The sequence below is a fragment of the Shewanella sp. SM68 genome, assembly GCF_025653925.1.
Taxonomy (GTDB): domain Bacteria; phylum Pseudomonadota; class Gammaproteobacteria; order Enterobacterales; family Shewanellaceae; genus Shewanella; species Shewanella oncorhynchi.
In genome coordinates this window covers 1-115,343 of record NZ_JAKKRU010000011.1, presented here as the reverse complement: position 1 = coordinate 115,343, position 115,343 = coordinate 1, and the positions used below count along the sequence as shown (strand labels likewise).

The following is a 115,343-nucleotide window of genomic DNA, read 5'->3' as shown; positions in this document are numbered from 1 at the left end:
GTGGCGCTAATTACGACCATTATCTGGATGCAGGCTAACAGACCTTTAGCGGCGAGGTCGTCAAGGGTGAGAAGACATTAAGTACGAGCCGTGTGGGTAGGTTAACGATGACCATGCAGTACTGTGGGCACAGCAAAGGAATAGCTATATGAATAAGAGAGCAGCGCCGCAGCAGTTGGCGTCGACAGAGCAAGAGACACAACCGTTGGACGACAGTCGGTATGAAGACCTGCCGCGCAGTGAGTACCTGCAATTACCCCAAGAGGAGCAAGACCGGCTCTATCAGTTGCGTCAGCAGCGGGTACGCGAGGCACCGACCCTCTATGAGTGGGATATTAAGGTAGCGACTGTGTATGGCATTGGGTGGATCATGGTCCTTATTCCGTGCGGGATTACGGCTCTAGTTGGGTTGGTGACATACTGGTATGGATTTGAGCAATGGTATTATTTTCTCATAATAGTGATGATTTTTGGGCCATTTATGCGCTACCTCTGGTTGGCCGACAAACAGTACCATTATCGGCTCACCACTGAGGGTTTAGTTACTACCTATCATGACGCGATTCCGGATGCAGCCTACGCGGTAGTGCGGGGGCTGGCTTGGTTTGGAGTGGTGGTTTGTATTGTCGGGGTGGCCTTTTTAGGCCCGGCCGCCTTGGTCGGTGCAGGTAGTTTTGCCGTGATGGCATTTTTCTTTACTGGTTTTAAAAATATAGAGACTACTTACGAGAGCCCTATAAAAAATGGGCATCGTCATTTGATTAAGGTAACGCGGAATCGTCCATTTATTGCCTGCCAATCGGATGTACGAACAATGGGCTTACGCGCAAGTATTCGTCTTCATTGCCCATTGGATAAGATGCACACTATCTTGTCATTGCTGATGACGCAGTTACCTGATTCTGAAATCCGTGTATTTAAAAATGAGCGCGTGTTAGATGGCGTACCATTTGCGTCATTTGAGTCAGGCGAACCAGCCCAACTGGTAGATTTTGCCCCTGACAATCCCCAGCCTAGTTGAATAAAGCGTGGACACTTAACAATAATGGCGCGGTAGTTAACTTCCGACTATATAGGTGGTTTTATGCCGCACCCTCGTTTAATTTAGATCGGTTTTTAACCATCTATCTCTATTGTTGCTGTTGCCGCGGTGTCTGGCGTGCCTTCTCTGAATGATAAAAGAGTGGTTGGCGATGATGCCTATTTAGAGAACAACGCGATGATTGAATCAGAATCAAAGTTGTATATACCTTCAAAATACAAAAAGCCCCGATAGCGTTGCTATCGAGGCTTTTATATTTTCTGTATCAATTACATAAAGCGAGCCGGTTGTATAGCGATAGCCATTACAGGCTGTAGTACATTTCAAACTCAAGTGGGTGAGTTGTACGTGCTACGCGCTCAGCTTCTGCTGTTTTCAGTACGATATAAGATTGGATGAAATCTTCACTGAACACGCCGCCTTTTGTCAGGAACTCATGGTCAGCTTGCAGATTTTCAAGGGCGTTTTCTAATGACGTTGCCACTTGTGGGATTTCAGCTGCTTCTTCTGGAGGCAGATCGTACAGATCTTTGTCCATCGCTTCACCTGGGTGGATCTTGTTTTGGATACCGTCAAGACCCGCCATCAGCAGCGCTGCGAAACCTAAGTATGGGTTTGCATGTGGATCTGGGAAACGTGCTTCGATACGACGGCCTTTAGGGCTTGGTACCACTGGAATACGGATTGATGCAGAGCGGTTACGGGCAGAGTAGGCCAACATAACAGGTGCTTCAAAGTGTGGCACTAAACGCTTGTAAGAGTTAGTGCTTGGGTTAGTGAAAGCGTTCAGCGCGCGAGCGTGCTTGATGATACCACCAATGTAGTACAGCGCCGTTTCACTTAAACCTGCGTATTTGTCGCCAGCGAACAAGTTAACACCGTCTTTCGCCAGAGATTGGTGAACGTGCATGCCGCTACCGTTGTCACCAACGATGGGTTTAGGCATGAAAGTCGCAGTCTTACCGTAAGCGTGTGCCATGTTGTGCACTACGTACTTCAGAATTTGGATTTCATCCGCTTTCTTAGTCAAGGTGTTGAAGCGAGTGGCGATTTCGTTTTGACCTGCAGTCGCCACTTCGTGGTGATGCGCTTCAACCACTTGGCCCATTTCTTCGAGCACTAAACACATAGCGCTACGTAGGTCTTGTGATGAGTCAACCGGTGCAACTGGGAAGTAACCACCTTTAACAAATGGACGGTGACCTGTGTTGCCGCCTTCGTAGCTAGTGCCTGAGTTCCAAGCCGCTTCTTTAGCGTCGATCTTAACGAAACAACCTGACATGTCAGTACCGAAACGGACATCGTCAAATAGGAAGAATTCTGGTTCTGGTCCAATCAATACAGTATCAGCGATACCAGTAGAGATCAGGTAAGCTTCTGCTTTTTTAGCAATTGAGCGTGGGTCACGGTCGTAACCTGTCATGGTACCGGGTTCAAGAATGTCACAACGGATCAGCGCTGTAGTTTCTTCGGTGAAAGGATCCAGTACGAATGTTGTTGGATCTGGCATCAGTACCATGTCTGATTCGTTAATGCCTTTCCAACCTGCGATAGAAGAACCGTCAAACATTTTGCCGTCTTCGAAGAAATCAGCATCTACCTGATGAGAAGGAATAGATACGTGCTGCTCTTTACCTTTAGTGTCGGTAAAACGTAAATCAACGAACTTAACTTCTAATTCTTCAAGTTGCTTTAAAACTGATTCAACTGACATTCTCAAGCCTCCGGTAGGGTAAAGGGATGCCCCTTCTATAATCTTTTAACTCAAGTGATTTATCTTGAGCCAAACTTACGAGCTATAAAGCGATATCCATGCCAATAATTTAACTTACTGATTAACATGATTTAAAATCTTTGTTGCACTTAATTGGATTCGCGTGTGCACCATAATAGTGCTTTTGTCTGTGGCATTTTGGTGCATTACTCCATTTTGGTGCGCACTGAATTGATTCATGCAAACCTTAAGCTGGGATGCACAGCGATAACATGCACCGCTTATATGGCACTGAGATGGCAATAACGCTTTGGCTTTCACAGTCTCAGTAAGTACTGCCTCTGTGAAGCTCACACATACTTTCAGCTCCGATCGGGACTATTTACCACCGCATAATTGTCATAAAACCACGCTAGTCTGTCCAACTATGCCACGCATTATCAATCCAATAGTGGTTTATTATCATATTATTAGGAAAGAGTTCGTTCTAATGTGCGAAATGTCTTTGCTGTTCACAGACCAAGTGAAATCAGTGATGCGTAAAAAGGTATCCCGTGACAATGAAGTGAGTCTTAATGTCATCGGGTGTAAACGCCAACATGAACGTTAGATTAAGTGTGCCGCAGAATTTATTGCAGTGTGTTCACGTGGTAATTTCTCTGTATCTAAGTCGATTTTGCTGATGCTTAAATCGACATTAGCAGTGCTAACATTGAATACGAAAAATAGCAAATTCAGCTGCTTAACTCGGATTTTTCCTACGAATATGGCAATTAAACAGAGCGTTAACTCTGGCTACAGAGGATTTCACTCAGTGGATGATTGACGGAAATTACCCAAGGATTGGCAGATTGTTTTATAAGTGTTCAAAAATAATCCTGTGCGCCAAGGCAGCTCTGGAGTAGAATGGCACGCTTTTTATTGTGGTAGATCGAGCTAGATCACCATAACGAATTACTGAAATATCCCTATTTTTGTTTGATGGTAAGAGGTTTATCCGTGCTAGAGAATTTACGTAACATCGCCATTATTGCACACGTTGACCATGGCAAAACGACCCTGGTAGACAAGTTGCTGTCACAGTCAGGCACCCTTGCAACCCGAGGAGAAGCCACTGAGCGGGTGATGGACTCCAACGATCTTGAAAAGGAACGTGGGATCACGATTCTGGCAAAGAATACTGCCATCAAGTGGAACGACTACCGTATTAACATCGTTGATACCCCAGGCCACGCCGATTTCGGTGGTGAGGTTGAGCGTGTTCTGTCTATGGTTGACTCAGTATTATTGCTGGTTGATGCCGTTGACGGTCCAATGCCACAAACTCGCTTCGTAACGAAGAAAGCGTTTGCTCAAGGCCTAAAGCCAATCGTTGTTATCAACAAAATTGACCGTCCAGGTGCACGCCCAGATTGGGTTATTGACCAAGTATTCGACCTGTTCGATAACTTAGGTGCAACTGACGAGCAGCTAGATTTCCCAATCGTTTACGCTTCTGCGTTAAACGGTTTTGCAACTTTAGATCCGGATGTAGCGAGCGATGATATGACGCCGCTGTTCCAAACTATCGTTGAAAAAGTATCTTTCCCAGATGCTGACGCCGAAGGCGCGTTCCAGATGCAAATTTCGCAAATCGACTACAACTCATACGTGGGTGTTATCGGTATCGGCCGCATCAAGCGTGGTAGCGTTAAAACGAACCAACAAGTGACTATTATTGGCGCTGATGGCAAAACTCGTAACGGTAAAATGGGACAAGTATTAGGTTACATGGGTCTAGACCGTACTGAAGTTGAAATTGCTAACGCTGGCGACATCGTTGCTATCACTGGTTTAGGCGAGCTGAAAATTTCTGACACTATCTGTGCCGTTGGTGCAGTAGAAGCTATGCCACCTTTGACTGTTGATGAACCTACTCTGACCATGACTTTCCAGGTTAATACTTCACCTTTTGCAGGTAAAGAAGGTAAGTATGTGACTTCACGTAACATTCTGGAGCGTCTGCAAACAGAATTAGTCCACAACGTGGCACTGCGTGTTGAAGAAACAGAAAGTCCAGATCGCTTCCGTGTATCTGGCCGTGGTGAATTGCATTTATCAATCTTGATTGAAAACATGCGTCGTGAAGGTTACGAGTTAGCCGTATCACGTCCAGAAGTTATTCTGAAAACTATCGACGGTGAACTGTGTGAACCATTTGAAACGTTGACTGTTGACGTTGAAGAAGAAGATCAAGGCACAGTAATCGAGAAATTAGGTACCCGTAAAGCTGAAATGAAAGACATGCAGCTTGATGGTAAAGGTCGTGTACGTATCGACTTCATCATCCCAAGCCGTGGTTTAATCGGTTTCCAAACTGAGTTTATGACAGCGACTTCTGGTACTGGTCTAATTTATCACTCATTCGACCATTATGGTCCGCACAAAGGTGGCGATATCGGTCAACGCGCTAACGGCGTATTGATCTCTAACGCAACGGGTAAGGCATTGACCTTCGCACTGTTCGGTCTGCAAGATCGTGGTCGTCTCTTTATCGGCCATGCCGCTGAAGTATACGAAGGCCAAGTGGTTGGTATTCACGCTCGCTCAAACGATCTGACAGTTAACTGTTTGAAAGGTAAGCAGCTGACCAACATGCGTGCTTCTGGTACTGACGAAGCCCAAGTGTTGACTACGCCAATCACAATGACACTTGAGCAAGCGCTTGAGTTCATCGATGATGATGAATTAGTTGAAGTAACGCCTAAGAACATTCGTGTTCGTAAGAGACACTTGACTGAAAACGATCGTAAGCGCTTTAACCGCGGTTAATGCCAGCCTGTTAACTCAGGTGACACGCCCTTAAGGTGAGTCAATCGGTTTAAAAAGCCCTGCATAGGAAACTGTGCAGGGCTTTTTGTTGGGATAAATTGAGTAATGGGTATTAGTAGTCCTTATCCATCACCCGTATGCAATTGCGGCCAGCGGATTTTGCGCGGTAGAGAGCGGCGTCAGCTTGGCGAACGAGTTCTAAAGCATTTTGTTTGTTAGAGGGTTGCAGATAGGCGATGCCTGCGCTCACTGTCACAATCCCAAGGTCGGTATTTGCATGCGGAATGGCAATGGCTTGGATCAACTGATGTATATGCTGCGCTGTCTCAAGTACGGTTTGATTATCGACATTCGGTAATAGAATGACAAATTCTTCGCCGCCGTAGCGAGCGACTAATTCGCCCGCTCTGCGACCGGACTGGGACAGTGTACTCGCTAATTGTTTAAGGCAATCATCTCCGGCGAGGTGGCCATAGTGATCGTTAAATTGTTTAAAGTGGTCAATATCGAGCATGATGAGGGCCAGTGAGGAATTGCTCCTTTGTCCCCGACTCCACTCCGTTTGTAACATCATGTCAAATAGGCGGCGATTGCCGATATTGGTTAAACCGTCGGTATTGCTGAGTATTTCAAGTTGCCTATTGGCTTCTGCCAGTTCACTAGTTCGAGCTGTGATCATGGATTCAAGTTCGACGTTACGTTCCTCTAATCGCGCGATCGGGTAAATTTCTCCTTTGTGGGCTAAGCCGTAGGGGATGGATATGCCACTGTGGACAATCATCCAGTCGTTGTTTTCTCGGTGAAATATCAACACTAGCCGTGCTGTCTCGCGGGAAAGCATAGGATTAGGGATAGGTAAGTGGATATGGAAAAAGGCAGTCACAACCACGAGGTTGTCGGCAAGGTCTTGTAAAGAAAGATCTAACATTTCGATGTGGATTCGCTCAGGCACTTGTGCAAAGTCCTGACGAGTGATTCGCACCCATTCTTCCCTGCTGGTGACAAGCTGGTCACTGCTCCCTGCATAGCCGCTAAAGTTATCACTAAAGCGACGAGTTAGCCTGTCATCACGGGAGGCATACATCTCAATATATTCGTCAAATAACGAATGGATCAATTGCTGTCGGTCGGGTCGCATAGGTTAGCTCCGTTGGGGAACATAAAACCATTTTTCTAATATCCGTATAGGAATATTATCTGCGATAAAGTCTAGCTGTTGCCTGATTGTAATCAATTTTATGACGTATATATTAAAAATACTGCAGAGAGTGATGTAAGCCATTATCTGCAGTATGGTCTGTGAGACAAAATTGTTTTGCATTCACTTAATGTATCATTTAGCCCAAGTATTATTTAACACAGCCTGTTGGGTTGGTTCAAAATCAGGCAAAGCTTGTTGGTATTGCTTAGCAGGGGTTGCTGATGAGAGGTTACTGGATTGCGTTAGCTGAGTGTGTCACTAGGCGGCAGGTGAGGTTTTTCTGGATAGTATTACTTGGCAGTGGCTTTATTGCTAACGCCTATCATGGCTGTGGTGCGGCCGAGGACATCGGGATACTCGATAGGACTTAGAGCCCTATCGAGTGAGCAGTCAAGCTTATGACTTAGCTTTATCTGCCAATTTTACCGCATTGACACTTTCACCTTTGAAGCTGATAGTCACATTTTTCTGAGCGACTTCATTATCTTTTAGCAAAGTCTTAGTGGTTTCTGCCAGCATTGGAGAAGCTGCATTTAATGCACTAAGATCATAGGCCCAAACTTCTAGATCCGCTTCATTATAAGTACTAGCAGGCGCACCTAATTTTTCAGTGATTGTTTGCTTGGTTGAGCCTTCTTTAATGCCGAATGTATTTTTAATCGCTTCATTCGTTGCGCTGTCTAACGCATTGGTCGCCGTATCATTCACTGTGTCAGTGACAGATTGAGTTGCTGATTTAACGATTGAATCGAATGGGCCAGCATAAGCAAATAATGGTAGAGCAGTAAGAGCGATCAATAATGATTTTTTCACACAATAATTCCTTTGGTTAATACATTCCTTTATTAAATGCGCGCGAATTAGACCAGTAATTAGATTTTGTGTCAATTAAGCATCTGTTCTATATGATTTTATTTTAATCCTTTCAGATTACTCCTACTAAGCGGGTCAACCTTTAGTTGTACCTAAGGGTTTCCATTTTGAGGTTTTCTAGTCTTATCTGCTGCTGTTTTTCAATTTCGTTAGTGTTTTATTCCATCGCAATTGGATCCCATCATATGTGTCATTTTAGGTGTTCTAGTGATGTCGCGTGTTCTAGTGCCCAATTCTATTAATCACTTGGATCAATTCCATGCGGATGTTGTCTGGTGTTTGGCTATGCCAGAAACCTGCTAAGTAAGCGCCCAGCGGTAGGATAAATAATGCGATAAGCACTAATGCGAGCAATCCCTTATGACCGAGTCTGTGGCCGGATTTCAGCCCAAGGCCGAGGGCGGCAGATTTAGGGCAAGCCGCGACACAGCGCATGCAGGCTTGGCATTCGTCACTGCGAACCGTGGTTTTAGTGTGCACTATGATGTTTGCTGGGCAAGCGCGGGTACACTTGTCGCATTTCATCCCTTTTGCTTCGATAAGGCAGTGCTGGGTATTGCGGCGGATTTTTAATGGGCTCGCAAAGCTTAAGATCCCAAGCATTGCACCATAGGGACACAAGTAACGGCAGAATCCCTGACGACGCCATGCAGCTAAAGCGAGGATGAGCGCAAATACCAGTAGCGTGATTAGGCTGGGTGTTAGGAAGAACAATGCCATCTTTAAGTCGGCAATCTTATGATAATTACCTTCAAGATAATGGGGGATGGATTGTGCTGGCATACCAATGACTATGTAGCAAAGTGCTAGGAGTAATAGATATTTCAACATTCGCAGTGGCCAATCTAGCCAAGAAGGTGGTGTAAGCTCTGATTTAATAAAGCGTTTTCTAAAGGAATACAGGTATTCCCCTGCCAGACCTAATGGGCAAGCCCAACCGCAAAATGCCCGCTTGCAGAGTAAACCTGTGAGTAATACCGCCGCTAGCATGACTGCTGCCGCAGGATGGGTTTGATCCCACAAATTGAGGCTGATAATGGCTTTAAGCTCAATGCCACCCGCAATCGGTAAAAAGGCATCGACTACGTCTGGGCGCATTAGCCAAGGTGTGATTCCTTGCTTAAGCAGTACGGTATTGATTGTGTATTGTATGGCAACCAGCAAGAGCGATAGCGCTAAGACATGTTGAGTCCCTTCACGAAGGGTATTGATTTTAATTTCACCCTTGAGTGCATCAGGCGCAAATTTATGCCCAAGTAGCATCAGTGGCAGTGCAATAAGAAGCCCGAGAGCCAGTGGCCAATAAAGACTCATTGCCACCGCACCGATACTGAGCAACAGTGTGGCGACCGCGCCCCATTTCTGGCCGCTCCAATAGCTGAGGGAGGCGAGATACATGAGTGCCAACATCAGCGTGAGTGATTCGATAAAAGTCATAGTGATGAATACAGCTAATAAGTTACAAGTACAGGCTCTGAGTGGTGAACTGAGGATAAGTTTTTGAGTAATAAGTGAAATTGTGCGTCAGATCTAAGATTCGCGCTATCAATCAATTAAAGCGCGCCATAGCTCACAAAGCTAAGTGTTTTAGTCTTGCACAAATAAAGTATGGCTTGCAGGGACATAGGGCGAGGTCACACAAAGAATAAAAAGCCCCAGCAATTTAGTTGCTAGGGCTTAGGAATTCAGTGGAGCATTTGGATTAATTTTTTGATTTTTCGAGTGCTTCGATAAATTTGCTTGATTCGTTAATCGAGGTGTTCATCTCTTTAATCAGGGCCGAAATATCGGTTTGCAGACTCGCAAATTCGCTTTTAATCGCACCAATGGCTTGGGCGTTCAAGTTATGCTTGAGATACAGCATATTGTCTTTCATGGCGGTGAGTATCGGCGGCATTTTTGACTCGGCACGGCGCATACTTTTGATCAATTGTTCATAGGCGCGGCGCGTTTCTTTGAGTTTAGTTTCACTGTTGCGGCGTAGGTTGGCTTTACTGATCTCGCTAATTTCATTTTGCCACTCATCGAACAGGGCTTCGGCTACATCTTCGACTTTATTGATGCGGTTGCTGACGTTATCGGCGGCACTTTGAGCCGATTCGTATTCATCTTTGGCTCTGCTATAGGCTTTTTCTAAGTTGCCATCACTGTAATTGAGCAGTGCTTGCATTTCTTCTAGGGCAGAGCTGAACTCTTTTTGAGCATCCTGTTGGGATTTTTTCGCATCTTTAACTCTGTCGACCATAATATCGCGTTTATGGTAACCGACCTTTTCCATTGCGCCGTAGTAGGCACTCTGGCAACCACTAAGCAGGAGACTTGTGGCAATCAGCCCTGAAGCTATCAGTCTTTTCATTGGGTGTTCCGTCGCTGAATGAAATTAATTAATCGGCTTTAAATCGAGCCGCATCGATAATGCTCCACAGATGAAAGATAGCACCTATTACCGCGGGCACAATCAGCCACCAGAGGGCATAACCCACCACTGTGATAATGAAAAATAACAGTGCGGCCATTATTCTGCCTTGCAATAATTGGCCTAGCCCAGGAAAAAATAGGCTAGCAATAGCGGAAATAACGTTACCTGCAGATCCTTGTTGAGACATCAATTCACTCCTTAGACTTGTAAATTAAGTGTTTATTGTACGAAGATAACGAGTCTATACCAACAGAATCAAGAGAAACCCGTGACTAAGAAGATAGAACTGGCACAAATTCGCGCCTTATTCCTCGGGATCTGGCACTTCCTGCTGCATTTGAGACGGCGTTTAGTTGAAGATCAAATCAATATCCGCGCCGGACATTTAGCCTATGTCACACTGTTGTCACTCGTGCCTATGGTGGCGGTGACTATGTCTATGCTGTCAGCTTTTCCGGTATTTAAGGGGATACGTGGACAGATAGAAGGTTTCGTTTATCAGAATTTTTTACCCGCCGCTGGCGACACAGTGCAAGTGTATATCAATGAGTTTGTAGCCAATGCCTCTAAGGGGACTGCGGTCGGGATTGCGGCCTTAGTCGTGGTTGCCATTTTGCTAATTTCCGCCATTGATAAATCGCTCAATAACATTTGGCGTACTAAAGAGAAGCGTTCAGTGGTGGTGGCTTTTTCTATGTATTGGATGGTCATCACTTTGGGCCCGGTATTGGTGGGGGCCAGTTTGGTTGCCACTTCCTACGTGGTGTCATTGAAGGTTTTTGATGGTCAGTTGTCGGGTGTGGTGCCCGTGTTTCTTGAGCGTTTGCCCATGCTGTTCTCAGTTGCGGCATTCTTGCTGTTGTATATGGTGGTGCCTAATCAAAAAGTGAAGTTTCTACATGCACTATTAGGGGCGATTGTTGCCGCAATCTTGTTTGAGTTAGGTAAAAAAGCCTTTGCTTTGTATGTCACTCAGTTTCCGAGTTATGAAGCGATTTATGGTGCTTTAGCCGTGATCCCCATTATCTTTGTCTGGGTGTATTTATCGTGGATGATAGTATTACTCGGCGCGGAAATTACCGCCGCGATGCCTGAGTATTTAGATTATGAGTCGAGCTCAGATGATGACGAAACCGTTCTGAATGCTAAGCCCCTAGAAAATGTCTCCCAAGAAAATTCCGCTGCGGTGTTAACTTCGGCTGAGGTGACGGCACTTAAGGCGGTGGCTAAATCTGAATGACCCCATTAGAGGATTATTAATGGCGATGACACTGAATGCCTGAATCCTTCCCATCTTTTATCCGTCGCGACTGGTTTAACGTTGGCAATGGTCAGCAATTGCATCTGGCGCAATACGGTAATCCACAAGGTATCCCACTGCTGTATTTGCACGGCGGTCCAGGAGCGGGTTGTGATATCGGTGATTTAGCTTTATTTAATGGCGATCAATATTGGATTTTGCTTTTAGATCAACGCGGTTCTGGACAATCTTTACCCTTTGGCGATTTAGCCAACAACCATCTCACTGGTTTGATTAGCGATATTGAGGCGATTCGCCTTGCATTGGGTATTGAGCGTTGGTGTTTAGCAGGCGGCTCTTTTGGGGCCACATTAGGCTTAATTTACAGCGGATTATTCCCAGAGCGGGTGATTGCACAGGTACTGTGGGCGTTATTTATTCCATCCAAAGAAGGTCTCGACTGGCTCTATGGCGCTGATGGCGCTGCAAAATTGCAACCTGCTGCTTATCGACTCTTCAATGACATTTTTCCGGTTCAGTTATCGCTGACTGAACTGCTGGATTCGTACCATCAAGGTTTGGCATCGGCAGATGAAAATGTGCGATACCATTTTGCGCGGCGTTGGGTACAGTGGGAGTTGCAGCTTGCGGGGGCGAGGTTAGTGCTACCAAGGCTGTTACCCGAATCCGTATTAGCATTAGCCAATATCGAGTTACACTTTGCTCGACATAATTACTTCAATGCGATGAATGTGTTACAGCGCGTGACGCCTAGAGTGAAGGCGCGTAGTGTGTTATTGCAAGGAATGCAGGATGCGATTTGCCCAGCGACGCTATTACGCGATTTTTTGGCTGGGTTGGAGCATGCTATTACAATTCAATCTGTTGTCGATGGCGGACATATGCTCAATAGTGAGTCTTTGTTTTTGGCGGTTACAGCAGAAATCCATGCTATGTGGTCGTGGATACATCAAAGGGAAATACAATGAAAACATTGCTCATCAGTGCCAGCTTACTCGGATTAACCGCGTGCGCTACCACGGCCCCTTCTCAAACAAGCGCTATTGACCCAGTGGTTGCTCAGGAGAACGTGAGTGCACCTGTCGCGCCCAAAGTTGTTGAACTCGGTGGGTTGACCAATGAAACTGCCGCTGAGCGCTTGTATCAAGCGTTGATTAACGCAAATTATCTGGCCACCCAAGTTGCGCCGACTAAAGTGGCTGTGCAGTTTGGTAATAACCAATTCTTGCTTGAGCCGAGTATCAATTCGGCGGGCATTGACCGTATTTTAATGAATCGCTTCTATGCTGTGCACCCGCAATTGCAGGCCAGCCAAGAGTTGCCTGCCGTGATTGGTACCTTGAATCAGAAGCTTAATTTTGCCAAGTTTGTGTTGCTGGACCAAGGCGCTGTGATCCAAGTGCAAGGTACAGTGACCTTTGCCGACCGTATTGAAATAGAAGAATTACGTCGCTTTATGCTGTGGACTAATGGCGGCTTAGCGCAGGTCGTACAATCTTTGCCTGATGGCGTAGAGCAATATATCCGCCCGCTCCCGCTAATGCCGCAAATGGTTCCCGTTAAGCCTTAATCTAAAAGGAAAAGTTGTGATTGCGTTAATTCAAAGAGTGAGTCACGCCAGTGTGGTGGTTGATAACCAAACCTTAGGTGAAATCAACAAAGGCTTGTTGGTTCTGCTCGGTGTCGAGCAAGAAGATACCCGCGAGAAGATGGAAAAGTTGGCGACTAAAGTCATGAGTTATCGCGTTTTTTCCGATGAAAATGGCAAGATGAATCTCAATCTAGAACAAGTCGGTGGGTCTTTATTAGTCGTGTCACAATTTACCTTGGCCGCTGATACAGGCCGAGGCTTGAGGCCGAGTTTTTCAGGGGCGGGTTCGCCGGAACAAGCTTTAGGCTTGTATGAAGAGTTTGTCGCATTCTGCCGCGCTAAGGGCGTTCACACAGAAACCGGACAGTTCGGCGCCGATATGCAAGTGTCCTTAGTCAATGATGGCCCAGTGACCTTTAATCTGCAGGTGTAGCTTCTATCGTGATGTTTATCTAGGGGTCTAGGTGATGGGGGCTAGGCATAATCAATGTCGCTTGTACCAAGAGGGAGTATTAAGGGAATGCACATGGATCAATTACTCATTAAATTACGCCAGACTTGGCACAGTACGATCCCCGTTAGCGAGTTTATGCAGATAATGCCACTCGATTACAGCGAGGGAGAATTTCGAGTCACAGCGCCGATGATGCCCAATATTAATCTGCATCAGACCATGTTTGCGGGCAGCATTTATACCTTGATGACCTTAACAGGCTGGGGTGCAGTCTGGCTAAATCAACAGTTGGTGGGCGTGGCGGGTGATATTGTGCTCGCCGATGCCCATATTCGTTATCTTGCTCCTGTGACTTGTGACCCTGTGGTAAAAGTACAATGGCCAGATGTGGATCTCAGCCCGTTACAAAGGGGGCGCAGGGTTAAGGTGAAGCTGGAAGTGCAATTGTATTGTATGGATTCACTGTGTGCGGTTTTTGAAGGCCTGTATGTTAGTACGTCGAAAGTATGAATGCGTTGAAAACAACTTAGTGTATTTGTATGTCGAAGGTGACGTATAACCTTTCTAAAAAATCGAAGCTAATCTCAGATTTTATCCGCTTTATTTCTTTTTTATGGGCTAATACACTAGCGTCATAGAGTTGAGATATTCCATCTGACTCTGAGTCATTTACCTATTTTCGGAGCAGATTATGTCTAAAGTCTTAATTTTAAAATCAAGCATTCTTGGCGGTTATTCACAATCTGCCGTGTTAATTGACCACTTAGCGAGCCACTGGGGAAACCAAGGCGCCGCTATTACAGTACGTGATTTAGGCGGTAAAGACGTACTGCCTATGGTAGACGGTGAAATCGCTTCTGGGTTACGCGGTGGTGCAGAATTATCGGCACGTCAGCAAGAAATGCTCGCCTTATCAGACACCTTAGTCGCTGAATTAAAAGCGAACGATACGATTGTTATCGCTGCACCTATGTACAACTTTACGATTCCGGTTCAACTTAAAAACTGGATCGATTTTGTCGCCCGTGCTGGTGTGACTTTTACTTACACTGAAACGGGTCCAAAAGGATTAGTGGAAGGTAAACGCGCTGTGTTAGTGACGACCCGTGGCGGCGCTCACAAAGATGGCCCAACGGATCATGTTGTACCTTACTTGAAAACGGTTTTAGGCTTTATGGGGATCACCAATGTTGAAGTGGTTTACGCCGAAGCGCTGAACATGGGTCCTGAAGCCCACGACAAAGGCATGGGCGAAGCGAAACACAGTATCGATCAGCTGAAAGCTTAATTGTTCCGTTGATTAGCTGAGTCATTTGATTTAGCTGAATAAATAATGCCAGCCCTTAATAGGCTGGCATTTTTGTATGTGCATTTCAGCTAAGCACGCTTGGCTTAAGTGGCTAGGTTTGAGCGGCTAGACTCGAGTGGCTAGTTTTAAGTGGCACGCTTAGCTGTTTATTCGCAAAGGCTGCAGCCATTGGCGAGGGTGCTTGTCTCAATATAACGCACCTTAGTGCAGGCTTGGTCGCGATTACGACTGATGATAAAGCGTGTATGGCGTTCAGTTCCAAGCGGCTTTTCAGCAGGGTTAACCTGTGTGGCTTCAAACTGTAACGTTTTGGCATGATTTGTTTTATGCATACACCACCTCGCAGATATTTAAGTCATCACAATGTACAGACTGGCCTGATTAGCGCCGCACAACCAAGGCTTAAATTAGCTCGGCTGGCAGCAGACTAAATCTTTAAGCGAGCCACCATTTACCACGCAGCTAAAGCCATTGGCCTTGAGAATGTCGCAGCCCTTTTGTGCTCGAATCCCTGCGCCACAGTAGAGCACGAAGGGATGTTGCTTATTGTCGACTTGGTGTAACCATTGGTCGAGCGTTGGCAATGGCACATTAATGGCTTGGGGCAAGTGACCTGAGGCAAATTCCTCTGGTGAACGCACATCAATCACCCGTGCGCCTTGCTCAATCAATTGCCAACATTTTTCGCCCGAGTGGCTGCCGGATAACTTAGCCAGTAAAGATTGAAACATAGCATTGCTCCTACCATTAGAAAATTTTCAATAAGTTTATTCTAATGAATTGGCGAGTGCAAGCGCTGCAGATTATCGGCAGTGAATGGTTTGGTCTTTGGCATTGTTGGTACTTGAACTCTGCATTACTGGCGTTAGATAAGCTACTACAAGCTAAATTCATTGCCTCTTTGATAGTGAATGATGTCGTGGAATACCACGGCTTGGTCGTTTAGATTGCGATAGCCATGGGGTTTGTCGGCCGCAAATCGTACTGCTTCACCTTGCTTGAGTGGTTGCCACTCGCCATCGACTAGCACTTCCATAGTGCCGCTCAAGACAATGACATGCTCAGTGACACCCGTTTCATGGGGCTCAGAAAGGCGCTCATAGTTTGGCAGCAGCGTGAGTTCAAACATCTCGAAACCGAAGCGCTCTTCAAAGGGGAAGAGTGAGGCGACTAGCATGCCGTCGGTGGCGGGTTGTTGGCGTAACTCGTCGGGCTTACGGAATACTGCGCCTTGGCTCTGGGGTGTGGGTTCGAGAAAGGTCGACAGCGAGATATTGAATCCACTGGCAATTTTCCACAGCGTCGCAATGGTTGGGCTTGATTCACCGCGCTCGATTTGTCCTATCATGGCCTTACTAACGCCAGTCTCTTGGGCGGCTTTATCTAAACTCCATCCCTTTTGGTTGCGAAGTGCTTTAAGCGTGGTGGCGAGATAGCTGTTTATCGTCTGCACAATGGCCCCATCATTTTTATAAAAATTTAGTTTGTACGTTATAACGCACAGGTGTTATCTTGTCCATCTCGTACGTTATAGCGCACAAAAGCTATCTTGTTCATTTTATAAGTTATAGCGCACAAAGTAATGGCGACATCAATTGCAGAGAAAGGGAGTGGATATGTGGCGAGATGCAGGGAGTTTATCAAAAATATCAGCGGGTTTTATTGCGGTATTAGTGGGTTATAGCAGCTCGGCTGTGATCATCTTTCAAGCGGCGGAGGCTGTGGGTGCGACACCTGCACAGATCAGTTCATGGCTGTGGGCTTTAGGTGTGGGCATGGGCGTGACCAGCATAGGGTTATCGCTTTACTACAAGAATCCTATTCTAACGGCTTGGTCTACACCGGGCGCGGCGCTGATGGTGACTAGCCTAGCGGGGTTGAGCGTAAACCAAGCCATAGGCGCTTTTCTGGTGAGTTCGATTTTAATCACTCTTTGCGGGGTGGCGGGCTGGATGGATAAACTTATTCGTATCATGCCGCAGTCAGTCGCTTCAGCCATGTTGGCGGGGATTCTGCTGCAATTTGGCCTAGGGCTATTTCAGGCGATGCAAACCCAGCTGAGTCTAATTTTGATCATGTTGTTGGTGTTTGTCGTCGTTAAGCCTTTTGCGCCGCGTTACATCATCTTGCTGACCTTGTTGGTGGGTATAGGCATGAGTTTTCAATTAGATTTACTCAAGCTAGATGCCGTTCAGTTGCAACTGGCGATGCCGGTGTGGACTACACCTGAGTTTTCGTTGGCGAGTGTGATTGGCGTGGCGCTGCCGCTGTTTGTGGTGACTATGGCCTCGCAAAATATGCCGGGCGTTGCTGCGCTGCATGGTAATGGTTACAGGCCGCCCATTTCACCTTTGATCACGAGCACAGGGTTAATAGGGGTCATTCTCGCACCCTTTGGCGGTTTTGCCTTTAACTTATCCGCTATCACAGCGGCGATTTGTATGGGTAAAGAAGCAGACCCGAATCCCGCGACCCGTTACTGGGCTGCGGTGTGGGGCGGGGTATTTTACTTTATCACTGGGTTATTGGGCGCCACTGTGGTTGGCCTGTTTTCCGCTTTCCCGAAGGAATTAGTACTGGCCATCGCCGGATTAGCACTGCTTGGCACTATCGCCAATAGCCTGACCGCCGCATTAGCTAAAACGGAAGATCGCGAAGTAGCGGTGATCACTTTCTTGGTCACGGCATCGGGTTTTAGTGTGCTGGGCATCGGCAGTGCATTTTGGGGGTTGTTACTTGGGTTTATTATCCATTGGTGGAACGGGCACAGAACTGCATCAGTAGTTAAGCGAGCGAATACTTAACTGCAGCAAAGCGCCTTAGAGATGAATTTCAAAGACTAAGGCGCATGTGTTTTAGATTCTCTTCGTCATAAACACGCTATTGGGATCGAGTCGATAATCGGCGAAGGGGCCACAGATTTCAAAACCAAATTTGCAGTAGAGCAGGCGAGCGGGGTTGAAGAAGTCCATCGAACCTGTCTCTAGGCTCAGACGTTTGATACCTGCGGCTTTGGCATCGTTAATCAAGTGCTGCAATATTTTAGACGCTATACCTTGCTGCTTATAGGGCGCGGCGGTGCGCATGGATTTGATCTCCGCGTGCTCGGTATCTAACCATTTTAGTGCACCGCAGCCCGCTAAATTATTGCCATCCCATAGGGTCCAAAAGCGAATATTGGGTTGACGCAGGCCATCAAGATCTAATGCGTGGACGCTTTCAGGCGGTGAGGTTGTCCGCATATCGTTGAGGTGTTCTGTTAAAAGTACTGCAATTTCAGGCCCTTTAAGGTCATCTAAGGTGATTTTCATGGATCTTATAGTGGATTTCATGGCAGATCGGGGGCTCCCTATTATTTTGGCTTATCCATAATGGCGTCATCGCGCTTTGTCATCTGTTTGTCAATGCGCCGTGGTGGATAAGCAAATGCTAGGCCAAGCGTTTTTAGCTTTAGCTAAAGCTAAACGCAGAATCAAAGTCAAAGTCGTGGGACTTCACCCCACACCCGACCAAAAGGGGAAAAGCACCTGTTCCCCTTTTGGATATCCCCCGGCGTCCCCAACGGAGTTGAAAGCCCCTTGGGCATTAAGCGTCCTTATGCTATCGCGTCAGACGCTCGTCCCTGATTCGACTGACGCTATCTCGGCATCCATGCCTCGATCACGCAACGAACGCTAATGCCCTGCGGCAACTCCGAGGTGATGGTGTACTCCTTTGATTTCAGTGTTATTTGAGCGTCAAATATCATATAAAAGAGAAACTAATAAGGAAATATTGATTGGCAGTAACATTGAGCCGCAAAGTATACGAAATATGGAATAAAAACTCATGAATGACTCTACATCTTCACTAGCTTTTTCAACCTGTGCTTACAGGCAAATTCGAGAGAAGCAGGCTGATGCGTTTACGAAGTACTTGGATACTCGAAGTGATGAAAAAGCATATGTAGCGAATCTTAACGGCGCGTGGGGTACGGGTAAGACCTTCTTTGTCGATAATTGGTGTCGTAAACTTGGGGAGCAAAGATATGTTGCGATCAAAATCGACGCATGGGAATCTGATTATCTAAACGATCCACTTGCCCTTGTCACCGCTGAACTGCTGACTAAATTAAAATGTCAGAGTGGAATAACAGACTTTTCGGAAACCGAAAGTAAAATATTCAATGCTGGCTGGAAGTTAGCAAAAAACTTTTTGCCAGTAATCACCATGGCTTTAGGTAAACATTTTCTAGGTAGTGAGTTTGGCGATTTACTTAAAGAAATTGGTGTGGCAGTTAAAGATACGGCTAATGATCAAAGTGTATCAAAGAATCGTTTAGGCGAGTTTGGGAGAGAGATATTTTCAATACATAACAAGCATAAAGAGTTTGCCGTTGAGTTTAAAATGGAGTTGTCTAATTTAATAAAGAAAGTTTGTGAACTGTCTAATAAAAATAAAGTTTATATTTTTATTGATGAATTAGATCGCTGTCGACCTACATATGCAATTGAAATGCTTGAGGTGATAAAACATTTGTTTGATATTCCTAAGTTGGTTTTCGTGATGTCTACAGATACTAAACAGTTGGAGTGTTCAATTAAGGCTGTTTATGGAGAACAATTTGATTCCGAGGAGTATCTAAGCCGATTTTTTCAAAGGCGGTTAACTCTATCTGAACCAAAGTATTTAGATTTTATCAAGGCGAATAATTTTTTCTCGATAATCGAGTTTAATCCGGTACTAATGTACCCTGCAGTAACTAAAGATGTTGCGTACGAGATAGTCGCACTATTTTGTGCTTTTCATCAGGTTTCATTGCGAAGAACGGAACAACTTTGCGCTAGGTTAGACGCTGCTTTAGTTAATTTGCCATCAAACACAGCTTTTTCCTTTATAGAGCTCGTTGGAAGTGTTTTTAGTTACGAACTTTACCCAAAGATCAAGTTGAATTATGTGCTTATGTATCGTTCTGGCAAATATAATTGGGCTGGATGTGAACGCGAGATTAGTTATATCGGCGATCCAAATGGAGATAATGCGCAAAAGGCTCTGGAACAGTATACTTCAGTTTGGAATATTATAGTTAATATTAGAGAACATGCTTATAAGCCTAGTCATCTTTATAACATGGAACAGGCTTTTCATAGTAACTTAGAAAGCTTAATAAGCAAGTTTGATAAGTTTGGGAAGTGCGAGCATCTGGAAAGTCTTATTTGTTTGCATCGGAGTAATAAGGTTGGCGTTGAAATCTCTACTGAAAATTTAATCCGAAAGATGAAAGACGATGATAGTGTAAAACTTTTAACCGGAAGTGAGTTTGAGCAATATCTTCATCTGTTTAACGATTTCTCATAATAAAAATATAATAAGCCTCCTACCGTTTAGTATATTAGTTTTTAGTTATAACTGTTCTACTTTCAGATTATTAATGTGACTCTAGCTTTTTAAGCTTACAGATGTTGCCTGTGCTCGAAAGGCAAACCATGGTGATTGGTGAGACGACCGTCCGCCCCATGGACGGGGCGGTCGAGCATCCAAGGATGGACTTGCTGCGTGTCGTCGAGCCAGTAACATGGTATGCCTCACTCTGAACAATATCTATGTTTAACTGCCTCTTCGCCTTCCGTAACTCTCGTTTATCAACTTAGATTCCCTAGGTTTCTTTCACAGTGTTGTGAGTGAATGCCATCGCAAGCCTGTATAGGCAATTTCAGCAAACGCTAAGGCCAACAGTAATTTAAAAAGTGATCCAAACGGATATAAAAATGGCCGAGGATAAGCTCGGCCATGATTTGCTCGATTAAGCGTAAAACGGGTAGGTTTAGTAGTATTTCTTCAAATAACTCTCGGCGTAGTTTTTGAGTTTTTTGTTTGAGCTCGCGGTTGCAATATTCTCAATCACATCGCGGTAAGCGGTATTCCCCGAACTAGCTAGCGCTTTTGCCATGTTGGCATAGGTATCGATGGCGAGTTTGTCATCGGCCATTAAGCGTGCTGTTTTCAATTCGTTACTGAGTACGGCTAGGATAAAATCATCGTACTGGCGGTCATCCATGATGCGTTTAGCCGCGAGACGCATTAATTCTAAATCATTGCTGCGTAGGGCATTGGCCAAGGCATTATTTTGCTGACTTTGATCGGCAGTATATTGGCTTTTATCCGCAAGAATCGCATTCCATTTTTTATATATTGTTATGTTTTCTAAAGCTTGACCTGCGTATTTTTTGAGTTTTTTAGGATAATCACCATTAACAATCTTGTTGATGGTTTCGCTGTACTTATCATTGCCTGAATAAGCTAAGCCTTTGACTAACCAAGCACTGTAGTCAATGGCATTTTTTTCAGTGGCTTGGGGCAAAGATGCGAGTAGCTTTGCTTCGAGCGCATCAAAAATGGCAGGATCGGATAAACCAGCGATGGTGAGTGATTCAATGGCTTCTTTTTGCTTGAATTGGTTATCACCCTTAAAGATTTCTTGATAGGTTTCAACCGTATATTCCTGAGCCAATAAAGGCGAGCTTAATAAACTGATGCTAAGCAGCATACCTGCAAACAGTGGTTTCATGGTGATGTCCTTATGTGGTTTTTATATGTTGCTATTGGGCCCAGCGTTTAAAAATCAGCGAGGTATTAATACCACCAAAGGCGAAATTATTACTCATGACATAATCTGTGTCGATTGGGCGCAGTTCGTTACGGATATAGTCCAAATCGGCGCATTGTGAGTCGATACTTTCAAGGTTGAGTGTCGGCGCAAACCAGCCCGCATTCATCATCTCAATACTCACCCAAGCTTCTAACGCGCCGCATGCGCCTAAGGTGTGGCCCGTGTAGCTTTTAAGGGATGAAATCGGCATGCCAGCACCAAAAACTGCATGGGTCGCGTGGCTTTCGGCGATGTCACCGCGATCCGTTGCCGTGCCGTGGGCGTTCACATAACCTATGGCGCTAGGCTCAAGCTGCGCATCTTTGAGCGCCAATCTGATGGCTATCTCCATGGTCTGCGCATTCGGTTGGGTAACATGTTGGCCATCTGAATTCGTGCCAAAACCGACTAACTCAGCGTAAATTTTAGCGCCACGCGCCTTGGCGTGTTCTAGCTCTTCGAGTACCAGCGTACAAGCACCTTCGCCAATCACGAGGCCATCACGGCTCGCATCGAAGGGGCGTGGCGTGAGTTCGGGAGTGCTGTTTTTAGTGCTGGTGGCAAATAAGGTATCGAACACGACAGCTTCTGTGGGGCAGAGTTCTTCACCGCCGCCCGCCAACATTAAGGTTTGATGACCGTATTTGATGGCTTCATAGGCGTAACCTATGCCTTGGCTCCCTGAGGTACAGGCGCTGCTAGTGGTGTGAATTCGGCCCTTTAAACCGAAAAATACCCCCACATTTACCGCTGTGGTGTGTGCCATCATGCGGATATAACTCGTGGCGGTGACGCCCGACATATCACCGGTTTTCAACATATCGCCAAAGGCGATGATGGCATCGGTACTGCCAGTGGACGAGCCATAGGCGATACCCATTTCACCCGAGGACACGATAGGATCGTCTAACAATCCCGCATCGATTAATGCAAGCTCGCTGGCGCGGGTCGCCATGATGGAAACCCGACCCATAGAACGAATTTTCTTGCGCGAATAATGGCTTGGCACTTCAAAGTCGCTAATGGGCGCGGCTAAGCGGGTATTGAGGCCATCGTATTTATCCCATTCGCCCATAGTGACAACACAGTTTTTCTGCGCCTTAAGGCTCGCTGCTATCGTCGGCCAATCATGGCCTAGGGCGGTAATGCCGCCAATGCCAGTGACAACCACTCGTTTCCCTAAGCGGGTTTGATTTGTCGGCTCGCTCATTTAGATCATGCCTCCATTGACCGATATCACTTGGCGAGTGATATAGGCGGCATCGTCAGACATTAAAAAGGCGGCTAAGGCGGCGATTTCACTGGATTTACCCATGCGGCGCATCGGCACTAATTGCTCGACCATATCCTTAGGAATATCGGCCACCATGTCGGTTTCAATCAAGCCGGGGGCGATACAGTTGACGGTGATTTTGCGTTTTGCCAGTTCTAATGACAATGCCTTAGTCGCGCCGATAATACCCGCTTTTGAGGCGCTGTAATTGACTTGGCCACGGTTGCCCGCAATGCCAGAAACTGAGGCTAAGGTGATGATGCGCCCGCCCTTGCGGCCTTGTACCATAGGCATGACGCAGGGGTGGATGACATTATAAAAACCGTCTAAGTTAGTGTGGATGACGCTGTCCCACTCGCTTTCTGTCATGGCGGGAAAGGCGGTATCGCGGTTGATGCCAGCATTGAGGATCACGCCATAATAGGCACCATTGGCCTCGATATCGGCTTCGATGGCGGCTCTGACGGTTGCGCGGTCGGCGACATCAAATTTCAGCAGGCTCACATTCACCCCAAGCGCGTGGATTTGCGCGGCAGTGTCATCTGCAGCTGCTTGGTTACTGTGGTAATGCAGGGCGATATCGAAACCCGCAGCGGCGAGTTTTAGGGCGATGGCTTTACCAATGCCGCGGCTCGAACCGGTAACTAATACTCTGTTATTCATCTGTTTTCTCCACCCCATTTTATCGTTATGTGTCGGTATGGGGTTTCATGTATTTATGGTAAAAAGGTCGCTTGTTAAGGCGCTTTAATGCTTTTTATCTACACCATAGCTTTAGTGCCCAAGGCTTCTATTTGCCGCGTCTTGATTGGCTGCAAGGTAGGCTTGTGTGTCCTGAGGTTGGAACACATTCACATTGGCTTGGGCCACTAAGCTCTTTTCTCGCTCAGAACCCGCTTCGGGCAGCAGATAAATTTGGCAATCGAATACCGCTAATCCCGATCCCTCTTGATAGAGGCGGCTGACTTGGGTGCGATAGGTGCGCCCGAGCTCATATTGCTTGGCATACAAGGTTAATTTGCGCGAACCCAATAGAAAACCAACGCGGATTTTATCATTGCGAAGCTTTGCCTCAACCCCAGCAAGGGCGGCAATACTTTGGGCCATATATTCGATACCCACATAATTGGGTACGGCTTGATATTTATCATCGAAATAAGGGCTTTGCGCTGTGATAGTGACTTCGGTCTCTAGGTTATCGCGCCGATAGCCAATGATTTTATCGAGCAAAATCATCGGTGCCCTATGGGGAATAAAATCGGCAATATCCTGTTCGGCAAAGGGTTGGTTGATCTTAAGCAACTGCATGGTACTAGGCCTCGTTACGGCAAAAAATCAGGCTGGCATTACTGCCGCCAAAGGCGAAGGAATTGCTCATCACATAATTAAGCGCGCCCTTAGCGGCAACTTGATGGCGCTCGACCAAGGCAATGGACGGATCCTGTGGATCGACTTGTCCGTCCCATTGATGGGGCGGTAGGGCTTGGCTGTGATTATGTGCTGAAAGTAATAAATAACAGAAGGCGGCTTCAATGGCGCCAGCGGCACCTAAGGTATGGCCGACTAAGGGCTTGGTCGAGCTGCAGGGCGGTACGTTTACACTAAACACTTCAACCACGGCGCGGCTTTCCATCGCATCATTTTTAGGCGTGGCTGTACCGTGCAAGTTAATGTAACCAATGTCTTTTGCTGCAATGTGTGCATCTTGCAATGCCGCGTGCATGGCGGTGATGGCGCCTGCGCCTTCGGGGTGTGGCGCCGACATATGGTGGGCATCGCTCGACTCGCCAATACCCGCTAGCATGACCTCTGACTCGCCCAACGTGAGGGTGAATAACGCCGCGCCTTCGCCGATATTGATGCCATCACGGTTGATACTAAAAGGATTGCAGTGGCCTTTCGAGACAGATTCTAAGGCGTGAAAACCATTGACTGTGAGTTGGCATAAACTGTCGACACCGCCGACAATCACCATATCGCAGAGGTTAGCCTGTAATAGGCGTTTGGCACTGGCAAACACTTTGGCGCTGGATGAGCAGGCGGTTGAAATTGTGTAGCAAGGGCCATCTAGCTCAAAATATTGGCGTAAAAAGTCGCTGGTGCTGCCGAGCTCTTGCTGGAAATAGTGGTAATCCGCTGGAAAGTATCCGTGTTGATTGCGGTAGCTCAGCGCGGCTTCACCTTTTGAAATCCCTGAAGTGCTTGTGCCTAGCACAACACCAATACGGGCATGACCAAAATCCCGTTTCGCTTGTTCAACTGTGGTCGCAATTTGCAGTGCGGCGCACAGCAGTAATTGGTTGTTACGGCAATCGAACTGAATGAGTTTTTCGGGAATGGTTGGTAGCGCTGTCGTCACGGGGGCAACTAAGGTTGGGTGCTCGAACAGGAGAGTGTCACTGCGTAGCATCGCACTGGTATCACCGGCGATCAGGCGGTCTAAAACCTGCTGGGGATCTTGCCCTAGCGGGGTACACAATCCAATCTGTGTAATAGCTACTCTGTTCATCATTGTGTGTCTTTTTACCATGGCACAGTTAAGTGCGGATGCTAACAGATTAAATAGGTTCGATTTCTAGCTCAAACTTAGCTTGTGGCATAGTTAAGCTGATGTGGGCTTGCCAAAGAGCATCGCCGATATTTTGTTGATAACGGATTTGCACCACATGGGTTTGCTGGCCGCTTTTACTGATCAAGGTGTCTTGACTATAGATCTGGCGACAGGGGATTGTATTCTCTCGGGTGCCTATAAGCGTATCGCCCTGATTTCCCCCAACCGTATCGCAAAGGCCTGTGACTAAATGACCACCTTCTAAATGGGCGCGAATACTCTGCTCAGGCCAATAGATCAGTTGCATCATCGCCATTAAATACTCAGCTTTAAAACTGTCCCCTAGCAGCACGCTTTGTTCACTGCTGAGTGTATTACCATCATAAACTAAGGTAAACAAAGCCTGTCCGAGTGGCGCTAAGCCAACGAGCGTCATGCGCTCATTCTCTAACTCTAATTGAGTGAGCAGCTCGTGGGATTTATCACCCACTTTAATGCTGACCTTTTGGCTAAAGGACTGGGGTGAGGATACGCCCGTTTTGCTCTCGGTTTGCGGGCTGCTAATGTCGGCGGGTTTGGCCGTCGGCTTAGTCAGAGGTTTATCGGCTGCGGGGGCAAAATCATGGGGCAGTGGCGCCAAGCAATAACGCATGTCTTTAGCGAGGCCGACACAGGTTTGCCTAAATAGTAGTTCGCTACATCCCGTCAGCCCCAGACTGATGATCAGTAGCGCGAGGAACACTCGCCATTTCGCGCCAAAGTTAAGCGACATGCGGTTACGCCTCTGCAAATTCAGGAATGGCAACTTGGTTTTGGCACAATTCGACCACCATGTTCAGGCGGCGCTCCGAGTCTTTAACGAAGGGATTATTGAGGTCCCAAGCGTAGCCCGCCAGAATCGAGCAAATCATTTGCTTGATGCGTGGATTCGGTTCTTCATAGAAGATCACATCCTGAAAGCGGCCATCATACCAAGCTTGCACATAGGTGCGGAAGGTATTCACCCCCTGCATTAAAGGCGCTGAGTAATCGGCTTGCCAGTCAACCGTTTCGCCATTGAGTTGTTTAGTCACACATTTTGCCGCCATCGATGCCGATTGCATGGCGATAGTGACGCCGGAGGAAAATACCGGATCAAGGAACTCGCCGGCATTACCCAGTAGGGCGAACTTGTCGGTCGCAAGCCGTGACACATTGGCTGAATAACCCTTGAGTGTGGCGCATTCTTGCACCACCTTAGCGTTTGCCAGTAGGGCTTTTAGTCCTGGTTCTTCATTGACTATGTTCATCAATTGTTGCTCAAGCGAACCTTGTAAACGCGCAAGTAATTGCGGTTCTGCCACTACGCCGAGTGAACAACGGCCATTGCTAAAGGGAATGAGCCAATACCAAATGTCTTTATGCTCAGGGTGGACACTGATTAAAATCTTATTTCGATCAAAGTGAGGATCGCTGATGTTGTCTTCCACATGGGTAAAGATGGCGCTGCGCTGTGGTAGGCAAGATGGACTTTCTAAGTCGAGCAAGCGGGGTAACACGCGGCCAAAACCACTGGCATCAAGCACATATTGGGCGCTGATTTGATAAAGCTCGCCCTGTTCATTGCGCACCATTAAGCATGGATTCTCGGTTAAATCTATCGCCTCGACGGTTTCACCGTAGCGGATGTCGACCCCTTGGCTTTGGGCGGTATCGGCTAACAGTTTATCAAAACTAGCGCGTTGCACTTGGAATGTGGTGCCCGGCCCTGGGGTAAATTTATCGGTAAAATCGAAGGTGGTGTAAGTGCCATTGCGACGAAAGGCGGCGCCATTTTTATGTTGGAATCCGGCGGCATTGAGCACATCTAACATGCCGGCTTCTTCGATAAACTGCATGCAGCAGGGCAGTAAACTTTCACCGATGGAGAAACGGGGGAAATGTTGTTTTTCTAACACCAGCACGCGCTTGCCTTGTTGGTGTAGCAAGCTGGCGGCAATGGCGCCTGAAGGTCCTGCGCCGATAATAGCCACATCGACGGCAAGTGAATTTGGCATAGCCGATAAATCGTGAGCGGGTGTAGGCATGTAAAGTACGTTCCTTGTCGTTATCAGGACTTTTTAGTCGTTAAAATCAGTGGCGAAAGTAAAAAGGTTAAACCTATACCTAGTGACAGGGTTAAACCAAAATAATGAATCGCTTGGGTCTGGCTAAAGGCGAGTAAACCAAAGGCTAATAGGGTCGAGCAGGCGGACATAAATACCGCCATCATCACTGCCTTGCCGTAGTTTTGAGCAGAGGCAAAGAACAAGCTGTAGTCTATCCCAATCCCGAAAACTAAAATGAGCGCGAGTGCATGGAACAGACTCAGTGGCGAGCCCGTTAAGCCTAAGGTTGCAAGCGTTAGCAAGGCCGCAAGGGCTGGAACGGCAACGACAACCGCGGCTTTTTTAATGCCAAAATTCAGGCTAAACAACAAGAGTGCGATACCGAGTGCGAGCGCTAACAGCTTTAGGGTTAACAGTCGGTAATGGCCCATGACGGCGGAGATATCCGCGACTTTATCGATAAGTTGTACGCTTTCATCATGGGCAAAGCGCGCCTTGATCGCGTCGATCTGTTTAATGCCGCCAAGCAAGACAATGGCACCATGCTCAGCGCTCGCGCCGCCATCATTTAGCGCTTCATAGTCGGTGGTCTTGCCATTTGGTGCTAGCCACAGCGGTGCGAGTTGCTTGCCTGCCTCTAGCGTAAAGAAATCCGCTGGACTGATATATTGCTCTTTAGCTGCTAAGTAGCTTGCTTGCAGCTCTGGCTTTAAGTTCTCATCCAACCCAAGGTTGGTGAGCACAGTATCTATCTGAGTTTGATAGATTTCACCCTGTAAGCGATAAGCTGTGTCTTGCCTTTGATGGCTGGGAAGATACTGGCTGAGGCTGACGTAGTTGCCTAACTCTTGGTTCGCAATAGCGGCATCGAGTATGGGCGACACTCGCTCAAGCTGTTGTAGTAGTGCTTCTTCACTCGCGGCGCGTACCAGTAAGAATTGATTATCTGTGCCGCCGCTGAGTAGCTGCCTGAGCTTATTTTCAGGTTCAGTCACGCTTGCGGGGCTTTGCTGCAAATGGCGAATATCGTCATCGACGGTTAACTTGGTTACGCCAACCAGACACCACACTACTATCACTAAAGTAAACATGCCCATGCCTAAAGGCGTGGTCAATCTGTTGGATAACTGAGTGAGGTTGGCAAGGTACTGTCCTGCTAACGTTAATGGGCGGGATCCCGATGGCAAACGACTTCCCGCTAACAGTGGGTAGGCGAGAATGAGGGTGAGATAAGCCCCGAGCAGCCCCGCGGCGCAGAAAATCGCCACTTGCTGCATTCCAGGAAACGGCGCTAAACCTATGCCTACATAAGCTAAGGCACTGGTGATAAAGGCAAGCGTTACAGTGGGGAAGATATACGTGACCGTCGCCTTTGCGTTGCGTTCGGTATCGCTTAAGCGCTCGCAGTAAAAATGAAAGCTGTAGTCGATGGCAATGCCAATCAAGCTAGTACCAAACACTAAGGTGAGTAAATGCAGCTCGCCAAACACGCTTAAGGTAAAAGTTACGGCCAGCAACAGCCCGCTAGAAATGGTAACGATGGCCAACAGTAGTGGCATCACAGAACGAAACGCCAGCCAGACTAAAGCTATTACCCCGAGTAAAGATGCAAGACCAAGGATCGAGATTTCACTCTTAGCCGTTTGTGTCGCCGCAATCGCGTGAAACAGGGCGCCAGCTTTGAGCACGGTAATATCTGGGTAGTTTTTTTCAACCGCATCCAACCCTAGGGTTAATGCCGTCATCTGCGCTAATTGCGCATTGGGATTAAAGGCACTTTCTTGGCCCTTTGCCATAACAACCGCGGCAACATTATCGCCTTGATTAGCCAGCAGAATACCTTGGCTGGCTCTGACTTTTGAACTCGGCGCGAGGGCGAGTAAATTGGCGGGGAATAACAGCAGCGGATCTTGGGCAAGCAAGTTGCTATTGGCGTAACTAAAGGCGTTGTAAAGCTGTGCGGTGGCCGCTTCAATCAGATTTCCAATGTCTTTCGTTGCTAACGCCTCAGCTTGTGGCGCTGTCAGTAATTTAAATCTGTGGGGGAAATAGTATTGCCCCAACGCTTCACCGAGCTGCATATCGGCGCTGCGAATATCTGTAAGTGCAGCATTTTTTCCAGTAGCAACAAGGTCAGTTTCAAGCTTTTGCATCAACAGCTTAGCCGCAGCGATTGCCGTGGTTTCATCCTTGGCGACGAGCGCAATATAGACTTGATCGGCGAGCGTCGCTTCAACTTGGTTAAGGGCGCGCTCTGTGAGTTTGTCCTGCTGTAAATGGGGCAGCATGGCGAGAATATCGCTCTGCACCCTTGCGCCGTTTTGCCAGAGTTGCAACGTCCACAGACTGGCAGACAGCATTAATAGCAACCAAATGGTGAGGCGCCACTTGGGGGACGATTGTATTAGCGCTTGATTGGCGCGCGCGGTGAAGTTGGCGGCCATGGTTAAGGTTTATTCGCCTCTATCGCCACAGCATACTGCGTCAATTCGGTTTCGCTGAGTTTACCTTGGGAAAGCGCATTAAAGTCGATGCGGGTCATATCCTGTGGGCTCACACTCGGCGCTGCGCTCAGCAGCACTAAGGATTGCAAGGTATCGCCACCCTCTAACACCATATTGGCGATGGCTTTTTTCATTAAGGGATCTTTGGGCGTTAGGCCTAATTGCCATTGGCCGTCTGTGTTCAAGCTTTCTGGGCTAAAGTTCTCTGGGCTTAACTTTTCTACGTTTAACTTGTCTGTGCTGAGAAAGTGCAGCTCGAAGTTCTCACTTAAACCGGAAATATCCCCTCCGAGCATAGCGCGCACTAGATTGGGTAATAAATCCCCCATAGCGGCGGCGCTCGCCGAGGCATCGGCCTTGCTGACTTGGACTCGACCTTGGCTATCGCGCTGAATAAGCTGCTTATCTTTTAAAATCAGCAGGGATTCGAAGGGCTTTATCTGCTGCCAAATCAGCCCTTGGGTCTGATCGAAGATAAACTGACCTTGGCTGATTAACGGCTTTTTGAGCACCTTTAACTGCCGAGATTGCACAAACTGACCTCTCACCGTTTCGCCCAAGTTAAGTTTTTGGCTTAAGGCGACAAGCTGCGCGGTATTCACAGTTTGGGTGAATAGTTGCTGGTAATTGTTGGCAGAAACTGCCGTTGTCGATGTGTCAGCCTTGCACTGTGCCGATATCCATACGCTGCAAAAACACAGGATAAGCATAAGCTTGATGTGTGTTAGCGCGGCGTTCATTGGTCTTCCACCTTAGCGAGCAGGGGGGCTATTTTGTCACGGAACACCTCTGGGGTAACAAAGCACAATTCTTGGGTGCTCATATCGACCGCTGCCTGAATGGTATAACCCTTAGTGATGCGCGCACCCGTTTCAACGTCGCGAATTTGATAATTGATCTTTAAGCGGTTTTCCCACTCGACTAACTCGGCGCGCACTGTGATTTTTTGCTCGAAGGTGCTGGCTTTGACGTATTTAATCTGCAAATCGATAATAGGCCACGCATAGTTAGATGCTTGCATTTGGCGGTAGTTGTAGCCCAGCTCATCGAGCAGTTTACAGCGTGCTATTTCGAAATAACGCAGGTAATTGCCATGCCAAGTGATCCCCATGGAATCCACATCGTGGAAGGGGATTTGCATTTCCATATCGATAGTGAGCAATGATTTCATCGGCACACTTCCCATTCGCCCGCTTGGATTTTAGCTATGGTTTGGCGCAGCACGGCTTCAAGCGGTCGGTCTTCAATTAAGGTCTCAAAATCACCGCGCACTTCAGCGAGTGTTTTCGCCAATGAAGGTGTGAGCGAGGCTTCGTCCAGTTCATTTTGGGCGATACGCAGGCCAATACCTTGGGTCATGGCAAGTAATGCAGCCGCCGCGACTTGTTCGGTCAATTGCAGCACGCGCATACAGTCGCGGGCGGCAATAGTGCCCATGCTCACCTTGTCTTGGTTGTGGCATTCGGTCGAGCGCGAGAACACGCTGGCTGGCATAGTGTGCTTGAGCGCTTCTGCTGTCCACGCCGATACCCCAATTTGCACTGCTTTAAAGCCATGATTAATCGCGCGGCGCAGGCCGGTTGAGCCGGATAAGTTAGCGGGTAAGCCATTATTAAACTTAGGGTCCATTACCAGTGCCATTTGGCGATCGATAAGGTCTGCTAAGTTAGCCACAGTATTTTTCAGCGAATCCATCGCAAAGGCGATATGGCCGCCGTAAAAATGGCCACCGTGGAGAATATGCTCGCCTTCGCCGTCGACAATCGGGTTGTCGTTGGCGCTGTTGACTTCGGTTTCGATAAACTGACGCATAAACGGCAGCGCATCCTGCAACACGCCGATAATGTGCGGTGCGCAGCGGATGGAATATCTGTCCTGCAGCCTGTCCGAATTGCGCGGATGTTCGTGGTGATTTAAATCTTCCCGTATCCAAGTGGCGATTTGGTTTTGTCCCGGATGCGGTTTGGCGGCAAATAAGATTTCATCAAAATGGTTCGAGTTGCCTTTTAACGTTAACGAAGCCATAGCGGTAATGCGGCTACTTAAGCGGGCAAGATATTGGGCGCGATCGAAGGCTAAACAGGCCAAGGCCGTCATCACAGCCGTGCCGTTCATCAGGGCTAAGCCTTCTTTTGGACGCAGGACATGCGGGATAATGTTGAGCTTAGCGTACACAGCTTGAGTCGCTTGGCGCTCACCTTGGTAAATCACTTCGCGCTCGCCGACTAACACGGCGGCCAAATACGACAGCGGCGTTAAATCACCGCTGGCGCCGACCGAGCCTTCCTCTGGGATCACTGGCACTATGTTGAGATTGAGCAAAGTTTCGATGCGCTTTAATAGCTCATAGGTCACGCCAGATTTGCCAATGGCTAAGGAGTTTAAACGGCAAGCCATCACAGCGCGGGCCTGCATTATGCTTAAGGTCTCGCCTAAACCGCAGCCGTGGAAGCGGGTTAAATGCAGTGGCAATTCGTGGACCAGATCTAAGCTCACATTGACTGTGCAAGAGTCGCCATAACCAGTTGTTACACCATAAACCACGCCTTCTTCGTGCAGTAGACTATCGATAAAGCGCGCACCTTTTTGAATGTATTCTTGATAATCCGCATCATCACAGAGCTTGACTGGTGCGCCCTTGGCGACGGCAACCACTTGTTCTAAGGTAAGAAATTGACGGCCGAACTCAACAGTCTTTAAGTCTGATTGATTCTTTGAGTCGGCGGCTTGGGTGTGGCTCATGAATGACTAGTCCTGTCTGTCTTATGATCCTGCTCTGGGATCTGCGGTGATGTTGACTCTGCTGTTACAGCATCGGCTTGTACTGAATTGGCTGATACGCGTCCTAACTCGCTGTCTTTACGCCAAAAATCGAAGAAGTTAAACCATTGCAAAGGCTCGCGTCTGGCAAAGTATTCTAAACGTTCGCTGTAGCGATTTACCGCCTGCTGTAATCTGTCCATTCTGCCCGGCCTTGGGCCTTTAAGTGTTTCGGCGAAGTGCTCTAAATGCACCCGATAACGGCCCTGTTCCCGCAGGCAAAACATTAAAAACACAGGGCAATCGAGTAAGCCTGCCAAAATAAACGGCCCTTGGGGAAACGCTGCATCTTGCCCCATAAACGGCGCGTACATGACGCGACCTTGGGTATTCGGCGAGGTTCTATCGCCCGCGATCACCACCAGTTCACCGTCTTCTATTTTTTGCTGCAACAGCATAGACGTCGCGGGGTTAAGCTCGGTCACTTGAATAAGATTAAGCGTGCTATCAGGGTTTAACTGCTTAAGTACCTTATTGAAATTTTCAGCATGGCTAGTTAACACCATGACGTTTACTTTGACCTTGCGCTGGTGGATGGAAATGGCGCGGCAGAGTTCTAAATTGCCAAGGTGCGACACCAATAACACCGCGCCTTTACCGCTTTCGAGCTGGTCGGCCAGCACTTGGCGATCGGGGAAATCCACTTGGCTCAATTGGATGCGATCGCACCATGCATCGATTCTATCGAGAGCGGCATTGCCAAAGGCTAAAAAGTGATTCAAGCTATCGCGCCAGCCTATGGGCTGATTGAGCTTAGGATGTTGCGGCTCAAGCATTTGCACGCGGCGCAGGAAATCTAACGAGGCTTCGCGGGTGACTTTGCCCGTGAGAAAGAAATAACAAATCACAGGATACATAATGGCGCGGCACAACCAATGGCCGCCAATACGATAGCTCTCGGCTAACAGTTTGATGCCCCAGTAACTGCCGCGCTCCTTCATGCCCGACCAATGGGTGGCTGAAGTTGATGATGTTGCTGACGAGCAATGGGAGTTTTGCGCGGCTTGTTGCTGTGATTTACGCTTCAATAGCCAAGGCAGGCGTTTGAGCATGCCGAAAAACAACTTGGTATGCAGTTTAGTGATGCGCACATTGTCGGCCACACCTTGAAAGTGACTAACACCACCTTCGGGATAAATCACCTTAGTCGGCTGGAATAAAATTTCCACCCCTTGCCAGTAGAGTTTGACGAGGATTTCAATATCAAAATCCATTCGCTCCGTTAATGCTTGCTGGCACAGTAATCGCTCGGTGGCGGCGAGGGGATAAACGCGAAAGCCACACATAGAATCTTGAATATCAAAGCTTAAGGTTTCGACCCACACCCAAAAATGGGTGATATAACGGCCATAGAGCCTGCCCTTAGGCACGGATTCATCGTACTCGGGTTTGCCTGAAATCAGTGCATCGGGTTTAGCCTGCGCCCTTGCTACCATAGCTGGAATATCGGCTAGATTGTGTTGACCATCGGCATCGACCTGCAGTGCATGACTAAAGCCATCGCGGTAGGCTCGGCGTAGGCCCGTCATCACAGCAGCGCCTTTACCACGGTTGTAAGGATGCAGCAGCAAAGTCACCCAAGGATAGGTTTGGGCTAAGGATTGCAGTAGATAACGGGTTTCGTCATTGCTGCCATCATCAATCAAATAACAGGGCAGATTAAATTGGGCGAGTTCGGCCAAGGTCTGGGCAATTGCGGCACTGTGATTGTAATTGGGGATCACTAAGGCGAGCTTGATGGGCGCCGACTCAACTAAGTCGCTGGGAGGTGTTAGCACTGGCTCGCCCCATCGCTGCTGTTAACTGGCGAGATATCGAAGGCGATACGACCTGACGCGTAGCGGTTTTCACCATCGCTATAGGCGAAGGTGAGTTTCCCCTTAGCCGCATTGTTGCTAATGCTTAAGGTGACTTCTTGCCCCGGCAGTATGAGTTGCTGAAACTTAAGCACTTCTAAGTTGGCTACGGCTTCGTAATAGCCGAAATATTGGCAGCCTAAACGCACCGCCCAATCTAATTGCGTCACGCCTGGCAGTACGGCTTGTTCGGGAAAATGTCCCTTAAAAGATTCAAGGTCGGCCGCCACTAACAGACGTAATTCAATATTATCCATGCCGATATTGGAATGCAGGATCGGCGGTAAACTCGATTTAATCATGATCAAATAACTCGACTAACTGGGCAGTGACACGCTTACCCTGAGTGTTAAGCGGCAAAATATCGGGATAACGCCAGCGGCGTGGCAGGGTGACTCGCTCAAATTGCGTCAGTAAATGTGCTTTTAACGCATTGTTGATACTGAGTTTCCCCTGCTCTTGGTGCACGCTGCGGCCAAGTGCTGAGAGAGTTATCACAGCGCCCAGTTGGGATTTAAACTGCGGCAATACGACAAGTGCGGCTTGCTCAACATAGGCGTGGCTGCCTAGCAGCGTTTCCATTTGTGCCAGTGATAGACGTTTTTCCTCTATCTTAACGATGCGATCGAGTCGGCCCTTGAGTCTAAACTGGCCATTTTCGGTCGGTTCGATTTTATCTTCGCAGCGCAACCATTCATCGTCGGCTAAATAGGGTGATTTCAGCAGCAAGGCTCCGTCGCTAGGATCTTGATCTATCGATATTCTGTCAAACACTTGCCAAGGTTCATCGGCCTCATGCTGACGGCGATAGGCTATGCCGCCCGTTTCTGTGCTACCAAAAATCTCGATGGGCAAATGGCCATAGCATTGGCTGATCCCCTGAGCCGCCGCAAAACTTAAGGGCCCGCCAGAGCTAAACACTAAGCTGGGTGAGCGCAGTTGGCGCTCGTGCTCTAAGGCCTTAGGTAAACGCGATAACTGGGCAGGGCTACTGATCAAACACAAGTTTGGCAGTAAGGCAGTGTAATAGCTTAAGGTTTCTGGGTATTCAATCTGCTCACTTAAAAACGGCCGACTGGCGGCGAGTGGCCACAAAATCTTGAATAACAGGCCATAGATATGCTGGTGGGAAACCGTTGAAACCACACTGCAATGGGGTAAATGTTCGGCAAAGGTATGTTCGAGCACTGAGACTTCAACGTCTAATTGCTGAAGTGTTTTACGGATCGCCTTAGGTTCGCCACTGCTGCCGGAGGTAAATAGCACAAGTTCACCGATAGCCTCGCTCGCCGGCCAAGGCTTGCTCGGCAGGCTCAGCTCTTTTCTCAGTAGAATAAAGGCCTGACTTTCACACAATGGCTTGTCCGACAATATGCCTTCAAACTGGTGGGTTAACTCGCTCAGCGTGCCCGTTTGGGTATTGGCTGGTAAGATAATTTCCTTGCCGGCTAACAGCGCCGCGCATAAACCCACAGCAAACAGATCGCTGGTATCACTCGCGAGCAGCCATTTTTTCTCTGGCGCGGCCAGCAGTTGCTCGTAAAAATACGCCACCTGATTGGTAAATAATGCACCTGTGACTATGTCGTGGTGATTAAAGCTGATCAGTTGTTGGGCAAAGGGCCCTTGGGTTAACCAGTTTTTGAGTAGCTGTGTCATGTTTTCTTCAACCAAAAGCTGCGATATAACCATTCCCCACCGAGGAGCAGTCCCATGAGTACGTATGCAATCAAACCGTTATACAAGGTCCAGGTTGCTAAGCTAGTAAAGCCAGCGGTGTAAGCCGCCATAGTGCCATTGAAGATAAATAAGCCGCACCAAAGTAGCGTGACTTTTTTAAGATACCCAGTGGCTTCATCCGGTAAATCGGGTTCTTTCAAACGGGCTAAACGTTCGATCATGCTAGGGCCAGTGTGCAGTGAATAACTGAACAGCGCCAGCATAGTGAGATTTATCACTACTGGGTAATACAGCAGCCAATCACTGCGCTTGGCAAGATAACTGCCTGCCGTGAGCACAATCCCCACCAATAGTGGTAAAACTAATGTCTTAACCTTTTGCTTTTGTAGCATTAGCCGCATTATCAGCAATAAACACAGCACGAGCGCTATGGTGCCAGCAGGCAAGTAACTGAGCCCTAAATACACGGCAACGGGGTAGGCCAGCAAAGTTAGGGCGGTTAAGACCTGTAGCAAGGCTCGCATTAGGTTCTCACTAAACCTTCGATAGCATTAATCACATCGTTGATTGTGCGAACTGATTTAAATTCATCGGGTTGGATCTTTTTACCTGTCAGTTGCTGCAGCTTTATCACTAAGTCGACGGCATCAATACTGTCGAGATCGAGCTCTTCATACAGGTTGGCCTCAGGCGTAATCGCCTCGGCATCAATTTCGAACTCGTCCACTAAAATAGTGGTCAGCATAGCGAGGATTTGTTCACGATTTTGCATATTCCTCTCCTATGGACGCTGTGATTCGATAAAGCGAGCTAAGCTGGCAACACTGTGGAAATGAGCCTTAGTGGCATCCGAATTGGCTTCGATTTTGACATCAAATTTTTTCTTGATGGCTAAGCCGAGCTCGAGGGCGTCGATAGAATCTAAGCCTAAACCTTCGCCAAATAGCGGCGCATCGGTTTCAATATCATCAATGCTGACGTCTTCTAGATCGAGACAGTCGATGATTAACTGCTTTATTTCATTGTTTAAGTTCATAATTATTTTCGAGTTGTTGTTTATAGTAATGTTCAAGATCCCGCGTCAGCTGCCGGGCCATTTTTGCATGCTCACCTAAAGCCGCTTGGTATTTCTGGTAAGAAACGATTGTGCCGATTTCAACGGCCATTCCCATGGTTTGCCTTGGGATTTCATACCAAGGTTGCTCCTTTGTCAAACCACGCACATTGGTACGTAGCACCACAGGTAAAATATCCGCTTCGGCCCTTAAGGCGATATTGGCAGCGCCGCGGGCAAAGTGGTTAATGGTCGCACCGACCACCGTACGCGTGCCCTCGGGGAAGATTATTAAATTGGTGCCTCTTGCGAGCACTTCGCGGCAATCCTCTAGCATGAGTTCGGCGCCGCGATTGGGAATATAACCTGCGCAGGACACCACCCCCCGCAAAAATGGATTACGCCACAAAGCTTGTTTGACTATGCAGCCCGCATTGGGCATGAGACTTATCAATACCACCACATCGACTAAACTGGGGTGATTGGCTATGACGATAACGCCTCTGGCATCATGTAATTTTTGGGCATCGTGGCTGCTGACCTTAATCACACCTGCCCAAGTGAGCATGGCGACAAAGCCTTTGAACATTAAATGCACGGCCTTTTGTACCCGAATAATCCGCGCCTCTGGTGTGCCTGGCCAAAAACGCAGTAGTGGCAGAATGGTCAAGGAGCTTAATAAGCCGCCTAAGCCAAAGGCGATATAACAACTCACGCCACCTAGCCAACGTGGCACATAATTCAGCCCTTCGCGGCGAGTTTCCGGCAAGGTATAAGCGGCATTGAGCATTGAATCTTCATGGCCCTTAGCGGCGTCATGGCTGTGGGCTGCATCAAACATGCTCAAGTCTCCAATGCCATTGGGATAAGCAGCCTGAAATATTTTGCGCCGTTGCTAGGGCGTGGATAAATGCACCATAGGTCAGCGGATTTAAAGCTGTTGCCTTAGAAATACGGCTCACTGTGAGCTTGGCCGAAGCGGGTGTATCGAAGGGCGCGAGCTGTAGGCCTAGGGCCAAAGGTAATTCAAATTCTTGGGTAAACTCATCGTACACAGGAGGCACTGGATCATCACCGAAGACCAATAACAATGGTTCTGGCGATTGATGTAATTGGGCGAAGGCTTCGACCATAGCTTGGGACAGGGTTTCTGTGCCCGCCGCAACTGAGGTTGAAGGCGCTGTATTGGCCGCCACTATGCCAAAAATGCCGCTGGCGGTGTTGTGCACCGACTGACTAAAACCTAAGGGCGATAAGGGTTGTTTGGCGATAATGTCTTCGAGTAGGCCAATGGTGCGCTGCAACTCTCCATGGCGCGAGGCAAAAATAGAGCGACAATTTGCAGGCATTTCGCACTGAAAACTCACCTCTAACATCATCTTAGTCAAGCGACTAAAACGGCGGCGCTGCATGGCGGGAATTTGTTTGAGTGCGGGAGCGGTGGTATCCGACTGTGGTGGCGTATCGAGATTGAGCTCAGCCGAACTCTCGCACCAAGTTTGCCAACTTTGATGGTGCTGATATTGGGGGGCCCAAGCGCCCCAAGAGAGAATGCTGAATGTTAGTTGCACTACTTTGCCTCGACACTAAATTTAAGCTGTCTTAGTTATCCCTAACTAAGTTAGAACATTAATGGATTGTCATACCATAGTGAGGAGTATACGCGTTAGAAGAATGACGCTCGAAATGCCCTCTACAGCGTGGTCATTCTACACTATGCCCCTTCTTTTTATGAAGCCATTTGCATTGTGCGGGTTAACGGAATGGGATCAAGTGCTGTGATTTACAGCACTTATTCGACATTGAGTAACAAACATCGCAGTGGCTATCTGATTTCGCAGACGCTTTAACTTACAGGTTAAAATGAAAAAAGGCGCACTGAGCGTGAGCGCCTTTTGGCATGAGCTTGATAACCTATTGCGACAATTGATTCTCGATTTTACGCAGCGCTACTTTCAACTTGCGAGTATTTTCTGGACCCATACGGATCAACAGTTTTTGGGCACTGGGTAGTGCCTCTAAGTTAGGGTCAACGAATTGATAGTTAACGCTAATTGAATTCAGCTCAATCGGATCTTCAATAATAGGTGCTGCGAGTAACATTTTAATCGCTTGCAGCATTCTGTCGTTAAATTTGGCGTTGCTGTAGCCGAGTTCGGTAAAGGCTTCCTCTAGGAGCGGCGTCAGTTGCTTGTAAGTTGTGATTAAGCTCTGTTCGTCCATTTTGGCAATCGAGTCAACATAGGCGTCGTATCTGTGGAACCCCTCAGGATTTAAATACACTTTGTTGGTGATTTCTGAGACTGAGAACAGCTTCTCTGGTCCTTTAAGTGGGCTAACTTTACGGGTTAATTCACCCTGAGCTAGGTTATCCACGAATACCACAAATTGGCGGACGAGATCTTGCTGCACTAACGAAGAACTCAGCACATTGTTATTGATCATGGCGAGAGCTTTTTGTTGCACAAATGCATCACTTTCAGCCAGCACAGGCACAGGTTCTACGACAACTTCAGGCTCTGCCACTGCAGTGGTTTCAGTGCTATTAGTGTTCGTTTCTGTAACGGCAGGCGTCGTCTCAGTGGTTTCAGGCTCTGGCTCACTTTCGAGCGTCATAGGTTCAGATGGCGGTGTTTCAGGCAATACAATAGGGGCGTTAGGAATGAGTTTAGGTGAGTCAGAATCACCGCTGTAGTAATAATATCCTCCGGCAGAAAGTAGCACGACGAGCACTATCGCAAAAAGCGCAAAGCGATTGCTGCTAGAAGAAGTCTCTTGAGGTGTTATTCTATCATCTTGATTAACTTGCATTTTACATCCTTCGCTTGAGTGTCAAGGTAACTTGGTGAATACATGCAGCTAACATTAAAGTGCAAGAGCGGGCTATTTGAAGGCCGCAGGTTCATTTTGCAAGTTTCCATGCGCTTGTCTATAGCGCTTAGCTGAACATAAACAATTTATTTCGAGTAAAGGCAGATGTTACGCCTCGTTCTTTACCCTTTAATATTTACGGCCTAAGCCTGCACATAGTGCTGTCTGTGCCCGAGCCAACGTAAAATAATTGCATCGACTTTTTCGGGAGCTTGCGCCATTACATGGCTCGCTAATTTCTGAATGTGTGGGATCAAAGCTTGATCGCGCACCAGATCGGCAATTTTGAGCTCAGCCAGTCCCGTCTGCTTAGTGCCAAGCACTTCACCCGGGCCACGAATTTCTAAATCTTTCTGCGCTATGATGAAACCATCATTGCTTTGTCTGAGTACACTCAGTCTTTGGGTGGCGGTATGGCTCAACGGCGCCTTGTAGAGTAACACACAATGGCTTGCGATGGCGCCTCGACCGACTCGTCCGCGCAGTTGATGCAGCTGTGCTAGACCTAAACGTTCAGGGTTTTCAATGATCATCAGGCTGGCATTAGGCACGTCGACGCCCACTTCAATCACGGTTGTCGCTACCAGTAGATGAATAATGCCTGCCTTAAAGTCGGCCATGATTTGCTGTTTCTCGGCGCTCTTCAACCTGCCATGCACTAGGCCAATATTGAGCTCGGGCAGGGCGAGGCGCAGTTCTTCGGCTGTGTCTTCGGCGGCTTGGCATTCGAGCACTTCGGATTCTTCAATCAGAGTACACACCCAATAGGCCTGACGTTGGTCGCTGATGACGGCGTTACGCACCCGTTCAAGCACTTCGTTACGGCGTAAATCAGCAATCGCCACAGTGGTCACTGGAGTTCGCCCCGGCGGCAGTTCATCGATAATGGACGTGTCGAGATCTGCATAGGCCGTCATCGCCAGCGTGCGGGGAATAGGTGTGGCTGTCATGATCAATTGATGCGGGTGGAAACCTTGGTTCACGCCCTTTTCCCGCAGGCCTAAGCGTTGGTGTACGCCGAATCTGTGTTGCTCATCGATAATAATTAACGCGAGTTTGCTAAAGACTACATGCTGCTGGAAGATGGCATGGGTCCCAATTACCATCTGGGCTGCGCCAGATTCAATATCCGCAAGGGATTGGGTTCTGGCCTTGCCTTTAAGTTTTCCCGCCAGCCAACCTACCTTAAGTCCGAGTGGCTCAAACCAAGCGGCAAAGTTAGTTGCATGTTGCTCGGCCAATAACTCTGTCGGTGCCATCATGGCAACTTGATAACCGTTTTCAATCGCTTGTAATGCCGCCATCGCCGCGACTAAGGTTTTGCCCGAGCCAACATCCCCTTGCACTAAGCGCATCATAGGGTGCGGTTTTTCTAAATCTTTGCCTATATCAGCCACGACTCTTTGCTGGGCGCCAGTCGGTTTAAAGGGCAAAGCGGCGAGGAAAGGATTGAGCAACTGCCCCGTGGCCTGCATGGTGACAGCGGCATCTAAATTACTGCGCTGCCTTAGGCGTAACATGCTGAGATTGTGGGCGAGTAATTCTTCCTGCACGAGTCGTTGCTGGGCTGGGTGTTGACCTAGCTCTAAATCGAACTGAGAGATCCCCGCAGGAGGGCGATGTAGCGTCTGCAGCGCTTGTTTAAGGCTGATATTGTTAGGTTGCAACTGCGGTGGCAGCAGCTCAGTTAAACCGCCTTCTTCCAGTAACACTAAGGCTTGTTCCGTCAGCTTTATCCAGCTCGCCTGCTTTAAGCCCTCAGTCGTGGGATAAATCGGCGTTAGGGTATCACTCAGGTGAACATCTTCACCGGGATACACCACTTTATATTCTGGATGCACTATCTCAGCTTGATGACTACCACGGCGCACTTCACCATAGGCGCGGATCATCAAACCATTTTGCATGGCATTACGCTGAGCAACGGAAAAGTTAAAGAAGCGCAGGCTTAAGCTGCCCGTTTCGTCGCGCACATTGCAGACCAGCATGCGCTTGCGGCCTTGGATGATTTGTGTCGATTGGATTTCAGCTTCTATAGTGCCATAACCGCCTAGGCTGAGGGCTGCAATGGGATAGATTTGGGTTCTATCTTCGTAGCGCAGGGGTAAGTGAAACAGCAGATCTTGTACTGTTGTGATGCCGAGCTTTGCGAGTTTCTCCGCGACCTTTTTGGCGACGCCTTTGAGGTCGGTGATCGGAACAAGATCCAATTGCTGCAAGTCGTTAGCACTCAATCACTGTGAATTTATACATATATTAACAGAGAATAAGCGTAAGGCAATCTCAAGGGGAATTAGGGTGTTATCAAATTTTGTTTGGAAGCATAGCTAATATCCTTCTGTGGCCTTAAGACCACAAAATTGTTGATAAGATATCGTTAGGCTGAAAGCGTGGTTAACTGTGAGTGTTATTACAACCAGCCTTTTTGCTTGGCAATGCGGGCTGCATCGATTCGATTACTGGCATTGAGTTTGGCTATGGCTTCTGAGAGGTAGTTGCGAACAGTCCCTTCGGCGATAAAAAGAGTTTCGGCGATGTCGGAGGTGGATTTGCCTTCGCTAGCGAGGCGAAGAGCGCGGCGTTCTTTGTCGTTGAGTGGGTCGACATCGCCAATCGCCATCATGGCAAGTTCAGGATCGATCACTCGTTTTCCCGCCATCACTTGTTGAATCGCGTTGACTAAGGTTTCTGAGGGTGCATCTTTAAGCAGAAAGCCGCCCACACCCGCTTCGATGGCACGTTTAATATAGCCCGCACGGCCGAAGGTGGTAATGACCACTATTTTGGTTTGGCTATGTTGCTCCTTTAACCATGTGGCCAGCTCTAAGCCTGTGCGGCCGGGCATTTCGATATCCGTTAGCAAGAGATCAAAGCTTTGCTGTTTGAGTAAGCTTAGAGCTTCGTCACCGTCACTCGCTTGGGTGATACTAAACCCCCCTGCAAGCGTAAGGAGTGCGGCGAGTGCTCCTCGCACCATAGCTTGATCTTCCGCCAATAAAATCTTCATTAATGTGTTGCTCCCTGCAAAGGTAAACTGACGGTAAATATATATCCCTGTTCGAGATTATAGCTCAAGCTGCCGCCTAAACTGTCGAGGCGCTCGCGTATACCTGTGAGGCCATTACCCTCTATAAAAGGTTTGGCCGCGGCATTGTCTTTGACTTCGAGCAGCAGGCGGTCTGATTGCTTAGAAAAGTGGATAGAGCATTCACTTGCACCGCTATGGCGGAGAATATTATTAATAAGTTCGGTGAGGATCAAACTCAGTTGGCTTTCTGTGCTTGCACCTAGCTTGGGTAGCTCACCACTGAGCTCGACACTTAAGCCTTTATCCCTTAAGGATTTACAAAGCTGCGTCACGCAACTCTCTAGACCCTTGTGTTTGTAGTCTGACACTGTGTGGCGGATCTGGCTTAAACTTTCCCTCGCAATTTGTCCTAGCTCAGTCAATTGGGTTGATGCGAGTTCATATTCTTGTTTTGCGATAAGCTTTTCGGCTAGCTCAGCCTTAAGGGCGATGGAAGATAGGCTATGCCCCATAATGTCGTGTAGATCCCGCGCGATACGTTCACGCTCAAGCATAGTAGCCAAGGTGGTAATTTCTTGGGCACTTTGCTGTTCTTTCAATTTATGCCGATAACGTCTGCGTTCGGCGACACCAAACATGCCCACGCCGAGCACTAATCCCGAGCCGTAAAGCGGAAAGTAGTAACTGTTAAAGTGGTAAATCTCATTGAGGGCAAACAACAGGCCGATGAGTGCTGCAATAGCCAACAGACAGGTCCGGAGAGGATAAAAAAAGCCAATGAAGAAGGCGGCAAAGGTAAATAGCGAGATAGAGCCTGGGTTGATTGGTGTGATCGCTATTGCTATGACCACCATAATGAGAATGGGCAGATAGGCGCTACGGCTATTGCACTTATAGGTCCAAAAATAACAGGCAATAAAAGGGATTAACACGGCAAAACTGAGGGCGATTTTCCAGCTTGGATAGGGATTTATGGCAAGTGGGATCAGATAAAACACTAAGTTTATCAAATACACCCAAGCAAGTTTTCGTTCGAGCTGAAGGGGAGTGCTTATCATGATGCCTCTGTGTCACTGAGTTGGTTGTTGAATGCCCACCGATGGCATCTGTTTTAATTTATTCTTTTTAGGGATTGGCGCTATCGTCAGCGCCATAGATCCCCGTTAACAACTTTGTCTATTTTGCACTTAATTGCTGATTTTGTTGAAGCAAAAATTTTGCCCAACCGTAATCTGCTTGTACTTTGATCGCTTGTTGCCAATCTTCAATCGCGCCTTGGCTATCGCCTAATTCCTGTTTAGCGAGCCCGCGCCACGTGTAAGCTTCGGCTTCACCCCAGCAAATGTTGTCGCAAGGCTGGGCGAATCTTTCTATGGCTGTAGTGGCTAAGGTCTTAGCATTTTGCATGCTGCCGCCAAATATGGCTGGCGTGTTATAGGCGGCGATGGCTTTAACAAGCGCTACCCGTGGATTTTGTGGTTCTAATTGTTCGGCACTGGCAATCGCCTTGGCGGATTTCATGCCGAGCGTTGCACCTTTGCTATTGTCTAAGGCGATTTGCATGCCATAAACCGACGATAACAGGGCAAGGGATTCTGCATTCGCTTGGCTGGTTTCGAGTGCTTCTAATGTGGTTTGCGCTGTAGTCAGTGCGATGCTAGCGAGCGTTTTCTGCCCCATTACATTGGCACTGATGGCTAAGCGATAGTTCGCATAGGCTTTATCATAATCTTGAGTGCTGCCGCTCAGTTGTTGTAATTGCGTTAGATTCATCGCATTCGAGGCTGCATCTACGTTGGTGATGTTAGTGTTTGATGACGTTGTTGCAAACGAGTGAGTACTGATAAGTACAAAGCTGGAGGCGAGGAGTAATGCTTTCATGGTATTTCCTTATTGAGTGAGTTTCCCAATGTTTGGGTATGGGCTCATTATCAGAAATTCGATAGAAGAAATGCAGATACAAAGGTCATGGCTTTGGCATGACAAATGTCATCAGTTGAGTTGTGTGCTTATATTTTTTATGAGGTGTGCTTTAAAGAAAGTGCTTGATTAATAAAGGGGACAATACCTAGAGAGCAAAACACCGGAGAGGCTCCGGTGTTTTTTATCGCAAATGAGCAGCTAAGTGTTATACCACAGCTTGAGTGCTCGCTTGGTTTATTAGGTAGCCCAAGTAACCTAAGTAGCACAGTAGTAATACTGAACCTTCGCGGCGGCCAATACGAAATCCTGTCCAAGCGAAAGGTAAAATCATGATGGCAAATGCCAACATCACGATGAAATCAAAGGGTTGGAAGCCAAGTGATGATACTGGCTGTACTATTGCAGTAATACCTAAAATACCCAAAATATTGAATATGTTAGAACCGACAACGTTACCTATGGCTATGTCACTCTGACCTTTCAGTGCCGCTAGAACAGAAGTTACTAACTCTGGCATACTGGTACCAATCGCCACGATCGTTAAGCCGATAATGACTTCACTGATACCGAAGGTCTTGGCTAAATCTACTGCGCCGTTGACAAACAAAATACCGCCACCGACTAACATACCAATACCGACTAAGATAAATAGGGCTGAAAGTAGGGGATTATTTGGACCAGCTTCAATCTCTTCCTCTTCATTACCATTTTTCGAGCTGATGTAACTAAAGGCTAAATAACCGAACAGTAGTGACAGTAATATCACACCGTCAATTAGGCTGAGCTCGCCATCTAACAAGAGTGCCCAGAACAACATAGAAGCCAATATCATCAAAGGGATATCACGCTTTACGACTTGAGATTGCACTTGAATTGGGCGGATAAGTGCCGTGATGGCTAAAATCAAACCTATGTTGGCAATGTTAGAGCCAATAACGTTACCTAAGGCGATACCGCTGTTTCCTGCTAGAGCAGACTTTACACTCACAGCCAGTTCTGGTGCGCTAGTACCAAAGGCTACAATAGTTAAGCCTATGATAAGTGGCGTAATACCTAAACGTAGAGCGATAGAACTCGCGCCACGAACTAGGGCTTCAGCGCCTAAGGTTAAAATAATAAAACCGCCAATAATCGATAGTGTAATTAGCATCGTTAGACTCTGTTAAACCTAATATTGAATGGAAAAGTACAAGGGAATTGCCCCTTGGCCGACTGGCGCACATGATACGTGGTTTTATCGGATTTTGACAGAATATGTCATAAAAAAGCACACCCTAGGCGTGCTTAGTTTTAGCTGATGACCATACTCGCCAACTGATTGTTTGGCCTAGTTATTTTTGAGTTAATTCATCTTCCCAGCGGACTTGGGCGCCACGAATGCCGTCAACTCGTTCGCTAAAGGCTTTTTCAAGCACATGGCGTTTGATTTTGAGGGTAGGCGTGAGCGCATCATTCTCAATCGTCCAAGGATCACTGACCACGACAATCGCATCGACATGTTCGTGTGACTCTAAGTGCGGATTAACGCTATCGAGTGTCGCTTTGAGTGAGGTGCGGACTTCTTCACGGGCTTGTAGATTGGCTCCTTCGGATAACTGCACTAGTGCGACGGGATGTGGCAGACCAGAGCCAATCACGCAGATCAGTTCAACATGGGGATCCTGTGCCAGTTTACGTTCGATAGGCACGGGCGCTACATATTTACCCTTGGCGGTTTTAAAGTTGTCTTTCACTCGGCCAGTAATAGTGACACAACCATCGGCATCAATTGAGCAGAGATCGCCTGTGTGGAAGAAACCATCAGCATCGAATGCCGCTGCAGTAGCTTCAGGCTGCAGATAATAAGCTGTCATTAATCCCGGACTCTTGAGCAGTAGCTCACCATCCTCGCCTTGGCGGATCTGGCAATCCTCAACTGGGCGGCCAACAGTACCAATTTTACGCGCATCAAAAGGATAGTTGATGATCGAATAGGCACAGTTTTCTGTCATACCCCAAGCTTCGCAGATATTAAGACCAATACTGTGATACCAGTGGATCAGTGATGGCGGAATAGGCGCCGAGCCAGAGCCGAGTAGACGACAATGGTTTAAACCTAAACCCTTATGGATTTTGTATTTCACAAAGCTGCTAAGCAGTGGGATTTTCAGCAATAGATTAAGTTTACTGACCCCAATTTTGTCGATAATGTTTTTCTGAAACAGGCTCCATAACCGTGGTACCGAGAAGAATACCGTTGGTTTTGCTCGTTGAACATCGACGACGAAGGAGTCGAGACTTTCAACGAAAGCCACCACACTACCTGAGTAGAAGGATGAACCTTCAATCGCAACGCGCTCTGTGATATGGGCTAAGGGTAAATAGGATAAAAGTCTATCGTCGCCATCGGTGCGCAGGTCACGGACTACCGCTTGGCAAGTCCAGCCATAGCTGGCGAAGGTTTGAATCGCGCCCTTAGGTTGGCCAGTCGAGCCAGAGGTATAGATGAGTGTCATCACTTGATCTGGAGTAGGCAGTGGGGCGTTAACTAAGGGGTAACCTAGTTTAAGTAATTGTTCCCATTGATATTGGGCTGGCATCGTATCATAGGGCATGGCAAGGCGTAGTAGCTCGCCGCCGACACCAGCCTCTTGGTCTGCCCAATGGTCAAGCTTGCCGAGAAAAATGGCTTTTGCGCCACTGTGTTGCAGCACATAGCGAATAGTATCTGTGTTGGCGGTAGGGTAAATAGGTACGCTGACATAGCCGCCGTGCATCAACGCGAGGTCGGTGATAAACCATTCGGCACAGTTTTTAGAGAGAACGGCAATTTTATCACCACGCTCTAAGCCTAAGTGATGTAAGGCTCCGGCAAGTTGTTGAACTTTTTCTTGAACTTCAGCCCAAGTAAAATCAAGGAATTGACCCTTGATCGGTTGGCGTAAATAGACTTGGTCCCCCTGAGTATTAGCCCAGTGCGCCAGCATTTCAATTGGCGTCTTAATCGCTGTATCCATTGGCAATTCCCTGTTATTTATTGTTCTTTTGGCTGTACCCAGTATGGCGAGTTTTGTGAGCTCGCGCAAATAGTTTACAAGATTGTAAAATATGAGAATGGAGCGCAAAGCCTACAAGTTGAGTGTGAAAGCAAGATGAAGAGAGTGGCAAGCGGAGTGTTGGATTGTGTTGGCAACAAAAAGGCGCCGTAGCGCCTTTTCGTTTATAGAAGGTGAAATGCTAGCGCTTACAGCTCCATCACGCCGTCCATTTCAACTTGAGAATCCTTCGGCAATTGCTTCACGCCGATAGCAGCACGGGCTGGATATGGCTGGCTGAAGTAACGGCTCATGATTTCATTCACTTTAGCGAAGTGGCTTAAATCAATCAGGAAGATGTTGAGCTTAACGATATCGTTGATTGAACCACCCGCAGCAGTACAAACTGCCGTCAGGTTTTCAAATACTTGCACGACTTGCGCTTCAAAATCATCGCTGACAATTTGCATTGTGCTTGGCACAAGCGGGATCTGGCCAGATAAATACACTGTGCTGCCGACTTTAACCGCTTGTGAATAAGTGCCTATGGCCGCTGGGGCGTTTTCGGTCGCTATGATGATTTTTTCTGCCATGACGCTCTCTTTAGTGTTGAGTTAATTAACGATTACGGGACGTGCGCAGTACTTCGGGCAGTACCCTAATTCGGCGCATCACGTTGGCTAAATGGATCCTGTCTTTCACCGAAATCCGCAGGTTGATCAAATACACGCGACCATCACGTTCTTCAGTGCTGAGGTTGTGAATGTTTGAACCTTCGGCGGCAATGATCGAGGTGATCTTCGCCAGTGCACCTTGGTGGTTAACAATTTCCACCCGCAGATTGGCTTGGTAATCAACGCCTTCAACATTATCCCATTGTACGGGAATATATTTGTCTGGCTCGCCTTGATAACCACGAATATTGGCGCAGTTTTCCATGTGCACCACTAAGCCCTTACCTTGGCTCACGTGGGCTATCACGGCATCACCTGGGATGGGGCGGCAACAGTTAGCGAAGGTAACGAGCATGCCTTCGGCGCCACGAATTGGCATCATGTGGCCGTCGCGACTTTCTTGATTCTCAAGATTATCGCCAATCAAACGCTGGGCGATAACAATACTCATGGCATTGCCAAGACCGATATCGGCGAGCAGCGAATCGAGCGTGGTATGTTTAGTATCGCGGATCACTTTTTCAATCTGCTCAGGCGCAATGCTGTCGAGTTTAGTTTTGCCGAGCGCATGGTTGAGCAGGCGGCGACCGAGTGCAATCGCATCATCACCTTTAAGGCTTTTCAGCACTTGGCGGATTTTAGCGCGAGCTTTACCGGTTACCACAAAGTTCAGCCAAGCGGCATTAGGACGGGCGCCTTTAGCGGTAATGATTTCAACGGTTTGGCCTGAAATTAACGGCTGACTGAGCGGATATGCTTGGCGGTTAACACGGGCACCGACGCAGGTATTACCTACATCTGTATGCACTTCGTAGGCAAAGTCTACTGCAGTGGCATTCACGGGCAATTCCAGAATGCGACCTTCAGGGGTGAACACATAAATCTCTTCAGGGAAGAGTTCAGTTTTCACGTTTTCAACGAATTCGAATGAGGTGCTAGCGCTTTGTTGTAACTCCAACAAGCTTTGCATCCACTTACGGGCACGCACTTGAGTCGTCGTACCTTGGCCTGTTTGCGCACCGCCTTTGTAGGCCCAGTGTGCGGCGACCCCTTTGTCAGCCATCTGATCCATATCTTCGGTACGAATTTGGATCTCAACGGGCACGCCGTGTGGACCAAATAAAGAGGTATGGAGAGACTGATAACCGTTGGCTTTGGGGATAGCGATATAATCTTTGAAACGACCGGGACGAGGCTTGTACAGTCCATGCATGGCGCCAAGTACGCGATAACAAGTGTCGATGGAATCGACTATCACCCTAAAGGCGTAGATATCCATCACTTCTTGGAATTGCAGCTCTTTACTCTGCATCTTGTTATAGATGGAGTAGAGGTTTTTCTCGCGACCTTTGACTTTCCCTGGAATACCCGCATCATTTAAGCGTGTATACACAGCGGCTTCGATGCCTTGGATCAATTCTTTGCGATTGCCACGGGCGGCTTTAACGACTTCTTTAAGCACCCGATATCGCATTGGATAATAAGCTTGGAAACCTAAGTCTTCTAACTCTGTCTTGATGTTATGGATACCGAGACGGTTAGCGATGGGCGCGTAGATTTCTAAGGTTTCGCGGGCGATACGGCGACGTTTGTCGGGACGCAGTGCGCCTAAGGTACGCATGTTGTGGGTTCTATCGGCAAGCTTGATGAGGATAACGCGGATATCCTGCGTCATCGCCATCATCATTTTACGGAAGTTTTCAGCCTGGGCTTCTTTCTTGTCGCGAAATTTAAGCTTATCGAGTTTTGACACGCCTTCGACGAGTTCGGCCACCGCGACACCGAATAGTTCGGCTAAATCGTCTTTGGTGACATGGGTATCTTCGATGGTGTCATGGAGCAGTGCTGCCATCAGCGTCTCATGATCAAGACGCATGTCAGCAAGGATGCGGGCAACCGCAACCGGATGAGTAATATAAGGTTCGCCACTCGTGCGCATTTGCCCTTCGTGGGCATCGCGCGCAATCTGGTACGCCTGCTTGAGCAATTCGACCTGTTCAGGTTCTAAGTAACCGGAAGCAGACTCCTTTAGACCTTCAAACAGATACAAGTGGCAGCTCTCCTTTTACCTAAATAGGTTTTTACTCAAAAACTATAATGAACGACCTTCAGCAATGGCTGCAACCGCTGCAATTTCAGCGGCTTCACGTTCACGTACCGTTTGACGCTCATCGGCATCTAAGGTGTGAGCATTAACTAAACCTAGTTCGATTTCACGCAGGGCGATAACCGTGGGTTTGTCGTTCATCTCTTCAACCATAGGGTCTTTACCCTGCACGGCGATTTGGCGAGCACGACGCGCCGCAACCAAGATCATATCAAAACGGTTGCCGATTTGTTCTACGGCGTCTTCTACAGTTACGCGAGCCATGTGTTGAAACTCCAGTTTATCTAGGGAAAAAATGACGCAAAATTGTACACTATGACAGCTATCCTGCCAACAGATCGTGAAGCATATCATTTTGCGCGTGGATCTGACTAGCACCTGTTAAGCGCTGACTGCGAATGATGGCACGCAAATCGGCTAAGGCAGTGTCAAAATCGTCGTTGACGATAATAAAATCATATTCTTTATAGTGGGACATTTCCGATACGGCTTGTGCCATACGGCTGGCGATAACATCGCTACTGTCTTGTCCGCGACCTGTTAGGCGGCGCTCTAGCTCGGCTTTAGAGGGTGGTAGAATAAACACACCAATGGCCTCTGGCATCACGGCTTTAACTTGTTCGGCACCTTGCCAGTCGATATCGAGGAAAACATCGATACCTTGGGTGAGCGTATGCTCGATCACATGGCGCGAGGTACCATAGTAATTGCCAAACACTTCTGCCCATTCAAAAAAGGCATTTTCAGCAATTAAGGCTTTGAATTGCTCAACATTAACGAAGTGATAGTGTTGACCATCAACTTCACCTGGGCGTGGTGCGCGGGTGGTATGAGATACCGAAACCTGCATGTCGGCTGGCTTGTCTTTAAGCAAGGCTGAAATCAACGAGGATTTACCTGCGCCACTTGGCGCCGACACAATAAATAAATTTCCGCGTGCGGTCATGAGCTAAATATCCAATGGGTTAACGCAAGAAGGGCCCAGAAAGCCGAGCATTATACCGATTTTGACCATAGAAATACTAGGGCTTGTTGGCTGGCAATTTAAGCCTATTTTAGATTTACTTCGATATTATGTGCATTTTTATCCGACTTGGGTCGTAGGCACTGACAATTGCGGGTAAATTGGTTACGCTCGTGCGAATAAGGCAATGAGTGTCTTTTTGTATCTCGTTTTGTATCTCGTTTTTACAACAATAAAGGAAGGGTCGTGCTGTTAAAATCTCTTTTCTGCCTTCACGGGCGTGATTCTCGTCCCCGTTTTGTCGCAATCAGTGTTGGCGTTTACGTCTGTATTGCATTTGCAGCCGCTGCTTTTGGGGCTAATTTTCTGATGTATTTGCTGGCATTGTTGGGTCTACCTTTATTAGGGCTCACCAGTTTGCGTCGTTTGGCCGATGCCGATAAGTCAAAAGGCTTGATTGGCGTATTTCTATTGCCGTTAATAATTTTCATCGGCCTGTTAGCGGCCGGTGTGCATATTGCCTTAATTGGATTGAGTTTAGTGTTAGCCGCGGGACTGACATTTTGGGGCTGGCGCTTTCCTGCACCAACGATAGTGGATTATCGCTACGGTTATTTCGGTCCTGAGCTGGATGCACCAACATCACAGGCAATGCCTAGGCGCCGTGTGGAACCGACTATCGTTCCTAAAACCATCGCACCTAAAACCATAGACCCTAAAGCCATGGCATCTAAAACTGCCATAGATCCTAACATCATTGACCCTAAACCTATTGTTGCTCAAGACGTTGCCGTAAGACAATCGGCAAAATCTACCTCTCATATTCAAGCACAACCTCAAGCTGAAAGGCATGAACCACATGTTGAGCAGCTTCATGCCCAAACCATTAGTGCTGAGACTGTGTCTGAGCCAGAGGTCGATTTATCGACCCATGTTGAATCTGTTTTAACATCGCCGAGGGTTGAGCCGAGTGTTAGCGCGGCGGAGGCAGAGCGAGAGGCGTTGCGTCAAGATGAGCTGCGCTTTGATGCGTTAACTCGAATGACGCAGAATCCTGCCGATTTTGTGATACCAGACAGCCATGCAGATTTCCGTCCTGCTAATACTAGCCGCGTTGAACAGACCCACATTGAGTTGGTCGATGTCGATGTGGACAATGTTGATTTGAAACATGTCGACTTTACTGCGGCGCAATTAGATCCTGCCGAGCGTAGTGCTGAACCCGGTTGGCGTTTTACCGCCGAAGAAGATGACGAGCCTGACAGCTTTAACGATAGAGATCATGCCGAAGAAGTGCGTCAGCGCCGCGCCGAAGCAAAAGATTCTGGTTCGATGACTGAGCTATTTCGCGGTTTATTTGAGTTTTTGGCGCCACTAAAGCGTTTCTTGGTGTTGCCTAAGATTAAACTGCCGAAAGTGGAACGCCGTTATTGGCGCCCAGCAGGAATTGGCTGTGGTGTGGTGCTCTTGATTGCCTTGGTGTGGGGCCTTTGGCCAAATGGCGATGCAGAGACGGGTGATGGTGCAGAAGTTGTAACAGTTAACGCGATTGCGCCCTATGCGGGTGAGCGGGTGACGCTCGCGTTACCCGACGGTTTTTCTGTGGCGCTGGAGGATGACATCTTGATCATGCGTTGGCTCGGTGAGAAAGGTAAAGCACAAAACCTGTGGTCCTTAGCGACGGCAAAGGGAGATAAAACTTGCAGCGTCTTATCCTTTAACAATGGCACTGACTATCGCCCTGTGACTGTGGATCTGAAAGCGGATTCTGCTTCAGAGGCGCGATTCTCACCACTCGACACTCAGGCCATCATTATTGATCTCGCTCGTCGAGGTAATATTAGCCTGTGTGGTTATAAGTTCAGTCTTAAGGGCAGCCAAGCGATATTGGAACAAAATCGCACCTTTGGCGATTATATTGCTCGTTAAAAAGTCTGCAGCTAAGTCGATAAAAATTCTGCTTAAATGCTAGTCACAATTAGAGGGGTAGATTACACTTTTGCTCCTCTTTTTCTCAAACCGTACTTTAGGTTGTTTAGGTCGCAGCGGTTTGGGGAAACACCTTTAAATTTGAACTGAATATATCAATCCAGCATGAATACAGAATTGACCTTAGTCATTATGGCTGCAGGGCTAGGTAGTCGTTTCGGCGGCGATAAGCAATTGGCGGCACTCGGCCCCGCGGGTGAACCCATGTTGGTGCTATCAATCATGTCGGCCATTCGCAGTGGTTTTCAGCGTTCTGTGCTGGTGATCCGTCCAGAATTAGAAAGTGAATTAACTGAGATCCTGACACGATTTTTGCCAGCCGATTTTGAATATCATTTTTGCTATCAAGTCTTAACGGATTTACCCGAAGCGGCGCAGTTGGCAGATCTTAGTCACAGGCTTAAACCTTGGGGCACGGCCCATGCACTCTGGAGTGCACGCCATCTTGTTAAAGGGCCAATGGCCGTTATCAATGCCGATGATTTTTATGGTGATAGCGCTTTTGCTTCCTTAGCCAAAGGCTTAAGCATGAGGCCAACTGAGTGGATGATGGTGGCCTATCCCATAGAACTCACGTTGTCGGAACACGGTGGTGTTAACCGTGGTCTGTGTCAGGTTGAAAATGGTCAGCTTAAATCGGTCGCCGAATGGCTGAATATCGCCGAGCAAGCAGGCCACTTAATGGGTGATGGCCCGCAGGGTCATGCTAATTTGCCGGCGCAGTCCTTGGTCTCTATGACATGCTGGGGCTTCTCCCCAAACATATTTGATGTTATTAAACGTGAATTAACCGAATTTATCGGGCAACAGGGGCAACAACCTAAGTCTGAATGCTATTTACCCGCCATAGTACAAGCGGGAATTGAGCAAGGTTTGCCTGTGTATGTCGATGTTGCCTGTGAGCCATGGCTTGGCGTGACTTATCCGCAGGACACTGTCTGGGTAAAACAAAAATTAACGGAGTTATTGAGTGATTAAACTCATCAGGCAGTCAGTGTTGCCTCATTTTGGTATTGAATCTGCCGAGGCGAAAATTTCTGCCCTCGGTAATGGCCACATCAATGACACCCTTTTAGTGCGCTGGCCTGCGGGTGAATTGGTATTGCAGCGAATTAACACTGAGGTATTTAAAACACCCAACGCTTTGGTCTGCAATGCCGATAAAATTAGCCATCATTTATGCGCTAAGTCATTGCTGCAACAATACGGCCTTAAAGTCGTTAGCCCATGTTTAACCCAAGAGGGTGAGCTGGCTATCGATTTAGGCGAGCAAGGATTTTGGCGCGCGATCAGTTACTTGCCTCATAGTCTCAGCATTGAAGTGGTTAAGTCGGAACAAGAAGCGGAAATGGCGGCTAAGGCCTTTGGGCATTTTGCCTCAGCCTTGAGTGATTTTGATGCGACAGAGCTTGAAGATGTGATCCCCCAGTTTCACCATTTACCGGGACGCATGGCCTTACTAAAGCAGGCCGCTGAACTCGATAGTCAACATCGTTTAGCGCTCTGCCGTCATTGGGTCGATTACGCGTTATCTCAGCAGGCTTTGCTGGATGAACTTGCAGAAATATCGCCAAAGCTGCCGCTACGAATTTGTCATAACGACACTAAAATCAATAACATGCTTTTCGATAAACGTGATATGTCTAGCATGGCGATTATCGATTTAGATACCTGCATGAAAGGTCATCTTATGTATGACTTCGGCGACATGGTACGCACTTTCTGCTCGCCAGAGGAGGAAGACTCTACGGCCTTGGATAAAGTCCAAGTGCGCCAAGACATCTTCGCCGCAATTTGCCGTGGCTACTTGAGCGAGTTGGGTGACGTTTTAACGGAAGACGAAAAGCGCAGTCTGTGGCTCGGTGCTCGGGTGATTTGTTTGATGATAGGTGTGCGTTTTTTAACGGATTATCTTAACGGTGATGTGTATTTCCACATCCACCGCGAAGGCCATAATTTAGACCGCGCCGCCAACCAGTTTACCTTGTACCAAAGCTTACTCGACCAAGAGACTGTGCTTAAAGCTAATTTCTAATTCAGCGCTTGGATATCTGTGCATTGGTATCTGTGTACTGATCCAATGCATTGTTAAAGCGTGTAGTCGAAAAACTTACGGCTTTGTGGGCCTGCGCTATTGGTGTTGACCTTGTTGGGGTGTTTATATTCACCCCAACTTGCCACGTTGCTGCCCACGTTAAGTTTAGGGAAACTCAGCGGCTCGCTTAAACCTAATGCGACATCGCTATTCTCCGCGTTTGCTTCCATTCCCAAAAATTGCAGTAACTGACTTAAGCTTCCTGCATGGCTAACATCAATTGAAATAAAGTCTTCCCGCCCACTAAAGTAAGCTAACACTTCTTGCTGATGCTTTTGATAACAAGCAATTAAGTGCTCACTGCTGGCAGGTTCCGCCACTTTATCTATGGCGAAAGTATGCCTAAAACTGCGCTTTAATATTGGATGGAAGCGGCCCGTTTTTTCATCCAAATGGGGTGCCATTTTACCAAGTAACATCTGCATCGAAGGCAACCAAGTATTGATATCGCGGTCGAGATAGACAAACACTGCCTCGGGAAATAATAAATCCAACTGCTGATAATCGCTGAAACAAGGCGTGTCAGACACTGCATCGGCCAGCATAAATGCCTGTTTAGTAAAGGCCATGTGCGCCACTTTTAGCCCTTGCTCCAATAGCGCCACACTCACACTCGTGGTGCCCGTGCGCGGTAGGCCTATGATAAAAACCTTCTGTTTTTGCTCGGCAACAACCGACTCATGCTTAATTGCATTTGGCTCGACTGCACTAGGCTTGGTTGCATTCGGCGCGAGTAAGCTTAGCCTGATTTCATTTGGTTTAGTCGAATCGCACTGTGGCTGATTGAGCTGCACATCTGCACGATGTTTATGCCCTTGAGAATCGGGAAGGGTGGCAATAGTTGCGTTATCAGGCATGGATTTGGCTCGGCATTCTTGTCAGCGTGGTCGCGATGGGTAGGTAAATTGGGGTTTAACATTAGCGTTTTATCAACGTTGGCAGTATATCGCAGTGCACAGGTTTTGGCAGCGCAAAGCTGGCGTTGCGTCGGTATTGGGTTGTAGAGGCAATCAACAGCATAAATCCCTTTATGCTAGAAGCAGTTGGGCAAGGTGAGGCGATTACTTGTATTATTTGCCTCATTTTGTGAGGCGAATAGGTTTGTTAATTGACTCATTGTGTGATGCTCATAATGCTGTTCTTACTTGGGGCATGTAGAAAATCAGTGGGTTGATGGTTACCTATACCCTCAGAAAGCTGCCAAGGTTGGCGTAAACGGAAAATCACCTTGCGCTACTATCAGCAGTTGATAAGATATGCCGCTTATGTATAAGCGTACAGTCTTTTGATTGGCAAAGCGCTTTCGATACACTCATAGACTCTGGGGCGTTGAGCTTTAAATGAAGGCCTCAGTAAATGAAAACGCAACGAGTGTAAAAAGTGAATGAGTGCCGCTTATGTAGGGAATCAAGCGAGCACAGTATTCGAGTAAGCTATCCGAGTAAACAATGAAAAACGTCAAACAATCGCGTTGCGTAATAGGCATTAAAGGTCAAATGCCCGATCCCGATTTCCCTGTTGATATCTGGTTCGATTCGCTTAAATCGGTTGCCAATGTGCTATCAAAAGAAAACCAGCAGCTGCTAAAAGTGATTGCCGAGCAAGAGCCGCAATCGGTTACTGAATTGGCCGCGCTTACAGGACGAGCGGTAAGTAATGTGTCGAGAACACTGAAAACATTGGGCAAGTACAACTTAGTTGAAATGCAAAGCACAAAAACCATGCTTCGCCCTAAAGTCATCCATCAAGAATTTATAGTAGTAGTTAATAATGAACAATAAAACCAACGTCCTTCTACAAGCCGAAGTACTTATTAAGCCAGTAGCACTTGAGCATGTTCCACAAGGCAGTGACGTTGAAGCGGTAATTGATCAATGGTTACATGCCATTGCAACCGATAGCCAGTTTTACTGTAATCCTAAATTAGCAAAGCCAGAACAGCTCAAAAAAGTCGTAATAAGCCAGTTACAAAAAAATGGTTTATACACAACGCGAGACGCATTTTTTAATGAAGTGTTCGGAACGCTAAAGTTAAAGCCCGATTTTGACAGTCAATTTCGCTTTATCGACTTATTTGCGGGGATCGGTGGCGTAAGGCTCGGTTTTCAACAAAATGGCGGTGTTTGTGTATTTTCTTCAGAATTTGATAAGCATGCTCAGCAAACCTACAAAAATAATCATGGCGAGGTTCCATTTGGTGATATTACAAAGATCCCCGCAAGTGAAATCCCTGAACACGACGTTCTTTTGGCTGGCTTCCCATGTCAACCATTTTCGCATGCAGGTCTTAAACTAGGGATTGAAGATACCCGAGGCACTCTATTTCATGACATAGCCAACATTCTAGAAACGAAAAAGCCTAAGTTTGCACTGCTAGAAAATGTGAAGGGGTTAATTAGCCATGATAAAGGTTACACGCTCAAAGTAATTTTAAAAATGCTAACCAAGATAGGATATAGCTGTAATATTCCGAAAAATGTTATTGAGCATGGATCTACAAAGGAAATTCAAACCTTAGCCAAAGAAATGGTTCTTAAATCAGTGGACTTTGGAATTCCTCAGAATAGACAGCGCATCTATATTGTTTTATGGCGTGATGGCGAGGTTGATAAGTTTGAATATCCAAAACCACTAGGCATTGAAGTTAAAGTTGGTGACAAGTTAGAGGAAAATCCAGATCCTAAATTAACTATTTCGGATAGGCTATGGGAAGGTCATCAACGTAGAAAAATTGAAAACAAAAAAAATGGCAAAGGCTTTGGTTTTGGCTTAGTTACAGAAGAATCACCTTACACCAATACTATCTCAGCAAGATATTACAAAGATGGTAGCGAAGTTTTGATTGATCAGGTTGGAAAGAACCCTAGGAAGATTAGTCCAAGAGAGGCTGCTCGATTACAGGGTTTTCCTGATGAATTTGAGCCTAGCTCTTCAAAAGTTCAAGCATATAAACAGTTTGGAAATAGTGTTACTGTTGATGTTATTAGCGCAATAGCAAATTGCATATCAGAATATCTATAAGGATGCTTAATGTTAATCGATTTAAGGAAATATAGTGGTAACAGCTCTTACGTTGTAGTGAATACCAATACTCTGAAAGAAATTAAGCTACCTGCAAATCTTAGGGATAAGATAGAAGGACGAATTTTAGCAGGAAAACTTACTGTTAATCCTTACACTGCATTTTCTAATACAAGTGCAACAAATTACGCTGTAATGCCAAATCAGATTTTTCGATTTGCTTGTGAAATTTATGATGCTGCTTTCGATGTTATGGCTTACTTTAACGTTTTGGATGAAATTAGAACATCAATAAATTTGACAGACCTATTTTCTGAAAATGTAGAAGAGATTGAAGCAAAATTACTGGCTTTAGGTTTACTAGATGAATACGATGTTAAACTACTTGCTCAATTTATCTCTTTTCCAAAGAAAAAAGGCGAAAAAAACGAATATAGACTTGGTGGAAAATCAATCTTTAATAAAAGTGATGCTGGGAAAGTAAGCGTCCGCTCAAATGAGGATTGCTTTGGTTCTATTGTTCTAACTATGGTTAATCTACCAAATTCCTCATCTAGCATTTTTGGTGACTTAGTATATTCGCTTGTACAAAATAAAGATTTATATGATGAAATTCGAACGTATTTCTACACATTATCTAATTCAATACCTTCAGAACAAATAACGCGACTAAGTGTTGAAGTTTCCAAACCCTTCCTCCTTCTAGCTGGCATCTCAGGCACAGGTAAAACCCGTTTTGTGCGTGAGCAAGCTAAGGCTACAGGTAGTCTTGCTGAAACCTATTGTTTAACCTCGGTACGTCCCGATTGGCATGAGCCTAGCGATTTGCTGGGATATATTTCGCGCTTAAATGGCGCAGCCGAATATATTACCACCGATGTATTGCAGTTTATCGCTAAAGCATGGCGTGGTATTGCTGATCGTGGCTTAAGTATTGAAGTTCAGGACATTGAAGAACAGGGTAAACGTTTAGTCGTAACCGGTGAGCGTGATGCTCTTGAACAGGTGTTGCCCTATTGGCTGTGTTTGGATGAAATGAACCTAGCCCCTGTCGAGCAGTATTTTGCGGATTACTTATCAGTACTTGAAACCCGTGAATGGCGCTGGGCGGATGACAGTTTTACCTACAGCAGTGATGCGTTATTAAAACCCACCACCATTAACGACGTGGCTGATAAAGATAAACTACGCAAGGAATTGGGTTTTGGCAGCGAAGAATATAACGAGCTGTGGGATATTATTTGCCAATATGGTTTAGGTATTCCATTTAACCTGATGGTAGCAGGTACGGTTAATATGGATGAAACCACTCATGGCTTTTCGCGTAAAGTAATCGATCGAGCATTGAGCTTTGATTTTGGTGAGTTTTTTCCAAATAAAACGGAAGAATTTTTTGCGCCTAAACACAAACCAAAGGCGTTAAGTTATCCGTTATATAGCCAAGCCAAGTTGCCAATGTTTGCATCGGTTACTGCCGATTGTGATGCATCGAAAACTACAGCGTTCTTTAATGCGATCAATGCTGTATTAAAGCAAACCCCATTTGAATTGGCTTTTCGTGCTTTCAATGAGCTTTGTCTCGCTGTGATTAGTTTTTCACCCAAAACGGAGCTTGAATTAACCGCTGTGTTTGACGATTTTTTAATGTGCAAAGTGTTGCCGCGCATTGAAGGCGATGATGACAAACTGGTCGGAAATAGCGAGCAGAATCTATTGGAGCAGCTAGAAACGGTGCTCGCAGATAAATTAGCGAATATTTGGCAGGGGACGCGGCCTGATTTGTTGCGTGAAGTGATCGAGCAGCCTGATGAAACTGTCATGGTGGCCTGTCGCTCTGCGACTAAATTAGTGCGCATGAGAAAACTGCTAGAAAGTGGTTTTACGTCTTTTTGGCCTTAACCTAAACGGATTGTTGGGTGGTATTGATTAATGGCGCAACAAACGCGTGAAACCTTGCATGTAACCCATGATGACTTTGAATTCTATGTTTCTGCGGAAGGGTTAGATAAGCCAAGAAAGCAGCTGGCCAGCACTTATGCGAAGCGCTCATTCAGCCTGCCGACTGAGGATATTGCTGTTTTCGTGGGCGACAAATTGGTGGCAACGGATACAGAAGCCAGCTTGGTTGAGCCATTCTTTTTTGAGAATCGTCAGTATTGGTTTGAAATTGAATTTAAAGACAGCGTTGACATCAATACGGCAGCAGTAAGTCATAAGTACAATCTAATCGAGCAAGGTTTTATGCTCAGCCCGAGACGAAAAATGCTGCAAGCCATGATCAATTTTGGCAATGATATCGGCCGTTGTGCATTTCAAATTAAATATATCGTTGATGGCGTGCATAAATCGGTGCCTGTACAGTTTACCGTGCTGGCAACCAAAATGGTGCAAAGCCAAGATCTTACTCTGATGAACAGGCAGATTGATCAGATTTATCCACTATGGCGATATACCATTAGTAGTAAAACCAGTCAGTCCCAAGGCAAATTGAGCCATAAATCTGAGTCGTTCGAGCTATTTTGGTTAGCGCAATTTGAGCGATTAGTAGTTGATTTTAATCAAGGTATTAATCGAATTCTACATGCGCCACACAATCGTTTGCAGTCTTTTACCCTGCAAAAGCAGCTAGATCGCATTCACAAAAAACTCAGTGCTAAACAGCAAGAACAAGCAAAAGAATTACTTGCTTCAAAACGTCTATCAAGCCGTATGGGGATTGCCCAGCAGCGTCTGAATATTAACACTCCTGAAAATCGCTTTATTAAAATGGTACTAAAGCGAACCCAAGCTAATTTGACGAAATTGATAGCAGGTATTCGCACGAGTAAAGAGGCCAAAGCGTCAGACTCTTTTTTGCAAACTTTAGATGCTTGGCTTGGGCAGGTATCAAAACATGCTAAGCATCAGCTATGGCAAGAGGTTGGGGCGTTTGCAGGGCAAAGTAGTGAGTCAAAGGTGTTACAGCAGGGCGCTGGCTATTCGAAAGTCTATAAAGTGTGGCAACAGTTAAGGCATTATTTAGATAACAATAATGGTGAGGCGCAGTTGTCGATTAAGTCTGTAGCAGATATTTATGAGGTTTGGTGCTTCCTAGAAGTAAAAACCGTGATTGAAAGCTTCGGCTTTCAGTTGCAAGAAAAGAAGTTAAGCAGCTTGAAAAAGGTGCAGTTTGAACGTCAATTTCCTGAAGACAGCATGGCTGCTGCTTTTGTTTATTATCGCCAAAGTGATGGCATGATCATTGAGCTTGCCCATGAACCTTCTTTTTCACCAGAAGGGAAAGAAAATCGTACTTGGTCGGCAAATCAGCGCCCTGATATTGTGTTAAGGGTGACACTTGCTAACAGTGAATCATTTTTGATTTTGTTCGATGCTAAGTATCGAATTGATACTAAGCAATTGGGTAAGGAACAAGACGGTGTACCAGAAGATGCGATTAATCAAATGCATCGTTACCGTGATGCCATTATTCACCAGCAAAAAATGATGAATGAAAGGCCACTAAAAAGCCGCCCTGTAATGGGAGCATTTGCTTTGTATCCTGGCTTTTTCGACCAAACTACTCAGCAAAATCCTTACGATGAGGCTATTAAAGAGATTGGCATTGGTGCATTTGCTTTATTACCATCAGCGGAATCATCAAATTCGCACAATCAATGGCTGCGAAGCTACTTAACGAATAAGTTAGGTATCAAAACAAGTTACCGAGATCCTCGATCAAATGATTATTACTTTGTTGAGGACTCTGCACGGATAGCGCCATATGGCGGCAATCTGGTTCGTCATTATGGGCTGACAATGGTGGCGCCGATAAATGAGATTGGACGTGATGCTAGTTATTTAACTAAGGCTAAAACAGGTAAATTATTGGGCTATCATACTCAGCTTTTGGCGACTAATCGGCAGAATGTCCATCGTAATATTGTGCGTGAAATTCGCTACCTGTTACTGACAGTACGTGTTAATCCATCAGACCCGAATCAATTGGGTAAATTTCTATATCGTGTTGCGAATGTAAAGTTACTACCAAGGCATGATATTGATCGGCAGTTAACTGGAAAGCTTAGTAATGACAATCACCATTATTGGGTGTTTGATTTTGTTGGTGAGCCTGAAGTGTTAATGACTCCAATCCAAAAACTGTATTCGGAGGATTTCCAATTTAAGCTTACTAAAGCAGAGTATTTGCAACAAATTAGCCATTGGGATGATGTGAAAGAAGCTTATCAGCTCTATACCGACCTAGACTTGAATTGGTAATACTTTGGCATTCAGTTGTAGTTTTATCTGCTCTAGATAATCAATCAGTTCACTTGGCAGTTCAAATTCAAGCTGCAGTGTTGGCTGAGAAGCGGTACGGATTTCTGGGTGTAGATTGTCGCCGTCATTTACGGCTGAAATGATGGTGTAGCGGGGATAATCCTCTTCGCGACAGATGGGGTCGGCATAGTCTACCCAAAGAATAAAGTAGTCGCTTTTTCGTTTGAAATAAAAGCTGGGGCACATGTCATTTTGGTAGCTTTTGTCGATAAGAAATGGGTATTGGCTCAGGTCGAAACCAAGATCGAATTCATAGCCAAATGTTTGATGATAAGCGCTCATATTTCTGCCTTAAATTGCCAGTTAGACTGACTATAATTATAGTTGGGCAGGCTATTTAACGTGCTGCTTTATTTGATTTAAGTCCATTTTAAGTTAGTCTTTTTTCGCTTTGTGTTTGTATTCGTCATAACCCTTTTTTAAAGCCGTTTTTATCGTTAACCCTATCTAATCATTGCCCAATCTCTTTACTAACAACTCCATCAAAAACTCAATTAATACACTCACCTTAGTCGGCAAATATTTCCGCTGCGGATAAACCGCATAAATGCCATGTTCGGGGAGGGGATGGTCTGCGAGCAAGGCTTGTAGGCGGCCTGCTTGTAAGTCGGCGTCGACCATGAAACGGGGCAGGTTGGCTATGCCTAAACCATCGAGTGTGGCTTGGTGGATGGCATCACTATTGTTGACTTGATAGTTACCGTTCGGCTGGATGCGAGTGGGGCCCTGCGGGCTTAAGAAGGTCCATTCAACACCATCACGAAAATATGAGTAGAACAAACAGTTATGTTGGCTGAGTTGCTGCGGCGTTTGTGGTGCGCTGTGGCGAGCAATATATTCGGGAGAAGCGCAAATCACACTTAAACAAGGGGCGATTTTACGAGCAATCAGGCTTGAATCTGGCAGTTCGCCGATGCGAATCGCCAGATCGAATCCGCCAGCAATTAAATCGGTTGTCTTATCATCCATCTGCATTTGTAGCTGTATTTTCGGATAACGGCGTAGAAACTTGGGGATTAAAGGGGCGATATGTAAGCGGCCAAATACCATAGGGACGGCGATGCGCAGACTGCCCTGAGGCGCTTGTTGTAGCTCAGAAATGGCGTCCAAGCCGTCTGCTGCGAGTTTAACGGCAGGACGAACATAGTCAAAATAGCGGGTGCCCGCTTCGGTAAGGCTTAAGCTGCGAGTGGTACGGTGCAAAAGTTGAATACCCAGACTTTGTTCTAATAGGGTAATGCGTTTACTCACCGCCGATTTACTCAGTCCAAGCTTTTGACTGGCCAGCGAAAGCTACCGCATTCCACTACAGTGACAAAGATAGGTAGTGCTGAAAAGTGCTCCATGGTGTCCTTAGATTATCGCGTTCCCCTGCCATTATTGTTGATGATACCTCAACAGTCAGTTTTTATTATCGTGGTTATCATCGCCCTTGATGCAAGGTAGACTAATGCACTTGCTGATTGCGGGTGTTGACTGTGAAGCCTAGTTATTTTCGCGCTCATCGCTCATGTTTATCGCTTATCTTGATTACTGCTAGGTAGTTAGCCACAGTGTTGCCGCAATCGCCGATGTACCATTCTCGATGCCACTGAACGGCATGGGATGGGTCTTAGCTATTTTGTCAGAAAGAGAGTTCCTATGTCCTTGCCTTACCAATGGATTTTGTTCGATGCCGATGAAACCCTATTTTATTTCGATGCCTTAAAAGGGCTTAAATTGATGTTTAGTGAGTTTGGGGTCGATTTTACCCAAGCCGATTTTGATGAGTATCAGTTAGTTAACAAACCACTTTGGGTTGATTATCAAGATGGCAAGATAACTGCCGCCGAGTTACAAACCATACGTTTCGAGCCTTGGGCTGCCAAATTATCTGTCAAGGCCATGACACTCAATAGCGCTTTTTTATCGGCAATGGCCGAAATTTGTTCACCGCTACCTGGTGCCCGCGAGTTATTAGCCGCGCTCCAAGGTAAGGCCAAATTAGGCATCATCACTAACGGTTTCACTGAGCTACAAACCGTGCGATTAGAGCGTACAGGCTTACAGCATCATTTTGATATTTTAGTGATTTCAGAAAAAGTCGGCATAGCCAAACCTGATGTTGGCATCTTCGAACATGCCTTCGAACTCATGGGCTATCCTGAGCGCGATGCTGTGCTCATGGTCGGTGATAACCCGCATTCAGATATCCAAGGCGGCATCAATGCAGGTATTCATACTTGTTGGTATAACGTCCACGGCCACGATGTACCCGCCGGTATCGCCCCGCACTATCAAGTAAGCTCGCACCAAGAGCTACAAAAAATCCTGTTACCGTAAATAATTGTTCACTGAGCCTAGCTCAGCGCTTCGCACTCGATATTACTGACTCAGAGTGACTGCTTTAACTGATACCCTCAGTGTCATAAAATACAAAAAGCCCTTATATTAAGGGCTTTTTGGTATCTAAAACGCGTTAAAAATCATTACTCAACGTTTTGGATCTGCTCGCGCATTTGCTCTATGAGCACTTTAAGTTCAACTGCGGCTGAGGTGATTTCAGTGCTGATGGATTTAGAGGCGAGTGTGTTCGATTCGCGGTTGAATTCTTGCATCATAAAATCTAAACGGCGACCTTCGCTGCCGCCTTTTTTGAGGATGCGGCGAGCTTCGGCCACATGGGCTTCGAGTCTGTCCATTTCTTCGGCGACATCTTGTTTCTGAGCCAGAAGCACCATTTCTTGCTCGATGCGGGCTGGGTCGAGTTCACCTTTGATTTCTGCAAGGCGGTTGGTGAGCTTTTCGCGTTGATACAGCATCACCGTTGGCATGTGCTCGCGTACGACCGCGATTTGCTCGCTGACTCCGTCTAAGCGGCTTAACAGCATGTCTTTGATGGCTTCGCCTTCACGGCCACGGGCTTCGATGAATTGATCTATGGCTGAGTCGAAGGCTGTCATCAGATCGGCGCCGATGGCATCCATATCTTGTTCACCGCTCGCGAGCACACCCGGCCAGCGCAGGATGTCGGTCAGATTGACATCGCCTTGTCCCGCTTCTTGCTTGAGCCAAGTGGCGGCGCCTAATAGCTGTTTTGCTAGCGCTTGATTCAACTGCAGCTCGTTATTGCTGTTGTCTGCCAGCTCGTAGCGCAAATTGACTTCCACTTTGCCGCGGCTTAAACGTTTACGAAGGCGGTCGCGCAGTACGGGTTCGAAGCTGCGGAATTGCTCGGGTAAACGTAGGTAAGTTTCGAGATAACGTTGATTGACTGAGCGAATTTCCCAGGAGGCAGTGCCCCATTGTGCTTTGTGCTCGATGCGAGCGTAGGCTGTCATGCTTTGGATCATGGGTTGTCCTAATGGTGTAATCGTCATAATGAGAGGCGATTATAGAGTCAATGGCTTTAGGATTAAAGGCATACAGTAAATATACCCAAGCTACCTGAAGATACGAGCTTCAGAGCGCCTAGGGTGCTTCAATTCAAGGCGCAGCAATGACAGAATGTCGGCTACCTTTTGAATTGATGCAACACGGAAGTGAAGTGCCCTAGGCGTTCCGTCCCGGCGGCTGATGTTAACCACGGGGTAACGCACTTTATGCTGCGTTGGTTATTTTTAACTTAGCCCACTAGGTCCGCAAATAACCGCAATCGCCATGGATGGCGTGAATGCCATTTATGCAGGAGCAATAAAGGGCCTTGCCTAAAGTGCGTTAAACTCCCGCTGAATTCTGCATCTTCAGGTTGTTTGGGTATAAGGACACGGATTAGGCGTTTGAGTGTGATGAGTTTGCCAGAGAATCACCCTAAGCATGGCATCCTAAGGCTCAAGCCCTTATAATATGCAGCCAAAATCGGTCAATGACTCAGAATACAGGAATCTCGCATGCGTCCAAGTAACAGAACGCCAGCACAAACTCGTCCCATCACTATCACTCGCCAGTTTACGGCCCATGCCGAAGGTTCTGTGTTAGTGGAATTTGGCGAAACGAAAGTGCTTTGTACCGCCAGTTTTACTGAAGGTGTGCCACGTTTCCTTAAAGGTCAGGGTCAAGGCTGGGTGACGGCGGAATACGGCATGTTGCCACGTTCGACCCATAGCCGTATGGATCGTGAAGCCGCTCGCGGTAAGCAATCTGGCCGTACGCAAGAAATTCAACGTCTTATCGGTCGTGCCCTACGCGCCTGTGTGGATATGAAAGCCCTAGGCGAAAACACTATCGTGATCGACTGTGATGTGATCCAAGCTGACGGTGGCACACGCACTGCCTCTATCACTGGCGCCTGTGTGGCCTTAGTGGATGCGTTGAACTGGGCGCGTGGTAAAGGCATCATTAAATCTAACCCGCTGAAATTCCTTATCGCTGCTGTCAGCGTAGGTATTTACAAGGGTGAAGCGATAAGCGATTTAGAATATATCGAAGACAGCGCCGCCGAAACGGACATGAACGTCGTGATGACAGAAACGGGCAAGATCATCGAAATTCAAGGCACCGCCGAAGGCGAGCCATTCAGCCACGAAGAATTACTCGAACTGTTGGCATTGGCGAAGAACAGTATTCGTGAAATCGTCGATGTGCAGAAAGCCGCACTGAACTAATATTGTGGTGATGAAAAAGCCCCGTCATGTTATAGAGTGCGGGGCTTTTTATTAACTGCAGCTTTTTATCTGCAGCAAGATGCTAGTGTAGTGCAAGCCCTGTACCGAATAAAAATTCCCCATAATAAAAAACCAATAAAATACAAAGTCGTAAGGAGATATTGTGAAAGCCTATCAACGTGAGTTTATTGAATTTGCCCTAGAACGTCAGGTGTTGCGATTTGGCGAATTTACCCTTAAATCGGGTCGTATCAGTCCTTATTTCTTCAATGCGGGTTTGTTCAATACTGGCCGTGATTTAGCGCGTCTGGGCCGTTTTTATGCCGCTGCGTTAGTGGATTCTGGTATTGATTACGACTTGCTGTTTGGCCCTGCTTACAAAGGTATTCCGATTGCGACCACTACGGCTGTTGCCCTGTGTGAGCATCACGATATCGACATTCCTTACTGCTTTAATCGCAAAGAGAAAAAAGATCACGGTGAAGGTGGCAGCTTAGTTGGTAGCGAGCTTAAAGGCCGCGTGATGCTGGTGGATGATGTGATCACTGCGGGTACTGCGATTCGTGAATCGATGGAAATCATCGAAGCCCATAAAGCACAATTAGCGGGCGTGTTGATTGCCTTAGACAGACAAGAGAAAGGCAAGGGCGAGTTATCGGCCATCCAAGAAGTTGAGCGTGATTTTGGTTGTGGCATAGTGGCAATTATTAAACTCGCCGACCTAATCAGTTATTTGTCTGAAAAACCAGGGATGGAAGTGCAACTTGCCGCTGTGAGCCAGTACCGCGAGCAATACGGGATTTAAGTCTAGTGTTTGGCAGCTTGTATTGAGCAAGCGGCTATCGCAGGCTTGGTGAAATTAGTTAATCAGCCAGCATTGATCTTAGCTAGGTTGAGAAGGGTTTGATTGAGTTGGTATGAAAACAAAAAACGCTGCAATTCTATAGAAGGAATCGCAGCGTTTTTTTATTGAGCTGTATTGATTGATTTCGACACGTTTTAAATCACGTTAAGTTTCAATACTTTTATTTAGACTGGTGCAAAAACTCGGCGCGAGTTGCGGGGTTAGATTTGAAAATACCGCCAAGTGCTGTGGTGGTGGTCGAACTGGTGGAGTCCATCACGCCACGGGATTTGACGCAGTAATGCACAGCATCCATTTTAACCGCAACGTCTTTGGTTTCGAGCAAGGTTTGTAGCGCGACTAACACTTGCTGAGTCAAACGCTCTTGTACCTGAGGGCGTTGAGCAAAGAAACGTACTATACGGTTAATCTTTGATAAACCAATGATTTTTTTGCGTGGCAGATAAGCTATGGTGGCAGTACCATCGATCGTCACTAAATGATGTTCGCAGGTGCTGGTGAGGCTAATGTCTTGCACTCGCACCATTTCATCGAAGCCCATCTTATTGTCGATAACCGTGATCTTAGGGAAGTTCGCATAATCTAAGCCGGAGAAGATTTCATCGACGTACATTTTAGCAATGCGGCGCGGCGTATCGGCAAGGCTATCGTCTGACAGATCCAATGACATTAATGTCAGGATTTCTTTCATATGATGTTCAATCTTGTCTTTACGTTCTTCACTGCTGTAAACGCTTGGGAGCATTGGGGTTTCAAGTCCACGTTCTAATAACGCGGCTTGTACTTTTACTGCTGCTTCACTTAATGCCATCTTATCCTCCACTACGTCGTAGCGGCTATAACAGAAAACCTATGCTGATCATCGCGTGGTACTAGGGCTGTTCAGCATCAGATACAAATTATTGTTATTCTCGCTAGGGCAAGAATAGGGGGACGAGGATAGCGCGAATTGCAGACAATTCATACCGAAAAACGCGCATAGGCCACATGAAAAAGCCGATAGTCCTTATCGGATATCGGCTTTAAATCTACCACTGCCAATCGAGTTTAGCCTAGTAGTATCGGCAAGTTTGAGTCAATTCTAAAGTTTCAGATTGGTTTTTAGGAAACTGAGCATTTGTTCATAGTATTTCGCTCTATGCTCATCGTTATAAAAACCGTGGCCTTCATTGTCCATCACCAGTTTTTGGTAAGGATAATTGTGAGCTTTTAGGCCTTTTTCGAGGGATTCGAGTTGTTCAATTGGCGCTCGCTCATCTTCACCACCATGCACCAATAGTATGTTTGCTTTGAGTTTATCGACGTTTTCAGAAGGAGACATTGCTTTAAGTACCGCTTTATCTTGGCCAAGCACATCCTTGAGATAGCTAGTACCAGAACGGCTGTTGGCGACATCGCCTTCATTAAACATCAATTCAAGATCATATACGCCAGCTACACCTATGGCGCATTTAAACATATCAGGCGCAAGCACTGCGCTCTGCAAGGCGCTGTAACCACCAAAACTGCCGCCAACGATACAAATGCGTTCCTTATCGGCAAAACCTTGGTCAATAACGTACTGGGTTGCGTCGATAATGTCATGCTGAATATCTGAGCCCCATTTTTGATAGCCAGCGCGTTCAAATTGATCGCCATATCCGCCTGAACCACGGAAGTTGACCTGTAGAACGGCTATGCCTTGGCTTGCTAGATATTGGTTTTGTGGGTCAAAGCCCCACCAGTCACGGATACCGTGTGGACCACCGTGTGGATTGACGACTAAGGGTAGGTTTTTAGCTTCTTTACCAAAGGGGAGCGTTAGATATCCATGGAGTTGTTTACCATCACGGCTGGTGAAACTGATGGGTTTAACATCAGCCATTTGCTCTGGGTTGAGCCATTTTTTAGCGGCGGCTAGATATTCAAGTTTTAGTGTTTTCGTATCAAATATGTAGTAATCGCCAGGGTTTCGATCGTTAAACGCAAGTACGACGAGTTTTGCTGCATCTCGGGTTTCGCTAACAATTCGTACTTGGTGACCGGGGAGAGCACCAAGCAGATCTTTTAGCAATTTAGCGTGCGAATCCTCATTATCGACAAAGGCATAACTTGGGTAACCATTTTCAAACTCGACGGCGTAAAGTTGTTTATTGGTGCCGTTAATCCAAAAGTTGCTAGGGTCAACGTTTTCATCCTGAATGATTTCAGTTTTATCGCCCGTTTCGAGATTAATTTTGTAAACCCCTAAGGTTTCACCTTGGGATCGACCGGCGGCATAAATCGTATTTTTGTCATCGGCAAAGGAGAGTGGTTTAAAATCAGCAAGACCTAGATTTAGTTTATCGGTATTTACCCAGTTACCGTCTTTGCGGTAGAACACTTTAGTAATGTTTTTATTGTCTTCACCTGCAACGAAGCGAACCTCTCCATCATGGTCTGTCATAAAACGGGCTCTGCCGATAGGTGAGCCTGTGATGCGTTTACGTGTGCCATTGAACAAGTCTACGCGATAGACATCTTGTGATAGTTCAAAGTCAAGATTGATCCTATCATTCCATGGAATAGCATTAACTAACATGTAGCGTTCATCATCTGGCAGAGGATCGAGGATAAACGCGCTCGCCCGCATAGGGGTATTTTTCTTGATATTTGAACCTGTTTGTTGCTCGCCACTCTCGAAGCCGAATAAATACGCTTTTCGTGAACCATCGGCATTTACCGCCATCAATTCACCGTAGTAGATAGGTGTGTCTTGCCAGCCTTTTAGGTATTCTTTTGCCAGTACCAGTCGCTCACTGTTGGCCCATTCATAGTCGCCGACTTGAGCATTATCGGGAAAACGTATCGCATTGAGGAGTTTTTTGGTTTGGGTATCTAAGACTAAGAGAACGTTTTTACCTTCGACACTTGTGATAGCGCTTAAATATTTACCAGTAGGTGATATTTTTACATCCGAGTACTCATCACCTTTGCTGAATAACTGTGCTTGCGATAACGCATTCGCGTTGGAGCTATTGGCTGCAAAGGTGGATATTGGAAGTATTGGTAAGCAAAGTGTCGCCAATGCGGCTAATCGGAAGAGTTTCATCTGACATCCTTGTAAAATCATTGTGTTTTTTGTTCTTAAAATGTTTTTCGAGGATAAAACAAAAGATGGGGCGAAACAAGGAAGGAATACCGAACATAAAGGACGATAGTTACCGTCCTTTATGTTGAAAAATCATTAGCTTTGTAAAAGTTGATGCTGGATAAAACGCCACTGTTCATCGAAGTGTGTCGTCGGTTTGAGTTTGAATTCACTTCGTACAAATTGGGCGATGCGGCCTTCGGCAAAGGCTAACAGTAAATTGGCTAATATGGCTTCGTCTAAGTTGAAGCCTTTACCTTCTCGCAGGGTTTTTTCCCGTAAAATTTGCTTTAACTGGGTTTCAATTTTGGCAAATAAGTTACCAATACGACTTCGCAGGCGTTCATTTTCACCGAGTAGAGCATCACCGTTGAGAACGCGGGAAATTCCTGGGTTACGCTCGGCAAAGATCAGCAGCAGTTGCAGTACCAACTGGCAGCGCTTCATGGTGTCTTTTTCGTCATCCATGATTAAATTGATGCGCGACAATAACGACTCTTCGATAAATTCGATTAAGCCTTCGAACATCCGCGCTTTACTCGGGAAGTGGCGATACAGGGCGGCTTCCGATACACCGACTTCTGAGGCCAGTTTCGCTGTGGTGATCCTTTGTCCTGGGTTGGTTTCTAGCATCTGCGCTAGACATTGCAGAATGTGTTCACGACGATTAATTTTTGGGCTTACAGCCATTGCAGTATCCTTGGCTCAATAACGACTTAGGGGATTATTTAGTGCCTGAATGGCCAAATCCGCCTTCACCACGGTCTGAGCTGTCGAACTCATCAACGAGTTTGAATTGTGCTTGTACCACAGGAACAAACACCAGTTGCGCGAGACGATCGCCCATTTCTAAGGTGAATGGACTGTCACCACGATTCCAACAAGATACCATTAAGGGGCCTTGGTAATCTGAATCTATGAGTCCGACTAGATTCCCCAGTACGATACCGTGTTTATGGCCCAGGCCTGAGCGCGGTAAAATCACCGCAGCAAGTCCTGGGTCGGCCACATGAATAGCAATCCCCGTGGGAATGAGCACTGTTTCACCCGGTGCTATGGTTAAAGCCGTGTCTATCATGGCGCGAAGATCCATGCCTGCACTGCCTGCGGTGGCGTAAGCGGGCAAAGGAAATTCTGAGCCGATACGGGAGTCGAGAATTTTTAATTCAATCGGTGTTTTCATGTATTTGTTTTTTCTTTCACTATCAACGAAAGTAATTGCCGTGCCAACGTGAGTTTGTCAGTAGCAGGCAAATCTTGACTGCCGTGCGGCCAGAAAACACGCAGGGCATTAGCATCGGCATTAAAGCCTAGGCCAGCAATGGAAACGTCGTTTGCGGCGATCATGTTCAAGTTTTTACGTTTGAGCTTATCGTGCGCATAGGCTTCTACATCATGGGTTTCGGCGGCAAATCCCACCACAAAAGGACGGTTAGGTAAGCTCGCAACCGTGGCTAAGATATCAGGATTCCTCACCAGCGCAAGTTGCATTTCTTCGGTCGATTTTTTGATCTTACAGGTAGCAATATCACTAATGCGGTAGTCTGCAACGGCGGCGCAGCCAATAAAAATATCTTTTTTATCAACGTTATCCATAACAGCATCGAGCATATTTTGCGCCGATTCAACATCAATGCGTGTCACGCCTTCTGGGGTGCTGAGATTTACTGGGCCTGAGACTAAGGTGACTGTTGCCCCCATATCTGCCGCGGCTTTGGCCAGTGCAAAGCCCATTTTTCCAGAACTGTGATTTGAAATGTATCTGACGGGATCAATTGCTTCACGGGTTGGTCCGGCGGTAATAAGCACCGACTGGCCTGCAAGAGGCTGCGCAGAGACTTCTTTTGTTGCAAAAAAATCACTGGCTAGCTCGGCAATTTCTAGCGGTTCGAGCATGCGTCCAGGGCCGACTTCACCACAGGCCTGACTGCCACTGGCGGGGCCCCAAAGTGTAAAACCACGTGATGCGAGGCTAGTTAAATTCGCTTGTGTAGCCAGATTACGGTACATCTGCTGATTCATTGCCGGACACAGGGCGATAGGTGCCTCAGTGGCAAGACACGTGGTGGTGATTAGCTCATCGGCCATGCCTGCATTAATCCGCGCCAATAGGTTTGCGGTTGCAGGGGCGATGATGACGAGATCTGCCCAACGAGCGAGTTCTATATGACCCATGGCTGCTTCTGCTGCGGGGTCGAGCAAGCTAGATGCCACTGGATGTCCAGACAACGCTTGCAGCGTCAGAGGCGTGATAAATTCCATCGCACTTTGGCTCATCACCACGCGCACATCAAAGCCTCGCTCCTTCAAGCGGCGTACTAAATCAGCACTTTTATAGGCCGCAATACCGCCGCCAATGCCCAGCAGGACGTTTTTATTTGTCAGACTCACAGACATCATCCGAGATAGAAATAATGCCGGCAACAATATCACAAAGTGGTGAATTTTAGTGACTATCCCAGTTCAAAAAATCTCGTCCATACTCAGTAAAGTGAAAATATGTGAGATGACAGGGAGGTCACATGGGGATTAAAGATTGGCCTGAGGGCGAAGGTCCCAGAGATAAACTGTTACAAAAAGGAGCTGCGCATCTCTCGGATGCTGAATTACTGGCAGTATTGCTGCGTAACGGTTTAGCCGGATTAAACGCGGTTGACCTTGCTAGGTCGCTTATTTGCGAGTTTGGCGGCCTCAGAAACCTGCTCTGTGCCCCAAGAAATCAGGTGTGTCGACTTCCGGGCGTAGGACCTGTAAAATACGCCCAGCTTCAAGCTGCGGCCGAATTAGCGCGGCGTGTAGCGCAGGAAAATCTGCAAAGAGGTCAGGTTTTGACAAATCCCGATTTAACTCGGGACTATTTAATGCGACAATTGGCCGATCGCTCCTATGAAGTGTTCGCAGTTTTACTGCTGGATAGCCAGCATAGAGTGATTCAATTTGTCGAATTATTCCGCGGCACAATAGACTCAGCCTCAGTGTATCCACGTGAAGTGGTGAGCTTAGTGCTGGAGAAAAAGGCCGCAGCAGTTATAGTTTGTCATAATCATCCGTCTGGTATTGCCGAGCCCAGTCAGGCTGACCGACGAATAACTGAGCGATTAAAAAATGCGTTAGCAACCATAGACGTATCCTTGTTGGACCATATGGTTGTAGGTGATCGAGAGATAGTTTCTTTTGCAGAACGAGGCTGGATTAATTAATCTAACACTTGATCTTCACTCTGTGATCGTGTATAAAATGCGCCCTCTTTGTGCCTCGGGCGACGGCCATACGAGGCACATTAATGCTCGAGCGTTAAAATTGTTTTTGGAGAAGATTGACATGTCAAGAGTATGCCAAGTTACTGGCAAGAAGCCGATGGTTGGTAACAACCGTTCGCATGCAAAAAACGCGACCCGTCGTCGTTTTTTACCTAACCTACAAAACCACCGTTTTTGGTTAGAAGAAGAAAAGCGTTTCGTACAGTTACGTGTATCTACTAAAGGTATCCGTCTGATCGACAAAAAAGGTATCGAAGTTGTTGTTGCTGAACTTCGTGCCCGTGGCGAGAAGGTATAATAGATCATGGCTAAAGCTAAAGGTAATCGTGAGAAGATCAAATTAGTTTCTACAGCTAAGACTGGTCACTTCTACACAACTGAAAAAAACAAGCGTAACATGCCTGAAAAAATGGAAATCAAAAAATTTGATCCAGTTATTCGTCAGCACGTTATCTACAAAGAAGCCAAAATCAAGTAATCCTTGGTTAGTGTTTCGAGAAAAGCCCCTTATTTAAGGGGCTTTTTTTTGCATTTTTTTAGTGGCTAGTCATCAAGTTGAGATAATTGCCTCGCAAACTTAAGCCGCTGAATCATCCCCTGTGAAGTTAAAAAAGTGTGAACACTTGCTGAAAATATAAAATAGTGCAGTTCTAAGCACTTTAAATCATTAAAGCTGCACTTTAGTGAGAATAAATTCTTTATATGTGAATTAAAATGCAATACCATACGCGAAAGTTATCGATTCATTCCTGGCATGTCATAGTGACGCTGCCAGCTCAAAAATGAGGTGTAAATAACGCGTGCGTACCACTGAACTGGTTGATGGATTTCGTCACTCTGCCCCCTATGTTAATGCTCACAGAGGTAAAACTTTTGTGGTCATGCTTGGCGGTGAAGCTTTGGCTCAAAATCAATTCCGCGCCATCTTAAATGATGTCGCCCTGCTGCACAGTTTAGGGATCAAAGTGGTGTTGGTATATGGCGCTAGGCCGCAGATTGATGCTGCATTAGCCGCCAACGGTATTGCGCCTGCCTACCACGACGGTGTGCGTATCACGGATGAAGATTCGCTCAAAGTGATTAAGCAAGTTGCGGGTGCACTGCAATTTGATATCACAGCGCGTTTATCCATGAGTTTAAGTAATACGCCGATGCAAGGTGCGCAAATTAACTTAGTGAGCGGCAACTTTGTGATTGCTCAACCACTGGGTGTGGATAATGGTGTGGACTTTTGTCTGAGTGGCAAAGTGCGTCGTATTGATGTGCAAGGCTTAAAACGTCAGTTAGATAATCACTGTATCGTATTGATGGGGCCGATTGCGGCTTCGGTTACTGGTGAAAGTTTTAATCTCACCGCCGAGGAAATCGCGACTCAAGTGGCGATTAAGCTCAAAGCAGACAAGATGATCGGCTTTAGCTCACAGAACGGTATTCTCGATCGAAATGGCGATGTGATTGCCGAGTTGATGCCAAATGATGCGCAAAACATCATGAACAAGCTGGCCGAGCAAGGTTCTGCTTGTGTTGGTACTATGGCGTTTCTCAAAGCCAGTATCGATGCTTGCCGCAATGGTGTGCCACGTTGTCACTTAGTCAGCTACCTCGAAGATGGCGCCTTGTTGCAGGAACTGTTTTCCCGCGAAGGGATTGGTACACAAATCGTCACTGAGAGTGCTGAGCGTTTACGCTGTGCGTCAATCGCCGATATTGGCGGTGTGTTGAACCTTATCCGTCCATTGGAGGAACAAGGCATTCTGGTGCGTCGTAGTCGTGAGCAGCTTGAGATTGAAATCGAACAGTTCATGTTGATTGAACGTGATGGTTTAGTGATTGGTTGCGCTGCGCTCTATCCTTTTGAAGAGGACAATGCGGGTGAGTTTGCTTGTTTAGTGGTGCATCCCGATTATCGCGATGCCGACAGAGGGAGCTTACTGCTGAAGAACATTATCAATCAGGCTAGAAACCGTGGTTATTCACGCTTGTTTGCATTGACAACTCGGAGCATTCACTGGTTCTTAGAGCATGGTTTTGTGATTGAAGATGTTGAAGCATTGCCGCAGAAGAAAAAGCAGTTGTATAACTATCAACGCCGCTCAAAAATTCTCGCGCTCGATCTTTAAGCCGTTCTAAATCAATCCAATCAATGCCAGCCTAGTACTCATATTAGCGCTGGCATTTTTATTGACATAATATGTCTTTGTTGGCAGATTAAGACTTCACTGCACGGGAGATACTGCCAATGAGTCCTCAATTTTTTGAACTCGCCCCTTTAACCCAAACCTCTATCTTCAGCTTTATCGTCTTATTGCTCGGTTTAGCGGGTATCTTGCTGATGTTATGGCTAAAAAATATGCCTAAGATAGCGAAGTCAGCGAGTTTAGGTATATTGCTGGTGATGATGGGCGGATTTTCTTGGGTCTTCTATCAATCGAATCGTGCCGAATTAGTGTTAACCGATACAGAGCTCACAGTTGATGTTCCCTTCTATAAAGTGCAGTTATCCCGCGCGGATTTATTGCCCGCCGAGGCACGCATAGTCGATTTGCAACAAGAGGCAGATTTAACGCCGAGCTTTAAAACCAACGGTATAGGCATGCCAGGATTTCAATTGGGCTGGTTTAATCTACAAGGGAAAGGCAGGGCATTTTTGGTGATAACAGATAAATCGCAGTTAGTGTTAGTGCCAACGACTAAAGGCTACAGTTTATTACTTACAGTACCGCAAGGGAGTGAGTTTTTAGCACAGTTACAGAAGTAATCATCATATGTCATCACTTCTGCCACTGTGTTTATCGGCGTGATAATGTTTACGCCGTTTTGCGTTTATAGGCCATATCTAAGGTAAAGACGAGCAGCGCGCTCCAGATAAAGCCGAAGGTCACGCCTTTTTCGGCATCGAAGGGCTCATTGAACAGACTCACCGCGAGGATGAACATAATACTCGGGCCAATATATTGGAAAAAGCCGAGCATAGACAATGGAATACGTACCGCTGCCCCTGCAAAACACAGCAAAGGAATGGTAGTCACTATCCCAGCCGCCATTAACATCAGATTCAATTGCCAATCGTTAGTCAGCATGCTCGCCGTGGCAGTGTCTAAGGTTGCGACGAGATAAATCAGCGCTACCGGTAATAACACTGCGGTTTCGACCAATAATCCGGCCTTAGCATCCACATTGACCTTTTTTCGCAGCAGTGCATAGAAACCAAAGGTGCCCGCGAGTGCCAGTGAGACGATGGGAATCGAGCCAAAAGAGATTAACTGGATCAATACGCCAGCGCTGGCGAGTGAAACCGCAAACCATTGCAGTTTACGCAACCTTTCGCCTAGAAATAACATACCGAGTAAAACGTTGAGTAAAGGATTGATGAAGTAACCTAGGCTGGCATCGAGCATGTGATCGTTATTTACCGCCCAGATAAATAGTAGCCAGTTTCCCGCGATCAATATGGAAGTAATGGTGAGAACCATCAACTGTTTAGGCTGTTTAAACAGTAAGCGTAAGCGAGAAAAACCGCCGATAAACTGCATAATGATCAGCATAAACACGAATGACCAAATCACTCGATGGAGCAAAATTTCGGTGGCGGAAACATGGTTGAGTAATTTGAAATATAAAGGCGCAAAACCCCACATACAGTAAGCACTGACGGCAAGTAGGATCCCTTTGCGGTATTCAAGATTTGGCATGAGACATCTTCGAAGAACAACAAGGTGGCGATTGTAGGTGTGTCTGACCGCTGACTCAAGGGTATCGCCGTGTTCTTTTCGTTACAGAATATCTCCGCAATAGATTGAATGGGCGATTAAAGTGAGTAAACATCCTGTTGATCAAGACGTTTACCTTAGTCAATTTTGAGCCCTAAGGCAGTAATACACATCTAAATTTAACCGCCTAACCCACCATATAAGTCCCTGTTCCAAAAGCGATATGGGTGCCTTGCTCATTATGTAGTTCCATGCGGCATACTGAAACTCGATTACCCGCACGAATGACGCTGCCCGTGCCCGTAAAGGTGAGGCCGCGTCCCGGCCGCAGATAATCGACGCGCATATCAATTGTCCCTAGGGTTTGCAGGCGTTGCTGCAGCTCTTCGACCGTCCAATCATCACGACTGGCGACCAGTCCTGCAAAGGCCGTGAGTCCGCCAACCACATCGAGTACCGTTGCTGTCACACCGCCGTGGAGGATTTGCTGGTGGATATTGCCAATCAGCTCAGGCTTCATGTTGATCACGACTTCGACGCCATCAATGTCATAACGCTTGATATCGAGTCCGAGTAGATTATGGAAAGGGACATGTTGATCAAATACTGCTGCGACTCTTCTCAAAGCTTCGGCTTGGATTGGGCTGGTCATTTTGGGGTCCTTGTCACTGAGTGACGGTATTAGGCGTAATTGGATTTGTTATCAACACTGAGATAAACAAAGTGCGGCTTAGAGCAATTAATCTACAGTGAAGCTTACGGCTAATGCAACTCCGTCGCTAAAATGACGACACAGTTTCGGCAGTTTTTAAAGTATTTTACCCCGCGTTCGTTATTTTTGGCTTAGCCCACTAGGGTTAAAATAGCTGCAATCGTGGTGAATGGCCTCGTCTAAAACGCTTTAAATTACCGTTGAATCCTGCATTTTGAACTAGTTTGGGTATAGAATAGGCCCCCTCACTTTTGACATAGAAGATCCATGGAAAAGCTCGTACTCGACACGCATGATGATCCGCTCTCGCAACGCCTCGCACAGGTGTTTGGTTACCGTGACTTTAGGGACGGTCAGCGGGAGGTGATAGAACGTGTCTGTGGCGGGCAAGATTGCTTAGTGATCATGCCAACGGGCGGCGGTAAGAGTCTTTGCTATCAACTCCCCGCGTTGCTGATGAATGGCATCACTATTGTCGTATCTCCATTGATTTCTTTGATGAAAGATCAAGTCGATAGCTTGTTGCAAACCGGTGTTGCAGCGGCTTATCTCAATTCTTCATTGCCGCGAGAGCAGAGCGCCGAAGTATTAAGGCAGCTGCGCCACGGTGAGTTAAAACTACTTTATGTGTCACCTGAGCGCTTATTAACCGCTGATTTTATTGAGCGTATGCAGTCGTTGCAGTTGGCGATGTTTGCCATCGATGAGGCGCACTGTATCAGTCAGTGGGGCCATGATTTTCGCCCTGAATATGCGGCGCTTGGCCAGCTAAAACAACTCTTCCCCTATGTGCCCATGATGGCGCTGACGGCAACGGCGGATCAGGCGACTCGGCAGAGTATTTGCGAGCGACTTGGGATTGACCCGTTCCGTTTACTTTCGAGTTTCGATCGGCCCAATATTCGCTACACAGTGGCGGAAAAGCTCAATGCTGCGAATCAGTTACGGCATTTTTTAACCCAGCAAAATGGCACTAACGGGATTATTTACTGTAGCAGTCGCCGCCGTGTCGACGAGGTTGCCGATCGTTTATGTCTGCAAGGTTTTAATGCTAAGGCCTATCATGCGGGAATGACGCAGGAAGATCGTGGTGCCGTGCAGGACAGTTTCCTTAAGGATCAAATCGATATTGTTGTCGCCACTGTGGCTTTCGGTATGGGGATCAATAAATCGAATGTGCGCTTTGTGGTGCATTACGATATCCCTAAAAGTATCGAAGCCTATTATCAGGAAACGGGCCGAGCAGGACGTGATGGGCTCGATGCAGAAGCTTTTATGTTGTTCGATCCCGCCGATATTGGTCGGGTGCGACATTTGATTGAACAGTCCGAGCCAGGGCCGCAGCAACAGGTCGAATTCCACAAACTTAATACTATGGCCGCCTTTGCTGAGGCGCAGACCTGTCGCCGCCAAGTGTTGCTGCATTACTTCGATGAGAGTGCATTAGAGCCCTGTGGTAACTGCGACATTTGCCTCGACCCGCCTAAGCGTTATAACGGCACCGAAGATGCGCAGAAGGTGTTGTCATGTATTTTCCGTTTAGGCCAGCGTTTTGGTATCAATCATTTAATTGAAGTGTTGCGCGGTTCGAAAGGCGCACCGATAGTCGATCGAGGGCATGACAAACTCACGACTTGGGGGATTGGTAAAGACAAGAGCCATGAGTATTGGCTGAGTGTGATCCGTCAATTGATCCACTTGGGACTGGCGAGTCAAGATGTGACTCGCGGTTCATCTATTACCTTAAACCCATCGGCACGGCCTGTGCTCAAAGGGGAAGTGGCGCTAATGCTTGCTGAACCGCGTATTCAGTTAACAACCACAAAACGTAAGGCGAGTCAGTCTAAAGCACCGTTGAATTATGACCGTAAGTTGTTCGCACGGTTGAAGTTATTGCGTAGAACCATTGCCGAGCAGCAGGATGTGCCGCCGTATTTAGTCTTTAACGACGCTACCCTCGCAGAAATGGCAGCCATGATGCCAACGAGCGCGGGGGAAATGCTCGCAGTCAACGGAGTGGGCGAGCGTAAACTGAGCCGTTTCGGTGACGCTTTTCTCGATGAAATCGCGGCTTATTTAGCGGGAGAATAATAGTTTGGATTATTCTCATTGACTTTAACCTTGCCCAATTGATTGATACTGGCTCGCTTAATTAAAGACTCTAAGGTATCAAACTGTTGCATCGCCGCTATACCAATATTGACCTTACTTGAACCCTGCCAAGGCTGAATGCAAGCAACTAACTGACTAACGACTCTTTTAGCACCAGTTGCCGAGGTATGCGGCAGGATAATGACAATTTCATCCATAGAATATCGGATTAACTTATCTTGCTCCCGTAGTCTGTGTTGTAGCTCATCCTGTAAGAGAGGTAGGTCAACTTGACGGATCTGACTCGCATTAAACAATAATAAAGACAGTGGGTAATTACCTTGTTTGGCACTGTTTAATGCTGATGTGACTTGTTGGAGCAGCGTTTCCGCAGGTTCATTACCTTCAAGATGTGGGGCACGATTATTCTGTTTATCAATCAAATACCAAATAGCTCCGCCCAATAATGCCATCGCGATTAAGAACAGTGTGCTATAGGCCCAATCGACATTTAGCTCTTGTAAGATTGAATCTTTTTCTGGTGCAGTGCTATTTGGCTCCTGCTGCAGATCTTGTTGATTTAGACGGGCCTTAAACTGCAATATCCGAGCATTATTCATCGCTTGATTGGTGAGCTCGGCCGCTCGATAACGTTTGAGCAAGAAAGAATAGGCTTGTTTAAAATCCCCTTTTTCTAAGTAGTGATCGCTCATGATCCCGTAAAACCCTTTAAGATCTGAGTATTGTTTTAGGTTTTCAGCTTGCTCAATAGCGTGATTCATGAGGATTAAAGCGGCATCTTCTTGATGCTGAGCAAAACGAATTTGGGCGAGTAGGCGAGTTGAACGCATTGTCGCTAATTGTTGATTTTGTTTTTTAAACGTATTAATCGCGATAGAAAGATATTCTTCGGCATTATCGATGCGGCCTTTATCGAGCGCGATTGAGGCCAAAATGGCATAACTGTAGGCGAGTTCAAGTGGCGAACCGAGCTCAGGTAAAAGCGCTTTAGCTTGTTGTTCGAGTTTATCACTGTAATCAAACTCTTGATTATCAAGCGCTATCCGAGCTGCATTGCGTAAAATAAAGTGTAAAACTTTCCCTTTTGCATCGGCACTTTGTATACCTAAGTTGGTGTAATACATGGCTTGGGGGAAATCATGGGTGGCATAAAGTAAATTTCCCATCGCGGCATACACATAGGCCTGTGGTGGCCAAATCCAATTTTGGGTTTGAGCATGAATATCCGGATAAATATCAATCGCGAGGCGTAAATCTTCGATAGCAGAGGAGAAGTTATCAGTGTCAGTATCGAGTTGGCCACGTAAGCGTAAAGCATCGACTAAGGCTTGTGGTTGCTGGTAACGTCGCGCTAGGTTAATGGCTGAATCAAGCAAAGGTAGGGCATTTTGAACATTGTTATAGCTAAGGTTGGCGTCGGCTTGGCAGATCAAAAAGTAAGGTCGTACTTGATCTAGCTTAAGTTGTTTAGCGTTTGCTTCGCCTAATTGAGCGACGTTGATAGCGGCTTCATTTTCCCCTATTTGTAGTAGGTTTTGGCATTTCAATACACTTAATCTGAGTCGATTGATATCTGAGCTTGCACTGGTCGCAAATTGTTTTTCTAACGCTGTTATTTGAGTGAGTGCTTTACTGGGATATTGGTAGACGAGTTCAGTGAGTTCATCTAATTGGTCTATAGCACTCGCCCCAAAGGGAAACAGCCATAACAACAGGCTCAGTACCAAGACGCGAAAATCCATTTTGTGCTCCATATAAAATGCGTAAGTTCTAATATCCCTAATCACTAAGGCGGGATTATAACTTTTCTTAATCGTTTTTTGCATAAAAAACTATTTTTTCTAAGGGGAATAAGTTAACACATCCCAGTGATTTCTGAATCCAAACAGCTGGTTAATTCTGTGGAATCGATCACTAATTTGGGGATGAAACTCACCGTTATTAGCCTTAAGACAGGTTGAATGAGTGGAACATGAAAAAATTAGGGTTGACACTATCGGCTAGGCAAGTTAAATATTAACCGTCCTCAATAATTCAAACAGAATAAATATACAGATTAAATGAATATTATTAGCCGCAAACTCGACCTCCTCCTTCTCTCTCTCGCGGTTTATACGCGGAGGTCTTAGTGTTGCACGCTCGATAAAGAGGCAAAGCATTCACAAACCCCGCACAAATGTTGCGGGGTTTTTTGTATCTGAATACGGCAAAAATTAACTAACGAACGGTGACGTTCCATGGAGAAGCGAGATGTCTAACAGAGTCATAATATTTGATACTACCTTGCGTGATGGTGAGCAGGCGTTAGCCGCAAGTTTGTCGGTCAAAGAAAAACTACAGATCGCTATGGCGCTGGAACGTCTCGGTGTGGATGTGATGGAAGTGGGTTTTCCGGTTTCTTCACCCGGTGATTTTGAGTCAGTGCAGACCATAGCGCGTACCATTAAAAATAGCCGCGTTTGTGCGTTATCCCGCGCATTGGAAAAGGACATCGATGCCGCGGCGCAGGCCTTGTCTGTCGCAGATCAATTCCGTATCCATACGTTTATCTCGACCTCAACGATTCACGTTGAGAGCAAGTTGAAGCGTTCTTTCGACCAAGTGTTAGAGATGGCCGTAGGCGCGGTGAAGTATGCCCGCCGTTTTACCGACGATGTGGAGTTTTCCTGTGAGGATGCGGGGCGTACGCCCATCGATAATCTATGTCGTATGGTAGAAGCCGCCATTCGTGCGGGCGCACGCACCATTAATATTCCCGATACGGTCGGTTACACAGTACCAAGCGAGTTTGGCAATATCATTCAGACTTTGTTTAATCGGGTGCCGAATATCGACCAAGCGGTGATCTCAGTGCATTGCCACGATGACTTAGGTTTATCTGTGGCTAACTCGATTACCGCAGTGCAACACGGTGCGCGTCAAATTGAATGTACGATCAATGGCATAGGTGAGCGTGCGGGTAACTGTTCACTGGAAGAGATCGCGATGATTTTAGCGACGCGTAAGGGGATGTTGGGATTAGAAACGGGCATTAATGCCAAGGAAATTCATCGTACTTCTAATTTAGTCAGCCAGTTATGCAATATGCCAGTGCAGGCGAACAAGGCGATTGTCGGTGCCAATGCCTTTACCCATTCGTCGGGTATCCATCAGGATGGCATGTTAAAAGCACAAAATACCTATGAAATCATGACGCCAGAAAGCATAGGTTTGAATCGCAACAACTTGAATATGACCTCGCGCTCGGGTCGCCATGTGATCAAGCATCGCATGGAAGAAATGGGCTATAGCGAGCACGATTACAATATGGATACTCTGTATGAAGAGTTTCTAAAATTGGCAGATAAAAAAGGCCAAGTATTTGATTATGATTTAGAAGCCTTAGCCTTTATGGAAGCGCAGGCCGAAGAAGACAATCACTATCAATTGCAGCAATTAGTGGTGCAGTCTGACTCAACTGAAGGCGTAGCTACGGCGACTGTGCGTATCGAAGTGGGCGGCGAAATTAAAACCGAAGCCGCAACGGGTAATGGTCCCGTCGATGCCGCCTATAACGCGATTGCCCGCGCAACCGATCGCCGAATCGACATTATCAGCTACAAGCTAGGCGCTAAGGGCGTAGGTCAAAATGCCTTAGGCCAAGTCGACATTACCGCGGTTTACCACGAGCAGAACTTTCACGGCGTAGGTTTAGCGACCGATGTGGTTGAAGCCTCAGCGCGCGCTTTAGTGCATGTGATGAACTTAACGTGCCGCGCAGACAAGGTTGCCGATTACAAACAAAGCATGCAAAAAAATCGAGAGCTAGGCGGCGTCTAGTCGCTAAAAGCATCCAAAGAATAGCAAGGTCGAGCATAAAGCATTCACATTTAAAGGAGTTGGCTGGCGTATGAGTTATCAAATAGCAGTATTAGCAGGGGATGGGATCGGTCCTGAAGTGATGGCAGAGGCGCGTAAAGTGCTGCGTGAGGTTGAAGCGCGTTTCGATTTGAATATCGAATACACTGAATACGATGTTGGCGGTATTGCCATTGATAACCACGGTTGTCCCTTACCCGATGCCACACTAAAGGGCTGTGAAGCGGCTGATGCGATCCTATTTGGCTCGGTAGGAGGTCCTAAGTGGGAAAAGTTACCGCCAAATGAGCAACCTGAGCGCGGCGCGCTATTGCCACTGCGTGGTCACTTCGAACTGTTTTGTAATCTGCGCCCAGCTAAATTGCATGATGGCTTAGAACATATGTCACCGCTGCGTAGCGATATTTCCGCCCGTGGCTTTGATGTTTTATGTGTGCGCGAGTTAACCGGCGGCATTTATTTTGGTAAGCCGAAGGGCCGTCAAGGCGAAGGCGAAAATGAAGAAGCCTTCGATACCATGCGTTATAGCCGCCGCGAAATTAGCCGTATCGCCCGTATCGCCTTTGAAGCCGCCCGTGGTCGCCGTAAAAAAGTGACCTCAGTGGATAAAGCCAACGTACTGGCTTGTTCAGTCTTATGGCGCCAAGTGGTTGAAGAAGTCGCGGTAGATTTCCCCGATGTCGAGCTTGAACACATCTATATCGATAATGCGACCATGCAGTTGCTACGTCGTCCCGATGAGTTCGATGTGATGCTATGTTCTAACCTGTTCGGCGATATTTTATCCGACGAAATTGCCATGTTAACGGGCTCTATGGGCTTGTTGTCATCGGCGAGCATGAACAGCACTGGCTTTGGTTTATTTGAACCAGCGGGTGGCAGTGCGCCGGATATCGCGGGTAAAGGCATTGCAAACCCTATCGCCCAAATTCTGTCGGCGGCATTAATGCTGCGCCACAGTTTAAAGCAAGAAGAAGCTGCGTGTGCGATTGAGCGTGCCGTCAGCAAAGCATTAAATTCTGGCTACTTAACCGGTGAGCTATTGAGCAGCGACAAGCGTAGCCAAGCTAAATCAACCGCCGAGATGGGTGACTTTATCGCCAATGCTATAAAGGAAGGTGTGTAATGACGACTGTGCCAAAAAACGCGGTGGCAAAAACGCTGTATCAAAAAGTATGGGATGCCCACGTTGTAGCGACTCCTGAAGGTGAAGCGCCGATCATTTATGTCGACAGACATTTAGTCCATGAAGTGACTTCTCCCCAAGCATTCAGTGGCTTAAAAGTGGCGGGCCGCAAACTGCGTGCACCGGAAAAAACCTTTGCCACTATGGATCACAACACTTCGACCCGTAGCGCCAGCTTGGATGCGCTAAGCCCGATGGCACGCACTCAGGTTGAAACCCTAGCGCAAAACTGTAAAGACTTTGGCGTGCGTTTATACGACATTCATCATCCTAATCAAGGGATTGTGCATGTGATGGGCCCTGAGTTGGGTATTACCTTGCCCGGTACTGTGATTGTCTGTGGTGATTCCCATACTGCGACCCATGGCGCCTTTGGCGCATTGGCGTTTGGCATTGGCACATCGGAAGTTGAGCACGTGTTAGCAACCCAAACCCTGCGTCAGCTAAAAGCGAAAACCATGAAGATTGAAGTGCGTGGTCATGTCACCGATGGCGTGACCGCCAAAGATATAGTGCTGGCGATCATTGGCAAAATCGGTATGGATGGTGGTACGGGCTACGTGGTGGAGTTCTGCGGCGAGGCGATTGAAGCCCTGTCGATGGAAGGCCGAATGACAGTGTGCAACATGGCAATTGAGATGGGCGCTAAGGCGGGCATGGTCGCGCCGGATCAAACCACTTTCGATTATTTAGCAGGCCGTGAATTTGCGCCAAAGGGCGAAGATTGGACTGAGGCTGTCGCTTACTGGCAAGCCATTAAAACCGATGACGGCGCCGTGTTTGATGCTGTCGTTGAGTTAGATGCCGCCGATATTGCGCCACAATTGACTTGGGGCACTAACCCTGGCCAAGTCGTAGCGATCGATGGAAAAGTGCCAAATCCTATTGATGAAGCCAATCTAAGTACCCGTGCCAGCATGGAAAAGGCTTTAGAATACATTGGCCTGAGTGCGGGTACGCCTATGACAGACATCAGTATCAACAAAGTATTTATCGGTTCTTGTACTAATTCTCGGATTGAAGATTTACGCAGCGCCGCCGTGCATGCTAAAGGCCGTAAAGTCGCGAGTGGCGTCACCGCGATTGTAGTACCTGGTTCTGGCCAAGTGAAAGCCCAAGCCGAAGCCGAAGGCTTAGATAAAATCTTTATCGAAGCGGGGTTTGAGTGGCGTTTACCTGGTTGTTCCATGTGTTTAGCGATGAACGATGACAGATTAGAGGCGGGCGATCGCTGCGCTTCGACCAGTAATCGTAATTTCGAAGGTCGCCAAGGCCGTGGTAGTCGTACCCATTTGGTGAGCCCGGCGATGGCCGCCGCCGCTGCGGTGGCTGGGCATTTTGTCGATATTCGTAAACCTTACTAATTACCGTAAACCCAAGAGGAGAAGTTAATGCAACCTTTTACGACCCATACCGGGCTTGCGGTCATGATCGACAGCACCAATATCGATACTGATCAGATCATTCCGAAACAGTTTTTGTCTAAGGTGACGCGCGATGGTTTTGGCGTGCACTTATTTCATGACTGGCGTTATTTAGATGATGCGGGCGATGTGCCTAATCCTGAGTTTTCATTGAACCAGCCTCGTTATAAAGGCGCTTCAATTCTTTTGTCGCAGGAAAACTTTGGTTGTGGTTCAAGCCGCGAACATGCGCCTTGGGCGCTGGCGGACTTCGGTTTGCGCGCCATTATTGCACCGAGTTTTGCCGACATTTTTTACGGCAACTCAATCAATAACGGCCTATTGCCTGTGGCGTTAACCCACGCGCAGGTGCGTCAGTTGATGGATGAAGTGGCCGCAGAAGAAGGCGCGCAAATCACGGTTGATCTCACCAGCTGTAAAGTGATTGCACCGTCAGGTGCTGAGTTTAGTTTTACGCTGGCAGAGTCGGCGAGACATAAGTTACTCAATGGGTTAGATGCTATTGGGCTGACCTTGTCCCATGCTGCGCAAATCAGTCAGTACGAAACTCAAATCCAAGGTTGGCGCTGCTAAACTTTCAGCGCACATTTGTACTCGTGTTGAGTCTATATTTAAGCGCCTAGGTTAATACCTAGGCGTTTTTGTTTTGAATCCCAATACTCTCTTAATTTAATTGATTGTATTTTAAAGAATAAATTTTTATTGTCGTTTTGGTACGAGAAAATTTTATTCTCTGCAGTGATTTATGCTGAATTTGTCGAGTTTAAATGATTTACAGGTGTTCCAAAGTTTTATTTTTTTATCTTGTTGTTTAATATTGATATTTATTGGGTTCTTAATTTAAATCTCACGACTGTCGTGAATGATTTTTGATTGTTTAAAGGTTGGCTTTTGTTTGAATGGTGATGTGTGTCACTAAATATGTTTTAAATTTGTATTTCTTTAGAGTTTTTGTCTGTTTTATCTCCTTTGGTTGCAAACATCTTCTGCATAAGTAAACTGCTGCGCATTCAATCTGGAGTGTTTGCTCTATTTTGCCTGAACGCCGCAGTACTCATCTAAGTAGTACAGATAACAATAATATGATTAGAGAATAACAATGCAAAAACGTCTTCTGACTTTGGCTGTCACTGCAGCCTTGTTAAGTTCAACGACTCAACTCCATGCCGCGGGTTTTCAACTTGCGGAATACTCTGCTACAGGTTTAGGTCGCGCCTTTGCGGGTGAAGCCGCTATGGCGGATAACGCTTCGGCTCAAGGTCGAAATCCTGCAATGCTCACTTATTTAGAAGGACGTCAGTTGTCCGCGGGTGGCATTTACGTTATGCCAAACGTCGATGTGACTGGTGATGTGAGCCTTAGCTCACCGTTAATTGGTCCAAATCCTGTTGTTATGAAAGGTGGCGATGCACTGGATGTGGCCGATGACGCACTTGTGCCAAATTTTTATTATTCAAATCAGCTAAATGATCAATGGACTTGGGGCCTAGCGGTAAACTCTAATTATGGTCTAGCCACTGAATTACCCGCGACCCACGCAGCGGCTATTTTTGGTAACAAGACTTCGGTTACGACCGTTGAATTTAATCCAAACATCGCTTATCGCATCAATGATGCTGTTAGCGTCGGTGCTGGTGTACGTATCGTTTATGGTGAAGGCGAAATCGGTGCCTCATTACCAGGTTGGGTCGATGGTATCAAACCTGCTCTGCCAGCTCCTGTGCAGGCTGTGTTACCTCCAGGTGGCACTGAGCTGAAAAGCATGAAGGGTGATGATGTGGGTTACGGCTGGCAGTTAGGTGCAAGCTGGCAAATTAATCCTGCTCACCGTTTAGGTTTTGCTTATCACAGCGGCGTGCAACTGGACTTAGATGGCCATGCGTCTGGTGTTCTGTACACTGGCGGCCAAGATGTGTCCATTGAAGGTTATTTACCGCTTGAATTGCCCGCTTTTGCAGAGATAGCTTCCCATCACCAATTGACCGATAACTGGGCCATGCATGCGAGTGTAAACTGGACCGATTGGAGTGTATTCGATCAACTAGTGGCTTATTTCCCTGGTGAAGTTAAACCTAAGGGCGGTTTAGAGTCTGATTTAGTTAAAGAAGAGCACTTCGAAGATAACTGGCGCTTCGCGCTAGGGACGACTTATCAAGTGAATAACGACTGGTTAGTGCGTGCGGGTGTTGCTTTAGATAAAACGGCGGCAAATGACGAGTGGCGCACAACCACAATTCCAGACTCTGACCGTCTGTGGTTCTCTGTCGGCGCAGGTTATCAGGCAACTAAGAACCTGAACGTTGATTTTGCTGTGACTTATATTAAAGCGACTGGCGATGCGCCAATCAACGAACAGCAAAACCTATTGAACCTAGCGACTGTTAACTTTAACGGCGAAGCAAGCGGCGATGTATGGCTTGCGGGTATCCAAATGAGCTACAAGATGTAAGTTCAGTATGTTAAAAAAAGCCCTGAATCTTCAGGGCTTTTTTATGGCTATAGCATGGTGGAGTGATCTTGTTTTACGGCTTGCTTGCTGGTCACGGCGGTAAATTCCGAATATATTCACTGCATAAGTCGGTGGATCATGTTAATTCTCCCTAGCATAAAAAGGCAGCGGAGAGTTCAGATAGGATAGTAGCGTGCAGAAAAAATACGTGGTGGCCTTAGATCAAGGCACGACCAGCTCAAGGGCGATAGTGTTCGATCACGACGCAAACATTGTCAGCGTGTCCCAGCGGGAATTTACCCAGTTGTACCCTAATCCGGGTTGGGTCGAGCATGATCCCATGGAGATTTGGGCAAGTCAAAGTTCAGTGTTAATTGAAGTATTGGCGCGTGCGGGTATTCACAGCGATGAAGTGGCCGCCATTGGCATTACCAATCAGCGGGAAACCACTGTTATATGGGAGAAGGCCACAGGTAAACCTATTTATAACGCGATAGTGTGGCAGTGCCGTCGCAGCGCTGAGATTTGTGAGCAACTCAAAGCTCAAGGGTTAGAAGAATATGTGCGTGAGAATACTGGTTTATTACTAGACCCTTATTTTTCAGGCACTAAGATCAAGTGGATTCTAGATAATGTGCCCAATGCCCGTGAGCAAGCCGAGCGTGGTGAGTTGTTGTTCGGCACTATCGATACTTGGCTCGTGTGGAAGTTAACCGAGGGCAAGGTGCATGTCACCGATCCAACCAATGCTGCCCGCACTTTGCTATTCAATATCCATAGCCTGACTTGGGATAATAAGTTACTCGAAGCCTTAGATATTCCCTTGTCTATGTTGCCTGACGTTAAACCCTCCTGCAGCGTGTATGGTACGACACGGATTGCTGGCGAAGGCAGTGAAATCCAAGTTGCAGGAATGGCGGGCGATCAACAGGCGGCGCTTTTTGGTCAGCTATGTGTCGAGCCCGGCATGGCGAAGAATACCTACGGTACTGGTTGTTTTTTGTTGATGAATACAGGGACAAAAGCGGTGCGCTCAAACCATGGCTTATTGACTACAGTTGCCGTGGGGCCTAAGGGTGAAGTGAACTATGCCCTTGAAGGTTCAGTCTTTATGGGCGGCGCGACCATTCAATGGCTGCGAGATGAACTGGGGCTTATTCGTGATGCCAGTGATACTGAGTACTTTGCCTCTAAGGTCGCCGATACTAATGGCGTGTATTTGGTGCCCGCTTTTGTGGGACTCGGTGCGCCCTATTGGGATCCCAATGCCCGTGGTGCGCTATTTGGTCTGACACGCGGGGCGAATCGTAATCATATTATTCGGGCAGCGTTAGAATCCATCGCTTATCAGAGTAAAGATTTACTCGATGCCATGATCAAAGACAGTGGCGTTAGCCTTAAGCGTTTAAAGGTGGATGGCGGCGCGGTCGCCAATGATTTTTTGATGCAATTTCAAGCCGATATTACCGATGTCGAAGTGTTAAGGCCAAGCGTTTGTGAGACAACCGCTTTAGGTGCGGCATTTTTAGCTGGGTTGGCAGTGGGCTTTTGGGAGAGTGTGATAGAGCTTGAGCACAAAGCCTGCATCGATAAGCATTTTATCCCTAATATCGATGCCCAGACTCGAGTACAGCTATACGCAGGTTGGCAGGACGCGGTGGCCAGAACTCGAACTTAAACAATACGCCTTGAGGCGGCATTGGTTTGAGATCAAACTTAATTTGAGGTATCGCATGATTCGAAATCTGGCCTGATTTCAGACATGCTCGATAGTGCTGCTAAAAAGAGGCTAATAAAAAGGCGCTAATCCAATGGGATTGCGCCTTTTCCGTTTTATATCAGTACGGATTTATACTTCTACATCAATGATATGTTGGCTCGGTGGCTTCTTGATTTCTGCGGAATCATCGGTCACTTCAAGTACGACACCTTCTTTTAGTTTTAGCGTTTCGGTTTCATCCGATGCACGGCGTTTCTTATTTTTATTGTTATCTGATTCTTTGCGTCTTTCCCTGACTTTAGTATTGCGGCTTTCTAACGCTGGAGGTAACTGCGACTGCGGTGTTTCATGGCTATCGGGGGCATTTGCGCTTGCACTGCTGACTTGGTCAACAACCCGTTTAGGGTGAAACACGGCTTTTACTGGCTGTGCCAGCATGGCATAAATGCTATCCAATCCACTCATAACGCCTCCTTGTTATTACACCTCTTAATATGATATCGGCTGAAGTCGGTCAATATTTAGACTATACGCCGTTTAACTTGTTAAGGCGAATAGGGCGAGTCATTAGGTAGCTAGTGCGGGTATAAGGTGAATGTGTAGGGATAAAGTGGTTCTTTTGGTGGATTTTACGTGGGATTTTTGATCTTTCTCGCAATCGCGACATTAATATTCAGCCATTAGTAAAAAGATGAACGTCTTTATTTGGAATAAAAATTTAGATTTTTATGCTGATTTCAACTCTTTTTTGACTGTCGAATAAGGATGGACGTAAGTTTGTTTTGTTGCGTTTTTGAGTTTGACGTTATTTCTCGACCCGTAAAATCCCACAAATACAGAAATAATTCCCCATTTTTTTCATCGCAAGCACCTGAAAGCAAAAGGTTGCTGAATATATCGGCGCTATTTATTCCTGTTGTTTCCTCTGTTTAGTCAATCTCTAATGGTTTTTCTTGTCAAAAGTTTGTCGCGAGGTTAAGTGCTCAACATGCGGCTAACCCGCTTGCCGACTGGATTTATAAAAGGATCCCATCCCTTGACAATGCTTGTCGACTGTCCCTAAACTTAGCAGTTGTGGGAAATAGTGGATATTTGTGGATCAAAAATCAAAGGATAGGATGAATTAGCGTGTTTCGTGGAGCCAGTGCTATCAACTTAGATACAAAGGGACGGATCGCTATTCCAGTGCGATACCGCGAACCTTTGCAGCTTGAGCACCAAGGCCGCATCGTGATTACCGTCGATATCCAATCCGCCTGTTTACTCTTGTATCCCATTCACGAATGGGAATTGATCGAAGCTAAGTTGTTGAAGCTTTCAGATACCGATAAAACCCAGAGATCCTTAAAACGCCTGTTACTCGGCTACGCCCACGAAGTGGAGCTCGACAGTAATGGGCGCATATTACTGCCGCCACCGTTAAGGCAATATGCCAATTTAGATAAGCGCATCATGCTGGTGGGGCAATTGAATAAATTTGAGCTGTGGGATGAGCAATCTTGGCTGCAGCAAATTGATGAATGTCAGGAAACGATTCGAAGTGAGGATCTCGTTAATAACGAGCGCCTCGCGGATTTTTCACTTTAACGAGTCGCGATAACTAAATAAGAAGAGAGTAATGAGTCAAGAATTTGCCCATTTATCCGTACTGCTAGCAGAAACGATTGGCGGTTTAAACATCAAAGACGATGGCATCTATATCGATGGCACGTTCGGCCGCGGTGGTCATTCAAGACAAGTATTACAACAACTCGGTGAACATGGTCGATTGATCGCTATCGACCGCGATCCTCAAGCGATTGAAGCGGCCAAACAATTTGCTGACGATCCACGCTTTCAAATCGTGCATGGTGGCTTTGGTCAATTAGCCGATTACGTCGAAGAGCTTGGGCTTGTGGGCAAAATTGATGGCGTATTACTCGATTTAGGTGTGTCTTCACCCCAGCTCGACGATGCTGAACGCGGTTTTAGTTTTTTGCGCGATGGTCCACTCGATATGCGTATGGATAACAGTCAAGGCCAAACGGCTGCACAATGGTTGGCTCGTGCCGAAATTGAAGATATGGCTTGGGTATTTAAAACCTACGGTGAAGAGAAAAATGCTCGCCATATTGCCCGTTGTATTGCTGCCGATCGTGAGAAAACGCCGTTTTTACGTACTAAAGATTTAGCCGATTTAATTGCGCGTATCACTAAAAATAAAGAACGCAATAAGCACCCTGCGACTCGGGTGTTTCAAGCGATCCGCATTTATATCAATAGTGAATTAGATCAAATTGATCAGGCTCTTGAAGGAGCCGTCAATGTGCTTGCTCCCCAAGGACGCTTGTCGGTCATCAGTTTTCATTCTTTAGAAGATCGTATCGTGAAGCGTTTTATTCGTCGTCATAGCCAAGGCGAAAGTGTACCGCACGGTTTTCCGGTTACTGAAGATCAAATTAACAAGTCGCGTAAGTTACGTGCCGTGGGCAAGGCGATTATGCCATCCGACGAAGAAATCGAACGCAATGCCAGAGCTCGCAGCTCAGTGTTACGCATTGCCGAGCGTTTAGATTACTAAGGGGCGCACTGTGAGTAAGCCCTCGATTAATCTGCCACGGATCGTTTTACATGATTTATGGCTGCACAAATGGATCTTGTTATTAGCCTTGCTTGTGCTGAGTAATGCGGTTGCCGTGGTTTATGGCAGCCATGTTAGCCGTCAACTGACAACCCAGTGGGACCAGTTACTGCAGGAGCGAGATAGATTAGATATTGAGTGGCGCAATTTATTATTAGAAGAGCAATCGCAGACTGAGCACAGTCGTATTACGCGTATTGCCTCTAAGGAACTCAACATGAGTCGTCCGTTACCCAGCGAAGAAGTTGTGGTAAAGGTGCCGTGAGTATAGGGAAGATATGACTAGGCAAGCGAAAATCAAACGGGTAAGCAAACCGCAAAAACCTCAATTGATCCACTGGCGTTTATACGTAGTGGTCGGGTTTGTGTGTGCGTTGTTTTGCAGCCTAGTGGGACGCGCAGCTTACATTCAAATTATCGAGCCCGACAAATTACGTCACGAAAGTGACATGCGAACATTGCGGACCACAAGTCGTGAAGTGCAGCGTGGCTTGATCACCGACCGTAATGGCGACATGTTGGCCGTGAGCGTACCTGTACGAGCCGTCTGGGCCGATCCAAAACAAGTCAATGATAGTAATGGTTTTGCCGATATGCGCCGCTGGCAAGCCTTAGCCGATGTGTTGCATGAGCCCCTCGAAGATTTGTTAGAGCGAGTGCGCAGTAACCCCTCCAAACGCTTCACCTACTTGAAACGCCAAATTACCCCTGCGGTTGCGGACTATATTACTCAGCTTAAATTACCCGGTGTATTTCTAAAGTCTGAATCTCGTCGTTATTATCCTGGTGGTGAAATCACAGCTCAGTTAATCGGCATCACTAACATAGATGATGTTGGGATTGAAGGTGTTGAAAATGCTTACAATAGTTGGTTAACAGGTACGCCTTCCAAACAAAAAGTGCGTAAGTCACGCGATGGTCATGTCGTCGAGCGTCTGGATATAGTGCAGGAAGGTGAGAGCCCTAACGATCTCGTGCTGAGTATCGATCATAGGATCCAACAATTAGCCTATCGCGAATTAAAACGCACCACAGAGATGAACCAAGCGACTTCGGGTTCGATTGTCGTCCTCGACATTCACACGGGTGAAGTCTTGGCTATGGTGAATACGCCTTCGTATAACCCCAATGCGCGCGACAATCTGCAAACCTTCAGAATGCGTAACCGTGCTATGACAGATACCTTTGAGCCGGGGTCGACCATTAAGCCATTTGTGGTAGCCGCAGCGCTTGAAGCTGGCACAGTTAAATCGACCGATATTATTGCCACTTCACCGGGTTGGATGCGTTTAGGTGGTCGCCAAGTACGTGATCCTGCGAACTACGGCGATATGAGTTTGGCGCGTATTTTGGCTAAATCCAGTAACGTCGGCATCAGTAAATTGGCTTTGTCTATTCCGGTGCAGCAACTGCTCGGTACTTATCAATCCATGGGACTTGGCAGTTTTTCGGGAATTAACCTCACGGGTGAAAGCGCTGGCTTGATTCAAGATCGCCACCGTTGGTCAGACTTTGAACGTGCCACCTTGTCGTTTGGTTACGGCTTAACGGCAACAACACTTCAACTTGCGCGCATGTACGCCACCTTAGGCAATGGCGGTACTTTGTTCCCAGTCTCGATAATGAAACTGAAAAAGCCACCTGTCGGTGAGCGAGTCATTTCTGAAAATGTGGCGCACGATGTAATGCAAATGCTGGTCGGTGTAACGGAAAAAGGTGGCACTGGCACCTTAGCGCACATCGACGGTTATCCAGTTGCAGGTAAGTCTGGCACAAGTCGTAAGGCAGTTGCTGGTGGCTATGGTGATGATTATGTTGCTTTATTTGCGGGTGTTGCTCCTGCGAATAATCCTAGATTAGCGATAGTGGTGGTAGTGAACGAGCCTAAGGGCGATCTCTATTATGGTGGTTCAGTGGCGGGGCCTGCATTTGCCAAAGTCATGTCTGGCGCACTGCAAATGTTAAACGTTGAACCCATTACCGATAAAGAACAAGTGCAATTGGCGGGAATCGCCGCTGGGAGAGCAGAATGATGTTATTACGGGATTTGCTAGCGCCTTGGCTACATTATGCTGGCGCGCAGTCCTTCAATGATCTGACCTTAGATAGCCGCGCAATACGTCGCGGCGATGTGTTTTTGGCGCTGCCAGGACATAAAGTCGATGGCAGACAGTTTATTGAAAAAGCCTTAGATTTAGGTGCAGCAGGCGTATTAGTTCACACGGATGATGCTGACCAACATGGCAAAGTGTTGCTGGGCGATAATGCCGAGCACGGTGTACAGATTTATTTCTTTCAGTTAAGTCGTCAGGTATCGGCAATTGCCGCCCAGCGTTATCCCTTAGCGCACAAGTCTGCCGTTATGCCATCCCTTGGGGTTATCGGCATTACCGGAACTAACGGTAAAACCTCTACGAGTCAACTCATTGCACAACTGGTGACTTCATTGGGGCGCAAAGCCGCCGTCATGGGCACCCTTGGCAATGGTCTCTGGGGCGAGCTTGTTGATAGTGGTAACACCACAGCTGATGCGATTACCTTAATGCGTCAGTTGCATGAGTTTGAAGCCCAAGGCGCGAGTGTCTGCGCCATGGAAGTGTCGAGTCACGGCTTAGTGCAAGGCCGCGTCGACGCAGTACCATTTGATGTTGCCGTGTTCACTAATCTGACTCGCGATCACCTCGATTACCACGGCGATATGGAAAGCTATGCCGCCGCTAAACAAAGCCTATTTCGTTTCAGCACGTTAGGTCACGGTTTATTGAATCTCGACGATGCAGTTGGCGTGTCTTGGTTGACTGAGCTTAAGCCTGTGCCTGCGCAGATTTGGGGTTTTAGCATTGAAGGTCATCAAGGTGCGGCTTTTTATACCAAAAATGCCAAGTTTGACGATCAAGGTGTCAGTGCAACCTTAGTGTGGCCCGAGGGCGAGACTCAAATCCACTCGCCACTTCTTGGTGCCTTTAATCTCTCTAATTTACTCGCGGCGTTATCGGCCTTGTATCTGCAAGGTTTTGATATGAAAGCGTTAGCCGAGCAGGTGCAATATTTAACGCCCGTTGCAGGTCGTATGGAGCGTTTCACTACAGCGGATAACATCACCTTAGTGGTCGATTATGCCCATACACCCGATGCGATTGAACAAGCGTTAAACGCGCTACGTCGCCATTGTGCCGGTGATTTATGGTGCGTATTTGGCTGTGGTGGCGACCGTGATAAGGGCAAGCGTCCTTTGATGGGCCAAGCTGCAGAGCAATATGCTGACCGCATTATGGTGACCAGCGACAATGCGCGCAGTGAAGACCCCGCGCAAATTATTACCGATATTATCCAAGGGCTAACCCACCCTCAGCAGGCATTGACTCAGGTTGACCGTATCGCAGCAATTAAAGAGGTTGTGGCATTGGCTAAACCTGGCGATGTGATCTTGCTTGCGGGCAAAGGCCACGAAACTTACCAAGAGGCGGCAGGTGTGCGTCATGACTATGATGAACGCGCCCTGGCACGCCTGTTAGCGGAGCAATCAAGATGATCCCTCTTTCTCTCGGGACCCTAAGTCAACATTATGATGGATGTGTATTGGCACACCGGTCATTGGAGCAATCAAGATGATCCCTCTTTCTCTCGAGACTCTAAGTCAACACTTAGGCGTGCATCGAGTCGGTGACGACGTCACCATCCAAGATTTAAGCAGTGATAGCCGCAAAATCGGCGCTGCAACCCTGTTTGTTGCCTTAAAGGGTGAGCACTTTGACGGCCATGATTTTGCCGCAACAGCTATTGCGAACGGCGCCGCGGCGTTAATGGTTGAGCGTGAATTAGCTTTTGATGTCCCGCAGCTCATTGTGGCTGATTGTCAAAAGGCCATGGGTGCGATTGGTGCTTATGTTCGTGACCAGATCAATCCGATTTGTGTTGCTTTGACTGGCTCAAACGGCAAAACCAGCGTGAAGGAAATGATCGCGACCATTCTGTCGGCAAAGCATCAAATCCTCTATACCGCTGGCAATTTTAATAATGAGATTGGTGTGCCGCTCACTTTGCTGCGTTTAACGCCAGCGGATGAGTTTGGGATATTCGAGCTCGGCGCTAACCATAAAGGTGAAATCGATTACACCTCGGGACTTGTGCGTCCAAACGTCGCGCTGGTGAATAACGTCGGCAGCGCCCATTTAGAAGGATTTGGATCACAAGCAGGTGTCGCACAGGCGAAGTCAGAGATTTTTAATCATCTGCAGGCCGATGGCACTGCCATCATCAACGCCGATGATGCCTTCGCTGATTTTATGAGCGTTAAGGCAAGACCTTATAAGCAACTGAGCTTCTCCCAGCAAGATGGCGCCGCTAAACGTCATATCGACGTGATAGCGACAGGCCATAAGACTAATGCGGATGGTTGCTATCGTTTTATGCTCAATTATTTAGGTGAATCTTGCCAAGTGGTATTGCCGTTGGCGGGTCGTCATCAGGTGAGTAATGCTCTCGCCGCTGCAAGTGTTTGTATTGCTTTGGGATTGAGTTTGACTGAAATATCTGAAGGCTTGAGCCAATTAACGCCAGTGAAAGGACGTATGCAGCCGAGTCAATTGGGACGCGTGCGTCTAATCGACGATAGCTATAACGCAAATCCTGTGTCCGTTGGCGCTGCGATCGCTTGGTTAAAGGAAATTTCTGAAAATCGCTGTCTGGTACTGGGAGATTTAGGAGAATTAGGCGACAATGCGCCCCTTTTACACGCTGAACTAGGGCAACTGGCCAAGCAACAGGGGATTGATGCCTTGTTTTGTACCGGAACTTTAAGTCAGCACACGAGCCAAGCTTTCGGTGCGGAGCACTATGACAGTGTGGCGACGTTAGTAGAAAAACTTATAAAGCATATAAACCAGTTGCCGGGACAGGTAACGGTTCTCGTTAAAGGTTCACGTAGCGCCGCCATGGAGCGGGTCGTGGATGGCCTAACAGTAGCCTTCGGGCGTGGGGAGTTAGTGTAAATGCTGGTATATCTGGCCGAGTATTTAACCCGTTTTCATACCGGGTTTAACGTGTTTTCCTATGTAACATTTCGAGCCATTTTAGGCTTATTGACTGCATTGGTTTTTAGCTTATGGTTTGGCCCTAAACTGATTGAACGTTTGCAAATACTGCAAATTGGTCAGGTTGTGCGTAACGATGGTCCAGAATCACATTTTAGTAAGCGTGGCACGCCGACTATGGGTGGCTTGCTGATATTGGCTGCTATTTTCATCAGCGTGTTGCTGTGGGGCGATCTCGGTAGCCGCTATGTGTGGGTCATGCTGTTTGTGCTCGGCAGTTTCGGTTTGATCGGCTTTATCGACGATTACCGCAAAGTGGTGCGTAAAGACACTAAAGGTTTGATCGCGCGCTGGAAGTACATTCTGCAATCTTTGGCTGCGCTGCTTATTGCTTTTTTTCTGTATGCCACAGCGGCCAATCCAGGCGAAACCCAATTAGTGGTGCCTTTCTTTAAAGACGTGATGCCGCAACTCGGCGCCGTATTTATCGTATTGGCGTACTTCACGATAGTGGGTTCGAGTAATGCGGTGAACTTAACCGATGGTCTCGATGGTTTGGCGATTATGCCGACGGTAATGGTCGCGGCGGCGTTTGCATTGATTGCTTATTTGTCGGGTCACGCTCAGTTTGCGAATTACTTACATATCCCGCATTTACCCGGTTCTGGTGAGCTTGTGATTGTCTGTACCGCCATTGTCGGTGCGGGTCTGGGCTTTTTGTGGTTCAACACTTACCCTGCGCAAGTCTTCATGGGCGATGTGGGTTCTCTGTCATTAGGTGCTGCACTGGGCACAATTGCAGTGCTCGTTCGCCAAGAGATTTTGTTAGTGATTATGGGCGGCGTGTTCGTGATGGAAACCCTGTCGGTGATCCTGCAGGTGGGTTCGTACAAGTTACGCGGCCAGCGTATTTTCCGCATGGCGCCGATACACCATCACTATGAGTTAAAAGGTTGGCCTGAACCTCGAGTGATAGTGCGTTTTTGGATTATCTCGATATTCCTCGTCTTACTTGGCTTAGCCACGTTGAAGTTAAGGTAATTGGTTATGCAAAATCAGTATTCACACATAGTGTTAGGTTTGGGGGCCACGGGCTTGTCCGTGGTGCGCTATTTGTGTGGAAAGGGCATTACGCCATTGGTGATGGACAGTCGTCGGCAGCCTCCGGGCGCCGAAACGTTAGCGACGTCTTTTCCTGATGTGAAGCTGATTTCTGGCGGATTCGATTGCCGTTATCTTGTGCAAGCGACGCAGATCATTATCAGTCCAGGCATTGCCACTTATACCCCAGAGGTACGTGCCGCTGTGGATATGGGTATCGAAGTGATTGGTGATGTTGAGCTATTTGCCCGTGAGATTGCTGACCGTAAACCTTGTGTGATTGGCATTACTGGCTCTAACGGTAAATCGACCGTCACTACGTTGGTGGGCGAGATGGCAAGGGAAGCGGGTATTGCCGTTGCCGTCGGAGGTAATATCGGTGTACCTGCGCTGGATTTGCTGCATGAAAATGCGGACTTATTTGTGCTTGAGTTGTCGAGCTTTCAATTGGAAACCACCCACAGTCTTAAGTGTGTGGTGGCGACCTGTTTGAATATCAGCGAAGACCACATGGACAGATACAGTGACATCGATGCCTACCGCGAGGCTAAATTTCGCTTATACAAACAAACCCGTGCCGTACTCTTTAATCGTGACGATAAACTGACCGTACCGCCAGAACCAATGAACCAAAACAGTTTTGGTTTAGCGGCGCCAGAAGCGGACGAATGGGGCATCAGCGACAGCAAGATTTATCACGGCAGCAGCGAAATAATGCCGATCACTGAAGTCTCGCTGATTGGCAGTCATAACCATGCCAACCTACTTGCTGCGATGGCGCTTGTGGATGTCGTGGGTATCGACAAGCACGTTATGGCAAAAGTGGCGCGTACTTTTACTGGCTTATCCCATCGCTGTGAAGTGGTTGGTGTTAAGAATGGCGTGACCTATGTCAATGACTCTAAAGCGACAAATGTCGGTGCCACAGTCGCCGCACTCGATGGCTTGAGTGACCACTTAGGCGATATTATTTTGATTGCTGGCGGTGACGGTAAAGGGGCTGATTTTAAGCCTTTAGCTGTGGCTTTAGCTAAAGTCACACACCTCATCACCTTAGGCCGCGATGGTAAAAAGATTGCTGCATTGAAAGACGGCTCGATAAGAGTCGACACTATGGCTGCTGCGGTAGCGAAAGCCGCTGAATTGGCCACCTCTGGTGATATCGTTTTATTATCGCCAGCCTGCGCCAGTTTAGATATGTACAGTAACTTCATGGCTCGAGGTGATGATTTTAGAAACCTCGTGGGACAACTTAATGGCGAGTGATGCAAGACAACTTAGCCTATTTGGGCGTTTGCGTTTAGCAATTCCCAATTGGCAACGTGATACCGAAGTCCCAGGCGTGCAATTGTACGACCGTGCTTTGCTCGCGGCTGTGTTGTCTTTGATTAGCTTCGGCTTTGTAATGGTGATGTCAGCCTCTATGCCTGAAGCGCAAACGCTCACGGGGAACCCATTTTATTTTATGACTCGCCATGTGGGTTATTTAGTGGGTTGCTTATTCATTGCGGCATTTGTGCTAAGAGTAGAGATGCAGACTTGGCAGCGCTGGAGCCCCATGTTGTTGTTGATTGTGGGTTTGATGTTGTTGGCTGTATTGGTGGTTGGCACTACGGTAAACGGTGCAACGCGTTGGTTATCCATAGGCCCTATTCGCATCCAGGTGGCGGAAGTCGCTAAATTTGCCTTCGCCATCTATATGGCGGGTTACTTAGTGAGGCGTCATCAGGAAGTGCGTGAGAATGCTAAAGGCTTCTATAAGCCGATTGCAGTATTTGCGATTTACGCTGTGCTGATTTTGATGCAGCCCGACTTAGGTACTGTGGTGGTGCTATTTGTGGGAACGGTTGGTCTATTGTTTTTAGCCGGTGCGCGGTTACTCGATTTCTTTGCCTTGATTTTTGCGGGCGTATTGGCGTTTGTGGCCCTAGTGCTATTGGAACCGTATCGTATCCGCCGAGTGACCTCCTTTATGGATCCTTGGCAAGATCCCTTCGGTAGCGGTTACCAGTTGACTCAATCTTTGATGGCCTATGGTCGAGGTGATTGGTTCGGCCAAGGGCTCGGAAATAGTATTCAAAAACTAGAATATTTACCCGAAGCGCACACTGACTTTATCTTTGCCGTGATCGGGGAAGAATTGGGCTTTATCGGCATTATCGCTGTGTTATCTGTGCTGCTATTTGTGGCGCTGAGATCGATTCGTTTAGGTAATTTGTGTTTAGCCATGGATAAGCCATTTGAAGGTTATTTAGGTTATGCCATCGGTATTTGGATTTGTTTCCAGACTGTGGTGAATGTCGGCGCGAGTATCGGCATGTTGCCAACCAAAGGGCTGACATTACCTTTTATCAGTTACGGTGGTAGTAGTTTATGGGTCATGACTGCGGCAGCCATGATGTTGCTGCGCATTGATTACGAGCGGCGCATGACATTAGTTCAGGCCGTGCAAGGGAGATTGAAGTGATGACTCCAACAGGAAAACGTATTTTAGTCATGGCGGGTGGTACGGGAGGACATGTGTTCCCGGCACTGGCGGTGGCTAAGTATTTAGCTCAACAGGGTTGGCAAGTGCGTTGGTTAGGCACGGCCGATCGTATGGAGGCGCGTTTAGTGCCCCAGTATGGATTTGATATTGATTTCATCGATATCAAAGGTGTGCGCGGTAATGGTTTGATCCGAAAACTTGCGGCGCCATTTAAAGTGGTGCGTTCAATATTGCAGGCTAAGGCCGTGATTGCTGAGTTTAAACCCGATGTGGTCCTTGGCATGGGCGGATTCGCCAGTGGCCCAGGTGGTGTTGCGGCAAGATTAGCCGGTATTCCACTGGTGCTGCATGAACAAAATGCCATCCCAGGGATGACAAACAAGTTGTTGTCGCGGATTGCGACGCAAGTGTTATGCGCCTTTAAAAATACCTTTACCACAGTGAAGGCCAAGGTCGTTGGTAATCCGATTCGCCAAGAACTGATTGCCTTAGGTGCAGAACCTAAGCATGAGGCTGATGAAGCCTTAAAAGTGCTCGTGGTCGGTGGCAGCCTTGGCGCCAAAGTATTTAACGATCTTATGCCAGAAGCGGTCGCGATACTGAGTCAGCAGCAGTCAGTGACGGTTTGGCATCAAGTGGGTAAAGATAATCTTACGGGCGTGAAGGCGGCATATCAGCAACAAGGACAAGATGGTGGCGTGAATATCGCTGAGTTTATCGACGATATGGAAGCCGCCTATCGCTGGGCTGATGTGGTATTGTGCCGAGCTGGCGCCTTGACTGTGTCTGAGTTAGCGGCGGTGGGGCTACCGAGTATTCTGGTACCTTATCCCCATGCAGTGGATGATCATCAAACCCGTAACGCTCAAGTATTGGTTGAGGCTGGCGCAGCTTTCCTATTGCCACAGGCCATCTTGGACGTGAATAAACTGGCGAACAAATTACAGTTGCTCGCCAATGACAGAACAGAATTAGCCCGTATGGGCCAAAGAGCGAGAGACGTTGCGGTACTGGATGCGACTGAACAAGTTGCCGCAGTGTGCATCAGCCTTGCTGAGAAAGGATAAGCATGACTAAGACAGAAAGATACGCACAACTGAGAAGTATGATCCCAGAAATGCGCCGTATTAAGCGTATTCACTTCGTCGGCATTGGCGGCGCGGGCATGGGCGGGATCGCCGAAGTGTTAGTGAACGAAGGCTATCAGGTGAGTGGTTCGGATATTGCGCAAAATGCCGTGACCGACAGATTGTGTTTACTCGGAGCCAAGATCCAAATTGGTCATGCCGCGGAAAACGTGCAGCAAGTGGATGTGGTCGTCATATCAACCGCGATTAATCTGGAAAATCCAGAAATCCTTGCCGCTAAAGAATTACGTATTCCTATTGTACGTCGTGCTGAGATGTTAGCCGAGTTGATGCGTTATCGACATGGTGTGGCGATTGCGGGCACGCATGGTAAAACCACGACAACGAGTCTTATCGCCAGCGTTTATGGTCAAGCTGGGCGGGACCCAACCTTTGTGATTGGTGGTTTGCTCAACAGTGCCGGTACCAATGCCAGATTAGGCACCAGCCGTTATTTGATTGCCGAAGCCGATGAGAGTGATGCGAGCTTCTTGCATTTGCAGCCTATGGTCAGTGTGGTGACCAACATCGAAGCTGATCATATGGATACTTATGGCGGTGATTTTGAAAAACTGAAATCGACTTTTGTGGATTTTCTGCACAACTTGCCGTTCTACGGTGTTGCTGTGGTGTGTATCGATGATGCCGTCGTGCGTGAGATTCTGCCGCGTATTGGCCGTAAACACGTGACCTATGGTTTCAGTGACGATGCGGACGTGCAAGCACTTAATTTTAGTCAGCAAGGTCATCAGTGCCGTTTTACTGTCAGACGTAAAGCTAAAGAAGATCTCGATCTGGTGTTGAATTTACCGGGCCAACATAATGTGCTCAATGCGTTAGCGGCCATTGCGGTGGCGACTGAAGATGAAATCGACGATAACGCTATTACTCAGGCTCTAGTGGAGTTCCAAGGTATAGGGCGTCGTTTCCAGCATTTAGGCAAATTCGCCACGCCGAAGGGCGAAGTCATGTTAGTGGATGATTATGGTCATCATCCCAGCGAAGTTGCGGCGACCATTAAAGCTGCGCGCGCAGGATGGCCAGATAGACGTTTGGTCATGGCGTATCAGCCGCACAGATACACTCGTACCCGTGATTTGTATGAGGACTTTGTGGAAGTGTTATCGCAAGTGGATTGCTTATTGTTACTCGATATTTATAGTGCGGGTGAAGCGCCGATCACAGGTGCGGATGGTCGCGCATTATGTCGTTCAATTCGCTTGCGTGGTCAGCTAGATCCGATCTTTATCGCAAGCCCAGATCTGCTTGCAGAAGTGTTGCCCGATGTATTGCAGGACGGGGATTTATTACTCACCCAAGGTGCGGGTAATATTGGCGCCCTGTCGCGACAGTTAGCGTCGTCTGGATTAGGGTTTGCTGTGGTGGAGTTACCTGCGCAAGCAAGCTGATCTTTAGCGCTTGATCTGCGAGAAAAAGGAAATTTTGACCAAAGGATTTTGGTCTATATAATGGCCGGTTTTCTGTGGTTTTTAATGGGTGTCGTTAAAGGTGGGATGAAGCGTGTCTTGGAGTGATAAGAGGCGGCACTGGCGGGCAAGAATGTCACGGTTTAATTGGTATCAGTGGAGCGGGGCTGGCTTTTTATTCTTCATCGTAGCCAGTTTTGTATTTGGTGGCTATCAGTTACATAAATTTTTGAATGATGCCAGCAACTTGCCGATTGAGGCCGTTGCCATCAAAGGTGAGCGGGTTTACACCACAGATAAAGATATACAAGTAGCACTACAGCATTTAATGCAACGCAGTTTTTTTAGTGCTGACATTACCTTAGTGCAGCAGGCACTAGAAGCCTTGCCTTGGGTATATCGCGCATCGGTAAGGCGTGAGTGGCCAGCGAAACTCAGGGTGTATTTGCAAGAGCAGCAACCCGCAGCCCATTGGAATGGTGACTTGTGGTTGAACGTGCATGGAGAAGTATTCGAAGCGCCATCGCACCCAGAGCTTGAGCATTTACCGCAGTTATCTGGACCAAATGATATGGGCCTTGAGGTGTTGACTGTCTATGCACAGATCAACTCCCTACTAAAGATTAATGGCTTTACCTTAGCCAGTTTGAATTTAACGCCACGACATGCGTGGCACGCGACCCTTGGAAACGGTATCGTTTTAGATTTGGGTCGAGAAGATAAAATTGCACGGATACAACGATTTATTACTGTTTATCCGGTTTTGGCGAAACAAGAGAAATCCGTTGCCAGAGTAGATTTGCGCTACGACACAGGGTTGGCCGTAGGCTGGGGCGATGCACAAACAAGAGAGCCGATAATTAATGATCAAAAACCAAGATAGAAACCTTATCGTCGGATTGGACATAGGAACCTCTAAGGTCGCAGTGATCATAGGCGAAGTTCTGCCCGATGGTGAAATCAGCATAGTCGGCCTTGGTAACCATCCCTCAAGGGGCATGGATAAAGGTGGCGTGAACGATTTAGATTCAATAGTTCGCAGTGTGCAACGTGCGCTCGATCAAGCGGAATTAATGGCGGATTGCCAAGTGTCATCGGTTTACTTGAGTATTTCGGGTAAACACATCGCCTGCCAAAATGAAAACGGCATGGTATCGATCAACGATGAAGAAGTGACACAGGAAGATGTTGATAACGTGATCCATACGGCTCGCTCGGTGAAGATCCCGACCGAACGTCGCATTTTACACGTGCTGCCGCAGGAATATGCAATCGACGTTCAAGACGGTATTCGCAGCCCAATCGGTATGTCCGGTATGCGTATGGAGGCCAAGGTGCACATAGTGACCTGCGCCAATGATATGGCGAAGAATATTACTAAGAGCGTTGAGCGTTGTGGCCTTAAGGTTGACGACTTAGTGTTCTCGGGGATTGCCTCAGCCGATGCTGTGTTGACCTTCGATGAGAAAGATTTAGGTGTGTGTATCGTCGATATCGGCGGTGGCACTACAGATATTGCGGTATATACCAATGGCGCTTTGCGTCATTGTGCGGTTGTACCGGTTGCAGGTAACCAAGTGACGAACGACATCGCAAAGATTTTCCGCACGCCGTCGTCGCATGCTGAACAAATTAAAGTGCAGTTCGCCTGTGCGCGCAGTTCTATGGTGAGCCGCGAAGACAGTATCGAAGTGCCATCGGTAGGTGGACGTCCATCACGTAGCATGTCACGTCACACGCTCGCCGAAGTGGTGGAACCAAGATACCAAGAGTTGTTTGAGCTTGTGCTCAAAGAGTTGAAAGACAGTGGTTTAGAAGATCAAATCGCCGCAGGTATTGTGCTCACAGGTGGCACAGCGTCGATTCAAGGTGTGGTCGATATCGCGGAAGCGACGTTTGGCATGCCAGTTCGCGTAGCGTCACCGCTACCGATCAAAGGTTTATATGAATACGTGGACCAGTCTATTTACTCCACAGGAGTCGGACTGCTTCATTACGGCGCACGACGGGTGATCGAACGTCAGTTCGAACGCCCTGAGCGCCAAGGGGTAACTAGCGCTTGGAATCGGGTCCAAAGCTGGTTTAAGGGCGAATTTTAATTTTCATAACGCAGGCAACACGGAGATCAGACAATGTTTGAGATCATGGATACTCACTCAGACGACGCGGTGATTAAAGTCATCGGCGTTGGCGGCGGCGGCGGTAACGCTGTCGAACATATGGTCAAACACAACATTGAAGGTGTTGAGTTTATCGTTACCAATACAGACGCTCAGGCCCTGAGAAAATCAGGCGCTGGCTCAACAATTCAATTAGGACGCGATGTCACTAAAGGTCTTGGAGCAGGGGCAAACCCAGATGTGGGTCGTGCTGCAGCTGAAGAAGACCGCGAAAACATTCGCGCGGCAATCAAAGGTTCTGACATGATCTTTATCGCTGCCGGTATGGGCGGTGGTACAGGTACAGGTGCTGCACCTGTTGTGGCTCAAATCGCACGTGAAGAAGGTATTCTGACCGTTGCGGTTGTGACTAAGCCTTTCCCATTCGAAGGGAAAAAACGTATGGCTTACGCTGAGCAAGGTATTGCTGAGCTGGCTAAGCACGTGGATTCGTTAATCACGATCCCGAACGAAAAATTATTAAAAGTATTGGGCCGTGGTACTTCTTTACTCGATGCGTTCGCCGCAGCGAATAACGTGTTACTTGGTGCGGTACAAGGTATTGCCGAGCTTATCACTCGTCCTGGTCTGATTAACGTCGACTTCGCCGACGTGAAGACTGTGATGTCTGAAATGGGTAATGCCATGATGGGTACAGGCGTCGCTCGCGGTGAAGACCGTGCTGAAGAAGCGGCCGAAGCTGCTGTTGCCAGCCCATTATTAGAAGACATCGACTTAGCCGGTGCGCGTGGTGTGTTAGTGAACATTACTGCGGGTATGGACATGAGTATCGAAGAATTCGAAACTGTCGGTAATCATGTTAAGGCTTATGCCTCTGACAACGCGACTGTGGTTGTTGGTGCTGTCATCGACCCAGAAATGAGTGATGAGCTGCGTGTAACGGTTGTTGCGACTGGTATCGGTGCTGAAAAGCGTCCAGATATCCAATTGGTTTCTAAACCTGCACCTCGTCCAGAGCCTGTAGTTGTTGAACCAAAAGTCGAAGCCTATGTCGAAGAAGCTGCACATGTGAACTATGCAGCGCCAAAAGGCAACGTGTTGCCAGCGGCTCCGCAGCCAGCTCCTACGCCTGCACCATCGACAAAGCATGAATTGGATTATCTTGATATTCCAGCATTTTTGCGTAAGCAAGCCGACTAGCGAGAGCGTTTGAGTCCAGCGTAATATGTGAGGTGTTGTTCGTTTTGGGCAATACCACAACATAGCTGCATTTGTGTGACATAATAAAGTTATGTTATTATGTTGAACCAGTGCGGCTCTATTTGCCAACGCTGAGTGTACAAATATTAGGCTTTATAATTGGCATATAAACGGGTAACTGAATGATATTTCAACGAACTGTTCAGAAAATGGTGAAAACAACTGGTGTCGGATTGCATTCTGGCAACAAGGTCACTTTGAGCATTATGCCCGCGCCCGTTAATTCAGGGATCGTACTCGTGCGCACCGATTTGAGTCCTGCCGTCGCCATTCCAGCGAAGGCGGAGCAAGTTCGTGAAACCACTATGTGTACGGCACTTGTCAATGACGAAGGTATTCGTATCTCGACCATTGAGCATTTATTTGCAGCTCTTGCGGGTTTAGGCATAGATAACGCTGTAATCGAAGTGGACGCGCCTGAAATTCCTATTATGGATGGCAGTGCAAGCCCATTCGTCTTCTTGTTGCAGTCTGCGGGTATTAAAGAGCAGGCCGCGCCTAAGAAGTATTTAAAGATTAAGCGCACTGTGCGCGTTGAAGATGGCGATAAATGGGCCGAGTTAAAACCGTTTAAAGGTTTTAGAGTCAATTTTAAAATTGATTTTGCGCACCCAGAAATCGCTCGTAGCCAACAGCATGTGGTGATGGACTTTTCAACTTCTGCTTTCGTGAAAGATATCAGCCGCGCCCGTACTTTTGGGTTTATGCGTGATATCGAATATTTGCGAGCTAACAACCTAGCGTTGGGCGGCAGCATGGAAAACGCTGTTGTACTTGATGAATATCGCGTCCTTAATCCCGACGGCCTGCGTTATGAGGACGAATTTGTTAAGCACAAAATTCTAGATGCGTTTGGTGATTTATATGTAGCTGGGCACGCTATTTTAGGTGAGTTCACTGCGTATAAAACCGGTCATGCGTTGAACAACCAATTGGTGCGTGCTTTACTCGCGCAACAAGATGCGTGGGAGTTGGTCAGCTTCGAAAAAGAAGCCGATGTTCCCGTCAGCTTTACTGTACCAGGTGGCGCTGTATTTGCTTAAAAAGCGGTAAGATTATTTATTACGGCTGGCCAATGAGGCCAGCCGTTTTAGTTTTTCACCCAGTGAACCGCCAATATTTTCCGCTAATGCTGCAATGTGCTCCGCTGCTGCTGGGCTTAATTCTTTATGTCCCTGTTTAGGCTTTGCGTCATACATTGCTAATCTCGGGTTGACTTTAACTTCAATTGCGGTAAGGATTGGGAGCGTTTCTGCTTGAAGCTGGATTAATAGCTTCGGCTTTTGGAAATTAATTCGCGCAGCCCAGGCTGCCGAAGTGGTTTCAACCACAAGAACACCCTGGCGGAAATTAGCGACTTTTAGTTGCTCCGCAACAGGACCTGCAATAATCTGCTTCACATGCTGATCCAGATACATAAGTAGTTCCGCTTTCTCAGCAAGGTCGGGTAATTTTCCCGATTGATGCAGTAATTGGCTGAGATCTTGAGGGGGCTTTTTCATATGATAATAAGATGGCTGAATTAGGCTATGAGTGTAACAGTATTTATTCAAGGTCGGAATGGCGTCACACGCTGGCAGCCCAGTAAACGCTGGTTGCTACTTCCAATACTATTGTTGGCCACTGGGTCCGGTATTTATCAACACAACTCCGCTCGATTTCAAGATCAGCAAGCCAGTGTCGATAACGATCGTCTCGTGCGCGAACAACAAAAGAAACAAGTCTTAGAGCTTAAAAGTGCTACTGAGTCTCAACTGGCTATGCTTGTGACTCATGTTGCACGTATGCAAGCCAAGATCACCCGTCTCGAAGCTTTAGGTCAACAGGTCGCCCAGCAGAATAAGTTGGATGAAGATTTTGATTTTTCATCCGAGGTTGGTGTGGGTGGTTTGAGCGAACTAGGCACTAACATCGAGCTCGGACAGCTTATCGACGATATGGATAAGTTGGCATCACGAATTGACAATAATAATGTTCAGCTTTCACTACTTGAAACAGTGTCATCTAACCACCATATAGATGATGAACGTTATATATCAGGTATCCCGCTCGATAAAGGTTGGTTATCGTCGCCCTACGGATTACGTAATGACCCTTTCAACGGTCGCAGGTCTGTGCATAAGGGGATTGATTTTACCGGTCGAGAAGGAGCTAAAGTTGTTGCGACTGCTGCAGGCGTGGTGACTTTTGCTGGAAATATGTTCGGTTATGGCGAATTGGTTGAAATCGACCATGGTAACGGTTTGCATACGCGTTATGGCCATAATAAAGCTTTGTCAGTGACTGTAGGTGATGTGGTCGCAAAAGGCGATGCTATCGCCAGTATGGGAAGCACTGGGCGCTCAACTGGGGCTCATGTGCATTATGAAGTGTTGCGCGGCGGACAGCAGATAGATCCACAAAAGTTTGTCTACCGCAAAGCAAGTTAATTGAAACATTGGCTTCTAGTTTCCATCATGGACTTGGCCTACAGAGAATAAGTGATTCAGATGTTTGGTAAATTACTGACAAAAGTATTTGGTAGTCGCAACGACCGCACCCTTAAAGGGCTTCAAAAGATCGTTATTAGCATTAACGCATTAGAAGCTGATTATGAAAAATTAACCGATGAAGCATTAAAGGCGAAAACCGCAGAGTTCCGTGAGCGTTTAGCTGCTGGAGCTTCATTAGATAGCATCATGGCTGAAGCCTTTGCTACAGTGCGTGAAGCGTCTAAGCGTGTATTTGATATGCGTCATTTCGACGTACAGTTACTCGGCGGTATGGTACTCGACAGCAACCGTATTGCTGAAATGCGTACGGGTGAAGGTAAAACCTTAACGGCAACCTTACCCGCCTACTTAAACGCATTGACAGGCAAAGGCGTCCACGTGATTACAGTGAACGATTACTTGGCACGTCGTGATGCCGAGAATAACCGCCCACTGTTTGAATTCCTTGGTTTAACCGTAGGAATCAACGTCGCAGGTATTGGCCAACATGAGAAGAAATCTGCCTATAACGCCGATATCACTTACGGGACCAACAACGAGTTTGGTTTCGATTATCTGCGCGATAACATGGCGTTTTCACCGCAAGAACGGGTCCAACGTCCGTTGCACTACGCCCTAATCGATGAAGTGGATTCAATCTTAATCGACGAGGCGCGTACGCCGCTGATCATTTCTGGCGCTGCCGAAGATAGCTCTGAGCTATACATCAAGATCAACACCTTGATCCCCAATCTTATCCGTCAAGATAAAGAAGATACGGAAGAGTATGTGGGTGAGGGCGACTACAGCATTGATGAAAAAGCCAAACAAGTGCATTTCACCGAGCGTGGCCAAGAAAAAGTAGAAAACCTGCTGATCGAGCGCGGCATGTTAGCCGAAGGCGACTCACTCTATTCTGCTGCAAATATTTCCCTATTACACCACGTCAACGCGGCGCTTCGTGCGCACACGCTGTTTGAGCGCGATGTGGATTACATAGTACAAGACAACGAAGTCATCATAGTCGATGAACACACGGGTCGTACTATGCCAGGTCGTCGTTGGTCAGAAGGCTTACATCAAGCTGTCGAAGCCAAAGAAGGCGTGCACATTCAAAACGAAAACCAAACATTGGCTTCGATCACTTTCCAGAACTACTTCCGTCAATACGAGAAGCTGGCTGGTATGACAGGTACAGCCGACACTGAAGCGTTTGAATTCCAACACATCTATGGATTAGACACAGTCGTTGTGCCGACTAACTGGTTTACCTGACCGCCGATGAAAAATATCAAGCCATCATTAAAGACATTAAAGATTGCCGTGAACGTGGTCAGCCAGTATTGGTGGGTACAGTCTCAATCGAACAGTCTGAATTGTTAGCGCGCTTAATGGTGCAGGAAAAGATCCCGCACGAAGTTTTAAATGCTAAATTCCACGAACGAGAAGCAGAAATCGTCGCGCAAGCTGGCCGTACTGGTTCTGTGACTATTGCGACGAACATGGCAGGTCGTGGTACTGATATCGTGCTTGGCGGCAACTGGAACATGGAAATCGATGAACTCGATAATCCAACAGCAGAGCAAAAAGCTAAGATCAAAGCTGATTGGCAAATTCGTCATGATGAAGTCGTTGCTGCGGGTGGTTTACATATCCTAGGCACAGAACGTCACGAATCACGCCGTATCGATAACCAGTTACGTGGTCGTGCGGGTCGTCAAGGTGACGCGGGTTCATCACGCTTCTACCTGTCGATGGAAGATAGCTTAATGCGTATCTTCGCCTCGGATCGTGTCTCTGGCATGATGAAAAAGCTGGGTATGGAAGAAGGCGAAGCGATCGAGCATCCATGGGTGTCTCGCGCAATTGAAAACGCTCAACGTAAAGTTGAAGCCCGTAACTTCGATATCCGTAAGCAATTACTCGAATTTGATGACGTCGCTAACGATCAACGCCAAGTGGTTTACGCCCAGCGCAATGAGTTGATGGATGCGGAAAGTATTGAAGATACTATCCAAAACATCCAAGACGATGTAATTGGCGCGGTAATCGATCAATATATTCCGCCGCAATCAGTAGAAGAGCTGTGGGATATCCCGGGTTTAGAGCAACGTCTACACCAAGAATTTATGCTCAAATTACCTATCCAAGAATGGTTAGATAAAGAAGACGATCTGCATGAAGAGAGTCTACGTGAGCGTATTATCACTGCTTGGGGCGATGCGTATAAGGCAAAAGAAGAAATGGTTGGCGCGCAAGTGCTACGCCAGTTTGAAAAAGCCGTTATGCTGCAAACGCTCGATGGCCTGTGGAAAGAACACTTAGCGGCGATGGATCATCTGCGCCAAGGTATCCACTTACGTGGTTACGCGCAGAAGAATCCAAAGCAAGAATATAAGCGTGAGTCGTTTGAGTTATTCCAACAACTGCTGAACACCTTGAAACATGACGTCATCAGTGTGCTGTCGAAAGTACAAGTGCAAGCTCAGTCAGATGTGGAAGAAATGGAAGCGCGTCGTCGTGAAGAAGATGCCAAGATCCAGCGCGACTATCAACACGCAGCGGCAGAGTCGCTTGTTGGCGGTGGTGATGATGAGCATGAAGCTGTCACTGCGCAAGCACCGATGATCCGTGATGGTGACAAAGTGGGTCGCAACGATCCTTGTCCTTGTGGCTCTGGCCGTAAGTACAAACAATGCCACGGCAAGTTAAGTTAATTTGCTGACAGATTTGCCTACTGAATAAGTAGAATAGAACGCACACTAAAGGCAACTTATCTAAGTTGCCTTTTTATTTCCTCTTTAATAAGCCTAGCGCTTACTCTCGTGTCATCCGGATTACATTCTTACTCTTCTTTATATAGCTAATCGTCGTTATTCCCCCATTGAACATCATTTCATTCTTATCGATAGCCATTAAAGCAAAGCCATCGCTGTAGCAAATTTAACCGTTAAAACCCATTTTGTGGATAAGTCTGAGGATAAAGTGGGGGTATTGTGTGACTAACTGAAAGTATTAAAAAAAGATCCATTTTTCTCAAAAAAGCCCTTGCGGACTTTCTCAATCTCCCTATAATGCGCATCCACTGACACGGCAGACAGCGTAACGCAAGTTAAGCAAAGAAAGCCATGCAGTTCATCGATTAGCGAGCTAAACGATGAGCGTTGAGAAAGTTGAAAAAAACTACTTGACGCACTAACGGGAATGCGTAGAATACGCAGCCCTGACCCGCTGAAAACTCAGTGTGTGGTCAACGCTCTTTAACAATTTATCAAGCAAATCTGTGTGGACACTCACAGGTGTTGAGTTAATCGAAACTGCTTAGCCTTCGGGTTGGCAGTCAAAAATTTAAATCAATGTAACAATGAGTGTTCATAGTAATATGTACAGTTTGTTTCTTTTAGCGAGAAACAAAAAATCAGAATTCATTGAGCCGCTGACGTCGCAAGACGGAAGCAACAAAACTTTAATTGAAGAGTTTGATCATGGCTCAGATTGAACGCTGGCGGCAGGCCTAACACATGCAAGTCGAGCGGCAGCGCAAGGGAGTTTACTCCTGAGGCGGCGAGCGGCG

101 protein-coding genes, 1 rRNA gene and 2 pseudogenes are annotated in these 115,343 nt (G+C 47.1%); 50 read left to right on the top strand and 54 right to left on the bottom strand.

What is annotated here, in order from left to right:
- The first annotated feature begins 148 nt into the window (after positions 1–148).
- Entirely contained in the window at positions 149–1,021 is an 873-nt protein-coding gene (locus tag L5M40_RS17345; RefSeq protein WP_263176986.1) for a hypothetical protein, read from the top strand.
- Between the two features lie 325 nt (positions 1,022–1,346).
- Here the strand turns inward: L5M40_RS17345 and glnA are convergent, their stop codons facing one another.
- Positions 1,347–2,756: a glutamate--ammonia ligase gene (gene glnA, locus L5M40_RS17340; RefSeq protein ID WP_113941334.1), complete on the bottom strand. Its 1,410-nt coding sequence runs from the start codon at positions 2,754–2,756 to the stop codon at positions 1,347–1,349.
- A 999-nt stretch (positions 2,757–3,755) separates the two neighbouring features.
- On the opposite strand from glnA, the gene typA reads away from it, so the two are divergent.
- On the top strand, positions 3,756–5,567 hold the full coding sequence (gene typA / locus L5M40_RS17335; protein ID WP_105251119.1) for a translational GTPase TypA: 1,812 nt from the start codon (positions 3,756–3,758) through the stop codon (positions 5,565–5,567).
- A gap of 112 nt (positions 5,568–5,679) precedes the next feature.
- Here the strand turns inward: typA and L5M40_RS17330 are convergent, their stop codons facing one another.
- The 5 genes from L5M40_RS17330 to L5M40_RS17310 all read right to left on the bottom strand — a co-directional run bounded on the left by L5M40_RS17330 (position 5,680) and on the right by L5M40_RS17310 (position 10,247).
- The gene (locus tag L5M40_RS17330) at positions 5,680–6,705 is read right to left on the bottom strand and encodes a GGDEF domain-containing protein (protein ID WP_263176985.1); all 1,026 of its coding nucleotides are present in this window, start codon (positions 6,703–6,705) and stop codon (positions 5,680–5,682) included.
- A 459-nt stretch (positions 6,706–7,164) separates the two neighbouring features.
- A complete protein-coding gene (locus L5M40_RS17325; protein WP_105251122.1) occupies positions 7,165–7,581 on the bottom strand; it encodes a hypothetical protein in 417 nt (138 codons plus the stop codon).
- Positions 7,582–7,863: 282 nt separating this feature from the next.
- Entirely contained in the window at positions 7,864–9,078 is a 1,215-nt protein-coding gene (locus L5M40_RS17320; RefSeq protein ID WP_263174592.1) for a 4Fe-4S binding protein, read from the bottom strand.
- A 265-nt stretch (positions 9,079–9,343) separates the two neighbouring features.
- Positions 9,344–9,997 carry a DUF2959 domain-containing protein gene (locus L5M40_RS17315; protein ID WP_263164370.1) on the bottom strand — a complete coding sequence of 218 codons (654 nt, stop codon included), beginning with the start codon at positions 9,995–9,997 and terminating at the stop codon, positions 9,344–9,346.
- Between the two features lie 28 nt (positions 9,998–10,025).
- Positions 10,026–10,247 (bottom strand): hypothetical protein, encoded by a 222-nt coding sequence (locus L5M40_RS17310; RefSeq protein ID WP_006079786.1) that lies wholly within the window; start codon positions 10,245–10,247, stop codon positions 10,026–10,028.
- Between the two features lie 81 nt (positions 10,248–10,328).
- Here L5M40_RS17310 and L5M40_RS17305 point away from each other — a divergent pair, with 81 nt between their 5' ends.
- The 6 genes from L5M40_RS17305 to azoR all read left to right on the top strand — a co-directional run bounded on the left by L5M40_RS17305 (position 10,329) and on the right by azoR (position 14,654).
- Complete coding sequence (locus L5M40_RS17305) at positions 10,329–11,300, top strand: virulence factor BrkB family protein (RefSeq protein WP_263176984.1); 972 nt, start codon at positions 10,329–10,331, stop codon at positions 11,298–11,300.
- Positions 11,301–11,335: 35 nt separating this feature from the next.
- Positions 11,336–12,289 carry an alpha/beta fold hydrolase gene (locus L5M40_RS17300; RefSeq protein WP_168826472.1) on the top strand — a complete coding sequence of 318 codons (954 nt, stop codon included), beginning with the start codon at positions 11,336–11,338 and terminating at the stop codon, positions 12,287–12,289.
- On the top strand, positions 12,286–12,891 hold the full coding sequence (locus tag L5M40_RS17295; protein ID WP_263256963.1) for a hypothetical protein: 606 nt from the start codon (positions 12,286–12,288) through the stop codon (positions 12,889–12,891). The genes L5M40_RS17300 and L5M40_RS17295 overlap by 4 nt, the downstream gene beginning before the upstream one ends.
- Positions 12,892–12,907: 16 nt before the next feature.
- The gene (gene dtd, locus L5M40_RS17290) at positions 12,908–13,345 is read left to right on the top strand and encodes a D-aminoacyl-tRNA deacylase (RefSeq protein ID WP_263176982.1); all 438 of its coding nucleotides are present in this window, start codon (positions 12,908–12,910) and stop codon (positions 13,343–13,345) included.
- A 93-nt stretch (positions 13,346–13,438) separates the two neighbouring features.
- Complete coding sequence (locus L5M40_RS17285; protein WP_212600267.1) at positions 13,439–13,876, top strand: thioesterase domain-containing protein; 438 nt, start codon at positions 13,439–13,441, stop codon at positions 13,874–13,876.
- A 181-nt stretch (positions 13,877–14,057) separates the two neighbouring features.
- Positions 14,058–14,654, top strand: coding sequence for an FMN-dependent NADH-azoreductase (azoR, locus tag L5M40_RS17280; RefSeq protein WP_212600268.1), 597 nt, complete (start codon positions 14,058–14,060; stop codon positions 14,652–14,654).
- Positions 14,655–14,821: 167 nt separating this feature from the next.
- Here the strand turns inward: azoR and L5M40_RS17275 are convergent, their stop codons facing one another.
- The 3 genes from L5M40_RS17275 to L5M40_RS17265 form a co-directional block, all read right to left on the bottom strand.
- The gene (locus tag L5M40_RS17275; protein ID WP_212600269.1) at positions 14,822–15,007 is read right to left on the bottom strand and encodes a hypothetical protein; all 186 of its coding nucleotides are present in this window, start codon (positions 15,005–15,007) and stop codon (positions 14,822–14,824) included.
- A gap of 75 nt (positions 15,008–15,082) precedes the next feature.
- Positions 15,083–15,406, bottom strand: coding sequence for a rhodanese-like domain-containing protein (locus tag L5M40_RS17270; RefSeq protein ID WP_105251132.1), 324 nt, complete (start codon positions 15,404–15,406; stop codon positions 15,083–15,085).
- Between the two features lie 146 nt (positions 15,407–15,552).
- A complete protein-coding gene (locus L5M40_RS17265; protein WP_263174576.1) occupies positions 15,553–16,128 on the bottom strand; it encodes a helix-turn-helix domain-containing protein in 576 nt (191 codons plus the stop codon).
- Positions 16,129–16,291: 163 nt separating this feature from the next.
- Between L5M40_RS17265 and L5M40_RS17260 the strand changes: the two genes are divergently transcribed.
- On the top strand, positions 16,292–17,479 hold the full coding sequence (locus tag L5M40_RS17260) for a benzoate/H(+) symporter BenE family transporter (protein ID WP_131524016.1): 1,188 nt from the start codon (positions 16,292–16,294) through the stop codon (positions 17,477–17,479).
- A 51-nt stretch (positions 17,480–17,530) separates the two neighbouring features.
- Here L5M40_RS17260 and L5M40_RS17255 read toward each other — a convergent pair whose 3' ends face one another.
- The gene (locus L5M40_RS17255; protein WP_263176981.1) at positions 17,531–18,007 is read right to left on the bottom strand and encodes a GNAT family N-acetyltransferase; all 477 of its coding nucleotides are present in this window, start codon (positions 18,005–18,007) and stop codon (positions 17,531–17,533) included.
- Positions 18,008–18,503: 496 nt separating this feature from the next.
- Here L5M40_RS17255 and L5M40_RS17250 point away from each other — a divergent pair, with 496 nt between their 5' ends.
- Entirely contained in the window at positions 18,504–20,012 is a 1,509-nt protein-coding gene (locus L5M40_RS17250) for a KAP family NTPase (RefSeq protein WP_263176980.1), read from the top strand.
- A gap of 466 nt (positions 20,013–20,478) precedes the next feature.
- On the opposite strand, the gene L5M40_RS17245 is transcribed toward L5M40_RS17250, so the two are convergent.
- From L5M40_RS17245 to gmk, 30 genes are all read right to left on the bottom strand, one after another.
- Positions 20,479–21,222, bottom strand: coding sequence for a hypothetical protein (locus L5M40_RS17245; RefSeq protein ID WP_263176789.1), 744 nt, complete (start codon positions 21,220–21,222; stop codon positions 20,479–20,481).
- Between the two features lie 31 nt (positions 21,223–21,253).
- Complete coding sequence (locus tag L5M40_RS17240) at positions 21,254–22,513, bottom strand: beta-ketoacyl-ACP synthase (RefSeq protein ID WP_263176788.1); 1,260 nt, start codon at positions 22,511–22,513, stop codon at positions 21,254–21,256.
- Positions 22,514–23,239, bottom strand: coding sequence for a 3-ketoacyl-ACP reductase FabG2 (locus L5M40_RS17235; RefSeq protein WP_263176787.1), 726 nt, complete (start codon positions 23,237–23,239; stop codon positions 22,514–22,516).
- A gap of 111 nt (positions 23,240–23,350) precedes the next feature.
- The gene (locus tag L5M40_RS17230) at positions 23,351–23,884 is read right to left on the bottom strand and encodes a hotdog family protein (protein ID WP_263176786.1); all 534 of its coding nucleotides are present in this window, start codon (positions 23,882–23,884) and stop codon (positions 23,351–23,353) included.
- Positions 23,885–23,888: 4 nt separating this feature from the next.
- Positions 23,889–25,088, bottom strand: a complete 1,200-nt coding sequence (locus L5M40_RS17225; RefSeq protein ID WP_263176785.1) for a beta-ketoacyl-[acyl-carrier-protein] synthase family protein — start codon at positions 25,086–25,088, stop codon at positions 23,889–23,891.
- Positions 25,089–25,134: 46 nt separating this feature from the next.
- On the bottom strand, positions 25,135–25,899 hold the full coding sequence (locus L5M40_RS17220) for a DUF3261 domain-containing protein (protein WP_263176784.1): 765 nt from the start codon (positions 25,897–25,899) through the stop codon (positions 25,135–25,137).
- 4 nt (positions 25,900–25,903) lie between these two features.
- Positions 25,904–27,193: an NAD(P)/FAD-dependent oxidoreductase gene (locus L5M40_RS17215; protein WP_263176783.1), complete on the bottom strand. Its 1,290-nt coding sequence runs from the start codon at positions 27,191–27,193 to the stop codon at positions 25,904–25,906.
- 23 nt (positions 27,194–27,216) lie between these two features.
- Positions 27,217–29,658 carry an MMPL family transporter gene (locus L5M40_RS17210; RefSeq protein WP_263176782.1) on the bottom strand — a complete coding sequence of 814 codons (2,442 nt, stop codon included), beginning with the start codon at positions 29,656–29,658 and terminating at the stop codon, positions 27,217–27,219.
- Between the two features lie 2 nt (positions 29,659–29,660).
- Positions 29,661–30,458 (bottom strand): outer membrane lipoprotein carrier protein LolA, encoded by a 798-nt coding sequence (locus L5M40_RS17205; protein WP_263176781.1) that lies wholly within the window; start codon positions 30,456–30,458, stop codon positions 29,661–29,663.
- A complete protein-coding gene (locus L5M40_RS17200; protein WP_263176780.1) occupies positions 30,455–30,889 on the bottom strand; it encodes an acyl-CoA thioesterase in 435 nt (144 codons plus the stop codon). The genes L5M40_RS17205 and L5M40_RS17200 overlap by 4 nt, the downstream gene beginning before the upstream one ends.
- Entirely contained in the window at positions 30,886–32,460 is a 1,575-nt protein-coding gene (gene hutH, locus L5M40_RS17195; RefSeq protein ID WP_263256962.1) for a histidine ammonia-lyase, read from the bottom strand. The genes L5M40_RS17200 and hutH overlap by 4 nt, the downstream gene beginning before the upstream one ends.
- Positions 32,457–34,316, bottom strand: a complete 1,860-nt coding sequence (locus L5M40_RS17190) for a glycosyltransferase family 2 protein (protein ID WP_263207429.1) — start codon at positions 34,314–34,316, stop codon at positions 32,457–32,459. Before L5M40_RS17190 ends, hutH begins: the two co-directional genes overlap by 4 nt.
- Positions 34,310–34,696 (bottom strand): thioester dehydrase, encoded by a 387-nt coding sequence (locus tag L5M40_RS17185; protein ID WP_131524001.1) that lies wholly within the window; start codon positions 34,694–34,696, stop codon positions 34,310–34,312. The genes L5M40_RS17190 and L5M40_RS17185 overlap by 7 nt, the downstream gene beginning before the upstream one ends.
- A complete protein-coding gene (locus L5M40_RS17180; RefSeq protein ID WP_263207431.1) occupies positions 34,689–36,053 on the bottom strand; it encodes an AMP-binding protein in 1,365 nt (454 codons plus the stop codon). Before L5M40_RS17180 ends, L5M40_RS17185 begins: the two co-directional genes overlap by 8 nt.
- Complete coding sequence (locus L5M40_RS17175; protein WP_263168721.1) at positions 36,050–36,598, bottom strand: hypothetical protein; 549 nt, start codon at positions 36,596–36,598, stop codon at positions 36,050–36,052. Before L5M40_RS17175 ends, L5M40_RS17180 begins: the two co-directional genes overlap by 4 nt.
- A complete protein-coding gene (locus tag L5M40_RS17170; protein ID WP_014609665.1) occupies positions 36,598–36,846 on the bottom strand; it encodes an acyl carrier protein in 249 nt (82 codons plus the stop codon). The genes L5M40_RS17175 and L5M40_RS17170 overlap by 1 nt, the downstream gene beginning before the upstream one ends.
- Positions 36,847–36,855: 9 nt before the next feature.
- Entirely contained in the window at positions 36,856–37,110 is a 255-nt protein-coding gene (locus L5M40_RS17165) for a phosphopantetheine-binding protein (protein WP_011787697.1), read from the bottom strand.
- Entirely contained in the window at positions 37,094–37,969 is an 876-nt protein-coding gene (locus L5M40_RS17160) for a lysophospholipid acyltransferase family protein (protein ID WP_173242769.1), read from the bottom strand. The genes L5M40_RS17165 and L5M40_RS17160 overlap by 17 nt, the downstream gene beginning before the upstream one ends.
- On the bottom strand, positions 37,962–38,699 hold the full coding sequence (locus L5M40_RS17155; protein WP_113941113.1) for a beta-ketoacyl synthase chain length factor: 738 nt from the start codon (positions 38,697–38,699) through the stop codon (positions 37,962–37,964). The genes L5M40_RS17160 and L5M40_RS17155 overlap by 8 nt, the downstream gene beginning before the upstream one ends.
- A gap of 343 nt (positions 38,700–39,042) precedes the next feature.
- Complete coding sequence (locus L5M40_RS17150; RefSeq protein WP_173242771.1) at positions 39,043–39,939, bottom strand: DUF3014 domain-containing protein; 897 nt, start codon at positions 39,937–39,939, stop codon at positions 39,043–39,045.
- A 203-nt stretch (positions 39,940–40,142) separates the two neighbouring features.
- Positions 40,143–42,218 (bottom strand): ATP-dependent DNA helicase RecG, encoded by a 2,076-nt coding sequence (gene recG / locus L5M40_RS17145; protein WP_263176777.1) that lies wholly within the window; start codon positions 42,216–42,218, stop codon positions 40,143–40,145.
- A 191-nt stretch (positions 42,219–42,409) separates the two neighbouring features.
- A complete protein-coding gene (locus L5M40_RS17140) occupies positions 42,410–43,006 on the bottom strand; it encodes a DNA-binding response regulator (RefSeq protein ID WP_113941110.1) in 597 nt (198 codons plus the stop codon).
- Complete coding sequence (locus L5M40_RS17135) at positions 43,006–44,085, bottom strand: sensor histidine kinase (RefSeq protein ID WP_263176776.1); 1,080 nt, start codon at positions 44,083–44,085, stop codon at positions 43,006–43,008. Before L5M40_RS17135 ends, L5M40_RS17140 begins: the two co-directional genes overlap by 1 nt.
- A 118-nt stretch (positions 44,086–44,203) precedes the next feature.
- Positions 44,204–44,908: a tetratricopeptide repeat protein gene (locus L5M40_RS17130; RefSeq protein WP_263256961.1), complete on the bottom strand. Its 705-nt coding sequence runs from the start codon at positions 44,906–44,908 to the stop codon at positions 44,204–44,206.
- A 247-nt stretch (positions 44,909–45,155) separates the two neighbouring features.
- On the bottom strand, positions 45,156–46,100 hold the full coding sequence (locus L5M40_RS17125) for a calcium/sodium antiporter (protein ID WP_105251158.1): 945 nt from the start codon (positions 46,098–46,100) through the stop codon (positions 45,156–45,158).
- Positions 46,101–46,281: 181 nt separating this feature from the next.
- Entirely contained in the window at positions 46,282–47,946 is a 1,665-nt protein-coding gene (locus L5M40_RS17120; protein ID WP_212600293.1) for an AMP-binding protein, read from the bottom strand.
- Positions 47,947–48,173: 227 nt separating this feature from the next.
- Entirely contained in the window at positions 48,174–48,557 is a 384-nt protein-coding gene (locus tag L5M40_RS17115; RefSeq protein ID WP_006079838.1) for a RidA family protein, read from the bottom strand.
- A gap of 25 nt (positions 48,558–48,582) precedes the next feature.
- Positions 48,583–50,688, bottom strand: coding sequence for a bifunctional GTP diphosphokinase/guanosine-3',5'-bis pyrophosphate 3'-pyrophosphohydrolase (spoT, locus tag L5M40_RS17110; RefSeq protein WP_105251161.1), 2,106 nt, complete (start codon positions 50,686–50,688; stop codon positions 48,583–48,585).
- A gap of 42 nt (positions 50,689–50,730) precedes the next feature.
- Complete coding sequence (gene rpoZ / locus L5M40_RS17105) at positions 50,731–51,009, bottom strand: DNA-directed RNA polymerase subunit omega (protein WP_007651394.1); 279 nt, start codon at positions 51,007–51,009, stop codon at positions 50,731–50,733.
- 58 nt (positions 51,010–51,067) lie between these two features.
- Positions 51,068–51,691 (bottom strand): guanylate kinase, encoded by a 624-nt coding sequence (gene gmk / locus L5M40_RS17100; RefSeq protein WP_173497410.1) that lies wholly within the window; start codon positions 51,689–51,691, stop codon positions 51,068–51,070.
- A gap of 264 nt (positions 51,692–51,955) precedes the next feature.
- Here gmk and L5M40_RS17095 point away from each other — a divergent pair, with 264 nt between their 5' ends.
- From L5M40_RS17095 to L5M40_RS17085, 3 genes are all read left to right on the top strand, one after another.
- Positions 51,956–53,638 (top strand): hypothetical protein, encoded by a 1,683-nt coding sequence (locus tag L5M40_RS17095; protein ID WP_263176774.1) that lies wholly within the window; start codon positions 51,956–51,958, stop codon positions 53,636–53,638.
- Between the two features lie 165 nt (positions 53,639–53,803).
- Positions 53,804–54,676, top strand: a complete 873-nt coding sequence (locus tag L5M40_RS17090) for an NTP transferase domain-containing protein (protein ID WP_263176773.1) — start codon at positions 53,804–53,806, stop codon at positions 54,674–54,676.
- Entirely contained in the window at positions 54,669–55,733 is a 1,065-nt protein-coding gene (locus tag L5M40_RS17085) for a phosphotransferase enzyme family protein (protein ID WP_263176772.1), read from the top strand. Before L5M40_RS17090 ends, L5M40_RS17085 begins: the two co-directional genes overlap by 8 nt.
- 53 nt (positions 55,734–55,786) lie before the next feature.
- On the opposite strand, the gene L5M40_RS17080 is transcribed toward L5M40_RS17085, so the two are convergent.
- On the bottom strand, positions 55,787–56,650 hold the full coding sequence (locus tag L5M40_RS17080) for a sulfotransferase (protein WP_263256960.1): 864 nt from the start codon (positions 56,648–56,650) through the stop codon (positions 55,787–55,789).
- Between the two features lie 591 nt (positions 56,651–57,241).
- Here L5M40_RS17080 and L5M40_RS17075 point away from each other — a divergent pair.
- Genes L5M40_RS17075 through L5M40_RS17060 form a run of 4 tightly spaced genes read left to right on the top strand, consistent with a single transcriptional unit; the run spans position 57,242 to position 63,074 of the window.
- The gene (locus L5M40_RS17075; RefSeq protein ID WP_172589010.1) at positions 57,242–57,574 is read left to right on the top strand and encodes a helix-turn-helix domain-containing protein; all 333 of its coding nucleotides are present in this window, start codon (positions 57,242–57,244) and stop codon (positions 57,572–57,574) included.
- Positions 57,564–58,814: a DNA cytosine methyltransferase gene (locus L5M40_RS17070; protein ID WP_168826539.1), complete on the top strand. Its 1,251-nt coding sequence runs from the start codon at positions 57,564–57,566 to the stop codon at positions 58,812–58,814. The genes L5M40_RS17075 and L5M40_RS17070 overlap by 11 nt, the downstream gene beginning before the upstream one ends.
- 9 nt (positions 58,815–58,823) lie before the next feature.
- Positions 58,824–60,713 (top strand): McrB family protein, encoded by a 1,890-nt coding sequence (locus L5M40_RS17065; protein ID WP_247651573.1) that lies wholly within the window; start codon positions 58,824–58,826, stop codon positions 60,711–60,713.
- Between the two features lie 30 nt (positions 60,714–60,743).
- The gene (locus L5M40_RS17060) at positions 60,744–63,074 is read left to right on the top strand and encodes a restriction endonuclease-like protein (RefSeq protein WP_263176770.1); all 2,331 of its coding nucleotides are present in this window, start codon (positions 60,744–60,746) and stop codon (positions 63,072–63,074) included.
- Here the strand turns inward: L5M40_RS17060 and L5M40_RS17055 are convergent.
- Both L5M40_RS17055 and L5M40_RS17050 read right to left on the bottom strand, forming a co-directional pair.
- Positions 63,057–63,416, bottom strand: a complete 360-nt coding sequence (locus L5M40_RS17055) for a hypothetical protein (protein WP_168826543.1) — start codon at positions 63,414–63,416, stop codon at positions 63,057–63,059. The genes L5M40_RS17060 and L5M40_RS17055 overlap by 18 nt on opposite strands.
- A gap of 165 nt (positions 63,417–63,581) precedes the next feature.
- A pseudogene (locus L5M40_RS17050) lies at positions 63,582–64,480 on the bottom strand (LysR family transcriptional regulator).
- 295 nt (positions 64,481–64,775) lie between these two features.
- Between L5M40_RS17050 and yjjG the strand changes: the two are divergent.
- Entirely contained in the window at positions 64,776–65,456 is a 681-nt protein-coding gene (yjjG, locus tag L5M40_RS17045) for a pyrimidine 5'-nucleotidase (protein ID WP_263176769.1), read from the top strand.
- Between the two features lie 146 nt (positions 65,457–65,602).
- Here the strand turns inward: yjjG and L5M40_RS17040 are convergent, their stop codons facing one another.
- Entirely contained in the window at positions 65,603–66,466 is an 864-nt protein-coding gene (locus L5M40_RS17040; RefSeq protein WP_006086670.1) for a YicC/YloC family endoribonuclease, read from the bottom strand.
- Between the two features lie 537 nt (positions 66,467–67,003).
- Here L5M40_RS17040 and rph point away from each other — a divergent pair.
- Both rph and pyrE read left to right on the top strand, forming a co-directional pair.
- Positions 67,004–67,717 (top strand): ribonuclease PH, encoded by a 714-nt coding sequence (gene rph, locus L5M40_RS17035; RefSeq protein ID WP_006079862.1) that lies wholly within the window; start codon positions 67,004–67,006, stop codon positions 67,715–67,717.
- A gap of 163 nt (positions 67,718–67,880) precedes the next feature.
- Positions 67,881–68,522 (top strand): orotate phosphoribosyltransferase, encoded by a 642-nt coding sequence (gene pyrE, locus L5M40_RS17030; RefSeq protein ID WP_006079863.1) that lies wholly within the window; start codon positions 67,881–67,883, stop codon positions 68,520–68,522.
- Between the two features lie 220 nt (positions 68,523–68,742).
- On the opposite strand, the gene folE is transcribed toward pyrE, so the two are convergent.
- From folE to coaBC, 5 genes are all read right to left on the bottom strand, one after another.
- Positions 68,743–69,393, bottom strand: a complete 651-nt coding sequence (gene folE / locus L5M40_RS17025; RefSeq protein ID WP_006079864.1) for a GTP cyclohydrolase I FolE — start codon at positions 69,391–69,393, stop codon at positions 68,743–68,745.
- 270 nt (positions 69,394–69,663) lie between these two features.
- Positions 69,664–71,652 carry an alpha/beta hydrolase family protein gene (locus L5M40_RS17020; protein WP_263176768.1) on the bottom strand — a complete coding sequence of 663 codons (1,989 nt, stop codon included), beginning with the start codon at positions 71,650–71,652 and terminating at the stop codon, positions 69,664–69,666.
- Between the two features lie 135 nt (positions 71,653–71,787).
- Positions 71,788–72,381 carry a nucleoid occlusion factor SlmA gene (slmA, locus tag L5M40_RS17015; RefSeq protein WP_113941097.1) on the bottom strand — a complete coding sequence of 198 codons (594 nt, stop codon included), beginning with the start codon at positions 72,379–72,381 and terminating at the stop codon, positions 71,788–71,790.
- 34 nt (positions 72,382–72,415) lie between these two features.
- The gene (gene dut / locus L5M40_RS17010; protein ID WP_105251173.1) at positions 72,416–72,874 is read right to left on the bottom strand and encodes a dUTP diphosphatase; all 459 of its coding nucleotides are present in this window, start codon (positions 72,872–72,874) and stop codon (positions 72,416–72,418) included.
- A complete protein-coding gene (coaBC, locus tag L5M40_RS17005; RefSeq protein WP_263176792.1) occupies positions 72,871–74,091 on the bottom strand; it encodes a bifunctional phosphopantothenoylcysteine decarboxylase/phosphopantothenate--cysteine ligase CoaBC in 1,221 nt (406 codons plus the stop codon). The genes dut and coaBC overlap by 4 nt, the downstream gene beginning before the upstream one ends.
- Positions 74,092–74,213: 122 nt before the next feature.
- On the opposite strand from coaBC, the gene radC reads away from it, so the two are divergent.
- From radC to L5M40_RS16980, 5 genes are all read left to right on the top strand, one after another.
- Complete coding sequence (radC, locus tag L5M40_RS17000; protein WP_113941095.1) at positions 74,214–74,891, top strand: RadC family protein; 678 nt, start codon at positions 74,214–74,216, stop codon at positions 74,889–74,891.
- Positions 74,892–75,012: 121 nt separating this feature from the next.
- On the top strand, positions 75,013–75,249 hold the full coding sequence (rpmB, locus tag L5M40_RS16995) for a 50S ribosomal protein L28 (RefSeq protein ID WP_006079870.1): 237 nt from the start codon (positions 75,013–75,015) through the stop codon (positions 75,247–75,249).
- Between the two features lie 6 nt (positions 75,250–75,255).
- Complete coding sequence (rpmG, locus tag L5M40_RS16990; RefSeq protein WP_006079871.1) at positions 75,256–75,429, top strand: 50S ribosomal protein L33; 174 nt, start codon at positions 75,256–75,258, stop codon at positions 75,427–75,429.
- A gap of 322 nt (positions 75,430–75,751) precedes the next feature.
- Positions 75,752–77,071 (top strand): amino-acid N-acetyltransferase, encoded by a 1,320-nt coding sequence (gene argA / locus L5M40_RS16985; protein ID WP_105251176.1) that lies wholly within the window; start codon positions 75,752–75,754, stop codon positions 77,069–77,071.
- 119 nt (positions 77,072–77,190) lie between these two features.
- Complete coding sequence (locus tag L5M40_RS16980; protein ID WP_263176767.1) at positions 77,191–77,709, top strand: PH domain-containing protein; 519 nt, start codon at positions 77,191–77,193, stop codon at positions 77,707–77,709.
- A 49-nt stretch (positions 77,710–77,758) separates the two neighbouring features.
- On the opposite strand, the gene rarD is transcribed toward L5M40_RS16980, so the two are convergent.
- Both rarD and L5M40_RS16970 read right to left on the bottom strand, forming a co-directional pair.
- On the bottom strand, positions 77,759–78,643 hold the full coding sequence (gene rarD / locus L5M40_RS16975) for an EamA family transporter RarD (protein WP_198572571.1): 885 nt from the start codon (positions 78,641–78,643) through the stop codon (positions 77,759–77,761).
- Between the two features lie 205 nt (positions 78,644–78,848).
- Entirely contained in the window at positions 78,849–79,313 is a 465-nt protein-coding gene (locus L5M40_RS16970) for a thioesterase family protein (RefSeq protein WP_006079875.1), read from the bottom strand.
- Between the two features lie 327 nt (positions 79,314–79,640).
- Between L5M40_RS16970 and recQ the strand changes: the two genes are divergently transcribed.
- The gene (gene recQ / locus L5M40_RS16965; RefSeq protein ID WP_263176766.1) at positions 79,641–81,464 is read left to right on the top strand and encodes a DNA helicase RecQ; all 1,824 of its coding nucleotides are present in this window, start codon (positions 79,641–79,643) and stop codon (positions 81,462–81,464) included.
- Here recQ and L5M40_RS16960 read toward each other — a convergent pair.
- Positions 81,446–83,227 (bottom strand): diguanylate cyclase domain-containing protein, encoded by a 1,782-nt coding sequence (locus L5M40_RS16960; RefSeq protein WP_263176765.1) that lies wholly within the window; start codon positions 83,225–83,227, stop codon positions 81,446–81,448. The two genes, recQ and L5M40_RS16960, sit on opposite strands and share 19 nt — an antisense overlap.
- Positions 83,228–83,735: 508 nt before the next feature.
- On the opposite strand from L5M40_RS16960, the gene leuA reads away from it, so the two are divergent.
- The 6 genes from leuA to glpK all read left to right on the top strand — a co-directional run bounded on the left by leuA (position 83,736) and on the right by glpK (position 92,080).
- Positions 83,736–85,304, top strand: coding sequence for a 2-isopropylmalate synthase (gene leuA, locus L5M40_RS16955; RefSeq protein WP_113941087.1), 1,569 nt, complete (start codon positions 83,736–83,738; stop codon positions 85,302–85,304).
- A gap of 70 nt (positions 85,305–85,374) precedes the next feature.
- The gene (gene leuB / locus L5M40_RS16950) at positions 85,375–86,469 is read left to right on the top strand and encodes a 3-isopropylmalate dehydrogenase (protein WP_011787769.1); all 1,095 of its coding nucleotides are present in this window, start codon (positions 85,375–85,377) and stop codon (positions 86,467–86,469) included.
- A gap of 23 nt (positions 86,470–86,492) precedes the next feature.
- Positions 86,493–87,893: a 3-isopropylmalate dehydratase large subunit gene (gene leuC, locus L5M40_RS16945; RefSeq protein ID WP_263176791.1), complete on the top strand. Its 1,401-nt coding sequence runs from the start codon at positions 86,493–86,495 to the stop codon at positions 87,891–87,893.
- 27 nt (positions 87,894–87,920) lie between these two features.
- Positions 87,921–88,526, top strand: coding sequence for a 3-isopropylmalate dehydratase small subunit (gene leuD / locus L5M40_RS16940; RefSeq protein WP_263176764.1), 606 nt, complete (start codon positions 87,921–87,923; stop codon positions 88,524–88,526).
- A gap of 526 nt (positions 88,527–89,052) precedes the next feature.
- Positions 89,053–90,402 (top strand): outer membrane protein transport protein, encoded by a 1,350-nt coding sequence (locus L5M40_RS16935; protein ID WP_219234674.1) that lies wholly within the window; start codon positions 89,053–89,055, stop codon positions 90,400–90,402.
- A 193-nt stretch (positions 90,403–90,595) separates the two neighbouring features.
- Positions 90,596–92,080, top strand: a complete 1,485-nt coding sequence (gene glpK / locus L5M40_RS16930) for a glycerol kinase GlpK (protein WP_263148950.1) — start codon at positions 90,596–90,598, stop codon at positions 92,078–92,080.
- Positions 92,081–92,251: 171 nt separating this feature from the next.
- Here the strand turns inward: glpK and L5M40_RS16925 are convergent, their stop codons facing one another.
- Positions 92,252–92,587: a hypothetical protein gene (locus L5M40_RS16925; RefSeq protein WP_168826581.1), complete on the bottom strand. Its 336-nt coding sequence runs from the start codon at positions 92,585–92,587 to the stop codon at positions 92,252–92,254.
- A 663-nt stretch (positions 92,588–93,250) separates the two neighbouring features.
- On the opposite strand from L5M40_RS16925, the gene mraZ reads away from it, so the two are divergent.
- The 15 genes from mraZ (at position 93,251) to lpxC (ending at position 110,341) form a co-directional block, all read left to right on the top strand.
- Positions 93,251–93,709 (top strand): division/cell wall cluster transcriptional repressor MraZ, encoded by a 459-nt coding sequence (gene mraZ / locus L5M40_RS16920; protein WP_105251188.1) that lies wholly within the window; start codon positions 93,251–93,253, stop codon positions 93,707–93,709.
- 31 nt (positions 93,710–93,740) lie between these two features.
- On the top strand, positions 93,741–94,682 hold the full coding sequence (rsmH, locus tag L5M40_RS16915; protein WP_263176763.1) for a 16S rRNA (cytosine(1402)-N(4))-methyltransferase RsmH: 942 nt from the start codon (positions 93,741–93,743) through the stop codon (positions 94,680–94,682).
- Positions 94,683–94,692: 10 nt separating this feature from the next.
- A complete protein-coding gene (ftsL, locus tag L5M40_RS16910) occupies positions 94,693–95,007 on the top strand; it encodes a cell division protein FtsL (protein ID WP_105251190.1) in 315 nt (104 codons plus the stop codon).
- Between the two features lie 13 nt (positions 95,008–95,020).
- On the top strand, positions 95,021–96,775 hold the full coding sequence (locus tag L5M40_RS16905) for a penicillin-binding transpeptidase domain-containing protein (RefSeq protein WP_263176762.1): 1,755 nt from the start codon (positions 95,021–95,023) through the stop codon (positions 96,773–96,775).
- Positions 96,772–98,274 carry a UDP-N-acetylmuramoyl-L-alanyl-D-glutamate--2,6-diaminopimelate ligase gene (gene murE / locus L5M40_RS16900; RefSeq protein ID WP_263176761.1) on the top strand — a complete coding sequence of 501 codons (1,503 nt, stop codon included), beginning with the start codon at positions 96,772–96,774 and terminating at the stop codon, positions 98,272–98,274. Before L5M40_RS16905 ends, murE begins: the two co-directional genes overlap by 4 nt.
- Before the next feature lie 76 nt (positions 98,275–98,350).
- Entirely contained in the window at positions 98,351–99,733 is a 1,383-nt protein-coding gene (locus L5M40_RS16895) for a UDP-N-acetylmuramoyl-tripeptide--D-alanyl-D-alanine ligase (RefSeq protein WP_263256958.1), read from the top strand.
- On the top strand, positions 99,734–100,816 hold the full coding sequence (mraY, locus tag L5M40_RS16890) for a phospho-N-acetylmuramoyl-pentapeptide-transferase (protein ID WP_263174367.1): 1,083 nt from the start codon (positions 99,734–99,736) through the stop codon (positions 100,814–100,816).
- A gap of 6 nt (positions 100,817–100,822) precedes the next feature.
- Positions 100,823–102,142, top strand: coding sequence for a UDP-N-acetylmuramoyl-L-alanine--D-glutamate ligase (murD, locus tag L5M40_RS16885; RefSeq protein WP_263174368.1), 1,320 nt, complete (start codon positions 100,823–100,825; stop codon positions 102,140–102,142).
- A complete protein-coding gene (ftsW, locus tag L5M40_RS16880) occupies positions 102,132–103,343 on the top strand; it encodes a cell division protein FtsW (RefSeq protein WP_113941076.1) in 1,212 nt (403 codons plus the stop codon). Before murD ends, ftsW begins: the two co-directional genes overlap by 11 nt.
- Positions 103,343–104,431, top strand: a complete 1,089-nt coding sequence (murG, locus tag L5M40_RS16875; protein ID WP_168826594.1) for an undecaprenyldiphospho-muramoylpentapeptide beta-N-acetylglucosaminyltransferase — start codon at positions 103,343–103,345, stop codon at positions 104,429–104,431. Before ftsW ends, murG begins: the two co-directional genes overlap by 1 nt.
- A gap of 2 nt (positions 104,432–104,433) precedes the next feature.
- Complete coding sequence (gene murC, locus L5M40_RS16870; RefSeq protein ID WP_105251197.1) at positions 104,434–105,900, top strand: UDP-N-acetylmuramate--L-alanine ligase; 1,467 nt, start codon at positions 104,434–104,436, stop codon at positions 105,898–105,900.
- Between the two features lie 151 nt (positions 105,901–106,051).
- Positions 106,052–106,801 (top strand): cell division protein FtsQ/DivIB, encoded by a 750-nt coding sequence (locus L5M40_RS16865; protein WP_168826587.1) that lies wholly within the window; start codon positions 106,052–106,054, stop codon positions 106,799–106,801.
- Positions 106,782–108,017, top strand: coding sequence for a cell division protein FtsA (ftsA, locus tag L5M40_RS16860; protein WP_006079897.1), 1,236 nt, complete (start codon positions 106,782–106,784; stop codon positions 108,015–108,017). The genes L5M40_RS16865 and ftsA overlap by 20 nt, the downstream gene beginning before the upstream one ends.
- Before the next feature lie 33 nt (positions 108,018–108,050).
- Complete coding sequence (gene ftsZ / locus L5M40_RS16855) at positions 108,051–109,238, top strand: cell division protein FtsZ (RefSeq protein ID WP_106648312.1); 1,188 nt, start codon at positions 108,051–108,053, stop codon at positions 109,236–109,238.
- Positions 109,239–109,420: 182 nt separating this feature from the next.
- Positions 109,421–110,341, top strand: a complete 921-nt coding sequence (gene lpxC / locus L5M40_RS16850; RefSeq protein ID WP_198572582.1) for a UDP-3-O-acyl-N-acetylglucosamine deacetylase — start codon at positions 109,421–109,423, stop codon at positions 110,339–110,341.
- Positions 110,342–110,353: 12 nt separating this feature from the next.
- Here lpxC and L5M40_RS16845 read toward each other — a convergent pair whose 3' ends face one another.
- The gene (locus L5M40_RS16845; RefSeq protein WP_105251200.1) at positions 110,354–110,800 is read right to left on the bottom strand and encodes a DUF721 domain-containing protein; all 447 of its coding nucleotides are present in this window, start codon (positions 110,798–110,800) and stop codon (positions 110,354–110,356) included.
- 27 nt (positions 110,801–110,827) lie between these two features.
- Between L5M40_RS16845 and L5M40_RS16840 the strand changes: the two genes are divergently transcribed.
- The 3 genes and pseudogenes from L5M40_RS16840 to L5M40_RS16830 all read left to right on the top strand — a co-directional run.
- Entirely contained in the window at positions 110,828–111,727 is a 900-nt protein-coding gene (locus L5M40_RS16840; protein WP_105251201.1) for a M23 family metallopeptidase, read from the top strand.
- Positions 111,728–111,787: 60 nt separating this feature from the next.
- Positions 111,788–114,486 (top strand): annotated as a pseudogene (gene secA / locus L5M40_RS16835) (preprotein translocase subunit SecA).
- 750 nt (positions 114,487–115,236) lie between these two features.
- Positions 115,237–115,343, top strand: a 16S ribosomal RNA gene (locus tag L5M40_RS16830); the annotation flags it as partial.

Excerpts from the sequence above, each read along its gene's own strand:
- L5M40_RS16925 (WP_168826581.1), bottom strand. The coding sequence starts at position 92,587 with ATGAGTGGATTGGATAGCATTTATGCCATGCTGGCACAGCCAGTAAAA.
- L5M40_RS17240 (WP_263176788.1), bottom strand. The coding sequence starts at position 22,513 with ATGAGCGAGCCGACAAATCAAACCCGCTTAGGGAAACGAGTGGTTGTC.
- murG (WP_168826594.1), top strand. The coding sequence starts at position 103,343 with ATGACTCCAACAGGAAAACGTATTTTAGTCATGGCGGGTGGTACGGGA.
- L5M40_RS17175 (WP_263168721.1), bottom strand. The coding sequence starts at position 36,598 with ATGCGAGCCTTGCTACAGGTCTTAACCGCCCTAACTTTGCTGGCCTAC.
- L5M40_RS17130 (WP_263256961.1), bottom strand. The coding sequence starts at position 44,908 with ATGAAAGCATTACTCCTCGCCTCCAGCTTTGTACTTATCAGTACTCAC.
- L5M40_RS17235 (WP_263176787.1), bottom strand. The coding sequence starts at position 23,239 with ATGAATAACAGAGTATTAGTTACCGGTTCGAGCCGCGGCATTGGTAAA.
- L5M40_RS17140 (WP_113941110.1), bottom strand. The coding sequence starts at position 43,006 with ATGAAGATTTTATTGGCGGAAGATCAAGCTATGGTGCGAGGAGCACTC.
- L5M40_RS17260 (WP_131524016.1), top strand. The coding sequence starts at position 16,292 with ATGTGGCGAGATGCAGGGAGTTTATCAAAAATATCAGCGGGTTTTATT.
- L5M40_RS17165 (WP_011787697.1), bottom strand. The coding sequence starts at position 37,110 with ATGAACTTAAACAATGAAATAAAGCAGTTAATCATCGACTGTCTCGAT.
- murC (WP_105251197.1), top strand. The coding sequence starts at position 104,434 with ATGACTAAGACAGAAAGATACGCACAACTGAGAAGTATGATCCCAGAA.
- L5M40_RS17330 (WP_263176985.1), bottom strand. The coding sequence starts at position 6,705 with ATGCGACCCGACCGACAGCAATTGATCCATTCGTTATTTGACGAATAT.
- L5M40_RS17150 (WP_173242771.1), bottom strand. The coding sequence starts at position 39,939 with ATGCAAGTTAATCAAGATGATAGAATAACACCTCAAGAGACTTCTTCT.
- L5M40_RS17120 (WP_212600293.1), bottom strand. The coding sequence starts at position 47,946 with ATGGATACAGCGATTAAGACGCCAATTGAAATGCTGGCGCACTGGGCT.
- L5M40_RS17020 (WP_263176768.1), bottom strand. The coding sequence starts at position 71,652 with ATGAAACTCTTCCGATTAGCCGCATTGGCGACACTTTGCTTACCAATA.
- murE (WP_263176761.1), top strand. The coding sequence starts at position 96,772 with ATGATGTTATTACGGGATTTGCTAGCGCCTTGGCTACATTATGCTGGC.
- L5M40_RS17215 (WP_263176783.1), bottom strand. The coding sequence starts at position 27,193 with ATGCCTACACCCGCTCACGATTTATCGGCTATGCCAAATTCACTTGCC.
- L5M40_RS17210 (WP_263176782.1), bottom strand. The coding sequence starts at position 29,658 with ATGGCCGCCAACTTCACCGCGCGCGCCAATCAAGCGCTAATACAATCG.
- L5M40_RS17180 (WP_263207431.1), bottom strand. The coding sequence starts at position 36,053 with ATGACACAGCTACTCAAAAACTGGTTAACCCAAGGGCCCTTTGCCCAA.
- gmk (WP_173497410.1), bottom strand. The coding sequence starts at position 51,691 with ATGACCGCACGCGGAAATTTATTTATTGTGTCGGCGCCAAGTGGCGCA.
- rpmG (WP_006079871.1), top strand. The coding sequence starts at position 75,256 with ATGGCTAAAGCTAAAGGTAATCGTGAGAAGATCAAATTAGTTTCTACA.
- L5M40_RS16845 (WP_105251200.1), bottom strand. The coding sequence starts at position 110,800 with ATGAAAAAGCCCCCTCAAGATCTCAGCCAATTACTGCATCAATCGGGA.
- L5M40_RS16840 (WP_105251201.1), top strand. The coding sequence starts at position 110,828 with ATGAGTGTAACAGTATTTATTCAAGGTCGGAATGGCGTCACACGCTGG.
- lpxC (WP_198572582.1), top strand. The coding sequence starts at position 109,421 with ATGATATTTCAACGAACTGTTCAGAAAATGGTGAAAACAACTGGTGTC.
- L5M40_RS17270 (WP_105251132.1), bottom strand. The coding sequence starts at position 15,406 with ATGTTTCAATCTTTACTGGCTAAGTTATCCGGCAGCCACTCGGGCGAA.
- folE (WP_006079864.1), bottom strand. The coding sequence starts at position 69,393 with ATGGCATTAAGTGAAGCAGCAGTAAAAGTACAAGCCGCGTTATTAGAA.
- rph (WP_006079862.1), top strand. The coding sequence starts at position 67,004 with ATGCGTCCAAGTAACAGAACGCCAGCACAAACTCGTCCCATCACTATC.
- L5M40_RS17310 (WP_006079786.1), bottom strand. The coding sequence starts at position 10,247 with ATGTCTCAACAAGGATCTGCAGGTAACGTTATTTCCGCTATTGCTAGC.
- L5M40_RS17315 (WP_263164370.1), bottom strand. The coding sequence starts at position 9,997 with ATGAAAAGACTGATAGCTTCAGGGCTGATTGCCACAAGTCTCCTGCTT.
- L5M40_RS17345 (WP_263176986.1), top strand. The coding sequence starts at position 149 with ATGAATAAGAGAGCAGCGCCGCAGCAGTTGGCGTCGACAGAGCAAGAG.
- L5M40_RS16935 (WP_219234674.1), top strand. The coding sequence starts at position 89,053 with ATGCAAAAACGTCTTCTGACTTTGGCTGTCACTGCAGCCTTGTTAAGT.
- dut (WP_105251173.1), bottom strand. The coding sequence starts at position 72,874 with ATGAAAACACCGATTGAATTAAAAATTCTCGACTCCCGTATCGGCTCA.
- L5M40_RS16960 (WP_263176765.1), bottom strand. The coding sequence starts at position 83,227 with ATGGATTTTCGCGTCTTGGTACTGAGCCTGTTGTTATGGCTGTTTCCC.
- L5M40_RS17040 (WP_006086670.1), bottom strand. The coding sequence starts at position 66,466 with ATGATCCAAAGCATGACAGCCTACGCTCGCATCGAGCACAAAGCACAA.
- L5M40_RS17065 (WP_247651573.1), top strand. The coding sequence starts at position 58,824 with ATGTTAATCGATTTAAGGAAATATAGTGGTAACAGCTCTTACGTTGTA.
- ftsW (WP_113941076.1), top strand. The coding sequence starts at position 102,132 with ATGGCGAGTGATGCAAGACAACTTAGCCTATTTGGGCGTTTGCGTTTA.
- L5M40_RS17295 (WP_263256963.1), top strand. The coding sequence starts at position 12,286 with ATGAAAACATTGCTCATCAGTGCCAGCTTACTCGGATTAACCGCGTGC.
- L5M40_RS16980 (WP_263176767.1), top strand. The coding sequence starts at position 77,191 with ATGAGTCCTCAATTTTTTGAACTCGCCCCTTTAACCCAAACCTCTATC.
- azoR (WP_212600268.1), top strand. The coding sequence starts at position 14,058 with ATGTCTAAAGTCTTAATTTTAAAATCAAGCATTCTTGGCGGTTATTCA.
- rsmH (WP_263176763.1), top strand. The coding sequence starts at position 93,741 with ATGAGTCAAGAATTTGCCCATTTATCCGTACTGCTAGCAGAAACGATT.
- L5M40_RS17255 (WP_263176981.1), bottom strand. The coding sequence starts at position 18,007 with ATGAAATCCACTATAAGATCCATGAAAATCACCTTAGATGACCTTAAA.
- L5M40_RS17125 (WP_105251158.1), bottom strand. The coding sequence starts at position 46,100 with ATGCTAATTACACTATCGATTATTGGCGGTTTTATTATTTTAACCTTA.
- L5M40_RS17225 (WP_263176785.1), bottom strand. The coding sequence starts at position 25,088 with ATGATGAACAGAGTAGCTATTACACAGATTGGATTGTGTACCCCGCTA.
- L5M40_RS17205 (WP_263176781.1), bottom strand. The coding sequence starts at position 30,458 with ATGAACGCCGCGCTAACACACATCAAGCTTATGCTTATCCTGTGTTTT.
- recQ (WP_263176766.1), top strand. The coding sequence starts at position 79,641 with ATGGAAAAGCTCGTACTCGACACGCATGATGATCCGCTCTCGCAACGC.
- L5M40_RS17300 (WP_168826472.1), top strand. The coding sequence starts at position 11,336 with ATGCCTGAATCCTTCCCATCTTTTATCCGTCGCGACTGGTTTAACGTT.
- L5M40_RS17070 (WP_168826539.1), top strand. The coding sequence starts at position 57,564 with ATGAACAATAAAACCAACGTCCTTCTACAAGCCGAAGTACTTATTAAG.
- ftsZ (WP_106648312.1), top strand. The coding sequence starts at position 108,051 with ATGTTTGAGATCATGGATACTCACTCAGACGACGCGGTGATTAAAGTC.
- mraY (WP_263174367.1), top strand. The coding sequence starts at position 99,734 with ATGCTGGTATATCTGGCCGAGTATTTAACCCGTTTTCATACCGGGTTT.
- L5M40_RS17230 (WP_263176786.1), bottom strand. The coding sequence starts at position 23,884 with ATGCAGTTGCTTAAGATCAACCAACCCTTTGCCGAACAGGATATTGCC.
- leuB (WP_011787769.1), top strand. The coding sequence starts at position 85,375 with ATGAGTTATCAAATAGCAGTATTAGCAGGGGATGGGATCGGTCCTGAA.
- murD (WP_263174368.1), top strand. The coding sequence starts at position 100,823 with ATGCAAAATCAGTATTCACACATAGTGTTAGGTTTGGGGGCCACGGGC.
- L5M40_RS17320 (WP_263174592.1), bottom strand. The coding sequence starts at position 9,078 with ATGACTTTTATCGAATCACTCACGCTGATGTTGGCACTCATGTATCTC.
- L5M40_RS16905 (WP_263176762.1), top strand. The coding sequence starts at position 95,021 with ATGACTAGGCAAGCGAAAATCAAACGGGTAAGCAAACCGCAAAAACCT.
- coaBC (WP_263176792.1), bottom strand. The coding sequence starts at position 74,091 with ATGATGTCTGTGAGTCTGACAAATAAAAACGTCCTGCTGGGCATTGGC.
- L5M40_RS16895 (WP_263256958.1), top strand. The coding sequence starts at position 98,351 with ATGATCCCTCTTTCTCTCGAGACTCTAAGTCAACACTTAGGCGTGCAT.
- L5M40_RS17115 (WP_006079838.1), bottom strand. The coding sequence starts at position 48,557 with ATGGCAGAAAAAATCATCATAGCGACCGAAAACGCCCCAGCGGCCATA.
- L5M40_RS17075 (WP_172589010.1), top strand. The coding sequence starts at position 57,242 with ATGAAAAACGTCAAACAATCGCGTTGCGTAATAGGCATTAAAGGTCAA.
- L5M40_RS17200 (WP_263176780.1), bottom strand. The coding sequence starts at position 30,889 with ATGAAATCATTGCTCACTATCGATATGGAAATGCAAATCCCCTTCCAC.
- L5M40_RS17170 (WP_014609665.1), bottom strand. The coding sequence starts at position 36,846 with ATGCAAAATCGTGAACAAATCCTCGCTATGCTGACCACTATTTTAGTG.
- L5M40_RS17060 (WP_263176770.1), top strand. The coding sequence starts at position 60,744 with ATGGCGCAACAAACGCGTGAAACCTTGCATGTAACCCATGATGACTTT.
- rarD (WP_198572571.1), bottom strand. The coding sequence starts at position 78,643 with ATGCCAAATCTTGAATACCGCAAAGGGATCCTACTTGCCGTCAGTGCT.
- L5M40_RS17285 (WP_212600267.1), top strand. The coding sequence starts at position 13,439 with ATGGATCAATTACTCATTAAATTACGCCAGACTTGGCACAGTACGATC.
- L5M40_RS17275 (WP_212600269.1), bottom strand. The coding sequence starts at position 15,007 with ATGCATAAAACAAATCATGCCAAAACGTTACAGTTTGAAGCCACACAG.
- L5M40_RS17090 (WP_263176773.1), top strand. The coding sequence starts at position 53,804 with ATGAATACAGAATTGACCTTAGTCATTATGGCTGCAGGGCTAGGTAGT.
- L5M40_RS17135 (WP_263176776.1), bottom strand. The coding sequence starts at position 44,085 with ATGATAAGCACTCCCCTTCAGCTCGAACGAAAACTTGCTTGGGTGTAT.
- L5M40_RS16865 (WP_168826587.1), top strand. The coding sequence starts at position 106,052 with ATGTCACGGTTTAATTGGTATCAGTGGAGCGGGGCTGGCTTTTTATTC.
- L5M40_RS16970 (WP_006079875.1), bottom strand. The coding sequence starts at position 79,313 with ATGACCAGCCCAATCCAAGCCGAAGCTTTGAGAAGAGTCGCAGCAGTA.
- L5M40_RS17080 (WP_263256960.1), bottom strand. The coding sequence starts at position 56,650 with ATGCCTGATAACGCAACTATTGCCACCCTTCCCGATTCTCAAGGGCAT.
- L5M40_RS17160 (WP_173242769.1), bottom strand. The coding sequence starts at position 37,969 with ATGTTTGATGCAGCCCACAGCCATGACGCCGCTAAGGGCCATGAAGAT.
- rpmB (WP_006079870.1), top strand. The coding sequence starts at position 75,013 with ATGTCAAGAGTATGCCAAGTTACTGGCAAGAAGCCGATGGTTGGTAAC.
- slmA (WP_113941097.1), bottom strand. The coding sequence starts at position 72,381 with ATGGCTGTAAGCCCAAAAATTAATCGTCGTGAACACATTCTGCAATGT.
- rpoZ (WP_007651394.1), bottom strand. The coding sequence starts at position 51,009 with ATGGCTCGCGTAACTGTAGAAGACGCCGTAGAACAAATCGGCAACCGT.
- L5M40_RS17245 (WP_263176789.1), bottom strand. The coding sequence starts at position 21,222 with ATGAAACCACTGTTTGCAGGTATGCTGCTTAGCATCAGTTTATTAAGC.
- ftsA (WP_006079897.1), top strand. The coding sequence starts at position 106,782 with ATGATCAAAAACCAAGATAGAAACCTTATCGTCGGATTGGACATAGGA.
- L5M40_RS17055 (WP_168826543.1), bottom strand. The coding sequence starts at position 63,416 with ATGAGCGCTTATCATCAAACATTTGGCTATGAATTCGATCTTGGTTTC.
- glnA (WP_113941334.1), bottom strand. The coding sequence starts at position 2,756 with ATGTCAGTTGAATCAGTTTTAAAGCAACTTGAAGAATTAGAAGTTAAG.
- radC (WP_113941095.1), top strand. The coding sequence starts at position 74,214 with ATGGGGATTAAAGATTGGCCTGAGGGCGAAGGTCCCAGAGATAAACTG.
- L5M40_RS17185 (WP_131524001.1), bottom strand. The coding sequence starts at position 34,696 with ATGATTAAATCGAGTTTACCGCCGATCCTGCATTCCAATATCGGCATG.
- L5M40_RS17220 (WP_263176784.1), bottom strand. The coding sequence starts at position 25,899 with ATGTCGCTTAACTTTGGCGCGAAATGGCGAGTGTTCCTCGCGCTACTG.
- yjjG (WP_263176769.1), top strand. The coding sequence starts at position 64,776 with ATGTCCTTGCCTTACCAATGGATTTTGTTCGATGCCGATGAAACCCTA.
- leuA (WP_113941087.1), top strand. The coding sequence starts at position 83,736 with ATGTCTAACAGAGTCATAATATTTGATACTACCTTGCGTGATGGTGAG.
- leuD (WP_263176764.1), top strand. The coding sequence starts at position 87,921 with ATGCAACCTTTTACGACCCATACCGGGCTTGCGGTCATGATCGACAGC.
- L5M40_RS17250 (WP_263176980.1), top strand. The coding sequence starts at position 18,504 with ATGAATGACTCTACATCTTCACTAGCTTTTTCAACCTGTGCTTACAGG.
- hutH (WP_263256962.1), bottom strand. The coding sequence starts at position 32,460 with ATGAGCCACACCCAAGCCGCCGACTCAAAGAATCAATCAGACTTAAAG.